Raw genomic sequence first — 80,871 nt, forward strand, 5'->3', positions numbered from 1 at the left:
TATCTGTCGCTGGTGCTGCTGGTGCGGACATACTGTGCATGGCAGCCATCAAAACCTGGATAAACTGCCCGACAGACTGCTCAGTATCTGCTGTTGATGAGGTACTGGACGTATCCGTATTATCCGTATCTGTAGCAGTGGTGTCTGCACTACTGAGTGTAATGCCCGACTCTGAAAGCGCATTAGTCAGCGCACTGTAAATACCACCTCTCCCGGAATGGTGTGAGGTGGCCTTTTGCACTTCAGACAGATCTGTTGTTGCCGGGGCACTACTGGTACTACTGACTGAAGGGATATACGACAAAGGATAATTCGCATATCCCGATAGTGATGAGACCATTGTCAAATCTCCACATATGTTCATGAACGAACGGAGGAGTGCCAGAAGCAAGTCTTTTCAGGCATGTATATTGCGCCTGCCAATGCAGGCAACCAACACGAACCAGGGTACGGGAAGATTGTTTGCATTCAGCCGGGCACAAAACCGCAAGTGAAACAGCCTGAAAGACTGGATTAGCACATGTGCGTTGCAGTTATGCATTGCACAGCCTTAAGGCGAATCACCCCAAGGTGAAACCGCCAGTTACTGCTTCTGTTTCATTGAACAAAGGACAACAAACCCAATAAAAATAACCCAATATGAACGAATACCTTACGACCGTATTTATAACCTGACAGCGATAACCGATTCCTTCCCACTCACAGGTACTTTTTATGGTTTCCTTCGACCCAGGCTGAAAAACAGTCTGGCTGTATGATTTAACCAAAATTAATCACCAGCTAATCGCAGGAATAACGATAAAGAAAGATACTGATTTACGGTTTTACCTGAACTTAAACAGTATTTAACGCCAGAAAAACACAAACCAGGCATGATTTGTGTGCAACTAAAGGAAAGGTATAAAGTAAAAAGCCGGCAGGAGAGTGTATTTGCCCCACAGGTAATACAGCAACAAAGCTGGGTCTGAGATCAACGTAATACCCGCACCACGTCTTGTTCTGGAAAATGGCCCGGATATTAACGAATACGGCTGTCAGTCGTGGATTTTCAAACCAAGGCAGCCACGAACAAATTCAGGATTAAAGTGTTTTACCGCTTCACCAACGTAGCCTTCATCCAGTGAACTGATTTGGGCCATTTCGCCATCCGTCAGTAAGAAATCCCAGACAGCAAAGTTCTCTTCAATACGTTCCAGGCGTGTGGATTTAGGGATAACCGTCACACCACGTTGCAAATTCCAGCGCAGAATAATCTGAGCAACGGTTTTGTTATGGGCTCTGGCAATGCTTTGCAGCATTTCATTTTCATAAGGATTATGCCGCCCACCCGCTAATGGAGCCCAGGCCTCAGGTTGAACGTTGTAATACTTCATGGTTTCAAGTGCATCCGGTTGTGCAAAGTAAGGATGCAATTCAACCTGATTCACCATGGGTTTGATTCTGACTGTTTCGCAGAAGTTGGCTAATACATGGGCATAGAAATTGGACACGCCAATCGCTTTCAGTTTTCCTGCTTCATATGCCTCTTCCAGTGCGCGCCACGCGCTGAAATAATCCCCCATGGCCTGATGCAATAAGTAAAGATCGAAATATTCCAGACCCGATTTTTTTAACGACGCCCCGATACCGGCTTTCGCCATATCGTAGTTGGCCATATCCTGTACCCACAGTTTAGAAGTAATGAATAACTCCTCACGGGTACACAGACCTTCTGCGATAGCTTCACGAACAGCATCACCAACAGCATCTTCATTGCCGTAAACGGCTGCGGTATCAATAAGACGATAACCTGCCCGAACAGCACTCAACACGGACTGTTTACATTCTTCTTTATCGGTTACCTTAAACACACCAAAACCTGCCATCGGCATTTTAAGGTTGTTGCTTAATACTGAGTATTCCACGGTTGAGCTCCTCTGCCATCTCAAAGCATTATTCTAGAATAAAAGTATCCATGTAATTAATATGCAAAATAAGATATGACTTGTGAGCAGAACTCATTAATCAGACACTCGCTGTTTGTGGAGGAAGAGAAAAACTTGCCGATTGTCTCCCGAACTACTGGTAGAAAGTGAGCGCTATTGAGTGTGATTACGAGCTATTTGTCGCACATCTGTCACTGCCCAGTCTTTCTGTTGACAAAAAACGCGCCAGGTGGCCCCCCGGCGCGTTCCGCACTGGAGTGCGGCGACGACGAAATTGCCATGAAGCAGTTCATTTCAATGGCAAATAGATATCCGTGAGTAATTCATGTTCCGCTACCTCATGCACAAAGTTGTGGTAATGAAAGAAAAGCGGGAAATCACGCAGTTCCTCTCCACTCTCAGGCAACCAGTCACGGTACAGACTCTTTGCCAACCCGGTTAATGCATCATGCGATCCCTGATGACGCAATACCGCACATCGACCAGCCGGAATGCCACTATTTATGACCCCGAAGCGATTATCTTCCACTATCGGTGACGTGACTGTTCCGCAAATATGGAACTCAAATTTGTCCGGCGCTGTTAAGGTTGGGTCATGAGGTGCAATACCGTATGTCTGGCTGATGGCAACAGGCGAATACCCGCTGCTTTTTCGCCATTCAATAAAACGAGCTGCAGTTTCATTTATTAGCTCCGGTCGTCCATAATGAGTCAGCATTGCGACTGCTGTCGCAGGGAAATTGATGATCCTGACCTGGCCTTGCATTGTTTGTCTCCTGGCTTTGTAAGGTTCGGATATGCGCTTGTGCCAATCTACCCAAGGAGGCTGTTGACGGAATTGCGTCGGTGACAAACCAAACATTTGTCTGAAAGCACGGCTAAATGATTCAGAATGCTGGAAACCGGCATCGAACGCGATATCAGTAATTTTCTCTAACGGATTAAAAGCCAGCCGATAAGAAGCACGCTTTAAACGCATCATCTGGATGTAACGACCAGGTGGCATCCCACAATAACTACAAAATTGACGATGGAAGTGAAATGGCGAGAAGTGAGCCACTTCACTAAGTTTTTCCAGTAATAATGTGTCATCAAGATGACAGTCAATATAATCAAAGACCTGTTTAAATCGTCTGGCGTAACTATCAGTTTTATTATCACACATGACTTCCTCCGTGCTGCTTAATATGCTCGAAGGCGGTTCAGTTTGCCTGACCGATCTTGCCCAAGTAACGTTCAAAAGAAACATTGAGGAATAATAAACACACCAGAGCGCTGAAATACCTCAACATTGGTAATTGATAACGGAAATTTTAAAGTAACTTTCAAGACTAAAGCCGGAATGTGGAATTGGTGGATTATCCTGAAATCGTTTTCCCATAAACGAGAAAAGGGGCGCAATGCTCTGCCTTCTCTATGCTATCAGACTTGCTTCTTCTCGTTCCACGCATCAGAGTTAAGAATGTGCCCATCTTTATAAAGATGGATGATTTTCTCATAACTCAAGGAAACATCTTCCATGTGCCCTGTACCTGTTACGTTGCGGGTATCGTGCATAACAGGGTTATGGCTAACCACTTTCACATTTTCTAACGTGATGGTGTAGTAGATTTCTTCTTGTCCACTGTAGTTTATTCTGTAGAACTGAAATTCAGCACTTTTAAGTGCCTGGACTGTTGCAACGGCTTTGAACAAATACGGCGATGAACTGTCAATTTCTTTGGTGAAGTTAAAAGAGCAGTCCTGACGGGAACCAGTAACTTTACCCGTGAGGGGATCGGCAGGGATAACTACGCCATGCTGCAAACTGCGTAGTTCTATGCTTCCATCACGTCCGTGAACATATTACCGTAAAATGACCAGACACATTTGGGGAAGGAGTCTTTATAGATATCGCGCTGCTCAACAGGGGCTGGAACAGAACATGGTCAGATACAATGGTGAATCTGGAAGCCAGAAAACTCGTCGAAACAGCAAACCGGCTGTCAGCATTCTATTTGCAAGATGTTCTTACACGTATCAAGTTTGTCGAAGAGATAAAACAGGTTGTAGAAAAAGAATTTGAAACAGCACGACGAGCTAAAACCGATGAAGAATGCATTGTATGTATCAAAAATTTGCGTGCTGAAACAGACAGCCTGCTTGAACAAGAGCGCCTGTTAAGAACAAAGTCCGCACAGCTTTACGCGAAGGTCGAGTTTGTTAAGGAAAATAATAAAATCGTCGGGTACATGATTTCAGCTATTCACATTGTGGTCTCTGGAATAGCAATTGCTGGCGGTGCGTTAATGGTCTCTACGATGACACCTTTAGGTATGCTGGCAGGGGCTATCCTTGTAACAGATGGCATTAACGGTCTGTCAAAAGAAATCATTCCAGGTATATATGGAAAACAATATAAAACAGAGGGATTTGTGGCTGATGGCACTATGGAAGCAGCCCAATTTATGGGTTTCAAGCCTGAAACAGGACTTGCGATTTATAACGCCATTACGTTGACTGCAAGTGTATATAGCATCTTTGGATTAGCCAGAAGACCCGAAGCATGGAGGCTATTTAAATGGATGCCCCGTGATTTCTATCGCAAGGTCGATACGATGAGCCGCCCGAAATTAACGATGAAAATAGTAGGTTATGGACTTAAGGCCAAAGTAATATTTGACCTGCTTTCTTCTGACACATCGAACCATTAGTCTCTGAATTTTCTCCAGAACCGCCAGGACTTGTAAGAAAGCACTGGCGGCTGGATAAATGCAACAATGAGTATTGCGATCAGAATTGATATGCCACCACCCACGACGGTTTCTTTCGCAGAAAACAACACTAAAATGATAAAAACCATCAGACATACTGATGTTATCCATAAAACAATCCTGAATCGATTAGCCAGATCCTGAATCGCTTCCCCCAAGGTTCCACCGTAACTTTCAACGTTGTTTTTTATCTTCTGTAAATCCGACGATGTAAAGCCAGAACGTAACAAAGCTTCATCAGTAACTTTCATATTGTATCGTCCTTTATCTCTCAAAAGATGTTCCCCAATCACTGATTGTGCAAGCAATCATACGGATGAACTTTATAGCAATCCAGCCGAAACTTTTCGGCAGACTCTATCTCCCCTTTCTTATCATCTGGGTGGTGCCAAGGCGTTGCGACCATTAAGGTTAACGTTCACATGATGATCAGATTTCAGGCAATAGCAACCAATAAGCCCATTGATGGTAAGATAACGCGCGGAGTCGTTAGGCGACTTAATCAAGGTTATGTCAATTAGTGAGGCTTATCAGGATGACCATGTGCCCGAAGGAGTGAGGCCGAACCGCTGGCAGAACCTGCATTTTGTGTGCAGGTACTAATTCACCATACACTTTTTTTCCCTGCAACATTAACTCAATGTGTGGCATAAGGGAGCATCAGGCAAAATGCACCATGCTATGACCAGTAGGACCACCAGCACTTTGCTAAACTCCCTGTTCACCGTTCAACAAATTGCAGCAACTTTTAGGGTAAATAGCAGTACTTTACTCACATCACTTTAAAGTTAACTAGTTGAGTTAAAAAGATTTAAAGGCTTTGAAAAGGATGGAGCGGGTGAAGGGAATCGAACCCTCGTATAGAGCTTGGGAAGCTCTCGTTCTACCATTGAACTACACCCGCATCGGAAGTGCGTAACGCATTATAGACATTTGGAATTGATTAACAAGAGCCGCACCAACTGAGTGCTGTCATTTTAAGCAACCGCCCTGCTTAGCAGGACGGTGATTTCCCCTGAGCCGGTAAATAACGCAGTGGGTCCAGTGCTGTTGCTTTGTAGCGAATCTGGAAATGCAGTTTGACTGTGTTGGTACCTGTGCTGCCCATGGTGGCTATTTTCTGCCCGGCCTTCACTTGCTGCCCATTGGTAACCAGCATGCTCTGATTATGACCATAAGCAGTAATGTAGTTTTCATCATGCTTAATTAAAATCAGGTTGCCATAACCACGCAACTGGTCGCCAGCATAAACCACACGCCCGGCGGCGGCGGCATACACGGGCTGCCCGCGCGTACCGGCGATATCAATGCCTTTATTGCCGCCATCTTTACTGGACCAGCCATCAATCACTTTTCCTTGTGTCGGCCAGCGCCAGCATTTACTGCCGGGAGCAGGCCAGCTGGCAGGAGCCAGTTTTTCAGGCTGCGACATGCTGCTGTTACGTGCAGTTGTTGTAGCGCTGGTTGATGCCTTCGGCGTAACTGTTTTACTGGTCGAAGAACCGTTCAACCGCAAACGTTGCCCAACCTGAATGGTATAAGGCGGTGAAATGCCATTAAGACGTGCCAGCGTGCCCACTGAGCTACCAGAACGCAATGCGATACGATACAGCGTATCACCACGCTGAACTGTGTAAGTTGAACCAGAAATTGGCGTATTGTTGCGGGACGCACTCCCGGAACAGGCAGCCAGAGACAGGGCTAAAAACAGACAGATAATTGGTCTGAGCCAGTGTGAAAAAGTGATTCCCGAACTCACGCACTCTCCTCTGGATCTATTCAGATAGCTTCCGGTGTTAATAGCAAGACGGTAGCCAGACCGAACGATAGCGAGAAAACGCTCCCCCAATGGGGAGCGTTAGCGGATTATTTCACCGGGCGCATAGCCGGGAACAGGATAACATCACGAATGGTATGGCTGTTGGTGAACAGCATAACCATACGGTCAATCCCAATACCCAGGCCTGCAGTTGGTGGCAGACCATGTTCCAGTGCAGTGACATAGTCTTCATCGTAGAACATGGCTTCGTCATCACCGGCGTCTTTTGCGGCAACCTGCTGGGCAAAACGATCAGCCTGATCTTCAGCGTCATTCAACTCGGAGAAGCCATTACCAATTTCACGGCCACCGATAAAGAATTCAAAACGGTCGGTAATTTCCGGGTTTTGATCGTTACGACGCGCCAGTGGAGACACTTCTGCCGGGTATTCGGTAATAAATGTCGGCTGGATCAAATGGCTTTCCGCCACTTCTTCGAAGATCTCGGTAACAACACGGCCCAGGCCCCAGCTTTTCTCAACTTTAACACCAACAGACTCAGCGATTGCCACGGCTTTCGCCATGTCGTCCAGATCTGCCATATCCGTTTCCGGGCGATATTTTTTGATAGCTTCACGCATGGTGAGTTTTTCAAAAGGTTTGCCGAAGTCAAAGGTCTCATCACCATAAGGCACCTGAGTCTGGCCCAGAACTTCCTGCGCCATTGTCCGGAACAGGGATTCGGTCAGTTCAATCAGGTCGTTATAGTCCGCATACGCCATATAGAGTTCCATCATGGTGAACTCAGGGTTATGGCGCACAGAAATACCTTCGTTACGGAAGTTACGGTTGATTTCGAACACCCGCTCAAAACCGCCCACCACCAAACGTTTCAGGTACAGCTCAGGCGCAATACGCAGATACATATCGATATCCAGCGCATTGTGGTGTGTCACGAACGGGCGCGCAGAAGCTCCACCCGGAATCACCTGCATCATCGGCGTTTCCACTTCCATAAACCCACGGCCTACCATGAATTTACGGATACCCGCCAGAATACGAGAACGCACCTGGAAAGTATGGCGGGACTCTTCGTTGGCGATCAGGTCCAGATAACGCTGGCGATAACGCATTTCCTGGTCAGAAAGGCCGTGGAATTTGTCTGGCAACGGACGCAGTGCCTTGGTCAGCAGGCGCATCTCGGTGCAATGAATGGTCAGCTCACCGGTTTTGGTTTTGAACAGTTTACCGCGAGCGCCGAGGATATCGCCCAGGTCCCATTTCTTAAACTGTTCGTTATAGATACCTTCCGGTAAATCATCACGGGAAACATACAGCTGAATACGACCGCCCATATCCTGCAACGTAACGAAAGAGGCTTTCCCCATGATACGGCGAGTCATCATGCGCCCTGCTACGCTAACTTCAATACCCAGCGCTTCCAGTTCTTCATTTTCTTTGCTATCAAATTCAGCGTGCAGTTTGTCAGCAGTGTTATCACGTCGGAAGTCGTTCGGGAAAGCCACGCCCTGCTTACGCAGTGCAGACAGCTTTTCACGGCGGTTTTTCATTTCATTATTAAGATCGACTTCAGTGCCCTGTGATTGTTGTTCAGACATGTTGGTTCCTCATAACCCTGCTTTCAAACTTGCTTCGATGAATTTATCCAGACTGCCGTCCAGTACCGCTTGCGTGTTACGTGTTTCCACACCTGTGCGCAAATCTTTGATACGGGAATCATCCAGTACATAAGAACGAATCTGGCTGCCCCAACCAATATCAGACTTGGTTTCTTCCACTGCCTGTTTCTCAGCATTTTTCTTCTGCATTTCCAGCTCGTACAGCTTCGCTTTCAACTGCTTCATTGCCTGATCTTTGTTCTTATGCTGAGAACGGTCATTCTGGCACTGAGTAACCAGCCCGGTTGGAACGTGCGTAATACGAACCGCAGATTCTGTTCGGTTTACGTGCTGGCCACCTGCTCCGGATGCACGATATACGTCAATACGTAAATCAGCCGGGTTAATTTCAATATCAATGTCGTCATCGACTTCCGGGTACACAAACGCGGAGCTGAATGACGTATGGCGACGGCCACCTGAGTCGAACGGGCTCTTACGCACCAGGCGGTGAACGCCGGTTTCAGTGCGCAACCAGCCATAGGCATAATCCCCCATCACTTTCACTGTGGCAGATTTCAGGCCAGCGACTTCACCTTCAGACTCTTCAATAATTTCAGTTTTGAAACCTTTGTCTTCCGCCCAACGCAGATACATACGCAGCAGCATACTTGCCCAGTCCTGCGCTTCAGTGCCACCAGAACCGGCCTGAATATCGATATAGCAATCTGCGCTGTCGTATTCACCAGAGAACATACGACGGAACTCAAGCTGACCCAGTTTCGCGTCCAGTTGATCCAGCTCGACGATCGTTTCATTAAACGTTTCTTCGTCGTCAGCTTCCACCGCCAGCTCTAACAGGCCATTGACATCATCCAGGCCTTGCTGCATTTGGTCCAGCGTGCCAACGATGGCTTCCAGTGAAGAACGTTCTTTCCCCAGCGCCTGCGCGCGTTCAGGTTCGTTCCACACATCGGGCTGTTCCAGCTCGGCGTTTACTTCTTCAAGACGCTCTTTCTTCGCATCATAGTCAAAGATACCCCCTAAGAACGTCAGTGCGTTCGGTGAGATCCTGGATGCGGTTTTTTACCGGGTTAATTTCAAACATGGTTGCGAATCTTACGTTGAATTAAGAGAAGACATATGCGGTTACAGACCGGGAAGTCTACCGGATTTACTGAACATTTTATACCTTAAAAATTTACGCCCCAGGCGGTTATTTCACCTGGGGCGTTCTGGCGGATAACTGGCAGGGATATTTTGGGTAATTACACCGGCCAGAGGTTTTCGATAATTAACTGCAAGTTGCGGTTACCGCGAAATTCATTGATATCCAGCCGGTAAGCCAGTTCGACTTCTTTTACGCCCATATCGGGCCAGCATTGTGTGTCCACATTAAAAGCAATGCCATCCAGTAACGGGCCGCCGCCAACAGGCTCCAGCATCACTTTCAAATGGCGTTCTCCCACCAGCCGTTGCTGCAGCAAGCGAAAACGCCCGTCAAACTGTGGTTCCGGGAACATCTGCCCCCAGGGGCCAGCATCACGCAGCATTTCAGCGACGTTCAGCGTCATTTCCTGGGGTTCAAGCAGGCCATCCGACCAAATTTCACCTTGCAGCATGGCAGGGTCCAGCCATTCATCCACCAGCGCGGCAAAACGTTCGCGGAATGTTTCAAACTGCGATTCTTCTAAAGACAGCCCGGCAGCCATGGCATGCCCGCCAAACTTCAGCATCAGCCCGGGGAAACGCGTATCAAGGCGCTCCAGCGCATCACGCATATGAAAGCCCTGAACAGAGCGCCCTGAACCTTTCAGGCTGCCGTCGCCAGCAGGCGCGAAAGCGATTACCGGGCGATGAAAACGCTCTTTCATGCGCGAGGCCAGTATACCCACCACCCCCTGATGCCACTCCGGGTGGTACATTGCCAGCCCGGCAGGCAACGTTTCACTGCTGCGCTCCAGTTTGTCGCACAATACCAGTGCTTCCTGCTGCATGCCCTGCTCTATCTCTTTTCGGGTCTGGTTCAGTGCATCCAGCTCACTGGCTAACATACGTGCTTCGCCGGGGTTATCGCACATCAGCAACGCCACGCCGACAGACATATCATCCAGCCGCCCGGCGGCATTCAGCCGCGGGCCAATGGCAAACCCCAAATCAGTTGCCACCAGGCGTGACGCATCGCGGTTAGCCACTTCGAGCAGTGCGCGAATTCCAGGCCGGCAACGCCCGGCGCGAATACGGCTTAACCCCTGCCAGACCAGTATCCGGTTATTGGTATCCAGCGCCACCACATCAGCCACTGTGCCCAATGCGACCAAATCCAGAAACTCCGCAAGGTTAGGTTCTGCTCTGCCCGTTTCAGTGAACCAGCCTGCAGCGCGCAAATGGCTACGAAGCCCCATCATTAAATAGAACGCAACCCCTACACCTGCCAGTGATTTGGAGGGAAAATCGCAGCCGTGTAAGTTGGGATTGACCATGGCATCTGCGGCGGGCAATGTCTCGCCTGGCAGATGGTGATCGGTAACCAGCACCGGGATCCCAAGCTCATGAGCCTTGTCCACACCGGCATGTGACGATACACCGTTATCAACAGTCATGATAACCTGAGCACCGCGCTGGTGTGCCTGAACCACGACTTCCGGGCTCAGCCCATAGCCATCCTCAAAACGGTTGGGAACCAGGTAATCCACATTGGCACCAAACTGCTTCAGTGCCAGCACACTCAATGCGGTGCTGGTTGCGCCATCGGCATCAAAGTCTCCGACAACCACAATACGCTGCTGGTTAACCAAAGCCTGGTGTAAAAAAGCCACCGCGCCTTCCATACCGCTCAGTTGCTGCCAGGGAAGCAACCCTTTGACACTGCGCGCTAAATCCTCTTCACTACGTACCCCACGGCTGGCATAAATGCGCCGCAATAACGGCGGGAGAGACTCTGGCAGCGCCGCCTGATCATCAACGATGCGGCGGCGGAGTTGTAACTGTTTTTTCACCCGAAACTGACCACGCTTTGCTGAACTTTAACTGTCATGTTGATCCAGGAAATTTTTCATTTCTTCAGGCCCCTGGTAACCAGGGATCACGCTGCCATTTTGCAGCACTACAGCCGGTGTCCCCTGGATACCAAACTGCAGGCCCAGGTTGTAGTGTTTCGCGATATCAACCTTGCAATCCGCTGCTGGTGCTTCCGTGCCTGCCATTGCGTTATCAAAGGCTTTTTTAGGATCTTCGGCACACCAGATATTTTTCATGGCACCCGCCGTTTCACTTTGCATGCCCTGGCGGGGGAAAGCCAGGTAACGCACGGTGATGCCCAGGCTGTTATAGTCCTTCATCTGCTCATGCAGTTTGTGGCAATAACCACAGGTGATATCCGTAAACACGGTAATTACATGTTTTTCCTGGGTGGCTTTGTATTCAATCATTTCACCTTTCAGGGCTTCCAGTGAGCTGACTAACAGCGCGTTAGTCACGTTAACCGGTCGCGCGCCACTGACATCATACAAAGGCCCCTGAATCACATGTTTACCATCTTCGGTGACATACAACACGCCTGCCGGTGTCAGCACTGTTTTCATACCCGGCACGGGGGAAGGCTTGATGGTCATCTGGCTGACACCCAGTTTACCCAAAGACGTTTTGATGGCGTCGTCATCGGCATGCACCAGGCCTGGCAACATCCCTGCCATTAAAGAAAGCAATACAAACCCTTTTTTCATAAAACATCCTTTTGCTTCGGCACTCACGCGCGAGGGTGGTGCTGTTGATGAAGTTGGCGCAGTCGTTCCGTGGCCACATGTGTATAAATTTGCGTTGTAGAAAGTGAGCTATGCCCCAGCAACATTTGCACCACACGCAAGTCTGCACCATGGTTTAACAAATGCGTGGCAAAAGCGTGGCGCAACACATGAGGTGAAAGCTTCTCACTGTCGATGCCCGCCAGCGTAGCGTAATGTTTAATACGATGCCAGAAAGTCTGGCGTGTCATCTGCCTTGCCCGCTGACTGGGGAAAAGCACATCAGACGCCACACCATTGAGTAACCAGGGACGGCTGTATGCCAGATATTGTTCCAGCCAGTAAACAGCTTCTTCACCCAGTGGCACCAGACGCTCTTTATCGCCTTTACCAATCACGCGAACCACGCCCTGGCGCAGGCTGACATCACTCATACTCAGGCCCACCAATTCAGACACACGCAACCCGGTGGCGTAAAGCACCTCCAGCATGGCTTTATCTCGCAACTCCAGGGGGATATCCACTACTGGAGCCTGTAGCAAGTGCTCAACCTGGATTTCACTCAGGTCTTTGGGTAAACGTTGAGGGAGCCTGGGCGATGCCAGCCTGGCACTGGGGTCATCAGTACGCAGTTTTTCGTTGTACAAATACTGGAAAAAACGCCGCAGCGCGCTCAATAAACGGGCAGAACTGGTCGCTTTATACCCGCCTTCAACCCGTTCAGCCAGTAACGCCTGTAAATCGTCACCGGTTGCGGATAACACAGTTTGTTGCCGGTGATGGAGCCACTCCACAACCATGTGTAAATCGCGCCGGTACGCACTGAGCGTATTTTCCGCCAGGTTGCGCTCGAGCCACAGCGTATCGAGGAACTGCTCAATCAGTGCCAGATTGTCGTCCATTTTCGCCTCGTATTTGTCCAGATATGCGCATTATGCCTTAACCAACAGAGGATCTGGTACACTATGCATGTTGGTATAAGAAATGAATGGTTAACATGATGAAAATCGGCCTTTTTTATGGCTCCAGCACCTGCTACACCGAAATGGCTGCGGAAAAAATTCGCGACATTATTGGCCCGGATCTGGTGGAACTGCACAATCTGAAAGACGACTCTCCCACATTAATGGAAAGCTATGATGTGCTGATTATGGGAATACCGACCTGGGATTTCGGTGAGATCCAGGAAGACTGGGAAGCCATATGGGACAAACTGGGCGACCTTAACCTCAAGGGAAAAATTGTCGCACTGTACGGCATGGGTGACCAGGAAGGTTACAGCGAGTGGTTCCTTGATGCGCTGGGCATGCTGCACGACAAACTACAACCCCTGGGTGTTCACTTTATTGGTTACTGGCCAACTGAAGGCTACACCTTTACCAGCCAGAAACCCGTCACCGCAGATGGCAAGCTGTTTGTTGGCCTGGCTCTGGATGAAACCAGCCAGTATGACCTGAGTGATGAACGCCTCGAAAACTGGTGTGAACAAATTCTTGGTGAAATGGCGCAGGCATTTGGCTGACCACCCGGAAATACTTATGTATCGCCGTGTTGATTCAGTAAGCGGCGCAAATCACGCCATGCTTTCTGGTCCATGCTGTCTGCTGCCAGCCACAAATGGTGTTTGCGCCCTCCCGAAATCCGGCGCAAACGCAGCAAAATACCATACTTCAACATCCAGGGTTGCCCTGCCAGCGCCCACTCAGCTTCTTGCCATTTAACCCGGTTTTCGGTTAACAGTTGCAATTCACCATGGCTGGCATTGATACGCCGCTGGCTTCTTACACAGTCGAACACCACCAGCGAAACCAGCAACAACCATACTGGCGTCCAGGCCAGTGGCCAGGGCAAAAACAACACTGCCGCAGCAACTAAACCGTGCAGCAGCAGTGAAAGCCATTGTGTTTGCCAGGAAACCCGCAGGTCAGAGTGCCACAGGACCACGAGCCATATTCCGTGACTGAATCAGTGCAACCATTCGGGCCAGTTCCGGATCCTCTGGTGAACCGTGGTTCATCAGCCAGTTAAAGAGATCCGGGTCATCACAAGTAAGCAACCGTACAAACGCTTGTTTGTCGTTGTCACTCAACGTGTCATATTCATGCTCGAAAAAAGGCATGATGGAAATGTCTAACTCGCGCATACCGCGACGGCATGCCCAATGAATACGAGCTTTATTATTGATATCCATACATTCTTTCCTGTAATACACAAGCGGGTACCGGGCTAGTTTACCTTGTTTTATCACTACTCTTCACCGGAATCTGCGATTTTCCTTGATCCTTCTAACTTTATTCTTAATGTTGCAGGTTATTACATTAGCCTGCAGCCCTGCGCGCAAAGGCACAAAAGGTATGGTGAAAGCCCTTGCAATGGCTTGCGTCTCTTTTACCATAGTTGGATATCGCACTCATTTAAACGGGACTAACACTATGTCTTTCAATCCGTTTGCGCCTCGTCAGGCGGTTAACGCAGCGCGCCTTCCTTTGACATTAATGACGCTCGATGACTGGGCCGTTGGCACCATCAGCGGCCCTGACAGTAAAACATATCTTCAGGGGCAACTTACTGCAGATATTGCTCAGCTAACGGAACATGGACATGTGCTGACCGCACATTGCGATGCCAAAGGGAAAATGTGGAGTAACCTGCGGTTATTTTCTGGTGAAGAAGGTTTCTCCTGGGTGCTGCGCCGCAGCGTTTGCGAAACCCAGTTAAGTGAAATCAAAAAATACGCTGTTTTTTCCAAAGTCACCATCGCACCAGATGTCAGCGCCGTGTTGCTGGGGCTGGCCGGTTTTCAGGCTCGTGCTGCACTGGCCTCTGTTTATACAACCCTGCCTGATGCAAGCCAGCCAGTTGTGCAGGATGGCGGCACCACGTTACTGTGGTTACCTTTACCCGCCGAGCGCTTTTTACTGGTCACTGACGCAGCACAGGCTCAGGTAGTTGCTGATAAACTCAAAGGCGAAGCTCAGCGTAATAACAGCCAGCAATGGCTGGCACTGGATATTGAAGCAGGCTACCCCATTATTGATTTAGCCAACACCAATGAGTTCATCCCGCAGGCAACAAATTTGCAGGCTCTGGGGGGAATCAGCTTTAAAAAAGGGTGTTATACCGGGCAAGAGATGGTGGCACGGGCAAAATTCCGCGGAGCCAACAAGCGCGCCATGTGGTTGTTGGCGGGTAAAGCCGCGCATGTTCCCGCGCCAGCAGATGCGCTGGAAATGAAAATGGGTGACAACTGGCGGCGTACCGGGCGTGTTCTGGCAGCTGTATCGTTGGAAGATGGCAGAATACTGGTTCAGGCCGTAATGAATAACGATATCGAACCAGGCATTGTATTCCGTGTTTTGGGCGACGAAAGCAGCGAACTCAATCTTGAGCAACTGCCTTATTCACTTGAAGAAGAAGACTGATACCCACCTTGCTTTAGCGCCAGGCCTGGGGAAAACGCGCTCAGCCTGGCGCACTTCAGCAGATGAGCGCTTGAGCCTGCCTGTTATTTTATCCTGCCAGCTTTACCCCACATAAAAGTAAATCGCCAGGAAGTGGCACACGCTCCCACCCAACACAAAACCGTGCCAAATGGCATGGTTAAAAGGAATACGTCGGCAAACATAGAAAATCACGCCAAGTGAATACACCACCCCGCCAGCGGCCAGTAAAGTAACGCCTCCCGGAGCTATACGCATTGCCAGTTGGTACACCACCAGCAATGAAAGCCACCCCATGGCCAGGTAAGTTACCAACGACAGCACTTTAAACCGGTGAGCAATGGTGAGCTTAAACAGAATTCCCGCTAATGCCAGGCTCCAGATAATAACCATTAAGGTATGGGCCAGTGGCGAGCGCAGCCCAACCAGCAAAAACGGTGTATAAGTACCGGCAATCAACAGGTAGATGGCACAGTGATCAAATTTTTTCAGCAGCGGTTTAATACGTGCATGCGGAATGGCGTGGTAGAGCGTGGACGCCAGGAACAGCAATATCATGCTGCCGCCGTACAGGCTGTAACTGGTTATGGCTGTCGCCCCTGCCCTTGTATCCACGGCCTGAATCAGTAATAACACCAGCCCAACGATGCCAAACACCAGGCCTATCCCATGGCTGATACTGTTGGCAATCTCTTCTGCCAATGAATATCCCTGTGCAACACGTTCTTTCCGGGCCATAAGATCAACTCCTGGTAGTAATAAGGTCACCGCACATATAGCCTAACTGAGAATGATTTCAGTGAACACATGTTCACTGAAATTTAATATGTGTACAGGTATTTCCAGGTTGATCGCAGGTAAGTGAAATTTGATTTACAATTTGCGCCAGCACATAACAGCAGGATAAAGACGATGGCCGGTGGTACTCCTGGTTTTGGTAGATTTACCGATATCATTAATTTTCTTATGGAAATTGATAAACTCAAACGAGTTGAACGCCGTACCCGGCTGTTAGGCGCAGGGCGTCCTGAAAACAGTGCTGAGCACAGTTGGCATTTTGCCGTAGCCGCAATGAGCCTGGCACCTTTTGCAGGCGGCAAGGTAGATATTGACCGGGTAATAAAAATGGCGCTGCTACATGATATTGTTGAAATAGATACCGGCGATGTGCTGGTATACGACCTGGAAGCCCGCGCCGCCATTGCCAGCCAGGAAGCCCTGGCGGCTGAGCGCTTATTTGGCCTGCTGCCCGCCCCACAAAATAGCCAGTTTTTGGCACTCTGGCAGGAATATGAAGAAGGCACCACGCCCGACGCCCAATTTGCAGGCGCACTGGACAGAGTGTTACCGGTACTGCAAAACCTGCATAATGAAGGGCAAAGCTGGCAGGAAAACCAGGTCCGGCTTGAGCAAGTCCTCAGCCGTAATACCTGCGTTGGCAACGTCTGGCCTGACTTATGGGAACATGTCAAAACACAGTTATATGCCGCTCACGAAAAAGGCTGGTTACGCTAACGACCATTGGCTTTATGATTCAGGATACCCGCTGTGACCTTATTTAACCATGCGGCAATAGCCGGACTGAACAACCTGGAATTACTGGTCTACAACTACGCCATCAAGAATCATGATGCCGTGATGTATATGACTATCCGGGAACTGGCAGAAGCCGCCGGGGTTTCCACAACCACGGTCTTACGTTTCTGCCGCAAGCTGGGTTGTGATGGTTATTCTGAGTTTCGTGTGCGTTTTAAGCTCTATTTATCTCAGGCCGAACCACTGCCCGCCAATTTTGGCACCGGTGAAATCATCAGTTTCTTTAACAGTGTGAATAACCCGGAGTTTGATGCGTTGCTTAACCAGGCAGTTGATATTATCTGCCATTCAGAGCGTATTATATTTGTGGGTGCCAGCACATCAGGCTCTATGGCGAAATACGGTGCGCGTTTTTTCTCCAATATGGGAAAATTCAGTAACCATATTGACGACCCATATTTCCCGGTCAATAACGATATGGCGAAAAACGCGCTGGCCATTGTACTTTCCGTTTCTGGAGAAACACCGGAAATTTTGCGGTTTGCCAGCCAGTTCAGCCTGCATCACTGCAAAGTTATGTCAATCACCAGCAATGACAACTCGTCACTGGCTCGTATGGCGGATTTCAATATTTCCTGGCATATTCCCCAGATGCGTATTTCCGGCAATCACGACATTACCAGCCAGTTACCTGTCGTCTATATTCTGGAAACATTAGGCCGGAAACTCGCCCGAAAACTGGCCTAAAAAACGCCCTGTTTTTTACATGTAACTAGTCACAACTCACTGATTTTGTTATATCGTGACATTTGCACCTGCTTTTGACAGACTCTGAATCATGACTTTAACTGCTGAATATCCGTTCTGTTTTGCACCCAATTTTCGGGCGGTAAAACCAGGATATCGCGTGCACAACACTCAGAGGACGTTATGAAAAAACTCACACTGCCAAAGGATTTTTTGTGGGGTGGCGCTGTTGCAGCACACCAGGTTGAAGGTGGCTGGGATAAAGGTGGAAAAGGCCCCAGCATTTGTGATGTGCTGACCGGTGGCGCTCACGGTGTGCCACGCGAGATTACCCAGCAACCAGAAACAGGTAAATACTACCCTAACCATGACGCAGTCGACTTCTATGGTCATTACAAAGAAGACATTAAGCTGTTTGCCGAAATGGGCTTCAAATGCTTCCGGACATCCATTGCCTGGACGCGAATTTTTCCCAAAGGAGACGAAGCCCAGCCAAATGAAGAGGGCCTGAAATTTTACGACGACATGTTTGATGAAATGCTCAAATACAATATTGAGCCAGTCATCACCCTGTCGCATTTTGAAATGCCTTTACACCTGGTGCAGGAATACGGTGGCTGGACTAACCGTAAAGTTGTCGATTTCTTCGTTCGCTTCGCCGAAGTGGTGTTTGAGCGTTATAAATCCAAAGTGAAATACTGGATGACGTTCAACGAAATTAATAACCAGCGTAACTGGCGCGCGCCTTTATTTGGTTATTGCTGCTCTGGTGTGGTGTATACCGACCATGAGAACCCTGAAGAAACCATGTATCAGGTTCTGCATCACCAGTTTGTTGCCAGCGCAATGGCGGTTAAAGCCGGCCACCAAATCAACCCGGAAATGAAAATTGGCTGCATGCTTGCCATGGTGCCGTTGTATCCGTTTACCTGTAACCCGGATGACGTGATGTATGCACAGGAATCCATGCGTGAACGTTATGTCTTTACCGATGTGCAATTGCGGGGCTACTACCCGGCTTATGTACTCAACGAATGGGAACGCCGTGGGTTTACTATCCACATGGAAGAAGGTGACGAGCAAATTCTGCGTGAAGGATGCTGTGATTACCTGGGATTCAGCTATTACATGACCAATGCGGTAAAAGCAGAAGGTGGCAGTGGCGATGCCATTTCCGGTTTTGAAGGCAGCGTACCGAACCCACATGTTAAAGCCTCTGACTGGGGCTGGCAAATTGACCCGGTTGGCCTGCGTTATGCTCTGTGTGAACTGTATGAACGCTATCAGAAACCGCTGTTCATTGTCGAAAATGGCTTTGGCGCTTACGACAAAGTTGAAGAGGATGGCAGTATCAATGATGACTACCGTATTGAGTACCTGCGCGCACATGTCGAACAAATGGTGAAAGCTGTCACTTATGATGGTGTGGATCTGATGGGCTATACCCCATGGGGCTGCATTGACTGCGTCTCTTTCACTACCGGGCAATACAGCAAGCGCTACGGGTTTATTTATGTGAATAAACACGATGATGGCACGGGTGATATGTCCCGCTCGCGGAAGAAAAGCTTCTGGTGGTATCAGGGCGTGATTGCCAGCAATGGTGAAGAACTCTGATAACCCAACCAGCATGTTTCTCAGGCCCCGCGTACTGCGGGGCTTTTTCTTTTACAGGCTGATACCAGCCTGCGTGCAGGTCACCTTGCGGCAGGGCTACAGGCATTTTTACAGCCCACCAGCCAAATCAATAAATGAGCCTGTCACGTAAGACGCATTGTCACTGAGTAACCAGACAATTGCCTGAGCCACTTCATGGGGTTCTCCCCCGCGTTGCATGGGCAAACGGGACTTAATTCTGTCTACCCGACCGGGTTCACCACCACTGGCATGCATCCCGGTATAAATAAACCCAGGCCGGACACCATTCACGCGGATCCCCAGAGCAGCCACTTCCAGCGATAACCCCCGGGTCAATGTATCCAGCGCGCCTTTTGACGCGGCGTAATCAACATATTCGCCAGGTGACCCAAGACGGGCCGCCGCAGAGGAAACATTCACAATAGCGCCTCCCGGGTTACCTGAGTGCTGGCTCATGCGTTTTACCGCTTCCCGGCAGCAAATAAAAGGGCCGGTAACATTGGTATGTAATACTGCGTTGATTCGCTCAGCATCCAGCCCTTCAATACCCGACTGAGGAAATAACACACCAGCATTATTGACCAGTGCATGTAGTGAGCCCGGCAACGTATCAATCCAGGCAAATAAATTTACGATGTCCGTTTCCTGTGACATATCAGCCGGATACGCCCATGCCTGCCCACCATGCTGAACAATATCGGTAACCACTTCATCTGCCGCTTGCTGGTTTTCGCGGTAGTGAACCACCACAGCATAGCCGCTTTGCGCTAATAATTGTGCCGTTGCCCGCCCGATTCCACGGCTGGCGCCTGTCACCAGTGCTATTTTCATCCTTTGCTTTACTCCAAAATAAAAAGGGTGCCGAAGCACCCTTAACATAAAATTAACAAAAAACAAAATTTGACTAGTCGTATTCGCTCATCGGGACACAGGAGCAGAACAGGTTGCGGTCACCGTAAACATCGTCCAGGCGTTTAACCGTCGGCCAGTATTTATTGCCGTAACCCGCCGGGAACGCAGCAAGTTCACGGGTATAGCTGTGCGGCCACACAGCCTGAGCCAGTTCTTGCTGTGTGTGCGGTGCATTCACCAGTGGGTTATCATCCAGGGTCCATTCACCCGCACCAACTTTGGCAATTTCACCGCGGATAGCCAGCATGGCATCAATAAAGCGATCCAGTTCAACTTTGCTTTCCGATTCCGTTGGTTCCACCATCAGCGTACCGGCTACCGGGAAAGACATGGTTGGAGCATGGAACCCATAATCAATCAGGCGTTTCGCGATATCCAGTTCACTGATACCGGTTTGCTCTTTCAGCGGGCGGATATCCAGAATACATTCGTGTGCCACACGGCCATCCTGGCCGGTATACAGCACCGGATAGGCATCTTTAAGGCGTGTGGCAATATAGTTGGCATTCAGAATTGCCGTCTGACTGGCCTGCTTCAGGCCTTGTGAACCCATCATGCGTATGTACATCCAGCTAATAGGCAGAATGGAAGCACTGCCAAATGGTGCGGCAGACACCGCGCCCTGCTGGGTCAGCATTTCTTCAATTTGCACCACGCTGTGGCCTGGAACAAACGGAGCCAGGTGTGCTTTAACACCAATCGGCCCCATTCCCGGGCCGCCACCGCCGTGAGGAATACAGAAGGTTTTGTGCAGGTTGAGATGTGATACATCCGAGCCAATAAAACCGGGTGATGTAATGCCAACCTGAGCATTCATATTCGCGCCATCCAGGTAAACCTGGCCACCCGCCTGGTGCACAATGTCACACACAGAGCGAATAGTTTCTTCATACACGCCATGGGTGGACGGGTATGTCACCATGATGCAGGAGAGTTTGTCACCAGCTGCCTCTGCTTTGGCACGCAAATCATCGAGGTCGATATTGCCTTGCTTATCACAGGCCACCACGACCACCTGCATGCCCGCCATTTGTGCTGATGCCGGGTTGGTACCGTGAGCTGAACTGGGGATAAGGCAGATATCGCGCTGCCCCTGGTTGCAGCTTTCGTGATAACGGCGAATCGCCAGCAGGCCGGCATATTCCCCCTGGGCACCCGAGTTAGGCTGCATACACAGGGCATCATATCCGGTCAGTTTCACCAGCCACTCAGACAGTTGGTTAATCATGTAATGATAACCTTCAGCCTGATCCACCGGGCAGAATGGGTGCAGTTCGGCAAATTCGGGCCAGGTAATGGGGATCATTTCAGCCGCAGCATTGAGCTTCATGGTGCAGGAGCCCAGTGGGATCATGGCCTGATTCAGTGCCAGGTCTTTGCGCTCCAGGCTGTGCATATAGCGCATCATCTCAGTTTCACTGTGATAACGGTTGAAAACCGGATGCGTCAGTATGTCATCGTCACGCAGCATTTCTGCCGGTAGTGAGCGGCTGTCCAGTGCGGTTTCTTTATCCAGTTGGGCAATATCCAGACCATGATCGTCGCCCAACAACACGCTAAACAGGCTGAGAACATCTTCCCGGGTAGTGGTTTCATCCAGAGTAATCCCCACTGCATTATGAATATCGCTACGCAGGTTGATACCTTGTTCCTGAGCACGCGCCAGCACACTGGCTTTATCACTCACTTCCACACACAGTGTGTCAAACCAGTGCTGATGACGTAGTGAAACCCCTTTTTGCTTCAGGCCACAGGCCAGAATATCGGTAAAGCGGTGAATACGCCCGGCAATACGTTTCAGCCCAACCGGGCCGTGCCATACAGCATACAGGCTGGCGATATTGGCCAGTAAAACCTGTGACGTACAAATATTGGAGTTCGCCTTTTCACGGCGAATATGTTGTTCGCGGGTTTGCATCGCCATACGCAATGCAATGTTACCAGCTGCATCGCGGGATACACCAATAAGCCGCCCTGGCATCGCACGCTTATGCGCGTCACGCGCTGCGAAGAATGCAGCATGTGGGCCACCGTAACCCATCGGCACGCCAAAACGCTGTGCGGAACCGAAAACGATATCAGCACCTTGCTTACCGGGTGCTGTCAGCATCACCAGCGCCATAATATCTGCCGCAACACTCACCACGATATTACGCTGCTTCAGTTGCGCGATTAAGTCGCTGTAGTTATGCACTTCACCAGTGGTTCCTACCTGCTGCAGCAACACACCAAAGATATCCGGGAGTTCCAGCACTTTATCAGCGTCATCCACTACAACCTCAAAACCAAAGGTTTCTGCGCGGGTACGGACAACATCCAGCGTTTGCGGATGGACGTCATTGGCGACAAAAAAGCGGTTGGCGTTCTTGAGCTTACTGACGCGTTTTGCCATCGCCATAGCTTCTGCAGCCGCAGTCGCTTCATCCAGCAAAGAAGCGGAGGCCATGTCCATACCGGTGAGGTCGAGTGTCACCTGCTGGAAATTCAGCAAAGCTTCCAGGCGCCCTTGAGAAACCTCAGGCTGATACGGGGTATAAGCCGTGTACCAGCCAGGGTTTTCCAACATGTTACGCAAAATAACGGGTGGCGTATGAACCGCCGTATACCCCATACCTATAAACGAACGGAAACGCTTGTTACGGCTGGCAATTGTTTTTAATTCAGCCAGCGCCTGCGCTTCGGTAGCCGCTTCACCAATATAAGGTGGTTGTGCCAGTTGAATATCTTTGGGCACAATTTGCCCGGTCAGCGCATCCAGTGAATCGGCACCAACTACAGCGAGCATGGCCTGCTGTTGATCAGGCGACGGGCCAATATGGCGACCGATAAACGCTTCATTGTTTTCCAGTTGGCTTAAGGTCTGGGTCATGGGCGGTATTTCCTGAAACGAAACTTACGATAAGTAGATAGCTACAGGGCTGGCAGTTACCAGCCCCCGGGTTTTACTCGTCTTCCAGCAGTGCCTCATAGGCTTCTGCATCCAGCAGCGCATCAATCTCAGAGGTATCGCTGGCTTTAATTTTGAAAATCCAGCCATTGCCATAAGGCTCGCTGTTAACCTGTTCCGGGCTGTCATTCAGCTCTTCGTTAACAGCAACAATCTCACCACTTACTGGCGCATAGATGTCTGAAGCCGCTTTAACAGATTCAGCAACGGCACAGTCATCACCAGCGCTGACAGTGGCTCCCACTTCCGGCAGATCAACAAACACCATATCGCCCAGCAGCTCTTGCGCATGCTCGGTAATACCTACAGTGTAAGTACCATCTTCTTCTTTACGCAGCCACTCATGTTCTTTGGTGTATTTCAGCTCATTAGGCACATTGCTCATAATTCTCTCCTGATAAAAATTTACTGAGCCACCGGTTTACCGGCGCGAACAAAAATCGGTTTAGTCACATGCACCGGCATTTCCCGGTTACGGATCTGCACAACCGCTGTGCTGCCAATACCTGCCGGTACGCGTGCCAGCGCAATACTGTAGCCTAAGGTTGGAGAAAAAGAGCCACTGGTGATAACACCTTCGCGTGCTGTGCCTTCAGTGTCGGTGAAACGAACAGGTAAACCACCACGCAGTACACCTTTTTCGGTCATCACCAGGCCCACCAGTTGCTCGGTACCATGCAGGCGTTGAGCTTCAAGAGCATCGCGCCCAATAAAGTCGCGATCTTCAGGTTGCCATGCAATAGTCCAGCCCATATTTGCAGCCAGGGGAGACACGCTTTCGTCCATCTCCTGGCCATATAAATTCATTCCGGCTTCAAGGCGCAGGGTATCCCGGGCCCCCAGGCCACAAGGTTTCACCCCGGCCTTAACCAGTTGTTCCCAAAAATCTGCGGCCTGCTCTGCCGGCAGTGCAATCTCGTACCCGGCTTCACCGGTATAACCGGTTGTTGCAATGAAAAAATCCCCGGATTGTACGCCGAAGAAAGGTTTCATACCTGCAACAGCCTGTTGCTGCTGTGCAGTAAACAACGTTGCCGCTTTCTGCTGTGCATTCGGGCCCTGTACGGCAATCAATGACAAGTCATCGCGCACGCTGATATCAATGCTATAAGAGGCTGCCTGTTGATTGATCCAGGCAAGATCTTTTTCACGGGTTGCAGAGTTGACGACCAGGCGGAACCAGGAGTCGGAGAGAAAATAGACAATCAGATCGTCGATGACACCCGCTGAGGCGTTAAGCATCCCGGTATACAGTGCTTTGCCTGGCTGGGTTAGCTTCGCGACATCATTTGCCAGCAAATAGCGCAAGAATTCACGGGTGCGTTCGCCATGAAGATCGACAATCGTCATATGCGACACATCAAACATCCCGGCATCCGTGCGCACGGCGTGGTGTTCATCAATTTGCGAGCCATAATGCAGTGGCATCATCCAGCCATGGAAATCCACCATGCGCGCGCCGCACTGTTTATGCTGCTCAAACAACGGAGTTTGCTGAGTCATGTTGTCCTCTTCAGTAATAGCCCGCAATTGCGGAACGCTCACGTCTGGCCTGGGGAAAACAATACCCTGACTTGCCCCGACGCAAACGTTATCTTTTGCCTGAACTTACCACTGAAAAGCCTGCTTAACCATAAGGTAAAATGGGTCATCACTTTATCTTATGAGTATTTTTAACAACACAACTACCAGTTAATTAAACTGGATTAACCACAAAAACATAAAATTTTCTCCAGCTTTTGCGTACCGGTTTCCGATTTAAATGATATTAATCTCCAAATACTCAGGAAAACGCGAAATTCAGGAAAAAATTCAGATAAATAAAACTAATCTGAAAAAAGGAGTGAAATTAGAATATTTCAAATGAAAGGCGCGCCGGTTTACCAACCGTAAACACGGCGCTGATGATCAATCACGCAACCATTGGGGTAAATTATTAAGCCCCATAGCCTGGCGAATAATGCGGGGTTTAACGCCGGGTAATGTGTCGGCGAGTTTCAGGCCAACATCACGCACCAGTTTCAGTGCCGGGTTAGTACCTGCGAACAATTCACGGAAGGATTGCATGCCAGCCAGCATCAATGCGGCATTGTATTTACGCTGCCTTTCATAGCGTTTCAGATACAGGTACTGACCGATATCTTTTCCTTGCTGGTGCAAACGCCGTAATTCCCCCACCAACTCAGCTGCATCCATAAAGCCCAGGTTCACGCCCTGCCCCGCCAGCGGGTGAATGGTGTGTGCTGCATCGCCTACCAAAGCCAGCCGGTGAGCGGCAAACTGCCGCGCATAACGCCCGGTAAGAGGGAAACACTGGCGGTCACTGCTCAACTCACAGCGACCCAGGCGCAAATCAAATGCAATGCTCAGTTCGCGGTTAAACACTTCAGGGACCGCCTCCTGCATTTCACGGGCTTTATCGGGCGGCAATGACCAGACAATAGAACACAAGTGAGGATCGTTAAGTGGCAGAAAAGCCAGAATGCCATCGCCATGAAATACCTGGCGAGCAACAGCCTGATGTGGCTCCTGAGTGCGAATAGTGGCGACCAGGGCATGGTGCCGATAATCCCAAAAGGTGAGCGGTATATTCGCCTGGCTACGCAACCATGAGCGTGCGCCATCAGCACCGACAACCAGCCGGGCAGTGAGCATCTCGCCATCTTTGAGCGTAATAAATGCCTCATTTTCACCCCAGGCAACTGAATTCACTTCAGCCGGGGCATAAAATGAGACATCTGCCGACTGCTCAGCCTGTTGCCACAATGCCTGGTTTATCACGCTATTCTCAATGATATAACCCAGCGCATGCTCACCCGCAGTGCGATCATCAAAAGCTATGCGCCCAAAGCTGTCTTTTTCCCACACTTCCATACCATGCCATTCACTGGTACGTTGTGGCGCCATTCGCTCCCAGGCTCCGAGACGGCGCAGTAATTTTTCACTGGCCGCATTGATTGCCGAAACGCGCAGCGCCGGAGGCGCAGACGCATCAACTGGCTGGCATGGCTGATTTTCCACGACAGCAACCCGCAGCCCACTACCCTGCAGACCGCAGGCTACGGCCAGCCCAACCATTCCACCGCCAATAATGGCGACATCCACACTCTGAACCATAATGCTCCTTACCGAATCACCCAGCCCAGGGTGCGTTTTGCCAGCGCTTCACGCACTGGCGCCAGGATATCCATCGCCATTAAACCTATGTTGCGCCCAACAACCAGCGGCCCCCATGGGTTGGCAAACAAGTGAACCAGGCCATCAGTGACGCCAATTGTCGCCTCCCGGTCAGGAGTACGGCGCGCATTATAGCGTGCCAGTACCGCACATGAGCCCGGATCCTGCTGCTGATTAAACGCGCTGGCGAATTCCTCAGCCAGCGACATCACATCGCGTATGCCAAGATTAAAACCCTGCCCGGCAATAGGGTGCATGGTTTGTGCAGCGTTACCCACTGCCACTACACGGTGCGAAGTAGCGGCCACTGCCGTAGTTAACCGAAGTGGGTATGCACTGCGCTCACCTGCATGGCAAATACGCCCCAGCCGCCAGCCAAAGGCGCGCTGAAGCTGTGTGCAAAACTGCTCATCACTCCAGCTCATAACCTCAGCTTGTTGTGATAACGGGTGGCACCAGACCAGTGAACTGCGCCCACCAGACATCGGCAGCATTGCCAGTGGCCCACTGGCGGTGAAGCGCTCAAAAGCCCGGCCATCTGGTGAACATGCGGTTGTTACATTCGCGATGACGGCTACTTGTTGGTAGTCATCTTGTTGCCAGGCAAGGCCACAAGCTTTACCAACAGCAGACAGAGTGCCATCAGCAGCCACCAGCACTTTGCCCACAACGGTTGTTTGGTTATCCAGCGTCACTGTAACGCTGTCAGTGCTGCGTGTTACAGATTCAACCCGTGCCGGGCAATGCAGTGTCACACCAGGGGCATCGCGCAATAGCCGAAACAGGCGAACCCCGGCATCATGGAGTTCAACAACATGGCCCAGCTCAGTAATGGCATAATCTTTGGCCTGCAGTGTCACAAACCCGGCATGACCGCGGTCGCTAACCTGAACTTGTGTCAGTGGCGTAGCGCAGTCCTGCAATGCCTGCCACACCCCTAGCTTTGCTAACTGAGTGGAGGTGCCTTTTGCCAGGGCAATAGCCCGGGCGTCAAACCCCGGGTGCTGACAGGCATCAGGGGAACGGGCTTCGATGAGATGAACAGGTAACTTACCCTGAGTAAGGGTGGAGATAGCCAGCGCCAGTGTCGCGCCGGTCATTCCGCCTCCTGCAATCACAATACTCATGAGTGTGATGCCGCCATCAGTGCTTCGATATCATCTGCAGATTTCACTACACTGGCAGTCAGGTTTTCGTTCCCGGTGGCTGTAATCACAATGTCATCTTCGATACGAATACCAATGCCCCGGTAGATTTCCGGTACATCTGCATCTGGCGCAATATACAAACCGGGTTCAACCGTCAGTACCATGCCAGGTTCCAGCGGGCGTGAGCGATCCGGCCCATATTCCCCGACATCATGGACATCAAGCCCCAGCCAGTGGCTCAGGCCATGCATGAAAAATTGCCGGTGTGCGTTTTGGGTTATCAGGGCGTCGATATCACCCTGTAAGATATCAAGGCGAACCAGACCCATGACCATTACGCGCACAACAGCTTCTGTCACTTCCTGCATGGTTGTACCCGGACCATATAACGAAAGTGCCGTTTCAAGCGATTCCAGTACGATGTCATAAACCGCCCGCTGCGCCGGAGTGAAGCGCCCGTTAACAGGGAAAGTGCGGGTAATATCCCCTGCATACCCTTCCAGCTCGCACCCGGCATCAATTAATACCAGGTCGCCGGCACGCAGCAGGCTTTCATTTTCGGTGTAATGCAGAATACAGCCGTTTTCCCCGCCTCCGACAATCGTGTTGTATGAGGGATAACGTGCGCCATGATGGTTAAATTCGTGGAGGATTTCACCTTCCAGTTGGTATTCATACATTCCCGGGCGGCACTTTACCATCGCCCGGGTGTGGCCCAATGCGGTTATCTCCCCGGCACGGCGTAATACCGCGATTTCCTCGGGTGATTTAAACAGGCGCATATCATGCACCCAGGGGCGCCAGTCAGTCAGTGTGGAAGGGGCTTTCAGGTTCTGGCGGCTGCCTTTGCGTAATTTATCCAGCGCGCCAAAAACAATGCTGTCTGCATAGTCATAGAGACCCTGCGCGTGGTAAACACAGTCCAGCCCATTAAGCAGTTGAGCGAGGTTGTCATCCACTTCGTCAAAAGCCAGAGATCTGTCCACTCCGAGTTTTTCCGGCGCAGCTTCCTGCCCCAGGCGACGACCAAACCAGATTTCTGCCGTTTTGTCCCGCACCCGGTTAAACAACACACTGTGATTGTGCGTATCATCGCTCTTAATTAAGACCAGCAATGCTTCCGGCTCGTTAAAACCTGTGAAGTACCAGAAATCACTATTTTGCCGATAAGGATACTCGCTGTCAGCACTGCGCGGTGCCTCAGGAGCCGCAAAAAACAGCGCCGCACTGGCTGGCGCCATTTTTGCCAACATAGCCTGACGGCGGCGAAGAAATTCCTGTTGATTCATCACCCCTCCTTTCGTTCCTGACCCCACGTTGAATTAATGCAGTGTGGGTTTTTGTTGTACTTCCGGTGCTGTTGGTTGCTGGCGGTTAAATGTTTCATAACACAGCAATGCCGCAACACGCACATACTCAACAATTTCTTCCAAAGACATTTCCAGTTCTTCAATATCTTCGTCTTCGTCGTAACCCAGTTGAGCGATATTGCGTAAATCAGCAATCGCTTCGCCAAGATCACCTTTCACTTTATCCAGGCGCGGCTGAGTCACTCCCAGCCCCAGCAGGAAGTGATTCACCCAGCCAGAAAGAGCATCTGCACGGTCAAACACTGACACATCCTCACCGTCAGGCATGAATAACTGGAACTGGAAGCCTTCATCTTCCAGTGCATCACTGGTGGCGCCATGCATCTGGCGCAGGCTGTCAGCAAGGTTCTGGCTGAACGCCAGGCCTTCGTTAGTCAAATCGTGGACAAGCGGTTGCCAGGAACTGTCATTGTTCCCGCCACATAAGATCCCGCTAATCAATCCGTGCATTTCCGACGGCGTTAAACCAACATTTTGTTGGTTGAGCAACTGGTTTATGCTGGCATAGCCAGGCATCTCATTTTGTATAGACATGCGCATTCTTCGTCGTTGGGAAGCTAAGTTCGTGTTATGCTACCACTTCGGCCCCAGGAGATACCAGAAAAGGGCTTGTATCTTCATATAAGGGTAGCTATAGTAGCGCCCCTTCGCCGCCCCAGGGCTGCGATAAGGCAGGCGAGTAAACAGCAGGAAGGTGTCATGTCTGCAGAACCAGTCGACATTCAAATTTTTGGTCGTTCACTGCGCGTGAATTGTCCGCCTGAACAACGTGATGCGCTGAATCTGGCCGCTGATGAATTGAATCAACGGTTGCAAGATCTGAAAGTTCGCACTAGAGTCACCAATACAGAGCAATTGGTTTTCATTGCGGCGCTCAACATCTGTTATGAGCTGTCACAAGAAAAAGCGAAAACCCGTGACTATGCTGCCAGTATGGAGCAACGAATCCGGATGTTACAGCAGACCATTGAACAGGCATTACTTGAACAAGGTCGCATAACTGAAAGGCCGGAAACGAAGTTTGAATAACAATTCTGGGTTGACTGTGGTACAGTAACCATGAATTAAAAATTTCTCTGAGATGTTCGCAAGCGGGCCAGTCCCCTGAGCCGATATTTCAAACAAACAGAATGTGACGCTCCACGACCGGTGAGCATGCCCGGTCAGTCCGGGAAGCCTTAAGGTCGTGACGACACATTCACCTTGAACCACGGGTTCAAGGGTTACAGCCTGCGGCGGCATCTCGGAGATTCCCTCTTTCTTTTCATCATCTCATTGTCTATGTCGCACTCACCGGATGTATCTGCTTCCCGGCAACATATTCGTCAGCATATTCGACAGGTTCGGCGGGCTTTAACTCCTCATCAGCAACAATCTTCCGCTCATGAAGCGGCCAAACGTTTTCTGAGCTGGTCCCCCGCAGCAAGCGCACAGCATATTGGGTTATTCCTCTCTGTAGACGGCGAACTCGACACTCGCCCACTGATTGAACGCCTGTGGGCAATGAACCGCTCGGTTTACCTTCCGGTTCTGCACCCGTTCAGCACCGGTGGGCTTATTATGGTGCGTTATGAGCCGGATACTGAGCTGGTAGTCAACCGCCTGAGGATTCCCGAGCCGCGCCTTGATGTGCGCCAGATTCTGCCCTTGCAGCATCTCGATATTCTGGTAACCCCTCTGGTTGCGTTCGACAGCACTGGCCAACGGCTGGGTATGGGTGGAGGGTTTTATGACCGGACACTACAAAACTGGCGTGAACATGGTTTTATCCCGGTAGGCTACGCGCATGACTGCCAGCATGTGGAGGCACTCCCCACCGAGCGATGGGATATTCCCTTACCCACTATTGTGACGCCGTCAAAACTCTGGGCCTGGTAACTCACTGCCGGCGCATAAAAAAGCCTTCCCAAAGGAAGGCTCCGATTGATGAAAAAGAAGGAAAAAACGTGGTTTTTCCTTCTTTTTAGTTAACAGCCGAAAACCAATAAATTGATTTTCCTTATTTTTATTGGGTGACACCCTCTGGTTCTGTACAGACATGAGGTTTGTCATCGGCCTCAGCCTTCCCAAAGGAAGGCTCAATGCAGCAATGTATTAATTAGTACAGCAGGCGGGCACGTACTGTCCCCGGAATAGCTTTCATGCTCTGCAGTGCTGCATCAGCGACATCTTCTGCCGCATTGATATCAATAACCACATAACCAATATGCGGAGAAGTTTGCAGGTACTGCGCTGCAATATTGATCCCCTGATCGGCAAAAATATGGTTGATTGCGGTCAGAATGCCGGGGCGGTTCTCGTGGATATGCAGCAAACGGCTGGTGCTGCTGGTATGCTGAGGCAAAGACACTTCCGGGAAATTCACTGCAGAAAGTGTTGAACCGTTATCAGAATATTTCACCAGCTTACCGGCCACTTCGATACCAATATTTTCCTGCGCTTCCTGGGTTGAACCACCAATATGCGGAGTCAGCAGCACGTTATCAAACTCGCACAACGGCGAAGTGAATGGGTCACTGTTTGTTGCCGGTTCTGTTGGGTAGACATCAATGGCTGCCCCGGCCAGGTGCTGGCTTGCCAGTGCGTCGCACAGTGCGTCGATGTCAACCACAGTACCGCGGGAGGCATTAATTAACAGTGAGCCTGGCTTCATCATGGCTATCTGTTCTGAACCCATCATGTTTTTGGTGGATGCATTTTCCGGCACATGCAGGCTGACCACGTCACTCATATTCAGTAAATCTGATAAATGCTGAACCTGGGTGGCATTGCCCAACGGCAGTTTGCTTTCAATATCATAGAAATAAACGTGCATACCCAGAGATTCGGCCAGAATCCCTAACTGAGTACCAATATGACCGTAACCAATAATACCCAGTTTTTTACCGCGTGCTTCAAAGCTACCCACTGCCTGTTTATGCCAGACACCGCGGTGTGCTTTGGCGTTCGCGGCCGGTACGCCGCGCAGCAGCAACAGCAGCTCACCAATAACCAGTTCAGCAACAGAACGGGTATTTGAGAACGGCGCATTAAATACCGGGATACCACGTTTACCTGCTGCATCCAGGTCAACCTGATTTGTACCGATACAGAAACACCCTACCGCAACCAATTTTTCAGCCGCGGCAAAAACGTCTTCAGTCAGATGGGTACGGGATCGTAAACCAATAAAATGAGCATCACGGATGGACTCTTTGAGTGATTCGGTGTCCAGTGCGCCTTTATGATATTCAATGTTGTTGTAGCCTGCAGCACGAAGGTTATCGATTGCTTTTTGATGCACACCTTCAACCAGCAGGAACTTAATCTTGTCTTTCTCCAGTGATACTTTTGCCATTTCCCGACCCTGTGTTATCTGAAAGAATACGCTGCATGAAATAAGCCAGCCTTCTGTCAACATATCAAAAATTACGCCCCCGGCAATAACGATGTTTTGTCACTTATGCTGAACAAAATGCAAGTAAGAAGGAAAGCCGGGGATTCACGCCAAAAAAATCAAAAAAAGCAGGAATAAAAACCACAACAGGAATTAAATGTGAACATTATCACTAAATTTAAAATTTCTTAAATTTTTTCAAAACGACAGCTTCTGGAGGGCAGAAAAGCCCCCCAGCCAGATCATTTCACAATAGTTTTCACACCATCAGCTGTACCAATAAGCGCAATATCCGCGCCACGGTTGGCAAACAACCCAACAGTCACCACACCGGGAATCGCATTAATGGCATTTTCTGTGGCAACCGGATCAATGATGGATAAACCGTAAACATCCAGAATTACGTTACCGTTATCGGTCAGAACCCCCTGGCGATACTCCGGGCGCCCACCTAACTTGACCAGGCTGCGCGCAACGCAGCTGCGGGCCATAGGAATAACTTCAACTGGCAGCGGGAAATTACCCAAAATATCAACCTGTTTGGATGCATCAGCAATACAGATAAATTTATCTGCTACAGAAGCAATGATTTTTTCCCGGGTTAAGGCAGCACCACCACCTTTGATCATTTGCATCTGCCCGTTAATCTCATCTGCGCCATCAACATAAATACCAAGCGCGTCAACATTGTTAAGATCAAACACGGGAATACCCAGCGCTTTGAGTTTGGCGGTCGAAGCATCGGAACTGGATACTGCGCCCTCAATTTGATGCTTAACAGTGCCCAGTGCATCAATAAAATGTGCGGCGGTAGACCCCGTGCCGACACCAACGATAGTTCCGGGTTGCACGTACTGTAAAGCGGCCCATCCCACTGCTTTTTTCAGTTCATCCTGCGTCATGGTGTTTTTGCCTGTGATAGAAAAGATGAAAAAACCGGGGGCGTATTATAGAACAGAGCCAGTAAAAATACCGTGTTTAAGGCCAAAATACGCCGAATGAAAGGCAACTTGCATGCCATATGTAAGGATTTTCGCTGGATCATGTCTGGTTTTATGTCATAGTGCCAGAAGCCAAAAAAACAGGAGCACACCGAAATAATGAAACGCCCGGACTACAAAACACTACAGGCGCTGGACGCAGTTATCCGCGAACGCGGGTTTGAGCGTGCAGCACAAAAGCTTTGTATCACCCAGTCTGCGGTGTCTCAACGAATCAAACAGTTGGAAAATTTGTTCGGTCAGCCCCTGTTGGTAAGAACAGTTCCTCCCCGGCCTACAGAGCAAGGGCAGAAACTTCTGGCATTGCTGCGCCAGGTAGAATTACTTGAAGAAGAATGGCTTGGCGATGAACAAACAGGGTCAACACCACTGCTCTTGTCACTGGCGGTGAACGCCGACAGTCTGGCAACCTGGTTGCTTCCGGCGCTAGCCCCGGTACTGGCTGATTCCCCGATTCGCCTCAACCTGCAAGTTGAAGACGAAACCCGTACTCAGGAGCGTTTACGCCGCGGTGAAGTGGTTGGTGCCGTGAGTATACAATCTCAGGCACTGCCCAGTTGCCTGGTCGACAAACTCGGGGCGCTGGATTACCTGTTTGTCGGTTCCAAAGCTTTTGCAGCACGTTATTTTCCCAATGGTGTTAACCGTACATCTTTGCTGAAGGCTCCCGCCGTGGCATTTGACCACCTTGATGATATGCATCAGGCGTTTTTGCAACAGAACTTTGATCTTTCCCCGGGCAGTGTGCCCTGCCATATCGTGAACTCATCAGAAGCATTTGTTCAGCTCGCACGTCAGGGAACAACCTGCTGTATGATTCCGCATCTGCAAATTGAAAAAGAGTTAAACAGCGGTGAGCTTATCGATTTAACACCAGGGCTGTTTCAACGCCGTATGCTTTACTGGCACAGGTTTGCTCCTGAAAGCCGTATGATGCGTAAAGTGACTGATGCACTGCTGGCGTTTGGGCACAAAGTATTACGCCAGGAATAACGGTCTTTTTTGCCTGTTTATTTCCCGAACCCTGGCGAGTGTTCTCTGTAATATTTAATAACAAACAGATAAAACTGGTTATTATCCGTCGGCACGGGAATGTTAGACAATGCGGCGGTTAATTCGCACAGGCGGGTATTGCAGACTGGCATGAAAACGTTATTTATCACGATTTTTTCTCTCGGGCTGTTTGGGATATTGGGTTACAGCCTTTATCTTCCGGCCGCGGTGATGTACTTTCACGGCAAGACACTGTTTATTTCCAGCGCGGCAGCAACGGCTGAGTGCCAGATGTGGCATACCTTTGTTTTCGCAATTTCCGGAAGCCTGGGTACAGTGATTCTGCAGCGCGTTTTTGCGATGTCGTCATTACTGAAGGCCCTGGTTTGTACCTTAGGGCTGGCAGTCAGTAACCTGCTGGTACTGATGGCCTTGCTGCAAGTGAAAAGTACCTTTTTCGAACCACTTAATACCAACCGGTTAAGCCATGTTCCGTTAAGTGATTTCTCGGTATATGGTTATGTTGTGGCTGCTGCGGTCATCGCGCTGATTATCACAAGCGCGATGAATTTATTCCCCCGCCGCCAGCCCATTTGGTACTGAACCAGCATTTGCTCATAAAAAAGGCTTCCAGGTGGAAGCCTTTTTTACTTGTGTTGGCCGTAAACAGTTATCATTGCGCCGGAGCAGAGGCGGTCTGTGGGCTCATTTCGAATACCACATCTACCTGATCATTAAACTGAATCGTTTGCTGGTCGTAGGTATCTTCAGCAGAAACAGGGGCTGCGTCTGCTTTCATCATACGCATCACAGGCGACGGCTGATAATTGGCTACGTGGTAACGCACACTGTATACCGGGCCCAATTTAGCGTGGAAACCTTGCGCAAGTGAATTTGCCTGTGCAATAGCGTCATTGATTGCAGCCTTACGTGCCTGTTCTTTATAGGCATCCGGGCTGGAGACTCCCAGGGAAACGGAACGAATTTCATTCAACCCGGCCTTAAGTGCACCATCAAGCAACCCGCTAAGGCCATCCAGTTTGCGCTCCGTAACAACAACGTTGCGCACAGCACGATAGCCTTTAAGTTCGCGCTTGCCTTCTTTCAGATATTCGTATTCAGGCTGAGTACGTAAATTCGCCGCATCAATATCTTTTTTATCGACACCCTTTTCCTGCAGGAAAGAAAAGTAACGCGCAACACGCTCATCGGCCTGTTTTTTCGCGCTGGCTGCATCCTTCGCCGTAACGCTCACCTCGATAGATAACGTCGCGATATCTGGCACTGCGTCTACACTGGCACTCCCTGATGTGACAATATGAGGTCCGTTCGGTAACTCATTCGCGACACCAGAAAAAGAGGTCAATCCTAAAACACTTGCCAGTAACAACACGTTAAACTTCATTTCTTATCCTCCATGCAATTTTTAACCTGACAGGAAGTACTTCTCGTTACATCCTGCGAGCAAGAGTAACGATTAATCTCCAGATGTCCATAGGATAATTACGCCAGCCTGTTATCAAAACAACCCCTGAAGATGATGAACGCCTTCCCGTGCAAGTCTTAATGCAATGAACCACATCACGCTACCGACTACAAAATTGATAACCCGTTGCGCATGTTGAGTACGCAGGCGTGGGGCAAGCCAGGCCGCGAGCAGTGCCAGGCCAAAAAACCACAGAAACGAGGCGCTGACAGTCCCCAGAGCAAACCACCGTTTCGGCTCAGTGGCCAGTTGCCCTCCCAGGCTGCCTAATACCACGAAAGTGTCCAGATACACATGGGGGTTGAGCCATGTCACCGCCAGCATCGTCGTAATGATACGCCAGCGCCCCTGGCCCGCTATCTGTGCTTCATCCAGCGTAATATCGCGGCTGAATACTGTTTTGAACGCGCCCCATCCATACCATAACAAAAACGCCACGCCGCCCCAGGTTACCAGGGCCAGAAGCCAGGGCGACTGCATCAACAGTGCGCTGCCACCAAAAATCCCGGCACAAATCAGCACTAAATCACTTAAGGAACACAGTGCCGCAATCATCAGGTGATACTGGCGACGAATTCCCTGATTCATTACAAACGCATTCTGTGGCCCAAGGGGTAAAATCATTGCTGCGCCCAACGCCAGCCCTTGCAGATACCAGCTAAACATAGTTCATCCTTTTATTTTGGGAATGGCGCGCAGTCTACGTAGTTTGTTTTATTAGTGGAAATTGATGTTTCTAATTATTAATAAGAATATCTAATAATAGAGACTATAATAATGGCCAGTACAAACTGGCCATTCGGGCTGATGACGAGAACTGTCATCGACGTGCTTCATTATGCAGAAAAACCACATTTTCCTCAGGCATCACAACAACCTGAGAGCAACAGATTATTTTTCTTGCTCACGAATCATATGCACATCCATTTGCGGGTAAGGAATGCCAATACCATTAGCATCCAGAGCCTTCTTAATTTTTTCCAGTGTATCCCAGTACACTTCAAAGAGATCGGCACTATTGCTCCAGGCACGCACTACAAAGTTAAGGGAAGAGTCACCCAGTTCATGCAGACGCACAGTGATGCCTTTATCTTTAATAACGCGTTCATCAGCCATCAGAATATCAGTGATGATTTTTTTCACCTGATCGATATCCGCATCATAGGACACACCAATCATGAAATCATTACGGCGTACAGGTTCGCGCGAATAGTTAATGATATCACCAGAGATAATTTTGCCGTTAGGAACAACGATTATCTTGCCATCCACGCTGCGCAGTGTGGTAGAGAAGATCTGGACATTCAGTACGGTACCCGCAGCACCACCCAGGTCAACATATTCGCCACTACGGAACGGGCGGAATGTTACCAGCAGAACGCCGGCAGCAAGGTTAGACAACGACCCCTGCAACGCAAGGCCAACAGCTAAACCGGCGGCACCTAATACGGCAATTACAGAAGCGGTTTGTACCCCAATTCGGCCTAATGCAGCAATCAGGGTGAACGCAATAATGCCATAGCGAACCAGCGCAGACAGAAAATCTGCAACGGTGGCATCAATTTTGCGGGCCTGCATAACACGGTTCAGCGCGTTAGAAATTAAGCGGGCTACCACAAAGCCAATAATAATGATGACTACGGCTGAGACAATATTAACGGCGTAATCAACCAACAAAGCCTGATTGCGCATCAACCAGGTGCCTGCATCATTTATGCTGTCCACAACATGTATGTCTTCCATCTGGATTCCTTGTCTCCGTTAGTCAAAAGCAAATATACACCTCAAAGATGTTTCTAAAGGGTAAACAAAAAGCTTGCCTTATGCCAGACAGCTCACATTTTTATGCTTTAAAGCCAGAAAAAGGCGTAAAAAAACCCGCCACAGAGGCGGGTTTTTAGTTGTGACAGAAACGAACTAATTACAGAACGTCAATTGCGTTCAGTTCAGTGAACGCTTTCTCCAGACGAGCTACCATTGACTGCTGGCCGGCACGCAGCCAGACACGCGGGTCATAGTATTTTTTGTTCGGCTGATCTTCGCCTTTCGGGTTACCCAACTGGCCTTGCAGATAAGCTTCGTTTTCTTTGTAGTAGTTCAGAATACCTTCCCAGGTTGCCCATTGGGTATCGGTATCAATGTTCATTTTAATCACACCGTAGCTTACGGAGTCTTTGATTTCCTGGGCAGTTGAGCCAGAACCACCGTGGAATACGAAGTTCAGGCTGTTGTGCGGCAGGTTGTGTTTTTTGCACACATATTCCTGAGAATCGCGCAGAATAGTCGGGGTCAGTTTAACGTTACCAGGTTTGTAAACACCGTGTACGTTACCGAAGGAAGCAGCGATGGTGAAACGCGGGCTGATAGCATTCAGTTTAGTGTATGCGTAATCAACGTCTTCTGGCTGAGTGTACAGTGCAGAAGCGTCCATGTGGCTGTTATCCACACCATCTTCTTCACCACCCGTACAACCCAGTTCGATTTCCAGGGTCATGCCCAGTTTAGACATACGAGTCAGGTATTTAGAACAGATTTCGATGTTTTCTTCCAGAGACTCTTCAGACAAGTCAATCATGTGAGAAGAGAACAGCGGTTTGCCCGTGGCAGCAAAGTGTTTTTCACCAGCATCCAGCAGGCCATCAAGCCACGGCAGCAGTTTTTTCGCGCAGTGGTCAGTGTGCAGAATAACCGGAACACCATAATGTTCGGCCATATGATGAACGTGAAGCGCACCAGAGATAGCACCCAGAATAGCAGCCTGCTGGCCTTCACCTTTGTAGCCTTTACCAGCGATAAATGCAGCACCACCGTTAGAGAACTGCACGATTACCGGCGCTTTAACTTTGGCAGCCGTTTCCAGAACAGCGTTAATAGAATCAGTACCGACGCAGTTCACTGCCGGTAAAGCAAAGTTATTTTCTTTTGCTACCTGGAAAACTTTCTGAACATCATCACCAGTGATAACGCCAGGTTTCACGAAATCAAAAATTTTAGACATATTACGTTGTCCTGTATCTTCGGCCTTGGAAAAAGGAGGTGCGCCTGGTTAACCAGACACACAGAAAACGACGGGCAGGAAACCCTGCCCGAATGTATTACTTCTTAGCACGCTCTTCGAGCATGGCAACAGCTGGCAGAACTTTACCTTCTACAAATTCAAGGAAAGCGCCACCGCCGGTGGAAATGTAAGAAATTTTGTCTGCAATACCGAACAGATCAATTGCTGCCAGGGTATCGCCGCCGCCAGCGATAGAGAATGCATCACTTTCAGCAATGGCTTTAGCAACAATTTCGGTGCCTTTACGGAAGTTCGGGAACTCGAACACGCCAACCGGGCCATTCCACAGAATAGTTTTAGCGTTTTTCAGGATTTCAGCCAGTTTCTCAGCGGAAACATCACCCATATCCAGAATTTGCTCTTCGTCTTTCACTTCAGTAACAGACTTCAGTGTAGCCGGAGCAGTTTCAGAGAACTCGGTTGCTACGCGAACATCGGTCGGTACCGGGATGTCACAAATAGTCAGCAGGCGTTTGGCTTCTTCAACCAGGTCTGGTTCATACAAAGATTTGCCCACTTTATTGCCTTGCGCAGCAACGAAGGTGTTAGCAATACCGCCACCAACAATCAACTGGTCAGCGATTTTAGACAGGGAGTCAAGAACAGTCAGTTTAGTGGAAACTTTAGAACCACCAACGATAGCAACCATCGGGCGGGCAGGTTCTTTCAGTGCTTTACCCAGCGCGTCCAGTTCAGCTGCCAGCAGCGGACCTGCGCAAGCGATTTCAGCAAATTTGCCAACACCGTGAGTTGATGCCTGAGCACGGTGAGCAGTACCGAAAGCGTCCATTACGAAAACATCACACAGTGCTGCGTATTTTTTGGACAGCGCTTCGTCGTCTTTCTTCTCGCCTTTGTTAAAACGAACGTTTTCCAGAACAACCAGTTCACCAGCTGCCACTTCCACGCCATCCAGGTAGTCTTTTGCTAAACGAACCGGCGCAGAGAGTTTGTCTTTCAGGTAATTCACAACTGGCAGCAGAGAGAATTCTTCATTGTACTCGCCTTCAGTCGGACGACCCAGATGGGAAGTCACCATCACTTTTGCGCCTTGTTTCAGGGCAATTTCAATGGTAGGCAGAGATGCACGGATACGCGCATCAGAAGTCACTTTCCCTTCTTTAACCGGTACGTTCAGATCCGCACGGATAAGAACACGTTTACCAGCCAGATCCAGATCGGACATCTTAATTACAGACATGGTGAATCCTCTCGTTGATTCTAAAAGTTTTGCAGGCGCAAATTACGCCTTACCTGATATCGGTGTTGCAGACATCGCCAACGTGGTATCCAGCATGCGGTTGGCGAAGCCCCACTCATTATCACACCAGACCAATGTCTTGATCAGGTGCCCACCACTTACCCGGGTTTGGGTACCATCCACAATAGCGCTATGTGGATCGTGGTTAAAATCGGTCGAGACTAACGGTAATTCCGTATAGTCAACTATACCATGAAATGCCCCCTGTGCCGCTTTTTGCAGCAACAGGTTAACCTCTTGTGCAGTTACTTTATGTGACACAGTAACGCTCAAATCAATCGCCGTCACATTAATGACCGGTACTCGTACAGCGATAGCTTCAAAGCGGTCACAAAATTTCGGAAAAATACGGGTGATACCTGCAGCCAGCCGGGTATCGACCGGGATAATTGACTGACTGGCTGCCCGGGTACGGCGCAAGTCCGGATGGTAAGCATCGATCACCTGTTGGTCATGCATCGCAGAGTGAATGGTGGTGACCGTTCCTGATTCAATTTCCCAGGCTTCATCAAGCAGCTTAATCACGGGAATAATACAGTTAGTCGTGCAGGAGGCGTTGGAAACGATGCGGTCTGTGGAGCGGAGTTGGTCATGATTGACACCGTAAACCACGGTGGCATCCAGCGTATTACCGCCTGGGTGCGAAAACAGCACTTTTTTGGCTCCAGCCTCAATGTGAGCCAGACCATCTTCACGGCTACCATAGACCCCGGTGCAATCCAGCACAATATCCACATCCAGCGCCCGCCAGGGCAGCGAGGTAATATCCCGTTGATGCAAAATACGAATAGTGTCGTCACCAATAAAGAGCTGTTCGCGGTCATGGCGAACTTCCCACGCAAAACGGCCATGGCTGGTATCGTATTTAAGCAAATGCGCCATACCAGCGGCATCAGCCAGCTCGTTGATTGCCACAACGGTGATTTCCGCCCGGCGACCGGATTCGTAAAGTGCCCGAACCACGTTGCGCCCGATGCGACCAAAGCCATTTATCGCGATGCGTACGGTCATATCTCTCCTGCCAGGATTCTGAGCAATGTTGTGGCAAACAGGGTAATGCAGCCACCGCCTCAGGGGAATCCTCGCCAGCCATAAATCACGACTGTTTGGTTAAATGTCGAACATTTTAAATTACTGAAACGCTTCAGCCAGCATATTAGAAATAAGGAATAAAGGGAATATTCCCTCTGCGTTATCACTCATTCTTCTGACCTGCATCACACTTTTCGCCATTTCACTGCTTAGAAGATAATCTGCACAAGAATACTCTTCAGGAATAATGGAATAATTTACTGCCAGAGAGGATATCACGAGCGTAAAAAAGCCGGGCAAATTACCCGGCTATATAAAACGAACATGGCTGAGGTGATTACAGCAAAGATTTCGCCTGTTTCACTACGTTTTCTACGGTGAAACCGAACTCTTTAAACAGCAGCTCTGCTGGTGCAGATTCACCGAAGGTGGTCATGCCCACAATGGCACCGTTCAGGCCAGTGTATTTGAACCAGTAGTCAGCAATGCCTGCTTCAATTGCCACACGGGCAGCAACTGCTTTTGGCAGCACCGCTTCGCGGTATGCGGCATCCTGTTTATCAAACACATCAGTTGACGGCATGGAAACCACACGCGCTTTCACGCCTTCGCCAGACAGTTGTTCCCAGGCGGCAACCGCCAGTTCAACTTCAGAACCGGTGGCAATGAAAATCACCTGCGGCTGGCCTTCGCAGTCTTTCAGCACATAGCCACCACGCGCTGCATCAGCCAGTTGCTGTGCACTGCGCTCCTGCTGGGCCAGGTTCTGGCGGGACAGAATCAACGCGGTCGGGCCGTCATGGCGTTCAACAGCCGCTTTCCAGGCAATGGCACTTTCCACCTGGTCGCATGGGCGCCATGTACTCATGTTCGGCGTTACGCGCAGGGAAGCCAGTTGTTCTACAGGCTGGTGAGTCGGACCATCTTCACCCAGACCGATGGAGTCGTGGGTATACACCATCACCTGGCGCTGTTTCATCAGTGCAGCCATACGCACCGCGTTACGGGCATATTCCACAAACATCAGGAAGGTGGATGTATACGGCAGGAAACCACCATGCAGCGCGATACCGTTGGCAATCGCCGTCATCCCAAACTCACGCACACCGTAGTGAATGTAGTTACCAGCGGTGTCTTCGTTAATGGATTTGGAGCCGGACCAAATGGTCAGGTTGCTCGGTGCCAGGTCAGCAGAGCCGCCGAGGAATTCCGGTAACCACGGGCCAAAGGCTTCAATGGCATTCTGCGACGCTTTACGGCTGGCGATTTTCGCCGGGTTGGCCTGCAGTTTTTCAATAAAGGCCTGAGAATTTGCCGCAAAATCAGACGGCATTTCACCGCTCATGCGGCGGGTGAATTCAGCCGCTTCCTGCGGGAAGGCTTTGCTGTAGGCAGCAAATTTCTCATCCCATGCGGATTCTTTTGCTTTGCCTGCTTCAGAGGCATCCCACTGACCATAGATTTCCTGCGGGATAACAAAAGGTTCGTATTTCCAGCCAAGCTGTTCGCGGGTGGCAGCCACTTCTGCATCACCCAGCGGTGCACCGTGAGAATCGTGGGTACCGGCTTTGTTCGGCGAACCGAAACCGATGATGGTTTTGCACATCAGCAGGGACGGTTTGTCTGTGACACTGCGCGCTTCGTCGATGGCGCGTTTGATGGAGTCCGCATCATGGCCGTCAACACCGCGTACCACATGCCAGCCGTAAGCTTCAAAACGTTTGGCGGTGTCATCAGTAAACCAGCCTTCCACATGACCGTCGATAGAAATACCGTTGTCATCGTAAAACGCAACCAGTTTGCCCAGTTTCAGGGTACCGGCCAGGGAGCACACTTCGTGAGAAATCCCTTCCATCATGCAGCCATCACCCATAAAGGCGTAGGTGTGGTGGTTAACGATTTCATGGCCCGGACGGTTAAACTGCGCAGCCAGTGTTTTCTCAGCAATTGCCATACCCACGGCATTGGCAATACCCTGCCCCAGCGGGCCAGTGGTGGTTTCAACACCAGCGGTGTAACCCACTTCCGGGTGACCCGGTGTTTTGGAGTGCAACTGACGGAAATTTTTCAGTTCTTCAATTGGCAGGTCGTAGCCGGAAAGGTGCAGCAGGCTGTAAAGCAGCATGGAGCCATGGCCGTTAGACAGGACAAAGCGGTCACGGTCAGCCCAGTGCGGGTTCTTCGGGTTATGATTCAGGTAATCACGCCACAGGACCTCAGCAATGTCAGCCATCCCCATAGGGGCTCCGGGGTGGCCGGATTTGGCTTTTTGTACTGCGTCCATGCTGAGCGCACGAATGGCGTTGGCAAGCTCTTTACGAGAAGACATTTTGACTCCAGATCGGATAGTTGAAGACCAGGCCTTAATAACGGTTTCAAGCCTGCACCCCAATGGTGTATAGCCCAAAGCAAAAACACCCCACTACAGTAAACTGTATTCAGGCTGTGTTATTTTCAGGCTATTGATTCACCATAATAAGTGGGCACATGTCTCTGGCCGTTAGGGCTCCAAAAAGTTGTCCATCAATTTAACCTAAGCAGCCTGTCATGTACATGGAACATCCTTTTGTCCACAGATAAATCTGCGAAACAGCCCTCAGGTTCTGTAGTTGAGTATCGCACAGGCTGAGCCTGAGGATTTATACTTCTGCGCCCTGGGTGCGGATTTTAAGACTTTTTGCTTACTGTTGAGCCGGGCTGGTGGGCAGGAGGGCAATAGAAAAACGGCACGCGGACAACCCGCGCGCCATTCTTAGCAAACGAATAACAAATTATTCGTCTTCGAGGTAGGTATAGCCGTAAAGGCCAGCTTCAAACTCTTCCATAAATTGCTGTTGCAATACCGGGTCCAGCCCAGTCTGCCTGACCTGATCACGGAAATGTGTCAGCAGAGTATTGGGGTCCAGTTGTACGTATTGCAGCATGTCGGCAACGGTATCACCCTCGTCAGAAAGCTCTACTTCCACGGTGCCATCCGGGAAGACAAACACATCCACGGCCTCGGTATCACCAAACAGGTTATGCATGTTACCCAAAATTTCCTGATATGCCCCGACCATAAAGAAACCGAGTAATGGTGGGTTTTCAGGATCATATTCCGGCATTGGCATGGTCGTCGCAATACCATCGCCATCCACATAATGGTCAATGGCACCATCTGAGTCACAGGTGATATCCAGTAATACAGCACGGCGCTCTGGCGCATGGTTCAGCCCTTCAAGTGGCAGAACCGGGAACAACTGGTCTATCCCCCAGGCATCCGGCATGGACTGGAACAGCGAGAAGTTGACGTACAGTTTATCCGCCATACGTTCCTGCAGTTCATCGATAATTGGCCGGTGAGCACGGTTTTGTGGATCCAGTTGTTTTTGCACCTCATGGCACATACTCAAATAGAGTTGTTCAGCCCAGGCTCGCTCCTGAAGATTGAATGTACCGGATGAGTAACCGACATGGATATCATGCAAATCCATCTGGCTGTCGTGCAACCATTCACGTAAGGAGCGCCGGTTGTCGGGCTCATGCATTTCTTCCCAGGTCTCCCACATGCTCTGCAATGCACGGGAAGCATCTTCAGCCGGAGGCGTTGGTTTGGAAAATTCATTGCGCTCTACCCCAATAATATTGGAGACCAGAACTGTGTGGTGCGCGGTCACTGCCCGGCCTGACTCGGTGATAACCGTTGGGTGCGGCAGCCCGTGCTCTTCGCAGGCATCACCAATGGCCCATATAATATTGTTGGCGTATTCGTTCAGACCATAGTTCACAGAACAGTCAGACTGAGAACGTGTCCCTTCATAATCTACGCCCAGGCCGCCACCTACATCGAAGCACTGAATATTCACACCCAGTTTATGCAGTTCGACATAGAAACGTGCAGACTCACGAACACCGGTTGCGATATCGCGGATATTCGCCATCTGTGAACCCAGGTGGAAGTGCAGCAGTTGCAGGCTGTCAAGGCGATTCGCCGCACGCAACATTTCAACCAGTTGCAATACCTGAGTTGCTGCAAGGCCAAATTTTGACTTTTCGCCACCGGAAGACTGCCATTTGCCTGAGCCTTGTGAAGCCAGACGAGCACGAACCCCCAGGCGTGGCACCACATTCAGGCGGGCGGCTTCTTCCAGAACGATATTAATTTCCGTCATTTTTTCGATGACCAGATAGACTTTGTGGCCCATCTTTTCACCGATCATCGCCAGGCGAATGTATTCACGGTCTTTGTAACCATTACACACAATTACTGAGCGAGTCATACCGGCATGAGCCAGAACCGCCATCAATTCGGCCTTGGAACCGGCTTCCAGCCCCAGCGGTTCACCGGAGTGAATCAGTGACTCAATCACGCGGCGATGCTGGTTTACCTTTATCGGATAAACCAGGAAATAGTCGCCTTTATAACCGTAAGATTCACGGGCGCGTTTGAATGCCCCATTAATAGAACGCAGGCGGTGCTGGAGAATTTGTGGGAAACAAAACAGAGCAGGAAGGCGTTGCCCCTGGGCTTCACGTTCCTTCACCAGTTTCGCCAGATCAACCCGGGCTTGCGGTACGTCCGGATCCGGGCAAACACTGATATGCCCCAGTTCATTGACGTCGTAATAGTTATTGCCCCACCAGGCAATATTGTATGTACGCAGCATCTTGCTGGCTTCCTGGGAGTTCATTGCAACCTCCTGCATGGAACGGAGTACACCCTGTTCGCCTGCTGACGAACCCGAAACAAAAGAAATGTCGTCAGACATTGCGAACCTCAATTTTTGTCGAAAAAGTAAAACAGTTGACTACTATCGCAGGGCATACCTGAGATAACAACCCATAAGCAACACCCGGAGTTAGCAGAACATAAAGCTTCGCTAACCGCGTGACCGGTTTCATTTTCATAACATTGTAAGACACGATTCCGAACGCCACATGACAGTCCGGCGAAACCTGGAAAAATCCTTCTGGAAAACCAGAAGAGCCCTTGCTCAGTTCAGGTGGCGAAAACCAGCTCGAGAATCCTGAGACGTGCCGAAACGGATATGACATCGGCTGGAAAACAAAAGTGAGAAGCAGGTGGAGAGGTGCGTATATACACCTGAGGATCGACGTAACAACGGAGTCTGTTGAAAATGGCGGTTCATTGTCATTGCTTGTTATCACCTCCACGCATACAACTACATGCGATAAGTAAAGCCCGTGGTCGGTCGCAGGAACGAAAACCACGCTACTGAGATTTTGCTCAACCCGGCTGGAAGTGAGTAACACAGTAAAAACTGATTACCTGACGATATAAGCCGCGCGCGCCGTTTTATACCCACATCATCGCCAAAAAGCAAAACAAAAATATGCTACCGGGCCGCTCGTTGCTTCTGTTGTTTTGTAACAAAACAGCAGCATCGTGAAGTCTGTCAAAAAACCACTGGAAATCTGCTTAAGGTATAACCTAGAATAGCCGTCCAGAAGTTAATCCATCTATACTGATTAACACTAAGACTGCTGGTGTTGATTACCACCCCAAATGACGTTTGTCAGCATAGTCCTTATAAAGGATGTGGGTTATCAGCAGTCCCTGATAATCGATTTACTCCAGGGTGAAGATAATATGGCAAAACACCTTTTTACGTCCGAGTCAGTATCCGAAGGGCATCCCGACAAAATAGCAGACCAGATTTCAGACGCCGTTCTTGACGCGATTCTGGAACAGGATCCTAAAGCACGCGTTGCCTGTGAGACTTACGTAAAAACGGGCATGGTTCTGGTTGGTGGTGAAATCACGACCAGTGCCTGGGTTGATATTGAAGAAATTACCCGTAATACCGTGCGTGATATTGGTTATATTCATTCCGACATGGGCTTTGACGCAAACTCTTGTGCCGTTCTGAGCGCCATCGGCAAACAGTCTCCGGATATCAACCAGGGTGTTGACCGTGCAGACCCGCTTGAACAGGGTGCTGGCGACCAGGGTCTGATGTTTGGCTATGCCACTAATGAAACCGATGTACTAATGCCGGCGCCAATAACTTATGCTCATCGTCTGGTTCAGCGCCAGTCTGAAGTGCGTAAAAATGGCACACTACCGTGGTTACGCCCTGATGCGAAAAGCCAGGTAACCTTCCAGTATGATGACGGAAAAATTGTCGGCATCGATGCGGTTGTGTTGTCTACTCAGCATTCAGAATCGGTCACGCAGAAAGACCTGCAAGAAGCTGTAATGGAAGAAATCATCAAGCCGGTTCTGCCTGCAGAATGGCTGAGTGCTTCCACTAAATTCTTTATTAACCCAACAGGCCGTTTTGTTATTGGTGGCCCAATGGGCGATTGTGGCCTGACCGGACGTAAAATTATCGTGGATACCTACGGTGGTATGGCTCGCCATGGCGGCGGGGCATTCTCCGGTAAAGATCCTTCCAAAGTAGACCGTTCTGCAGCTTACGCTGCTCGCTATGTAGCGAAAAACATTGTTGCTGCGGGTCTGGCAGATCGCTGCGAAATCCAGGTGTCCTATGCCATCGGTGTGGCTGAACCCACTTCCATCATGGTAGAAACCTTTGGTACTGAAAAAGTGGCCTCAGAGTTACTGACAGCACTGGTTCGCGAACATTTTGATCTGCGCCCTTATGGCCTGATCAAAATGCTGGATTTGTTACATCCGATCTACCGCGAAACAGCAGCTTATGGTCACTTTGGTCGTGACCACTTCCCCTGGGAAAAAACCGACAAAGCAGCCGACCTGCGCGCTGCTGCCGGGCTGTAATAAACAGTCTCGGGCACCTTTCAGGGCCAGTATTCACTGGCCCTCAGATTGATGAAAAAGAAGGAAAAAGCGTGGTTTTTCCTTCTTTTCAGTTAGTAGCCGAAAATCAATAAATTGATTTTCCTGGTTTTTTATTGGATGACATCCTCTCGTTCTGTGCGGACATGAGGTTCGTCATCAGACTCAGGGCCAGTATTCACTGGCCCTCTTTATGACCCTTCGCAATTTGTTTACTGGCTAACTTTTCTTTCTGCAAGACTGAGCGCTCCCGTTACACCTGCAACCAACACGTTTCTGTACAACGCGAAATCTTGCTGCGCGGCCCCCAACAGCCTCTTTTCTGCTTAGTGCAGCCTGAGCCATCACGCAAGAAATGAAAACGGTTACACATCGATTTGCAATATATTTTTTCAGAATAGGCTTAAAAAAACATAAATTTGATATTTTTGTTACACAAACTATCAGAGTTATCTAATAATCCAACATAACAGAAAATGAGATAGTGAATAATATAATGATTTTAATAGTAAAAAACAACAATCACAAACCATACACAATGTAACCGATTACATTAGCGTGACAATGGTCACGTTTTCTCTCCCAAACACAACCTACCATTAACATCGGTATAATTAACAACCCAACTGGAGGGCATCATGCCTGACACTAAAAAAACGGGGCTTTCTAACAAGGCATTGACATTCTTTGTCTGCTTTCTGGCCGCACTGGCAGGATTGCTGTTTGGTCTTGATATCGGTGTTATTGCCGGTGCACTTCCCTTTATTGCCCATGAGTTCCAAATTACATCACACCAACAAGAATGGGTGGTAAGTTCCATGATGTTCGGTGCTGCAGTGGGTGCGGTAGGGAGCGGCTGGCTCTCTTTCCGACTGGGGCGTAAATACAGCCTGATGATTGGCGCGATACTGTTCGTGGCCGGTTCATTATGCTCCGCTCTGGCACCAAATGCCGAAATTCTGATTCTTTCCCGCGTGTTACTGGGGCTGGCCGTGGGCATTGCCTCCTACACGGCACCACTGTACCTTTCTGAAATTGCGCCAGAAAAGATTCGCGGCGGCATGATCTCCATGTATCAGTTAATGATAACTATCGGCATTCTTGGCGCCTATTTATCAGATACCGCCTTCAGTTACAGCGGTGAATGGCGCTGGATGCTGGGTGTTATCACTATTCCGGCGGCCTTGCTGTTAATTGGCGTATTCTTTTTACCAGACAGCCCACGCTGGTTTGCAGCCAAACGCCGCTTCCATGACGCTGAACGTGTGCTGATGTACCTGCGTGACTCCAGTGAAGAAGCCAAACGTGAACTGGAAGAAATACGTGACAGCCTGAAGGTGAAACAAAGTGGCTGGTCACTATTCCGTGAAAACAGCAATTTCCGCCGGGCCGTTTTTCTGGGTGTGCTACTACAAGTAATGCAACAGTTCACCGGGATGAACGTCATCATGTATTACGCGCCCAAAATTTTCGAAATAGCCGGTTTTACCAATACCACAGAACAGATGTGGGGAACGGTTATCGTCGGCCTCACCAATGTACTGGCAACCTTTATTGCAATTGGACTGGTTGACCGTTGGGGGCGTAAACCAACGCTGATCCTTGGGTTCCTTGTGATGGCCGTTGGTATGGGTATTCTCGGCACCATGCTGCATGTGGGTATTCACTCCAGCAATGCACAATACTTCGCCGTGGCCATGCTACTGATGTTTATTGTGGGTTTTGCAATGAGTGCCGGCCCGTTAATTTGGGTGCTGTGTTCCGAAATTCAGCCCCTGAAAGGACGAGATTTCGGCATAACCTGCTCAACGGCAACCAACTGGATTGCCAATATGATTGTCGGTGCGACATTCCTGACTATGCTCAACAGTTTGGGTAATGCAAGTACCTTCTGGATTTATGCTGGTCTGAATGTGTTCTTTATCATTCTGACATTAATTCTGGTACCGGAAACCAAGCATGTTTCCCTTGAGCACATTGAACGTAACCTGATGAAAGGCCGTCCGTTGCGTGAAATTGGTGCCCAATAAAACATCCTGCCAAATTTGGGGGGCGGCTATGCCCCCCGCTACACGCTTGCAGTCAGCGATTCCAGGCTCTATGCTGCCAGCTTATGAATACACGCCGCATCCCCATTGCAATACAACAAGCTATAATGCGCAGCCTGCGCGCTAACCTGGTACGGGCTAATCACTACCTGAATACACAGTACCCTGAGCCCAAAATCTCCTGGCAGCAACGCGGAACATCGGCGGGTACCGCCTGGTTAGAATCCTATGAAATCCGGCTTAACCCATTATTATTGTTGGAAAACCAGCAAGCATTTACCGACCAGGTAGTGCCACACGAACTGGCTCATTTACTGGTGTGGAAGCATTTTGGCCGGGTGGCTCCCCATGGCAAAGAGTGGAAATGGATGATGGAAACTGTGCTGGGCGTTCCGGCTCTGCGTACTCACCAGTTCGAACTCAGCGCCGTGCGTTCCAATACCTTCCCTTATTATTGCCGTTGCCAGCAACATCAGTTGACGGTACGTCGCCATAACCGGGTATTACGCAAGCAGGCGGAATACCGCTGTATTCATTGCGGTGAAATACTAAAACCGGGCACATCTCCTCTGTAACGACAACAAGTTAACTGGAAACTTTAGAATCTAACTGATTGAAACTGGATAAATGATCAGTTAGGGTGCGGGCACACTTTGACAGAGAATTTCGATATGTCCCGCAAAATATTTTCTACCGCTATCTCCCTGGCGGCTTTTTTGTTAAGTACCGGTGCACAGGCCACAGGTATTCACAGTTTTTCTCAAGCAAAGACGGCTGGCGTAAAAGTGAATGCCGATGTTCCCGGCACTTTTTATTGTGGTTGTAAAATCACCTGGGAAGGGAAAAAAGGCATTCCGGACCTGAACTCATGCGGTTACCACATCAGAAAAAATAAAGTTCGGGCCAACCGCATTGAATGGGAACATGTTATGCCCGCATGGCAATTCGGCCATCTGCGCCAGTGCTGGCAAGAAGGGGGGCGTAAGAACTGTGCCAAAGATCCGGTGTACCGCAAAATTGAAAGCGATATGCACAACCTGGAACCCGCAGTGGGCGAAGTCAACGCCGATCGCGGTAACTTTATGTACAACCAGTGGAATGGTGGTGAGAACCAGTATGGGCAGTGCACAATGAAAGTCGATTTTTCCAGCAAGCGCGCTGAACCACCAGCCCGCGCGCGGGGTGCCATTGCCAGAACATATTTTTATATGCGCGATCAGTACCAACTACCGCTCTCACGCCAACAAACTCAACTATTTGAAGCCTGGGATAAAATGTACCCGGTGACTCAGTGGGAATGCACACGCGATGAACGTATAGCGAAAATACAGGGAAATCATAACCCTTATGTACAGCAGGCTTGCATGGCGCGAAAAGGCTAACCTACACTACCCAGCAATAATTAACTCTGTGATGCGCCGGTGCCTCCATTAGTGGGGCACAATAATGACGGCAACTTCTGCACTCTGCGCTTAGCGAAGAATTTGTTATAACCACCATCACACCTTTTTATGGATGATATACACGATGCGTATTCCTCGCATTTATCACCCTGCGCCACTTGTTGTTGGCCAGACTATTGCGTTAAGTGATGACGCGGCTGGGCATGTTGGACGTGTTCTGCGCATGTCTGCCGGGCAGACTCTGGAGTTATTTGATGGCTCCAACCAGGTTTTTTCTGCAGAAATCGTTCAGGCAGATAAAAAACAGGTTCAGGTCAGGTTGCTGGGTAGTGAAACAGATAACCGTGAGTCACCACTGTTTTTACATCTGGGCCAGGTGATGTCCCGTGGCGAAAAAATGGAATTTACTATTCAGAAATCCATTGAGCTGGGCGTCAATGTGATTACCCCCCTGTTCTCGGAACGTTGTGGAGTGAAACTGGATGCAGAACGCCTGAATAAAAAACTGCAGCAATGGCAAAAAATTGCGATTGGCGCCTGTGAACAGTGTGGACGCAACCAGATTCCAGAAATACGTCCCGTAATGAACCTGGAAACCTGGTGCCAGGAACAGGATGATGCACTGAAGCTCAATCTTCACCCGCGCGCCAGTGCCAGTATCAATACGCTCCCTCTGCCAGTTGAACGGGTGCGGTTGCTTATTGGGCCTGAAGGTGGATTATCGGCAGAAGAGATTGCCATGACTGCGCGTTATCAGTTTACTGATATTCTGTTAGGACCGCGTGTGCTGCGTACAGAAACCACCGCCCTTACTGCAATCACCGCACTGCAGGTGCGTTTTGGTGATTTGGGCTAAAGGAGACAAGAATGATCAAGCTCGGCATCGTGATGGATCCCATCGCGTCAATTAACCTGAAAAAAGACACCAGTTTTGCGATGTTGCTGGAAGCACAAAAACGTGGTTACCAGTTGCATTACATGGAAATGGCCGATTTGTACCTGACGAATGGTGAAGCACGCGCACGCGCACGCGCCCTCAGCGTCGAGTATAACTATGAGAAATGGTACAACTTCGACAGCGAGCAGGATATTGCGCTGTCAGACCTTGATGTCATTTTAATGCGTAAAGACCCACCGTTCGATACAGAGTTTATCTACGCCACCTATATTCTGGAACGGGCTGAAGAACAGGGCACATTGATTGTTAACAAACCACAGAGTCTGCGTGACTGCAACGAGAAACTCTTTACTGCCTGGTTTGCTGATTTAACACCGCATACGCTGGTAACCCGGAACAAAGCACAACTGAAAGCATTTTGGGAAAAACACGGCGACATCATTCTCAAACCACTGGATGGCATGGGTGGAACATCAATTTTCCGCGTGAAAGCAGGCGACCCTAACTTATCCGTCATTACCGAAACGCTGACGGAACTGGGTAACCGTTATTGCATGGCGCAAAACTACCTGCCTGAGATTAAAGATGGTGATAAACGTGTGCTGGTAGTAGACGGTGAACCTGTGCCTTATTGCCTGGCGCGTATTCCGCCAAATGGGGAAACCCGTGGTAACCTGGCAGCAGGTGGACGTGGCGAGCCCCGCCCATTGTCTGAAAGTGACTGGGCCATTGCCCGCCGCATTGCCCCTGCGTTAAAAGAAAAAGGCCTGATATTTGTCGGGCTCGATATTATCGGTGATAAGCTCACTGAAATTAACGTCACCAGCCCAACGTGCGTGCGGGAAATTGAAGCACAGTTCCCGGTATCAATTACGGGAATGCTAATGGACGCTATTGAGAAGCGTCTGGCAAAATAGTGTCCATGGCGGGAAGGATCCCGCCAGACTCTCGGGAATGCCGGTAGCACACATTCCTTATCAGGCAGACTTACCACCTGCCAAAGACTCAACCGGAACAGACCTCTGACAATGAATTTACAGCATCACTTTCTTATTGCCATGCCAGGGTTACAGGATCCGCTGTTCAGGCGTTCTGTCGTGTACATCTGCGAGCATAACGACGAAGGTGCAATGGGGATTATTATTAATAAGCCTCTTGATAACCTGAAAGTTGCCGACGTGCTTGAGAAATTAAAGATTACACCAGAACCAAGAGACCCGGCGATTCGCCTGGATAAGCCAGTATTTGTCGGTGGGCCGCTCGCGGAAGACCGGGGCTTTATTTTGCATACCCCACCAGAAATGTTCAGTTCCAGTATTCGTATCTCTGAGAACACCATTATTACAACGTCTAAAGATGTTCTGGAAACATTGGGTACACCAAACCAGCCACCAGATGTACTGGTTGCGCTGGGTTATTCCTCCTGGGATAAAGGACAGCTGGAACAGGAAATCCTGGATAATGCCTGGCTTACAGCGCCCGCCAATAATCAGATTCTGTTCCACACACTGATTGGTGAACGCTGGCGGGAAGCGGCACGCCTGATTGGCATTGATATTCACAATCTGCCTAACGAAGCAGGGCACGCGTAATGGCGACAGGAACAATATTGGCTTTTGACTTTGGCACCCGCAGTATTGGTGTCGCCATTGGGCAAAAAATTACCGGGACAGCCCGCCCGTTGTCTGCGCTAAAAGCCAAAGACGGCATTCCTGACTGGGAACAAATCGACCGTATTCTTAAAGAGTGGCAACCTGATTTTTTGGTTGTTGGCTTGCCGCTGAATATGGACGGCACAGAACAACCCCTGACGGCCAGAGCGAAGAAATTCGCTAACCGCCTGCATGGCCGTTTTGGCATTACTGTGGAGCTTCATGATGAACGCCTGAGCACAGTTGAAGCCCGTGCTGGTTTATTTGCTCAGGGTGGTTTCAAAGCACTGGATAAAGGCAGCGTCGATTCGGCTTCCGCGGTTGTTATTCTGGAAAGCTGGTTTGAGCAACGCGTTTGACCCATTATCTGGCTGCGCTATGCAGCCAATCTCGCTTGTTTCTGAACCAGCCCCCAATATCCCTTTATATAGCATTTTTTTGCCGGCGCCACCCTTCTGAGCAAACACACACATAACCTGAACTACCGGGGGGATATAATTTGGCTTTTTGTGCCAAAAATAAATAGCCAACCAGTGATTAACACCTGATACAACCAAACATATAACATATTATAATTTCAATAAGTTAGCTAAAAAACGGGTTCTTCCAAAGGCCATATCCCCAGCCATCATCCCAGCATAACGTGATCCAGATCGCACTTTTTGTTACCTGAGATATAATTTCAAGCGTTATTATAACCCACATCAAAGGCACTCGCCTTTAACGATAACGAATTGAATTAAATAAGGAAAAGACCATGAAATCTGTTAAAACTCTGTTCGCTGCTGCTGCCCTGTCTCTGGTTTCTTTTGCAAGCTTTGCTCAAACCGTCACTGCTACCGCAAGTACTCTGGATGGTGCAGAAGCACAGATAGCATCTCAGGCTAAACAAGCTGGTGCAGCTTCTTACCAAATCACTGAAGCTTACTCTGGCAACCAGGTTCACATGACTGCTGAACTGAGCAAATAAGAGTAACTGTTCTGGTACCGGAGCGCTTTTATCCCCTTGATTCTGGTACTGAACAACCATATTGAGCCCGGTCACTGCACTGGGCTCAAACATATCCACAATGCTGTAAACAGCTTCGCTGCTGCTATATCACTCTTCTGAATATCTGCTCACACGATAACCCGGCACAAAAAACACCGGCAAACTTACCTTTACAATCAATGAAATACTATATTCTTTGCCCGCCCATTGACTACTCACCAATACATTAGCGATTAGCCCCATAACGGCACTTTCTGGCCAGCACTTCATGCAGACTTTCGTACTGCGCCGTTTGTGCATTGCCGCACCCAAAGGCAACCCAAAGCATTTAGGCAAGCATTCCCGCCGCATCACGCTCGGCGCGGCTTTGTTCAAAAGTTTGCATGCCAGCCTGCCTGCCAGTCTGTAATACACCGGGTAACTGGTGTGTTTTCCCTTCCCGAACCAGGCTGGAAACGGCTGGCGTAACAACTAAAAGCTCAAACAAAGCCACCCGCCCACCACCTTTACGCGCAGCCAGTTGTTGAGCTACCACACCTTTAAGGCTGCCAGCAAGTTGAGTACGAACCATACTTTTCTCTTCCGCCGGGAAGACATCTACCAGCCGCTCTACCGCTTGTGCAGCCCCACGGGTATGCAGTGTTGCCAACACCAGGTGCCCTGTTTCAGCCGCTGTCAGGGCGAGGCGAATCGTTTCGCTGTCTCGCAACTCGCCCAGCAAAATGACATCCGGATCCTGGCGTAAAGCCCCCTTCAGCCCGGCAGCAAAAGAGGCACAATGCAAACCTACTTCACGCTGCTGGATAACACCCTGAGGAGGTTTGTGAACAAACTCAACCGGGTCTTCAAGGGTAATAATATGTGCCTGCGTTTGCCGGTTCAGCTCACCAACCATGGCTGCCAGTGTCGTTGACTTGCCACTGCCCGTAGCACCACACACTAATACCAACCCTGACTGCTCTTGTAGCAGTGCCATTAATGCTTCAGGAACCTGTAATGTGGTTAACTCAGGACATACCTGCGGTAAAATACGCAACGCCAGAGACACCCCTGCCACCTGAAGAAAAGCATTGGCTCTTAAACGCTGGCCATTTGCCAGCTCGACGGCGAAATCAAGTTGCCCATGGTGTTTAAACTGGCTGTGCTGCTCTGGTGTCAGCCACAAATCCAGCAATGCCGATATATCGGGTAAAGCACACGGGGCTGGCTCCATCACGCCATCTTTACGCCAGTAAAAATGCCCACTGCTACACAGGTGTAGATCCGACACATTATGCTTTACACTAAGGGCCACGATTTCTTCCATTTTGGCTTATCCTGAAACTCATGAACGACATTGCCCACAACTTAGCGCAGGTTCAGCAGAGAATCTCAGCGGCTGCAGAACGTTGCGGCCGTGCTCCAGAAGAAGTTTCCCTTCTTGCAGTCAGTAAAACTAAACCTGCGAGTGATATCGCACAAGCCATTGCCGCCGGGCAACGGGAGTTTGGTGAAAACTATGTTCAGGAAGGTACCGATAAAATCGCTCTGTTTCGTGAGCAAGGGATTACCGGCCTGACCTGGCACTTTATTGGCCCTTTACAGTCCAATAAAAGCCGCCTGGTTGCCGAAAATTTTGACTGGTGTCATACCATTGACCGGCAAAAAATCGCCATGCGGCTCAGTGAACAGCGCCCGGGCGAATTAGCGCCATTGAATGTGCTGATTCAGGTTAATATCAGCGATGAAACCAGTAAATCAGGTATCGCATTAGCTGAGGTAGACGCCCTGGCTGACCTGGTAAGCAGTTTACCCGGATTACGCTTACGCGGGCTGATGGCAATTCCTGCGCCAGAGCAGGATTACGACAAGCAATTTGCTGTTTGCCAACAAATGGCTGTAGCATTTAGCGCGCTACAACGCCGCTATTCTGGCATTGATACACTTTCGCTGGGCATGACGGATGATATGGAAGCAGCTATTGCCGCAGGTTCCACCATGGTTCGAATTGGTACAGCAATTTTTGGCGCACGGGATTATTCCGCGCGTCAGGGACAATAACTACAGAGGAATGCCATGCTGACGTTGACTTTCCTGGCCAAAACCATCATTGAATTGTATGTGATGGTGTTACTGCTCCGTATCTGGATGCAGTGGTCACGTTGTGATTTTTATAATCCGCTTTCACAATTTATTGTGAAGATTACCCAGCCCATTATTGGCCCGTTGCGCCGGATTATTCCGTCAATTGGTCCGGTAGATACCGCTTCTTTGCTGGTCGCGTTTATTCTTACCACGCTGAAATTCCCACTTCTGCTATTGATTCAGGCAGGAGTACTTGCAATTGGCCCGGTAAACCTGTTGGTTGGCTTGTTGTCGTTGCTGAAGAGTGCTGGTTCTCTGGTGTTCTGGGTGATTATTGTGCGTTCCATTATGAGCTGGGTAAGCCAGGGGCGTAGCCCAATGGAGTTTGTACTGATGCAACTCACTGAACCGTTGATGGCGCCAATTCGCCGCTTTATCCCGGCGATGGGCGGCATCGACTTTTCCGCCATGGGGGTAATTATTATTCTGTATCTGCTCAATTACCTGGGTATGGATCTGTTCCCGGGGCTGTGGTACCAGCTTTGAGTGCAGTAACCCAGACTGAATCCGGGCTGGTGCTGAACCTGTTTATTCAGCCCAAAGCCAGCCGGGATGCTATTGTTGGCCTGCATGGCGATGAGTTAAAAATCGCCATCACCGCGCCGCCGGTTGACGGCCAGGCCAACGCTCACCTGGTTAAATTTCTGGCAAAACAATTCCGGGTTGCCAAAAGCCAGGTGTCACTCACCAAAGGTGAACTTGGCCGTCATAAATCAGTGCTAATCAGTTCACCAAAAACTATTCCGCCGGTTGTTGCGGCCTGTCTTAATTAATCTGTGGTATTCGTTATGCAAAAAGTCGTACTGGCGACCGGTAATGCGGGCAAAGTTCGCGAACTGGCTGACTTACTGGAAAATTTCGGTCTGGATATTGTCGCGCAAACTGAGCTGGGCGTTGATTCAGCGGAAGAAACGGGCGGCACCTTTATTGAGAATGCCATTCTCAAAGCTCGCCATGCGGCACGTATCACCGGGTTGCCCGCCATTGCTGATGATTCAGGCCTGGCAGTCGATGCACTGGGTGGGGCGCCAGGTATTTATTCCGCACGCTATGCGGGCGAAGAGGCAACAGACCAGCAGAATCTGGAGAAGTTATTACATACCATGGACGCCGTGCCCGATAACCTGCGCAAAGCACGTTTTCACTGTGTTCTGGTGTACATGCGCCATGCTGATGACCCGACACCACTGGTGTGCCATGGCTCATGGGAAGGGGAAATCACCCGCGCCCCGGCAGGTCTTGGGGGGTTTGGTTATGACCCCATTTTCTACGTTGCTTCCGAAGGCAAAACTGCTGCGGAATTAACTAAAGAAGAGAAACGCGCTATTTCACACCGCGGCCAGGCTCTGGCATTACTACTGGAAGCAATGCGCAATGGCTGATTTGCCGCCACTGAGTCTGTACATCCATATTCCATGGTGTGTGCAAAAATGCCCTTACTGCGACTTTAACTCTCATGCGCTGAAAGGCGATGTGCCGCATGATGAATATGTCAGCCACTTGCTGAGAGATTTAGACAACGAACTGCCTGCCGCTCAGAGCCGCGCTGTCAGCACAATATTTATTGGTGGTGGCACACCAAGCCTGCTTTCTGGCGAAGCGATGCAAACGCTGCTTGATGGTGTACGCGAGCGTTTACCGCTGGCAGCCGATGCAGAAATCACGATGGAAGCTAACCCGGGTACCGTTGAAGCTGGCCGCTTTGCCGCTTACCAGGCAGCCGGTGTTAACCGTATTTCCATTGGTGTCCAAAGTTTCAACCAGGAAAAGCTACAACGGCTGGGGCGTATTCATGGCCCGGAAGAAGCAAAACGCGCAGCACTACTGGCATCTTCACTTGGCTTGCGGAGTTTTAACCTGGATTTGATGCACGGGCTGCCCGACCAGTCACTGGAGGAAGCGCTGAGCGATTTGCGCCAGGCGATAGCACTGAACCCACCGCATTTGTCCTGGTACCAGCTCACAATCGAACCCAATACGCTATTTGGCTCACGCCCACCAGTGCTGCCCGACGACGATACCCTATGGGACATTTTCGAGCAGGGCGATAAACTGCTGAGTGCGGCCGGTTACCAGCAATACGAAACGTCCGCCTACGCCAAACCGGGCTACCAGTGCCAGCATAATCTCAATTACTGGCGCTTTGGTGATTACCTGGGAATTGGTTGCGGTGCGCACGGGAAAATAACCTGGCCGGATAACCGGATTATTCGCCGGGCAAAAACTCGCCACCCGCGCGGTTACATGGCAGGAAAGTATCTCGACAGAGAGCATAAAGTGGCTGTGGCAGATAAGCCATTTGAATTCTTTATGAACCGCTTCCGGCTGTCAGAACCCGTTCCCCGGAGCGATTTTCTGCAACTAACCGGCCTTGGCGAAACAGTGGTCCGCCCGCAACTGGATGAAGCCATTGCCCAGGGCTACCTCACCGAAACGGCATCACAGTGGCAAGTCACTCAGCGCGGGAAATTGTTTCTCAACTCGCTGCTGGGCCTGTTTCTGGCTGATGACTGAATCAGGCTCCCCGGCAACAAAAAGGGGAGCCTCAGATTGATGAAAAAGAAGGAAAAAGCGTGGTTTTTCCTTCTTTTTAGTTAGCAGCCGAAAATCAATAAATTGATTTTCCTGGTTTTTTATTGGGTGACATCCTCTCGTTCTGTGCGAACATGAGGTTTGTCATCAGACTCGAGCCTGTTGTTCTTTCTCGTAGCTAACTTACTTCAGGCCTTTCACCAGTGCCTTGCGCTGGTCTTCCAGGGAAATCACCCGGGAGCAAACATCTTTGCCAAACTGTTTAAAATCGGCCTGCTGGTTATTCCACTCCTGCTGGATGGCATTTTGCATCCCGCCAAGGTTACCCAGTATCCCTTGTAAACCGCCTTTACTGTTTCCACTGGTGAGCGCTTTCGCCCCCATCTCATTGATACTGTCCTGCAGAATGCCACCCATTGCCTGGTTAACCAGTTGCTGGCCATCTGCCCTGACCTGGTCAATAGCTTTGTAGTGAAAAGCCAGGCCATCAGTACGGTGTTCAATAATACGGTTCATCTGCGCTTTTAACTGCGCATCAAGCTTTTCCAGCCGCCCGTGCATGCTGCTGCTTTCCCCCACCTGCTCGGTGATGATTTTGTCCAGTGCCGCACGGCCTTTCTCAACCCGGGCCCGGGCACCGTTATCGATCCACGGCAGGTCGTTACGCAGTGCCTGCTGGTAGTTCACAGCCTGTTGTTGCTGGCTGGCAGTAAGCGACTGCGCTTTACCATTAAACTGAACGTCCCCCTGAGGAGAAATAACCAGGTCGCCATGTTGCCCAACCACCTGCACTTGTTGAGGGTTGATAACCACATCATCTTTGGGGCTGACACTGCACTGGTAATCAGCTTTCGCCGCCGTGCTGACAGCCAGTAACGCAGCCAGCGCAAGGGATAACTTCTGCATTTGCTACTCCATAAAGAAAAAACGGGCCGGTAGCAACCGACCCGTTGAACATCCTGCGCTTAATCCCACCAGACGTCGAACAAATCGCTGGTGCGAATTTCTGACAACTGGCGTGCTTCGAGCCAGTTTTTTACCAGCGCCTGATGCTCTTCGGTACATTTGCCAATTTGCTGCATGCAAATCAGCCCTTCCCAGGCAAGGTAACCACTACCATCAAAAGCCAGGCCATTTGGCTCAATCACTTCATTAATTAAGTCATCAACGGTTTTATCAATCTGTTCTTCCGGCGTACCTTCCGGGAAACGCCATGCCACCGAAAACCCCACTTCCTGAAACTCGTCGATATGCATTTTTTTGCGTAAACGACGGCTGCGGTTTGTTGCCATTATTTGATCCTCTCGAACATTAAGTCCCATACACCGTGGCCAAGGCGCTGGCCGCGTTGTTCAAATTTGGTGACCGGACGGGATTCTGGGCGAGGAACATAATCGCCGTTCTCCGACATGTTTTGATAACCGTCCACCGATGACATTACTTCGAGCATATGTTCTGCATAAGGTTCCCAGTCTGTCGCCATATGGAAAACACCGCCCAATTTTAGTTTCCCTTTCACCTTTTCAGCAAACGGCACCTGAACAATTCGGCGTTTATTATGGCGCGCTTTGTGCCATGGATCAGGGAAGAACAGTTGCACCATGGTCAGGCTGTTTTCCGGGATCATCATGTCCAGCACTTCAATGGCATCATGGCACATTACACGCAGGTTAGTCAGCCCGGCTTCATGGGCCGCGCTCAGGCACGCCCCAACACCCGGTGCATGAACCTCAATTCCCAGAAAATTCTGGTGTGGATTGGCCGCGGCCATCGCCACCAGCGATGCGCCCATCCCGAACCCTATTTCCAGGGTAACAGGCGCTTCCCGCCCAAACAGCGCCGCAAAATCGATGGACTTACCATCAAATTCAACGCCCATCACCGGCCAGTAGTGGTCCAGCGCATGTTGTTGCCCTTTAGTCAGGCGGCCCTGGCGGCGGACAAAACTACGAATGCGGCGTAATGCGCGACCATTCTCATCAAATTCCGGTGAAATCACGTCGTTTATCATGGTAGAAACTCTGCTTGAGTTAATGTTCAGGAAACGGGCATTATCCAAAGTTACTCCGCCGATGCAAGCACCGGACACCAGCTGTTTACAGCAGGCCCGTGCTGTGCTGGAATCTGACACCTAAATTGACTGAGTCGGATACTGTGCGTAAATGATACAAGCGCTTCAATTCTCTCGCCAGGTGCTCGACTGGTATGAAAAGTATGGTCGGAAAACCTTACCCTGGCAGGCAGCAAAAACACCTTATAAAGTGTGGCTGTCCGAGGTAATGCTACAGCAAACCCAGGTGGCAACGGTTATCCCTTATTTCCAGCGCTTTATGGAAAAGTACCCGGATATCCGCGACCTGGCGGCGGCACCACTGGATGAAGTACTGCACTTATGGACTGGCCTTGGCTATTATGCCCGCGCCCGCAACCTGCATAAAGCCGCACAAACTGTCGTTCAACAGCATGGCGGTAAATTTCCTGAACGTTTCGAAGAAGTTGCCGCACTGCCAGGTGTTGGCCGCTCTACCGCAGGTGCCGTACTTTCTCTTGCCTGCGGCCAGCATTACCCCATTCTGGATGGCAACGTAAAACGGGTGCTGGCACGGTGTTACGCAGTAGAAGGCTGGCCAGGCAAAAAAGATGTCGAAAAGCGCTTATGGGACCTGAGCGAACAAGTTACACCAGTGCATGGCGTTAGCCAGTTCAACCAGGCCATGATGGATCTGGGAGCCATGGTTTGTACTCGTTCACGGCCCAAATGTGAGATTTGCCCTCTCAGCCAGGGTTGCCTTGCGAAACAGGCAGGCAACTGGTCCAGCTTTCCAGGGAAAAAACCAAAGCAAACGCTGCCGGAGCGCACTGGCTGGTTTGCGCTGGTACAACATGGTGACGACGTTTATCTTAGCCAGCGCCCGCCGGTTGGGTTGTGGGGTGGGCTTTATTGCTTCCCACAATTTGAAACGCAAAACGCATTGCATCAGTGGCTGGAAGCAAGACACATTTCAGCAGATAATTGCCAGCAACTTACAGCTTTTCGCCATACATTCAGCCATTTCCATTTGGATATTGTGCCAGTATTAGTCCGGGCAGAAACATGGCCTCTTCGCATGGAGGAAGATACCGGTCTCTGGTATAACTTACCGCAGCCACCCGCAGTGGGGTTAGCGGCACCGGTAGAGCGTCTGTTGCAGCAATTGCGTGCCGGGTCAGTTGCTTAAGGCCCACCAAATAATGAGGATGAGACATGAGCAGAACGATTTTTTGTACTTACCTGCAGCGCGATGCTGAAGGCCAGGATTTCCAGTTGTACCCAGGTGAACTGGGTAAACGTATTTATAATGAAATTTCCAAAGAAGCCTGGGCTCTGTGGCAAACCAAACAGACCATGTTGATCAATGAAAAGAAACTCAACATGATGAACCAGGAACACCGCAAATTACTGGAACAGGAAATGGTGAACTTCCTGTTTGAAGGTAAAGACGTCCACATTGAAGGTTTTACACCCGAAGAAAAACAATAAGGGCTCGTGCCCTTCAATGGATAAAACTGCACACATCAATGAAGAAGAGACTTATTGCGCTGGCTCTTGTTGCACCACTTTTGGTGTCCTGCTCCAGTAAAAAGGATTCGGCATATCACGAAGAGTGGGTCAAAGACACCAACGGTTTCGATATTTTAATGGGGCAGTTTGCCAATAATATTGAGAACCTGTGGGGGTATAACGAGGTACTGATCGCCGGGCCGAAAGACTATGTTAAGTATACGGACCAGTATCAAACCCGTAGCCATATCAACTTTGATGACGGGACGATTACCGTTGAAACCATCTCCGGTACAGACCCGGCAGCTCACTTGCGCCAGGCGATTGTCTCGACGCTTCTGATGGGCGATGACCCGGGCTCTATTGATCTCTACTCCGACAGCAATGATGTTGCACTGTCCAAACAACCTTTTTTATATGGGCAGGTAGTGGATAACCGGGGGCAGCCCATCCGCTGGAAATGGCGGGCAGAAGAGTTTGCAGACTACCTGCTGCAAACCCGCCTGCAAAGCCGTAGCAACGGGCTGCATATTATCTACAGCGTGACCATTAACATGGTAGCAAACCATCTGGATAAGCGTGCGCATAAATATCTTGGCATGGTACGCAGCGCAGCGCATAAATATGGGGTGGATGAGTCTCTGATTCTGGCCATCATGCAAACAGAATCCAGTTTTAACCCTTATGCAGTGAGCAATGCCGATGCGTTGGGGTTAATGCAGGTGGTACAGCACAGTGCCGGGAAAGATGTGTTCCGCTCCCAGGGGCGCAGTGGCATTCCCAGCAGAAACTATCTTTTCGACCCGAGAAACAATATTGATACCGGTACAGCCTACCTGGCGATGCTGAATAATGTTTATCTTGCGGGCATTGATAACCCAACGTCGCGGCGTTATGCCGTTATTACTGCGTATAACGGTGGGGCCGGCAGCGTACTGCGTGTATTCTCCAGTGACAAAGACCAGGCGGTATCGATTATCAACAGCCTGTCGCCTGATGATGTTTATGAAACTCTGGCCACCCGCCACCCGTCTTCTGAGTCACGCCGGTATTTATATAAAGTGAATACTGCGCAAAAAGGCTACCGCCGGGTGCATTAAGTTTTAAATTCTCACCAAACAAGCAATATAAAAAGGGAAAAGCATGCTTTTCCCTTTTTATTACGCCGGGTAATTAATTGTTCAGGCGGGATTATTATTAATCACATAACCATACAGGCGTTTAATGCCATCGGAGTCTGTTTCGCTGTAAACCCCCTGGAGTTCTGGTGAAAAACCAGGCAGCAGGTTGACACCCTCTTCCAGTGCCAGGAAGTAACGCAATGCGGCCCCTCCCCAAATTTCACCCGGCACCACACACAGCACACCTGGCGGATACGGTAATGCGCCCTCGGCAGCGACCCGCCCCTGGGCTTCACTCAGGCGCACCAGTTCTACATCGCCGCGAATAAATGCACTGTTGGCATCCTGAGGGTTCATCACCACTTCGGGGAAGCACTCTTTACGGAACATCGCTTTTTGCAGATCTTTCACGTCAAAACTGACATAAAGGTCGTGCATTTCCTGGCAAAGCTGGCGCAACGTATAGCCTTTGTAGCGCACCGGGTATTTCTGGTAGATGGTAGGTAATACATCTGCCAGCGGCGTATTGTCTTCAATATGGTGTTCAAACTGAGCCAGCATAGCCACCAGTTGCGCCAGCTTCTCCTGGCTTTCGGCGGGAGTCAGCAGGAACAGAATCGAGTTGAGGTCTGATTTTTCCGGTACGATGCCATTTTCGCGCAAGTAGTGCGCCAGAATAGCAGCAGGCACACCAAACTCACTGTATTTCCCTGTTGCTGCATCAATTCCTGGCGTGGTCAGTAATAATTTGCACGGGTCCACCAGGTATTCATCTTTGGCGTACCCTTCAAAGCCATGCCAGTTTGCTCCCGGTTCAAAGCTGAAGAAACGCCGGTCATGGGCAATGGTGTCCGTTGGGTAATCCTGCCACTGACGGCCATCGATTTCTGGCGGGATAAACGGGCGGATCATTTTGCACTGCGCAAGGATCTGTTTGCGCGCTTCAATCCCCATGTCCACACACTCAGCCCATAAGCGCCGGCCACTTTCCCCTTCATGAATTTTGGCATTCACATCCAGTGCCGCAAACAGCGGGTAAAACGGGCTGGTTGATGCATGCAACATGAAAGCATTGTTCAGGCGTTTATGCGGGCAGAAACGCGACTGCCCACGGATATGATCGTCTTTTTTATGAATTTGCGATGTCTGAGAAAAACCGGCCTGTTGCTTATGGACAGACTGCGTGACAAAAATACCCGGGTCTTCCGGTTTGAGTTCCAGCCGCAATGGCGAGCAATCTGCCATCATTGGCAGAAACTGCTCATAGCCAACCCAGGCTGAGTCAAACAGAATGTAATCACACAGGTGGCCGATGGTGTCTACCACATGGCGGGCGTTATATACCGTGCCATCGTAAGTGCCTAACTGGATAATCGCCAGGCGGAATGGGCGCGGCAAGTCTGCGCGTTCCGGGGCCACTTCACGAATGGATTCACGCAGGTACGCTTCGTTAAAGCAGTGAGCATCCACCCCGCCAATAAACCCAAACGGGTTACGTGCTGCTTCCAGGTAAACCGGGGTCGCCCCTGCCTGAATTAACGCACCATGGTGGTTGGATTTGTGGTTATTGCGGTCAAACAGCACCAGGTCTCCCCGGGTCAGCAACGCATTGGTCACCACTTTATTTGCCGCAGAAGTTCCATTCAGGACAAAATAGGTTTTATCCGCGTGGAACACTTTGGCTGCAAATTTCTGTGCATCCTTCGCTGAGCCTTCGTGGATAAGCAAATCACCCAGTTTGACATCGGCATTGCACATATCCGCACGGAAAACGTTTTCGCCGAAGAAATCATAAAACTGGCGCCCTGCCGGATGTTTACGGAAAAACGCGCCGTGCTGATGCCCCGGGCAGGCAAACGTGCTGTTGCCTATTTCAACGTACTGGCTAAGGGTATCGAAAAACGGGGGTAACAAATTTTCTTCATAGCGGCAAGCTGCCGTTTCCAGCTCAAGAAAATCTTGTGCTTTTCCCGTAATCACACCTTCAGTCCCCGAAAGCGGTGCAACCTGCTCAGGGCTGAAAAGGAACACCGGTAAATTAAACCCGGTGCGTTTAAGCAAAGTCAGAATACCGCTACGGCTGTCGGCAACCGAAACCACCACAACGGCCACATCAGTAAAATCCGTGTTATCCAGTGTCACAACTTCACGGTGCGTGGACAAACAGGCGACAACATCATGGCTTGCGGCAATTTTCAACGCTTTCATAAGCACAAATCCCCAGGGGTCAAGGATGAGTGAGTGCCAGAGGCACAACAAAAGGGAGTGTTCTCCCGGCGAAAATGATAAGGGGCCTGAACTGATAACCAGCTGCGACCACCAGACATCAGTAAAACCAGGGCCTGCCTGAGTTTACTGATGCTCCGGTGCGAGCCTGCACTGCCCTCACCGCATGGTGAAAGTTTGAATGGCTTGAATAGATAAATAGCGGACATAACGAGAACACGCCATTGCGCAATGGCTGTGATGTGCCAGAAATGTCGATGAGAATCCGAACATTGCAGCGACCTCGTTAAGGTAGTCGTGGAAAAAATCCGCGCAATTCTGGCACCTTTCTGGCAGGGGTGCAAGCGGTTGCCTGTAACAGAATGCACACAAATCAGGCAAACACACCACCGGGTACAACAAATGATTTGACGACAGCAGGCCTTTACGGTTTAATGCGCCCCGTTGCCCGGATAGCTCAGTCGGTAGAGCAGGGGATTGAAAATCCCCGTGTCCTTGGTTCGATTCCGAGTCCGGGCACCACTCATTCATATCAACGGACCTCCACAGAGGTCCGTTTTTGCATTCCAGGCCCACAGAAATCAACACGTCTACAATCCCTTAATCCACTCGACTCAATCAACTTCAACTCACATCAAGCCTCTTGCGGGGGGACAACTGAGGGTATAGTCCGATTCGATAAAATTTATACCCCTTTTACTATCAGAAGACTCCGTCATTGGCGCACACTGACGCTAAAATCCGTGCAGCTAAACCGGATGAAAAACCGTATAAACTTGCTGACAGCGGTAAAATGTTTTTGCTCGTTCACCCTAACGGCTCCCGCTACTGGCGACTCCGCTACCGGTTTCCGGGCAAAGAGAAAACGCGATGCGGCAAGGCAGCTGGCAGCTGGCAGCTGGGCAGGGTGGCGCAGTGCAGGGTCACATCAAAAAGTCGGTTGACGATGAGTGCCAGCAGTTCCGTGCTCCAGCGTGAACGCAGCCAGCCAAAATCCTTCGGAGAGCGCTGTACCAGCAGAGGCCAAATCTGAAGAATATCGGCGACCGGCCAGTGTGGTGCACGTCCAGGCCTGAGGCTTTTTAATCCTTCAGCACCATACAGGGTAAACCAGTTTATCTATCTGCCGACGGAAGAGCGTGCAGCGCAGAGCAGTCTGGCAACATCGGTGACGGTCATTCCCTAATGCAGCATCAGCATGGCGACAAGTCGCCGGACATGGTTCTTATCATAAGTTTGCCGGGCCTCTTTGCGCCTCAGTTGTCGTTCTTCATCAGGAATTGCTGCTATGATCGGCATCGCTTAGTCCGGTTGGTGGTTTGGGATATTTGTCGATTGACCAGAACGCACAATCCGGGCTGAGTTCCTTTTACGTGATCTACTATTTCGCGAAGCTATTTAGCCGTTATTTTTATTGCCAATAAGACACTTCTTAGTTATTCATAATATTTATAATTTACATTTAAAAGGATGCATTATGACAGACAATACAACCGAAGAATTAAAAGAAATCTTCCAGAAAATCAGTAAAAAAATCATTAAATTAATTCCTTACCTGACAATTTTGTCAGGCTTAATGGTATGGAGTTATTTAAATAATATCGGCAGACTAGATTTACTGATAGGTTCCTTTTCCATTAATATAGGATTAGTATCTTTATTAATATCCGCTGTAGTATTATCCCTCGCAATAGCCATAACACTAATCCTACCCAGTTCGATATTAATTTTTCACTCCTCGATGCTTCCTAATATAATTAACAAACCAATATCTATACCATGGTTAAGTTGGGGGTTTTCTACTTTATTCTTGGTGTTAACATTTCTTCCACACATTCCATTTATAACAAAAATAATATCACCCCCCTCAGCATCATTAATCTTTATTATAATAGCAGTAATATCGTTTATCATTTTTCTGGTTATTTCATGGGACAGTGGTGATTTCAAAAAAAACGATTTATTTAAGATAGCTAAAAATGTCGGTAAAGCACTAATAGAAACATTCACTACAATATTCGCCACATTATCAATCACCATCCCCATTACACTTCTGTTAAAAGACAGCACTGGGGAAAAAACCTCATCACTACTTATAGCACTGGCTTTCATGATCGCATTTTCTCTATCATCTTTTCTTCCCGCAATAGTTTATTATCGCGATATAAAAAACACATCATCAAACAATGAAAGAAAAAGCATCATTCCATTAGCAAAAAACTTATCCATAGCAGTCATTATAACGATAACTATCACGTCCATTCTGTTCCCCAATGTAACGACTACCTTAATGAATAGCTCTCTTTACTCTATCGGAGTAATTGATAATAAAAATCATTATTTTTTAATAGATGGAGGAAAATACAAGCCAGATATGTTCCCGCAGAATACATGGAAGACGTCGACAACAGATGAAATCGGACCAAACTTTTTTATCTATGGGATAAGAATGTTTTCCGCCGGAAATAAAAATTTAATTTGTCCAGATAGCGTTGGTTCCTTCAAAAGGGAAATTAATGGAACAAACTATGATTTAATCACTTCTTCTGATAATGGAGATAATGCAAAAAAACTAAAAGATTTGACCAAGTTCTGTGTCGTTTTAGACAGTGACAATGCACAACAATGGGATACTTTTTTCGAGAATAATGTTCAAAATAAAGGATAAAAATTACCGACTTATAGCCAGAATTATTATTCTGGCTTTACTTTTTTCAACTACGATTCAGGTTTAAAACTCTGATAAAGGGCCAGTACCGCTTCAGCAAATTTATCATCAATGGTATAAAAATAACATTCTGGTATATCCAGCACTTTTGCAAGATTGCAAACCAGTTCAAACGAAGGCTTGTGCGTTCCGCGTTCATAATGGGATAAACGTGAATATGCCGTTGCCTATTCAATCTCAGCCATATTCAATACCATCATCAAGTATACAATAAGCTTCAACGCCACCATCTGGTGCTGCCACACGGTGAAAATTATTGTGTTAATAATAGGCTATTCTCTTGCTAACTGACAAATCAGTTCTCCAAAAGCATTATTTTGAGAGTTGTTGAACGTCCTGATGTTTTCCCATCTTATCGACATATTAATTCCTCACAATGTGTGTTCAAACCAAACGACACGAGGCGCATGTTTATTGAATATTGTACGAAGATATGAACCAGATATATCATTAAACCACGCTATATCCCTGCTTCGGGTCATTCTTATACTGCGGAAATGCCAGCTTCAGCGCCCCCTGCTCAACCAGCGGTTTTAAGTACTGCTGACGCAACGCATTAGGGTTACGATTTAGGATCTGCCCCAGCGCAGCAACGGAAATATACTGCCCCTGACACACACTCAGGATCACACTCTTCATCAACTCTTTATCCCCCAGACGCAATCTTTCACGCGGAACCGCAGCTAAAGCAAACAACGAATCCCGGAAAGCCTCAGTGAGATTGTCAGCATCATCAATATAAGGTCTGTCGATAAAGCGGTTAAGCAAACGTCCATACTCATCCCGGGACGTGGGTTGATTGTCCTCAGCATTTTCCTCGTTATGTGTGGACCTCTGCTCGTTATATGTGGAGTTCCCCTTGTTATGTGTGGACCTCTGCTCGTTATATGTGGAGCTATCCTCGTTATATGTGGAGCTCGCAAGCGTCTCTAACGAGAAAACCTCATCTGGTGTCATGACCGATATGCCAGGCAAAGTGTAATATTTACTTTTCTGTTCCCCCCCAGCAACCAGAAAACCTTTACTCTCCAGCCTGGGAAGCGTCAGCGTAACTTCGCGGGAGTGCCGGGTTGTTAACTGGCAGGCGCGTTCATGGTTGACCCAGCCTTCAATCGCCGCTGTTGCAACAATCACCTGTTCAAAATCATCAAGCAGATCGAAGGTCTCGCCAAATCGCTGATGCAGGTCATCCAGAACATGCTGCGGGATCAGACTAGCGGTAGAAAGCTCTAATAGCGTCTGTGCAGGAAACGTTTTTTCCCAAAGTTTGGGGGTTCGCCAGTTAGCAGATTTCCAGCCACTGTAAATCTTCGGTATCCCTGAACCTGCTTTCTCACCCAGACCAATCAGCAAGAACATCTGGTGTAGCAGTCTGTTGCGGCAATCACTAACACCACCCGCAATGACATCCTCCAACGGCAGGCGCATCAAGCCGGGATTGCGAAAGCCAAACATGTCTGGACGTTTGACGATCAGAATAGAAACCCGGCCGGTGAAATCAGCATGTACCAGCGTGTTGACCAGCGCTTCACGCAGTGCGATATGTACTGGCGTATCTGTTCTGCGCTGACCCTCTTCAAGGGTAAAAGGGACTTTAAGATCGGCGACCAGCTTTTGGTATACTTTACGATAAAAATCAAACAAGTTCCCTGAGCATGTACCGTCCGGACATACCCGATCCACCCAACCGCCCCGACCATTTGCCATTGCGAAATAGGTGGGCCAGAAGTCTTTCGGTAACTCGCCTTTGCCATCTTTCCCCCTGCCAGTTTGAACTCTACCTGTTCCGATTCAACAAGGGTTTGTAGATCTATAATGTCTTTTATTTACAAAGGAATAGGGATTCCTCTGGCTGAAAAATATTCGGCTATATGATACCGCATCTACCAAATATCCGGTAGGATGCTAAGGGTACTGGCGGATCTTTCAACCTTATTTATAATCCTTTCCGCCACCTGACCAGCGCCTCTTCCACTATCCCCGCAGGCAAAAACTCCTGCTCCAGACGGCCACGCGCCAGGCGGGTTAAGTAGCGATAAAAATCCGCCTCTTCACTAAGTAAGCCATCAGGTATTGCTTCCTGTGCTATTACCGGTTCAGTAACAGCGCTATGGTTGGCATATTGCTCAAACAACTCACGGTTCATAAGCAGAACATCAAGCGTCGGACGACAAAGCCTGGCTCTCGCCAACATCAAAAGCCCCCAGCTATCCATATCCCCCCAATAGGCAACGCTTTTTTTATCCAGAACAGGACTGGATAACCATTGCACGTCAAGGCCGCACCCCAGAATCGCGATAGTGTCAGATAATACAGGGAGTTGGTGCAGGCACTGTTCATTTTCAATCACCAATATACGCGACGCAGTCAAAGGGGTTTCCGCCAGTTCCGCCGTCGTCACCCGACATTTTTTAAAAGGAAGCATACCTGGCGATAATGGCACAACCAAAACCCAGTGGCTGGACTCATCAAAAGCATCAAGAAAGGTGGTTAACCCCTGCTCGCTGGCTTCGCCAGAAAAACGTACGTCCATCAGTTGGGTTAATAGAGAAATATTATTCTCAATAAATTTGGTATCCACTCCTTGCCCGGAAAGCAGTCTTAACGGCAGCCCTTTTGCGCAGCCCGGCTCTAATTGGCAGGCCAGCCTGGCGGCGCTGATGACGTCCTGCGGATCTTTGTGCCGCCAGAGCGAACGATGGCTGACCAACAGCGGATGAAAAATGGGAGCAACCTGCTCAATAATTCCCTCCAGCAAGCGAAATTCCCGGCTCACCGCCAGATCTGCTGCTGCACTGATCCAGTCAGAAGGGCCATTCAGGATCCAACGCAACGGCATTGATACCGGTCCGTCGCTCGCCCGATAACTGACCTCTTCCCAGTCCACACGCCCAACCGTGACTTGCCGCCATAACTGCACATGTTGCAAAACGCGCGGAGCCTGCTCCGCGAATATTTTCGCGGAAGGTTTGCCAATGGACAGGCAGAGCGGCCAGCTACCAGGTGGAAGTAAGCGTTCAGCCCGAAGCGTTGCGTTATCCCACTGCCGGGCAAGCTTTTTACGCAACTCATCAGGAGAAAACATTCTACGCAATCTCCCGCCGATGGTAGTGTTGTTCAAGCTCTTCCCAACTTAGCGAAGCCATATTTGAGTCCCGACCGCGCCGGTGGACAACAATCGCCGAACGAGTATGATCACGCAGCAGGCGCATCTCTTTATTGGGGGTGATAAATACCGCATGTAAGCCAAACTCTCTAAGGGCGGCAATGATCCTGCCAGCCACGGCATGAGAGCTACGGGAGAACGCTTCATCAAGGACAATAGTACCAAACAGCGGATAACGACTCCCCGCAGGACAAAGCGCATAGCTAAGTGATGCGGTCAACACGTAAGAAGCGATAATTTCTTTTTCTCCACCGCTACCGCCCTGTGAGCCAGTGCGTGACTCAATCACATTTCCGCTCTGGCGATCCATCACCGATACGGCGAACTCCAGACGAAAACGGGGATCCAACAACGCCTTCGCCCCCAATGTGCGATTTCGTTCACAGGCATCCCGCAGTTGTGCCACCAGCACCTGTAAAGCCTTATAATGGCTCTCGCCGTTATCATCAACAAACCGGGCGGTATTCAGTTGACGCTGTGTTTTTCCAAGTGTGCGCAGGCTTTCATGGACAACTTTTTTCGTATCCAGACGCAGATATCGACCCGGCTGAAAATCGACTCTGAACATGGTTTCATTGAGTTCGCTGAGCCGCGCTTCAATCACCAGCACTTCATGCTCAATATGACTGAGTAATTGCGTTACACCGTCGTCAGATGAACGATTCAGATAATCAAGAAAACGGTTAAGCTTTTCTGGCAGGGCTTCTTCGGTCAGTTCCTGCAAACGCTGTAAATAGACAGGAATATCGCCCAAATCAGCCCCTGCCTCAACGAGCGCCCCGGTATCCACACGTTTGGCTTCAGACATACGTTTGGTCAACTCAATGTTCAGTCTATGCAGTTCACCTTTAACACCCTCAATTTCTTGCTGAATTCCCCGCTCATGTTGACGTTCCAGATCGCGAATGTCAGGCAGTTGTTCCAGATTCACCGCCGGAAAATGTGACGCGCACAATTCTCGCTCTTCATCCTGCATACCTTGTTGCGCGGTTTGCTGAGCCTTACGTTCTGCGGCTTGGGCTGAGGTGAGTTCTGTATCCAGCCCGTTAGTGACTTTATTGGCGGCTCTGAGCTGCTTACTGAGTTCAGATTCAACCGTTTGAGCCTCATCAAGTATTGCTTTCGCTACGCTGGCGTCAGAATCCGGGCGGATCAGATTCTCCAGCCGCTGCCTGAGCGCGTCCAGTTGGCTCTTTGCACCGGGAACATCAATGCTATCGAAATCAATTTGTTGTATTTTCTGGAATGAAATGTCCTGAGCCTGCAAACGCCCCACTTCACCTTTCGCACACTCGAATGCCGCGTTTGCAGCTTTAACCTGCTCCTGAAGAGCGGCAATTTCTTTGGCAAGAAAGTTCAGGCGATCGCGGTTATCAAACCCTGTCAGCCAGTCTTCATCGAGGCGTTTCTGATCCTGTTTGTCATAAAAACGCTGCTTACCAGACATTAACCCCTGCACCGTCATGGCATGAGGCGTGTCACGCAATTGTTCAGGGCTGTCAACACAATGCCTGTCGCTTTCGGCCACTAATGCTTTGACGGCCTCTCGCCACGGATGTTCTTTCCACAACAGCTTACGAGTAAAGCCATCATCGAAGAACCTGGCGGGCGAGTGCAGTAATTTGACTTCCAGTAACCGCACATGCAGACGGTTGTTACGCTGATTTACCCAGCGCAGCGCTTCCTGTGCGGATTCAGGCGCAACCAGAATACGCAGCCTGTTGCTCCCGACTGCGCGCTCAATCGCACCGCGCCATTGCGCCTCTTCTGGTTTAACCTGTATCAGTTCAGCAACGAAAGGCAGTTCAGACTCATCAACGTTCAGCGCTTTTGCCAGTTCGCTTCGAAACGCCTGATAATGTGCAGGAAGGTTAGAACCCGGACGACGCGCGATCTCGGCGCGTTCAGTTTCCCGCTCCCGAAGTTCTTCAGTAATGCGATGGCTGAGCGCGCCTTTTTGGTACGCCTCTTCCTGTTTCAACTTTATATCATCGGCAAACTGCTCACACCGGGCCTCGGCTTCATGCTGATTCGCCTCCAGCTGTGGCTGGCTCAGGTCAGGTGGCAATCCAAGATTGCGGGTCAACTGTTGATACTGGCGTGCCAGATTTTCTCGAGTGCCGAGCGTTTTTTGCCAGTCCTTGATACGCTCGTTCAGTTCATCAATATTGGCGCCGCCGACCTGGAGATAGCGCTGCAAACAGTCGCTAACCCTCTTTTTTTGCAGCTCAAGCTGTGACTGTAACCGTACTTCGCTGGCCTCTGCCTCGCTAAGTTCGGTGTCAAGCTGATTGATCTTTTCCCGCCAAAGCTGGCTTGCCTGTTGTGCAAACCAGATGGGTAACAGCGATTCCAGCGCCTGTTTATCAGCAAGTTGTCGCTCTTGCTTCTGGTACTTATCCCAACTCAGAGCGACAGGCTGTAAGGACTGCTGTTGTTTGCGGGCTGTTTCCAGTTCCTGATGAATTTCAGTCAGACCATCAAAACTATTTGCCACTTCCGTTGCACGATCGAAGGCGGAGTGGTCGTCCAGCACCAGCTCGCGAAAAATCTCATCAATACTGTTGAGTTGTTTTAACCCTGCCGCCCGGTTTAACAGCGTAAACGCGTTTTCCCCCACTTCGAAGAAATCCCGCAGGCGCGCCAGGTACTGCTTTTTATTCGGGTATGCCCAGATTCCGACAGCTTCTTTTTCCATTTGCCGGAGCAAACGTGTGCCACCCTCATGGTAAACGTTCAGCCAGTGCTCCAGCGTCTGCCCTGGGTTATCGCTGAAAAGCCAAAGCCTTTTCATATCCGTCACGCTGGAACTGGTGGAATCAAACCACAATAGCGCCCCCAGGCGTACCTGTTGCCCTTCACGCTTCAGCGTAGCGGCAATACCGGTCACTGTTTTACCCGGCCTGGCAATATGTGATTGGCCTTCTCCTCCATCGCCGGGGCCGGATACGCCTCGCACATAGGAGATAAGATCTCTGTCGCTTTCATGACCGCCGGTTGAGGCCAGGTTGTAACGGGGATTGGCGCAGAGTAGTGTCATCAAGGCATCGACAAGTGTGGTTTTTCCGCTACCGGTTGGGCCAATAACGGCAGTCCCTTCATGATGAATTACGGCCTGATGCAATCCGTGAAAACCACCCCAATTGAACAACTCGATATGAGTAAGAATGAAAGATTCCTGCCCGGCCATACGCGCTATTTGATTCATACGTCCTCCTCACTACTTTCCTTTTCTGGCGAATCATCTGCGGAATTTTGTTGAACAATTTGTTCCCGTAGCCATACCAGTAATGCCTGAAGATTCACCGGGTCGGCAAGATGGGCAATGATCGGGCGAATCACGATCTGCTCATGCGCATCCGGCGACGTGACCAGCCCATGTCCTTTTAATTGATCCAGCAGGGTAAGCAACCGGGTGCGTTCTTTTGATTCACTCCCCGGATCGCCAAGGTAAATCTGGAGCTGAGGGAGGAGAGCGTCTATAGCAATTTGCGCCTGACTGGCACCAGTTCCACTTTCTTGCTCCCAGGCGACAAAATGCTGACGCAGTATGGCAACTAATAATGATTGTTCCAGGTTAAGCCGTTGCCGTCTCACCAAAGGGTGGGACCATTCATCCTGCTCAGGTGTTTCATCAAGCCTGACTTTGACATACAACAGACCGCGGATCTCATCAATGCCGATATCCAAATCGAGAGGTTCCAGAATGCGGGTAGCCTCTTCAGTGTTAGTAAGTAAAACGCGGTACAGATTGGGTTTACTGGCCTCTTCCAGCAGGCCATATTTGAGCAACTCCTGTGCCGCTTCGCGTATTTTTTTCAGCGTTCGCACTTCGCTACTGGTTGCTGTTTCCTCAACAGGCGCATCGGCAACCTCCTCGCCCGATGGCTCTGATTCACTACCTGCATTTGCGCTAACGTTCCGGCTAATTAGTTTGTCAAAATATCCCGCCATACCTGTTACTCCCAATCAATATCCATTAATGCCTGACTTTCCAGACCGGTAGTGGGCAGATTAAATCGCCAGCGGCGACCTTCCGCATCGCGAAGCTCAGCAAATTCACGTTCTAAATCAATAACCTCAATGCCCGCTTCTCTTGCCATACCAATCCAGACAGTGAACGTTTCAAGATCGTGAACAGGGGGCAACATCGCCGCCAGCTCAGCCAGGCCAACGGGACGATTTTCTTTTACCAGAATCTGCAGTGTCTGCTGAATCAACGCCTCACGGTCGAGGCCGTTGAAAGCATCCCAGAAATCATCTCCAATCTGTGTTAAATCCGCGGCATGATTACTGAGATCCAACATTTGTTCCGCTTCATCATCCACTTCTTTAAAACGTAAACGTTCAATCGCAGGGATACCCGATACCGATACACCAATGGCAGGAAGCGGAACCTCTTGTTTGCGAACCATCTGCCGCTGCCAGTCGAGCTTTAACGCCTGATTCAGAAATTCGTTAAGCAGATGACCTACGCGGTGGTGTTCAGCAGCAAGACCGGTTTTCATAAAACCGCGGACATCGCGCTCGCTACGGGCACGAGCCTGAAGTACGGTTTGCGATTCATCTACCAGCCGTTTAACCAGCCAGCGCAAATCGTGACTTTGCAGACGGTTAAGTGCATCGGAAGCAGACGGGTGGCTAAGGATTACGTGCAGCCGCTCACTCATTGCCGTTAGCTCAGCTGACTGGCGTAGCTGTTGCTGAAAACTATCGAAGACTCTTCCTTCCGGCGTATTAAGCAACGCATCCTGATCGTTCAGCAGACGCTCCACAATATCGCCACGATGATACTGTTCACCGATAATGGATTGCCGCAGTGCGCGGTCGGCATCACGCCAGGAATCTTCAACACGACGAAAGTCAGCCCTCAAACTGGAAGCTAAATTGAAGACATCACGAATATGTTCAACCGCCTGATATGTATCCAGGACCTCAATATGCCCGGCCTCGGCCTCCTGTAGTTCACGTTCCAGTTCAGCAATACGACGACGTAAAGTTGAAACCCGGTTTGCCGGATTAGGGTTAAGCCGGGTCTCCAGATTTTCAATTTCTCGTTGCACAATAGACAAACGGGAAGCCGTAGATGTCATGAAGCGATTATCCAGTGACTCAACAAACGTAATCGCGACTTCAAGCGCATCAGTGGCGAAGATACGGCCATCCCTTTCAACAATTAAACGTCGTTTTATCCATTCCCGTAGTTCACGGCTGGCTTGAAGAGATGGGTTTTCCTGATTAATCTCGTACTGTTCCTGGCTGGCATGCTCGACAAGAATGCCAGTCAGAGACTGAATCGCATCTTCAAGAGGGATGCCATCATGTGATTTTTCAAACATCGTATTCAGGCAACTCAGCACCAATGGCGAACGGCGGGTAGCAAGAAGTATCCAGGCCGGATGCTGGTTTTTGGCTGAAATATAACTTTCTGTGCGCTGTCTTATATTTTCTTCCATACCATACCCCCCTTCAATAATGCGGATTGAGATGCCAGAAAATAATAATTCCCTGTTATATACTCCCCCTCAGAATCTTGCTGTGCTGCGTGCACTTTTAGCACAACATTTTCTTCTGCTACTCGTCTTTGAAAACAGGAAGGAATTGAACCTCACATTCGATAACCCCAAGAAATACCTGAATAAATAAGGGTATAAAAACATACAAGCTTTGCCACTAACTGATAATCAACTTGATGGCAAGCTACTGGGAAAACCTCACTTATGCAGCGATGCCACATAAGTCTTCGATTGCTATATAAGTTAATACAGTATGCAGAATTTGGTTGCTCGCAGCGGAAATTCGCTGAAATACTTATACGACAAAACTACATCGCTCATATCCTTTTCACACCGAAAGTAACTGCCTTACACCCTGGCTTCAAATCGCAAGCGAAAATTTTCAGTTATACCCCGGCGATAACACCAATAAGGATCAGGATGATACCAGCTACATTACCACTTTTTTTCTTCGCGCTATGTATTTACTCCTTACAGATTATATTTATCTTCACAAACCCCAGTAATTAAAATTAACAGAAAGCGTTCAGAGAATAGTCTGACACTGCCTGCTTATTGTATTGCATAATTAACATTACTAAACATAATATGGCAATATCTTTCATCATGAGTGATACCGGGGATTCAGATAATTTTATTCAGCTATGACTGAATCCCATAAACAACAAGTATTCTCTCGCAATTCAATAAACTAATACTCTGTTCGAGGTTCCATCCAGCGCACTGAGAAATACCCATCATTGATACCCTCTGCACGCTGTACATCATGTACAAACCAGGCATAAAGCACCGATGCATCAACGCACCAGCGGATCGGCGGTGTTGTCCCGTAATGCCCTGCAGCCCCCCATTCTAAAAAAGACTCAGCACGAGCGTGTGCAGGCCGGAGAATATTGTCCAGATAAAGCTGTGGGGGATGATGATACTGCCGGGTCAGCAGAAGGTGGGCTGCGTTGGCAACATCAGACAGCCAGCCCCAGTGTTTTTTCAATATGGCAATGTCTTCTGTCACCTCATTCATTGCCTGCCGGGCCTGGGGTGTAAGCCCTGCAAGCCCCGCCATGCCAGTAACCGAGAGCACAGATGCCTGAATCCCTGCCCGGATACTTTCCAGCTTGCGTAATTCACTCTTGTATTGGTAAAACTGCAGGCCCAGCCACTCAAAATACCCATCAAGGTGCCGGTTCATGGCCTGATAACTCAGCATTTCGGCATTAACTGCGCTCTGGTACGATGCCACCCACTGTTCCGCAGACTGGTTTGCCACCCCATCTTGCAGGGTAAAATAGGCAGCAACTGTCGCAGATACTTCTCTCAATGACTTTAAATTTGTGAAAGGTACTCCAGCCTTCATGGCCTCAATATACATCTTTCTCAGCGACACCCGGCACAGCTCAACACTCGGTTTTTGTTCGTCCGGCTTCAGGCCGCCCCCAATATCCTCACTGCACCCCGGCATCAGCATCTCTTTATGGTCAAACCCTGTGCGCCCGGTGCGGTACACGCACCGCCAGCGCCGCCGCTCATGAGCAGCCACCAGGTGCAATGATTTTCTGACCGCTTCCGGTAACGGAGACATATGCGCAAGAAATTTACGCCCGTTGTACGAGGTAACCCGCTGCAACACGATAGCACGTCTGTCTGGCACCCATTCCAGTATACTGTTCCCATAGTCCAGCCCGTTATCGCTGCTCTCCGGCGTATCCCGCGAGCAGTCAAACAGCCCGGTAAACACAATATCAACCGGGATGCCGCGAAAACAGGGTTTTCCCCCCGTTTTCTTATCGCATATTTCTTCCAGAAGAATATCAATAAACTGCCGGGCCAGCGTCCCGCCCATGTCGAAACCGAATACCGATACAGAAATCAGCCGCACGGGAACCTCCCCGGCTTTTACTGCCTCTTCGAAGGAGTGAACAAAGCGCGCTTTCACGCTGTTAAGGCGCGTATCTGCGCCAGTCACAAACTTGTAGGCCATAAATTCCGAGTCACGCAACCATGGTGTGGCCTCTATGCCAACTCGTATTCCCACCTTCACCACCGAGTCTTTAAGCATCTTCAACTGCCCTGCTGGGGTGAGAAGCTTGTTCTGCATCTCCGTCAGCATATCTTTGCTGCTGGCTCCACCCACCGACGACTTAAAGGCCTCTTTGACCAGATCTGCAGGGCTGTTTTTCAGGTCATCCAGCAGCGAACGCAGGGATTTATCCATCATCCCCTGCAGGCGCTCCTCTGTCGTTTCAATAAAAGGTGTTCCCAGGCCGGATATATAGTGTTTTTTATATGCCACCAGGTCCGTCTTATGTTCATCTTCTGGATATGCCCTGAACAGCCTCGCAATATTGCTCAGTCTGTTTTCCGGTGCATCCAGCTCAATATTGCGCCCCACACCATCAAAGAAGAACCCAATATGTAACACCCGGGAACAGTTTCCCAGCCGGTAGAAACAGGCCTGTGCCGCCTGGTTTGCGGCCGCCATTAGTGCATCCAAATCCATTGCCATGGTCACTGGCCCTCTGTGTTTACGGGGAGTGGTGTGTGGTTCGGGCTGCGCGGGTCATAGGGCGAGAAGGCGTTATCGCTCCACCCCAGCAGGACCCGGTCGCCCGGTAAAAAATGGACATGCAGGTCGTTTTCACCCCGCTTACGCTCAGGCAGTGGTATTTCCACCCGCCGCTGTTCAGGCCGCATCCCGGCATCATACTGCGGCCCGGTAACACTGAGCATCCAGATAACCTCTGCCGTCTTCCCGCGGACACTGCCGCAGCAGGTTGCCCCGCCACCGCCAATAGCGTACGGGTTGTTCGGGTTATGGGCCGCTGCATTTGCCCCCGCCATACCGTTCACGCTGAACCCCAGTATGGGCCGGTCCAGTTTGCTGTGAATAATCAGTGTCACTCCCCCTGCCGGTGGTGCCCAGAGCATCACCCACACCATCCAGCCCACCACATACAGTACCGGCAGCGACACCACACCCCAAATCCACACTTTTCTCCGGGCATAAAACCGTGCCACCGCCGTATCAACCCGTTCAACTTTTTCCCAGAATCCCATTCTTGCTCCCTGTTATGTTATTCGTGAATGTGCCTGCTGAAACAGGCCTGTGCCGCCTGGTTTGCGGCCGCTGTTAGTGCATCCAAATCTATTGCCATGGTCACTGCTCCTCTGTGTTTACGGGAGGCGGTGTGTGGTTCGGGCTGCGCGGGTCATAGGGCGAGAAGGCATTATCACTCCACCCCAGCAG

The 80,871-nt window shown here is 49.8% G+C and carries 73 protein-coding genes, 2 tRNA genes, 1 other RNA gene and 5 pseudogenes (1 of these 81 cut by a window edge); 31 read left to right on the plus strand and 50 right to left on the minus strand.

From position 1 onward, the window contains the following. From A9B99_RS21705 to A9B99_RS21720, 4 genes and pseudogenes are all read right to left on the minus strand, one after another. Positions 1 to 340, minus strand: the 5' portion of a protein-coding gene (locus A9B99_RS21705) for a hypothetical protein (RefSeq protein WP_064601180.1). The gene continues 284 nt to the left of window position 1, outside the view; the window shows 340 of its 624 coding nt (coding positions 1-340); the start codon lies at positions 338 to 340; its stop codon lies beyond the left edge, outside the window. A 694-nt stretch (positions 341 to 1,034) separates the two neighbouring features. After that, complete coding sequence (locus A9B99_RS21710) at positions 1,035 to 1,904, minus strand: aldo/keto reductase (RefSeq protein ID WP_064601181.1); 870 nt, start codon at positions 1,902 to 1,904, stop codon at positions 1,035 to 1,037. 310 nt (positions 1,905 to 2,214) lie between these two features. Continuing rightward, positions 2,215 to 3,090 (minus strand): AraC family transcriptional regulator, encoded by an 876-nt coding sequence (locus A9B99_RS21715; protein WP_064601182.1) that lies wholly within the window; start codon positions 3,088 to 3,090, stop codon positions 2,215 to 2,217. Positions 3,091 to 3,347: 257 nt separating this feature from the next. Beyond that, positions 3,348 to 3,755: pseudogene (locus A9B99_RS21720) on the minus strand (Hcp family type VI secretion system effector); the annotation flags it as partial. 56 nt (positions 3,756 to 3,811) lie between these two features. Between A9B99_RS21720 and A9B99_RS21725 the strand changes: the two are divergent. After that, positions 3,812 to 4,618 (plus strand): DUF4225 domain-containing protein, encoded by an 807-nt coding sequence (locus tag A9B99_RS21725; RefSeq protein WP_064601184.1) that lies wholly within the window; start codon positions 3,812 to 3,814, stop codon positions 4,616 to 4,618. On the opposite strand, the gene A9B99_RS21730 is transcribed toward A9B99_RS21725, so the two are convergent. The 8 genes from A9B99_RS21730 to xerD all read right to left on the minus strand — a co-directional run bounded on the left by A9B99_RS21730 (position 4,615) and on the right by xerD (position 12,701). Beyond that, on the minus strand, positions 4,615 to 4,929 hold the full coding sequence (locus A9B99_RS21730) for a hypothetical protein (RefSeq protein WP_064601185.1): 315 nt from the start codon (positions 4,927 to 4,929) through the stop codon (positions 4,615 to 4,617). The two genes, A9B99_RS21725 and A9B99_RS21730, sit on opposite strands and share 4 nt — an antisense overlap. A 579-nt stretch (positions 4,930 to 5,508) precedes the next feature. Continuing rightward, a tRNA-Gly gene (locus A9B99_RS21735) sits at positions 5,509 to 5,582 on the minus strand. Positions 5,583 to 5,672: 90 nt separating this feature from the next. Next, a complete protein-coding gene (actS, locus tag A9B99_RS21740; RefSeq protein ID WP_064601186.1) occupies positions 5,673 to 6,437 on the minus strand; it encodes an amidase activator ActS in 765 nt (254 codons plus the stop codon). Positions 6,438 to 6,544: 107 nt separating this feature from the next. Beyond that, positions 6,545 to 8,056 carry a lysine--tRNA ligase gene (gene lysS / locus A9B99_RS21745; RefSeq protein WP_064601187.1) on the minus strand — a complete coding sequence of 504 codons (1,512 nt, stop codon included), beginning with the start codon at positions 8,054 to 8,056 and terminating at the stop codon, positions 6,545 to 6,547. A 9-nt stretch (positions 8,057 to 8,065) separates the two neighbouring features. Next, positions 8,066 to 9,164, minus strand: a protein-coding gene (gene prfB / locus A9B99_RS21750; RefSeq protein ID WP_110024631.1) for a peptide chain release factor 2 whose coding sequence is annotated in 2 segments (ribosomal slippage) — positions 8,066 to 9,088 and positions 9,090 to 9,164 — 1,098 coding nt in all. Because the reading frame shifts where the segments join, the coding sequence is not laid out codon by codon here. A gap of 160 nt (positions 9,165 to 9,324) precedes the next feature. Beyond that, the gene (gene recJ, locus A9B99_RS21755) at positions 9,325 to 11,055 is read right to left on the minus strand and encodes a single-stranded-DNA-specific exonuclease RecJ (RefSeq protein ID WP_064601188.1); all 1,731 of its coding nucleotides are present in this window, start codon (positions 11,053 to 11,055) and stop codon (positions 9,325 to 9,327) included. Between the two features lie 27 nt (positions 11,056 to 11,082). Further along, on the minus strand, positions 11,083 to 11,781 hold the full coding sequence (gene dsbC, locus A9B99_RS21760; RefSeq protein ID WP_064601189.1) for a bifunctional protein-disulfide isomerase/oxidoreductase DsbC: 699 nt from the start codon (positions 11,779 to 11,781) through the stop codon (positions 11,083 to 11,085). A 23-nt stretch (positions 11,782 to 11,804) separates the two neighbouring features. Continuing rightward, a complete protein-coding gene (gene xerD / locus A9B99_RS21765; RefSeq protein WP_064601190.1) occupies positions 11,805 to 12,701 on the minus strand; it encodes a site-specific tyrosine recombinase XerD in 897 nt (298 codons plus the stop codon). Between the two features lie 98 nt (positions 12,702 to 12,799). On the opposite strand from xerD, the gene fldB reads away from it, so the two are divergent. Further along, the gene (gene fldB / locus A9B99_RS21770) at positions 12,800 to 13,321 is read left to right on the plus strand and encodes a flavodoxin FldB (protein WP_064601254.1); all 522 of its coding nucleotides are present in this window, start codon (positions 12,800 to 12,802) and stop codon (positions 13,319 to 13,321) included. A 14-nt stretch (positions 13,322 to 13,335) separates the two neighbouring features. Here the strand turns inward: fldB and A9B99_RS21775 are convergent, their stop codons facing one another. Continuing rightward, positions 13,336 to 13,743: a protein YgfX gene (locus A9B99_RS21775; RefSeq protein WP_064601191.1), complete on the minus strand. Its 408-nt coding sequence runs from the start codon at positions 13,741 to 13,743 to the stop codon at positions 13,336 to 13,338. Next, complete coding sequence (sdhE, locus tag A9B99_RS21780) at positions 13,724 to 13,990, minus strand: FAD assembly factor SdhE (RefSeq protein WP_064601192.1); 267 nt, start codon at positions 13,988 to 13,990, stop codon at positions 13,724 to 13,726. Before sdhE ends, A9B99_RS21775 begins: the two co-directional genes overlap by 20 nt. Before the next feature lie 241 nt (positions 13,991 to 14,231). On the opposite strand from sdhE, the gene ygfZ reads away from it, so the two are divergent. After that, positions 14,232 to 15,221, plus strand: a complete 990-nt coding sequence (gene ygfZ / locus A9B99_RS21785; RefSeq protein ID WP_064601193.1) for a tRNA-modifying protein YgfZ — start codon at positions 14,232 to 14,234, stop codon at positions 15,219 to 15,221. Between the two features lie 102 nt (positions 15,222 to 15,323). On the opposite strand, the gene trhA is transcribed toward ygfZ, so the two are convergent. Further along, entirely contained in the window at positions 15,324 to 15,977 is a 654-nt protein-coding gene (gene trhA, locus A9B99_RS21790; protein WP_064601194.1) for a PAQR family membrane homeostasis protein TrhA, read from the minus strand. A gap of 174 nt (positions 15,978 to 16,151) precedes the next feature. Between trhA and A9B99_RS21795 the strand changes: the two genes are divergently transcribed. From A9B99_RS21795 to A9B99_RS21805, 3 genes are all read left to right on the plus strand, one after another. Continuing rightward, positions 16,152 to 16,754, plus strand: a complete 603-nt coding sequence (locus A9B99_RS21795) for an HD domain-containing protein (protein WP_064601195.1) — start codon at positions 16,152 to 16,154, stop codon at positions 16,752 to 16,754. A gap of 33 nt (positions 16,755 to 16,787) precedes the next feature. Continuing rightward, positions 16,788 to 17,522 (plus strand): MurR/RpiR family transcriptional regulator, encoded by a 735-nt coding sequence (locus A9B99_RS21800; protein ID WP_064601196.1) that lies wholly within the window; start codon positions 16,788 to 16,790, stop codon positions 17,520 to 17,522. A 183-nt stretch (positions 17,523 to 17,705) separates the two neighbouring features. After that, the gene (locus A9B99_RS21805) at positions 17,706 to 19,139 is read left to right on the plus strand and encodes a 6-phospho-beta-glucosidase (protein WP_064601197.1); all 1,434 of its coding nucleotides are present in this window, start codon (positions 17,706 to 17,708) and stop codon (positions 19,137 to 19,139) included. Between the two features lie 108 nt (positions 19,140 to 19,247). On the opposite strand, the gene A9B99_RS21810 is transcribed toward A9B99_RS21805, so the two are convergent. The 8 genes from A9B99_RS21810 to A9B99_RS21845 form a co-directional block, all read right to left on the minus strand. Next, positions 19,248 to 19,991 carry an SDR family oxidoreductase gene (locus tag A9B99_RS21810; RefSeq protein WP_064601198.1) on the minus strand — a complete coding sequence of 248 codons (744 nt, stop codon included), beginning with the start codon at positions 19,989 to 19,991 and terminating at the stop codon, positions 19,248 to 19,250. 73 nt (positions 19,992 to 20,064) lie between these two features. Then, positions 20,065 to 22,941: an aminomethyl-transferring glycine dehydrogenase gene (gcvP, locus tag A9B99_RS21815; RefSeq protein ID WP_064601199.1), complete on the minus strand. Its 2,877-nt coding sequence runs from the start codon at positions 22,939 to 22,941 to the stop codon at positions 20,065 to 20,067. Positions 22,942 to 23,014: 73 nt separating this feature from the next. After that, the gene (gene gcvH / locus A9B99_RS21820) at positions 23,015 to 23,404 is read right to left on the minus strand and encodes a glycine cleavage system protein GcvH (RefSeq protein ID WP_064601200.1); all 390 of its coding nucleotides are present in this window, start codon (positions 23,402 to 23,404) and stop codon (positions 23,015 to 23,017) included. 20 nt (positions 23,405 to 23,424) lie between these two features. Next, a complete protein-coding gene (gcvT, locus tag A9B99_RS21825) occupies positions 23,425 to 24,522 on the minus strand; it encodes a glycine cleavage system aminomethyltransferase GcvT (RefSeq protein WP_064601201.1) in 1,098 nt (365 codons plus the stop codon). A 405-nt stretch (positions 24,523 to 24,927) separates the two neighbouring features. Continuing rightward, positions 24,928 to 26,136 (minus strand): FAD-dependent 2-octaprenylphenol hydroxylase, encoded by a 1,209-nt coding sequence (gene ubiI / locus A9B99_RS21830; protein ID WP_064601202.1) that lies wholly within the window; start codon positions 26,134 to 26,136, stop codon positions 24,928 to 24,930. Positions 26,137 to 26,144: 8 nt separating this feature from the next. Beyond that, positions 26,145 to 27,323, minus strand: a complete 1,179-nt coding sequence (ubiH, locus tag A9B99_RS21835) for a 2-octaprenyl-6-methoxyphenyl hydroxylase (RefSeq protein WP_064601203.1) — start codon at positions 27,321 to 27,323, stop codon at positions 26,145 to 26,147. Further along, a complete protein-coding gene (gene pepP, locus A9B99_RS21840) occupies positions 27,320 to 28,633 on the minus strand; it encodes a Xaa-Pro aminopeptidase (RefSeq protein ID WP_064601204.1) in 1,314 nt (437 codons plus the stop codon). The genes ubiH and pepP overlap by 4 nt, the downstream gene beginning before the upstream one ends. A 33-nt stretch (positions 28,634 to 28,666) precedes the next feature. Further along, a complete protein-coding gene (locus A9B99_RS21845) occupies positions 28,667 to 29,248 on the minus strand; it encodes a YecA/YgfB family protein (protein WP_156519119.1) in 582 nt (193 codons plus the stop codon). Positions 29,249 to 29,413: 165 nt separating this feature from the next. Here A9B99_RS21845 and zapA point away from each other — a divergent pair, with 165 nt between their 5' ends. From zapA to A9B99_RS21860, 3 genes are all read left to right on the plus strand, one after another. After that, entirely contained in the window at positions 29,414 to 29,743 is a 330-nt protein-coding gene (gene zapA, locus A9B99_RS21850) for a cell division protein ZapA (RefSeq protein WP_036102818.1), read from the plus strand. A 41-nt stretch (positions 29,744 to 29,784) separates the two neighbouring features. Continuing rightward, a non-coding RNA gene (gene ssrS, locus A9B99_RS21855) (6S RNA) lies at positions 29,785 to 29,968 on the plus strand. A 27-nt stretch (positions 29,969 to 29,995) separates the two neighbouring features. Further along, positions 29,996 to 30,592, plus strand: a complete 597-nt coding sequence (locus A9B99_RS21860; RefSeq protein ID WP_064601206.1) for a 5-formyltetrahydrofolate cyclo-ligase — start codon at positions 29,996 to 29,998, stop codon at positions 30,590 to 30,592. A gap of 220 nt (positions 30,593 to 30,812) precedes the next feature. Here the strand turns inward: A9B99_RS21860 and serA are convergent, their stop codons facing one another. Both serA and rpiA read right to left on the minus strand, forming a co-directional pair. Continuing rightward, complete coding sequence (gene serA, locus A9B99_RS21870; RefSeq protein WP_064601208.1) at positions 30,813 to 32,051, minus strand: phosphoglycerate dehydrogenase; 1,239 nt, start codon at positions 32,049 to 32,051, stop codon at positions 30,813 to 30,815. Positions 32,052 to 32,332: 281 nt separating this feature from the next. After that, positions 32,333 to 32,992, minus strand: coding sequence for a ribose-5-phosphate isomerase RpiA (gene rpiA, locus A9B99_RS21875; protein ID WP_064601209.1), 660 nt, complete (start codon positions 32,990 to 32,992; stop codon positions 32,333 to 32,335). 198 nt (positions 32,993 to 33,190) lie between these two features. Here rpiA and argP point away from each other — a divergent pair, with 198 nt between their 5' ends. Together argP and A9B99_RS21885 are read left to right on the plus strand one after the other, a co-directional pair. Further along, positions 33,191 to 34,084 carry a DNA-binding transcriptional regulator ArgP gene (gene argP / locus A9B99_RS21880; protein WP_064601210.1) on the plus strand — a complete coding sequence of 298 codons (894 nt, stop codon included), beginning with the start codon at positions 33,191 to 33,193 and terminating at the stop codon, positions 34,082 to 34,084. Between the two features lie 150 nt (positions 34,085 to 34,234). After that, entirely contained in the window at positions 34,235 to 34,687 is a 453-nt protein-coding gene (locus A9B99_RS21885; protein WP_064601211.1) for a hypothetical protein, read from the plus strand. A 70-nt stretch (positions 34,688 to 34,757) separates the two neighbouring features. Here A9B99_RS21885 and A9B99_RS21890 read toward each other — a convergent pair whose 3' ends face one another. The 9 genes from A9B99_RS21890 to yqgB all read right to left on the minus strand — a co-directional run bounded on the left by A9B99_RS21890 (position 34,758) and on the right by yqgB (position 45,955). Beyond that, complete coding sequence (locus A9B99_RS21890; RefSeq protein ID WP_064601212.1) at positions 34,758 to 35,489, minus strand: oxidative stress defense protein; 732 nt, start codon at positions 35,487 to 35,489, stop codon at positions 34,758 to 34,760. Between the two features lie 114 nt (positions 35,490 to 35,603). Next, positions 35,604 to 36,236 (minus strand): arginine exporter ArgO, encoded by a 633-nt coding sequence (argO, locus tag A9B99_RS21895; protein WP_064601213.1) that lies wholly within the window; start codon positions 36,234 to 36,236, stop codon positions 35,604 to 35,606. Between the two features lie 225 nt (positions 36,237 to 36,461). Further along, complete coding sequence (gene mscS / locus A9B99_RS21900) at positions 36,462 to 37,313, minus strand: small-conductance mechanosensitive channel MscS (RefSeq protein WP_064601214.1); 852 nt, start codon at positions 37,311 to 37,313, stop codon at positions 36,462 to 36,464. A 178-nt stretch (positions 37,314 to 37,491) separates the two neighbouring features. Then, positions 37,492 to 38,568, minus strand: a complete 1,077-nt coding sequence (gene fbaA / locus A9B99_RS21905; protein WP_064601215.1) for a class II fructose-bisphosphate aldolase — start codon at positions 38,566 to 38,568, stop codon at positions 37,492 to 37,494. A gap of 97 nt (positions 38,569 to 38,665) precedes the next feature. Beyond that, positions 38,666 to 39,829 (minus strand): phosphoglycerate kinase, encoded by a 1,164-nt coding sequence (pgk, locus tag A9B99_RS21910; protein ID WP_064601216.1) that lies wholly within the window; start codon positions 39,827 to 39,829, stop codon positions 38,666 to 38,668. A 42-nt stretch (positions 39,830 to 39,871) separates the two neighbouring features. Next, on the minus strand, positions 39,872 to 40,900 hold the full coding sequence (gene epd, locus A9B99_RS21915; protein WP_064601217.1) for an erythrose-4-phosphate dehydrogenase: 1,029 nt from the start codon (positions 40,898 to 40,900) through the stop codon (positions 39,872 to 39,874). Between the two features lie 358 nt (positions 40,901 to 41,258). Further along, on the minus strand, positions 41,259 to 43,250 hold the full coding sequence (gene tkt / locus A9B99_RS21920) for a transketolase (RefSeq protein ID WP_064601218.1): 1,992 nt from the start codon (positions 43,248 to 43,250) through the stop codon (positions 41,259 to 41,261). Positions 43,251 to 43,692: 442 nt separating this feature from the next. Beyond that, a complete protein-coding gene (speA, locus tag A9B99_RS21925) occupies positions 43,693 to 45,669 on the minus strand; it encodes a biosynthetic arginine decarboxylase (protein ID WP_064601219.1) in 1,977 nt (658 codons plus the stop codon). After that, the gene (gene yqgB / locus A9B99_RS24550; protein WP_369792545.1) at positions 45,662 to 45,955 is read right to left on the minus strand and encodes an acid stress response protein YqgB; all 294 of its coding nucleotides are present in this window, start codon (positions 45,953 to 45,955) and stop codon (positions 45,662 to 45,664) included. Before yqgB ends, speA begins: the two co-directional genes overlap by 8 nt. Before the next feature lie 556 nt (positions 45,956 to 46,511). Between yqgB and metK the strand changes: the two genes are divergently transcribed. The 9 genes from metK to A9B99_RS21970 all read left to right on the plus strand — a co-directional run bounded on the left by metK (position 46,512) and on the right by A9B99_RS21970 (position 54,652). Continuing rightward, positions 46,512 to 47,663, plus strand: coding sequence for a methionine adenosyltransferase (gene metK, locus A9B99_RS21930; RefSeq protein WP_064601255.1), 1,152 nt, complete (start codon positions 46,512 to 46,514; stop codon positions 47,661 to 47,663). Positions 47,664 to 48,319: 656 nt separating this feature from the next. Further along, a complete protein-coding gene (locus A9B99_RS21935; RefSeq protein ID WP_064601220.1) occupies positions 48,320 to 49,711 on the plus strand; it encodes a sugar porter family MFS transporter in 1,392 nt (463 codons plus the stop codon). A gap of 83 nt (positions 49,712 to 49,794) precedes the next feature. Continuing rightward, entirely contained in the window at positions 49,795 to 50,304 is a 510-nt protein-coding gene (locus A9B99_RS21940; protein ID WP_064601221.1) for a SprT family zinc-dependent metalloprotease, read from the plus strand. A gap of 96 nt (positions 50,305 to 50,400) precedes the next feature. Beyond that, on the plus strand, positions 50,401 to 51,111 hold the full coding sequence (endA, locus tag A9B99_RS21945) for a deoxyribonuclease I (RefSeq protein WP_064601222.1): 711 nt from the start codon (positions 50,401 to 50,403) through the stop codon (positions 51,109 to 51,111). Between the two features lie 145 nt (positions 51,112 to 51,256). Next, positions 51,257 to 51,988: a 16S rRNA (uracil(1498)-N(3))-methyltransferase gene (gene rsmE, locus A9B99_RS21950; protein WP_064601223.1), complete on the plus strand. Its 732-nt coding sequence runs from the start codon at positions 51,257 to 51,259 to the stop codon at positions 51,986 to 51,988. Positions 51,989 to 51,999: 11 nt separating this feature from the next. Continuing rightward, on the plus strand, positions 52,000 to 52,947 hold the full coding sequence (gene gshB, locus A9B99_RS21955; RefSeq protein WP_064601224.1) for a glutathione synthase: 948 nt from the start codon (positions 52,000 to 52,002) through the stop codon (positions 52,945 to 52,947). A gap of 111 nt (positions 52,948 to 53,058) precedes the next feature. After that, the gene (locus A9B99_RS21960) at positions 53,059 to 53,622 is read left to right on the plus strand and encodes a YqgE/AlgH family protein (RefSeq protein ID WP_064601225.1); all 564 of its coding nucleotides are present in this window, start codon (positions 53,059 to 53,061) and stop codon (positions 53,620 to 53,622) included. Further along, entirely contained in the window at positions 53,622 to 54,041 is a 420-nt protein-coding gene (gene ruvX, locus A9B99_RS21965) for a Holliday junction resolvase RuvX (protein WP_064601226.1), read from the plus strand. The genes A9B99_RS21960 and ruvX overlap by 1 nt, the downstream gene beginning before the upstream one ends. A gap of 398 nt (positions 54,042 to 54,439) precedes the next feature. Further along, positions 54,440 to 54,652 (plus strand): YdgH/BhsA/McbA family protein, encoded by a 213-nt coding sequence (locus A9B99_RS21970; protein ID WP_064601227.1) that lies wholly within the window; start codon positions 54,440 to 54,442, stop codon positions 54,650 to 54,652. 349 nt (positions 54,653 to 55,001) lie between these two features. On the opposite strand, the gene A9B99_RS21975 is transcribed toward A9B99_RS21970, so the two are convergent. After that, the gene (locus A9B99_RS21975) at positions 55,002 to 55,979 is read right to left on the minus strand and encodes a type IV pilus twitching motility protein PilT (RefSeq protein WP_064601228.1); all 978 of its coding nucleotides are present in this window, start codon (positions 55,977 to 55,979) and stop codon (positions 55,002 to 55,004) included. A gap of 20 nt (positions 55,980 to 55,999) precedes the next feature. Here A9B99_RS21975 and A9B99_RS21980 point away from each other — a divergent pair, with 20 nt between their 5' ends. Genes A9B99_RS21980 through hemW form a run of 5 tightly spaced genes read left to right on the plus strand, consistent with a single transcriptional unit; the run spans position 56,000 to position 59,311 of the window. Further along, entirely contained in the window at positions 56,000 to 56,713 is a 714-nt protein-coding gene (locus tag A9B99_RS21980) for a YggS family pyridoxal phosphate-dependent enzyme (RefSeq protein ID WP_064601229.1), read from the plus strand. Between the two features lie 15 nt (positions 56,714 to 56,728). Continuing rightward, positions 56,729 to 57,283: a YggT family protein gene (locus A9B99_RS21985; RefSeq protein WP_036102866.1), complete on the plus strand. Its 555-nt coding sequence runs from the start codon at positions 56,729 to 56,731 to the stop codon at positions 57,281 to 57,283. Then, the gene (gene yggU, locus A9B99_RS21990) at positions 57,280 to 57,570 is read left to right on the plus strand and encodes a DUF167 family protein YggU (protein WP_064601230.1); all 291 of its coding nucleotides are present in this window, start codon (positions 57,280 to 57,282) and stop codon (positions 57,568 to 57,570) included. Before A9B99_RS21985 ends, yggU begins: the two co-directional genes overlap by 4 nt. Positions 57,571 to 57,585: 15 nt before the next feature. Then, positions 57,586 to 58,179, plus strand: coding sequence for an XTP/dITP diphosphatase (locus A9B99_RS21995; protein WP_064601231.1), 594 nt, complete (start codon positions 57,586 to 57,588; stop codon positions 58,177 to 58,179). Beyond that, on the plus strand, positions 58,172 to 59,311 hold the full coding sequence (gene hemW / locus A9B99_RS22000) for a radical SAM family heme chaperone HemW (protein WP_064601232.1): 1,140 nt from the start codon (positions 58,172 to 58,174) through the stop codon (positions 59,309 to 59,311). The genes A9B99_RS21995 and hemW overlap by 8 nt, the downstream gene beginning before the upstream one ends. 201 nt (positions 59,312 to 59,512) lie before the next feature. On the opposite strand, the gene A9B99_RS22005 is transcribed toward hemW, so the two are convergent. Genes A9B99_RS22005 through trmB form a run of 3 tightly spaced genes read right to left on the minus strand, consistent with a single transcriptional unit; the run spans position 59,513 to position 61,340 of the window. Then, a complete protein-coding gene (locus A9B99_RS22005; RefSeq protein ID WP_064601233.1) occupies positions 59,513 to 60,235 on the minus strand; it encodes a DUF2884 family protein in 723 nt (240 codons plus the stop codon). A gap of 59 nt (positions 60,236 to 60,294) precedes the next feature. After that, positions 60,295 to 60,621: a YggL family protein gene (locus tag A9B99_RS22010; RefSeq protein ID WP_064601234.1), complete on the minus strand. Its 327-nt coding sequence runs from the start codon at positions 60,619 to 60,621 to the stop codon at positions 60,295 to 60,297. Then, on the minus strand, positions 60,621 to 61,340 hold the full coding sequence (gene trmB, locus A9B99_RS22015; protein ID WP_064601235.1) for a tRNA (guanosine(46)-N7)-methyltransferase TrmB: 720 nt from the start codon (positions 61,338 to 61,340) through the stop codon (positions 60,621 to 60,623). Before trmB ends, A9B99_RS22010 begins: the two co-directional genes overlap by 1 nt. 151 nt (positions 61,341 to 61,491) lie before the next feature. On the opposite strand from trmB, the gene mutY reads away from it, so the two are divergent. From mutY to mltC, 3 genes are read left to right on the plus strand one after another with little or no spacing between them, the layout of a single operon-like run. Further along, positions 61,492 to 62,547 (plus strand): A/G-specific adenine glycosylase, encoded by a 1,056-nt coding sequence (mutY, locus tag A9B99_RS22020; protein WP_064601236.1) that lies wholly within the window; start codon positions 61,492 to 61,494, stop codon positions 62,545 to 62,547. 26 nt (positions 62,548 to 62,573) lie between these two features. Then, positions 62,574 to 62,849, plus strand: a complete 276-nt coding sequence (locus A9B99_RS22025) for an oxidative damage protection protein (RefSeq protein WP_036102877.1) — start codon at positions 62,574 to 62,576, stop codon at positions 62,847 to 62,849. A gap of 38 nt (positions 62,850 to 62,887) precedes the next feature. Continuing rightward, entirely contained in the window at positions 62,888 to 63,970 is a 1,083-nt protein-coding gene (gene mltC, locus A9B99_RS22030) for a membrane-bound lytic murein transglycosylase MltC (protein WP_064601237.1), read from the plus strand. Positions 63,971 to 64,051: 81 nt separating this feature from the next. Here mltC and A9B99_RS22035 read toward each other — a convergent pair whose 3' ends face one another. Beyond that, positions 64,052 to 66,199 carry an ornithine decarboxylase gene (locus tag A9B99_RS22035; RefSeq protein ID WP_064601238.1) on the minus strand — a complete coding sequence of 716 codons (2,148 nt, stop codon included), beginning with the start codon at positions 66,197 to 66,199 and terminating at the stop codon, positions 64,052 to 64,054. A 464-nt stretch (positions 66,200 to 66,663) separates the two neighbouring features. Here A9B99_RS22035 and A9B99_RS22040 point away from each other — a divergent pair. Both A9B99_RS22040 and A9B99_RS23495 read left to right on the plus strand, forming a co-directional pair. Beyond that, positions 66,664 to 66,739: transfer RNA gene (locus tag A9B99_RS22040), tRNA-Phe, on the plus strand. Between the two features lie 196 nt (positions 66,740 to 66,935). After that, positions 66,936 to 67,085 (plus strand): annotated as a pseudogene (locus A9B99_RS23495) (Arm DNA-binding domain-containing protein); the annotation flags it as partial. A gap of 35 nt (positions 67,086 to 67,120) precedes the next feature. Here the strand turns inward: A9B99_RS23495 and A9B99_RS23500 are convergent. Next, positions 67,121 to 67,516 (minus strand): annotated as a pseudogene (locus A9B99_RS23500) (helix-turn-helix domain-containing protein); the annotation flags it as partial. Between the two features lie 432 nt (positions 67,517 to 67,948). After that, positions 67,949 to 68,329 carry a hypothetical protein gene (locus A9B99_RS24430; RefSeq protein WP_074388853.1) on the minus strand — a complete coding sequence of 127 codons (381 nt, stop codon included), beginning with the start codon at positions 68,327 to 68,329 and terminating at the stop codon, positions 67,949 to 67,951. On the opposite strand from A9B99_RS24430, the gene A9B99_RS24435 reads away from it, so the two are divergent. Next, positions 68,328 to 68,885 (plus strand): hypothetical protein, encoded by a 558-nt coding sequence (locus tag A9B99_RS24435; protein WP_064601256.1) that lies wholly within the window; start codon positions 68,328 to 68,330, stop codon positions 68,883 to 68,885. The genes A9B99_RS24430 and A9B99_RS24435 overlap by 2 nt on opposite strands. Before the next feature lie 50 nt (positions 68,886 to 68,935). Here the strand turns inward: A9B99_RS24435 and A9B99_RS22050 are convergent. The 9 genes and pseudogenes from A9B99_RS22050 to A9B99_RS22085 form a co-directional block, all read right to left on the minus strand. Further along, positions 68,936 to 69,112 (minus strand): annotated as a pseudogene (locus A9B99_RS22050) (helix-turn-helix domain-containing protein); the annotation flags it as partial. 283 nt (positions 69,113 to 69,395) lie between these two features. Then, positions 69,396 to 70,589 (minus strand): ATP-binding protein, encoded by a 1,194-nt coding sequence (locus A9B99_RS22055; RefSeq protein WP_064601239.1) that lies wholly within the window; start codon positions 70,587 to 70,589, stop codon positions 69,396 to 69,398. Positions 70,590 to 70,881: 292 nt separating this feature from the next. Next, on the minus strand, positions 70,882 to 72,030 hold the full coding sequence (locus A9B99_RS22060; protein WP_064601240.1) for a DUF3322 domain-containing protein: 1,149 nt from the start codon (positions 72,028 to 72,030) through the stop codon (positions 70,882 to 70,884). A 1-nt stretch (position 72,031) separates the two neighbouring features. After that, the gene (locus tag A9B99_RS24440; protein WP_414855562.1) at positions 72,032 to 73,378 is read right to left on the minus strand and encodes an SbcC/MukB-like Walker B domain-containing protein; all 1,347 of its coding nucleotides are present in this window, start codon (positions 73,376 to 73,378) and stop codon (positions 72,032 to 72,034) included. A gap of 1,737 nt (positions 73,379 to 75,115) precedes the next feature. Further along, positions 75,116 to 75,319: pseudogene (locus A9B99_RS24445) on the minus strand (ATP-binding protein); the annotation flags it as partial. Then, positions 75,316 to 76,065, minus strand: coding sequence for a DUF4194 domain-containing protein (locus A9B99_RS22070; protein WP_082917935.1), 750 nt, complete (start codon positions 76,063 to 76,065; stop codon positions 75,316 to 75,318). The gene A9B99_RS22070 and the pseudogene A9B99_RS24445, both read right to left, overlap by 4 nt. 5 nt (positions 76,066 to 76,070) lie before the next feature. Further along, on the minus strand, positions 76,071 to 77,567 hold the full coding sequence (locus tag A9B99_RS22075; RefSeq protein ID WP_074388855.1) for a DUF3375 domain-containing protein: 1,497 nt from the start codon (positions 77,565 to 77,567) through the stop codon (positions 76,071 to 76,073). Positions 77,568 to 78,318: 751 nt separating this feature from the next. Then, on the minus strand, positions 78,319 to 80,130 hold the full coding sequence (locus tag A9B99_RS22080; RefSeq protein WP_082917936.1) for a DUF2235 domain-containing protein: 1,812 nt from the start codon (positions 80,128 to 80,130) through the stop codon (positions 78,319 to 78,321). A 2-nt stretch (positions 80,131 to 80,132) separates the two neighbouring features. Continuing rightward, entirely contained in the window at positions 80,133 to 80,681 is a 549-nt protein-coding gene (locus tag A9B99_RS22085; RefSeq protein ID WP_064601241.1) for a DUF3304 domain-containing protein, read from the minus strand. Between the last annotated feature and the right edge of the window lie 190 nt (positions 80,682 to 80,871).

Origin of the sequence: Mangrovibacter phragmitis, from assembly GCF_001655675.1 — a bacterium.
Classification (GTDB): Bacteria; Pseudomonadota; Gammaproteobacteria; order Enterobacterales; family Enterobacteriaceae; genus Mangrovibacter; species Mangrovibacter phragmitis.

Coding starts and splice junctions, on each gene's coding strand:
- A9B99_RS21715 (WP_064601182.1), bottom strand. CDS start 3,090: ATGTGTGATAATAAAACTGATAGTTACGCCAGACGATTTAAACAGGTC.
- A9B99_RS21730 (WP_064601185.1), bottom strand. CDS start 4,929: ATGAAAGTTACTGATGAAGCTTTGTTACGTTCTGGCTTTACATCGTCG.
- lysS (WP_064601187.1), bottom strand. CDS start 8,056: ATGTCTGAACAACAATCACAGGGCACTGAAGTCGATCTTAATAATGAA.
- dsbC (WP_064601189.1), bottom strand. CDS start 11,781: ATGAAAAAAGGGTTTGTATTGCTTTCTTTAATGGCAGGGATGTTGCCA.
- xerD (WP_064601190.1), bottom strand. CDS start 12,701: ATGGACGACAATCTGGCACTGATTGAGCAGTTCCTCGATACGCTGTGG.
- fldB (WP_064601254.1), top strand. CDS start 12,800: ATGAAAATCGGCCTTTTTTATGGCTCCAGCACCTGCTACACCGAAATG.
- sdhE (WP_064601192.1), bottom strand. CDS start 13,990: ATGGATATCAATAATAAAGCTCGTATTCATTGGGCATGCCGTCGCGGT.
- ygfZ (WP_064601193.1), top strand. CDS start 14,232: ATGTCTTTCAATCCGTTTGCGCCTCGTCAGGCGGTTAACGCAGCGCGC.
- trhA (WP_064601194.1), bottom strand. CDS start 15,977: ATGGCCCGGAAAGAACGTGTTGCACAGGGATATTCATTGGCAGAAGAG.
- A9B99_RS21795 (WP_064601195.1), top strand. CDS start 16,152: ATGGCCGGTGGTACTCCTGGTTTTGGTAGATTTACCGATATCATTAAT.
- A9B99_RS21805 (WP_064601197.1), top strand. CDS start 17,706: ATGAAAAAACTCACACTGCCAAAGGATTTTTTGTGGGGTGGCGCTGTT.
- A9B99_RS21810 (WP_064601198.1), bottom strand. CDS start 19,991: ATGAAAATAGCACTGGTGACAGGCGCCAGCCGTGGAATCGGGCGGGCA.
- gcvP (WP_064601199.1), bottom strand. CDS start 22,941: ATGACCCAGACCTTAAGCCAACTGGAAAACAATGAAGCGTTTATCGGT.
- gcvH (WP_064601200.1), bottom strand. CDS start 23,404: ATGAGCAATGTGCCTAATGAGCTGAAATACACCAAAGAACATGAGTGG.
- gcvT (WP_064601201.1), bottom strand. CDS start 24,522: ATGACTCAGCAAACTCCGTTGTTTGAGCAGCATAAACAGTGCGGCGCG.
- ubiI (WP_064601202.1), bottom strand. CDS start 26,136: ATGGTTCAGAGTGTGGATGTCGCCATTATTGGCGGTGGAATGGTTGGG.
- ubiH (WP_064601203.1), bottom strand. CDS start 27,323: ATGAGTATTGTGATTGCAGGAGGCGGAATGACCGGCGCGACACTGGCG.
- pepP (WP_064601204.1), bottom strand. CDS start 28,633: ATGAATCAACAGGAATTTCTTCGCCGCCGTCAGGCTATGTTGGCAAAA.
- A9B99_RS21845 (WP_156519119.1), bottom strand. CDS start 29,248: ATGTCTATACAAAATGAGATGCCTGGCTATGCCAGCATAAACCAGTTG.
- zapA (WP_036102818.1), top strand. CDS start 29,414: ATGTCTGCAGAACCAGTCGACATTCAAATTTTTGGTCGTTCACTGCGC.
- A9B99_RS21860 (WP_064601206.1), top strand. CDS start 29,996: ATGTCGCACTCACCGGATGTATCTGCTTCCCGGCAACATATTCGTCAG.
- serA (WP_064601208.1), bottom strand. CDS start 32,051: ATGGCAAAAGTATCACTGGAGAAAGACAAGATTAAGTTCCTGCTGGTT.
- rpiA (WP_064601209.1), bottom strand. CDS start 32,992: ATGACGCAGGATGAACTGAAAAAAGCAGTGGGATGGGCCGCTTTACAG.
- argP (WP_064601210.1), top strand. CDS start 33,191: ATGAAACGCCCGGACTACAAAACACTACAGGCGCTGGACGCAGTTATC.
- A9B99_RS21885 (WP_064601211.1), top strand. CDS start 34,235: ATGAAAACGTTATTTATCACGATTTTTTCTCTCGGGCTGTTTGGGATA.
- A9B99_RS21890 (WP_064601212.1), bottom strand. CDS start 35,489: ATGAAGTTTAACGTGTTGTTACTGGCAAGTGTTTTAGGATTGACCTCT.
- argO (WP_064601213.1), bottom strand. CDS start 36,236: ATGTTTAGCTGGTATCTGCAAGGGCTGGCGTTGGGCGCAGCAATGATT.
- mscS (WP_064601214.1), bottom strand. CDS start 37,313: ATGGAAGACATACATGTTGTGGACAGCATAAATGATGCAGGCACCTGG.
- fbaA (WP_064601215.1), bottom strand. CDS start 38,568: ATGTCTAAAATTTTTGATTTCGTGAAACCTGGCGTTATCACTGGTGAT.
- pgk (WP_064601216.1), bottom strand. CDS start 39,829: ATGTCTGTAATTAAGATGTCCGATCTGGATCTGGCTGGTAAACGTGTT.
- epd (WP_064601217.1), bottom strand. CDS start 40,900: ATGACCGTACGCATCGCGATAAATGGCTTTGGTCGCATCGGGCGCAAC.
- tkt (WP_064601218.1), bottom strand. CDS start 43,250: ATGTCTTCTCGTAAAGAGCTTGCCAACGCCATTCGTGCGCTCAGCATG.
- speA (WP_064601219.1), bottom strand. CDS start 45,669: ATGTCTGACGACATTTCTTTTGTTTCGGGTTCGTCAGCAGGCGAACAG.
- yqgB (WP_369792545.1), bottom strand. CDS start 45,955: ATGTCATATCCGTTTCGGCACGTCTCAGGATTCTCGAGCTGGTTTTCG.
- metK (WP_064601255.1), top strand. CDS start 46,512: ATGGCAAAACACCTTTTTACGTCCGAGTCAGTATCCGAAGGGCATCCC.
- A9B99_RS21935 (WP_064601220.1), top strand. CDS start 48,320: ATGCCTGACACTAAAAAAACGGGGCTTTCTAACAAGGCATTGACATTC.
- A9B99_RS21940 (WP_064601221.1), top strand. CDS start 49,795: ATGAATACACGCCGCATCCCCATTGCAATACAACAAGCTATAATGCGC.
- endA (WP_064601222.1), top strand. CDS start 50,401: ATGTCCCGCAAAATATTTTCTACCGCTATCTCCCTGGCGGCTTTTTTG.
- rsmE (WP_064601223.1), top strand. CDS start 51,257: ATGCGTATTCCTCGCATTTATCACCCTGCGCCACTTGTTGTTGGCCAG.
- gshB (WP_064601224.1), top strand. CDS start 52,000: ATGATCAAGCTCGGCATCGTGATGGATCCCATCGCGTCAATTAACCTG.
- A9B99_RS21960 (WP_064601225.1), top strand. CDS start 53,059: ATGAATTTACAGCATCACTTTCTTATTGCCATGCCAGGGTTACAGGAT.
- ruvX (WP_064601226.1), top strand. CDS start 53,622: ATGGCGACAGGAACAATATTGGCTTTTGACTTTGGCACCCGCAGTATT.
- A9B99_RS21970 (WP_064601227.1), top strand. CDS start 54,440: ATGAAATCTGTTAAAACTCTGTTCGCTGCTGCTGCCCTGTCTCTGGTT.
- A9B99_RS21975 (WP_064601228.1), bottom strand. CDS start 55,979: ATGGAAGAAATCGTGGCCCTTAGTGTAAAGCATAATGTGTCGGATCTA.
- A9B99_RS21980 (WP_064601229.1), top strand. CDS start 56,000: ATGAACGACATTGCCCACAACTTAGCGCAGGTTCAGCAGAGAATCTCA.
- A9B99_RS21985 (WP_036102866.1), top strand. CDS start 56,729: ATGCTGACGTTGACTTTCCTGGCCAAAACCATCATTGAATTGTATGTG.
- A9B99_RS21995 (WP_064601231.1), top strand. CDS start 57,586: ATGCAAAAAGTCGTACTGGCGACCGGTAATGCGGGCAAAGTTCGCGAA.
- hemW (WP_064601232.1), top strand. CDS start 58,172: ATGGCTGATTTGCCGCCACTGAGTCTGTACATCCATATTCCATGGTGT.
- A9B99_RS22005 (WP_064601233.1), bottom strand. CDS start 60,235: ATGCAGAAGTTATCCCTTGCGCTGGCTGCGTTACTGGCTGTCAGCACG.
- A9B99_RS22010 (WP_064601234.1), bottom strand. CDS start 60,621: ATGGCAACAAACCGCAGCCGTCGTTTACGCAAAAAAATGCATATCGAC.
- trmB (WP_064601235.1), bottom strand. CDS start 61,340: ATGATAAACGACGTGATTTCACCGGAATTTGATGAGAATGGTCGCGCA.
- mutY (WP_064601236.1), top strand. CDS start 61,492: ATGATACAAGCGCTTCAATTCTCTCGCCAGGTGCTCGACTGGTATGAA.
- A9B99_RS22025 (WP_036102877.1), top strand. CDS start 62,574: ATGAGCAGAACGATTTTTTGTACTTACCTGCAGCGCGATGCTGAAGGC.
- mltC (WP_064601237.1), top strand. CDS start 62,888: ATGAAGAAGAGACTTATTGCGCTGGCTCTTGTTGCACCACTTTTGGTG.
- A9B99_RS22035 (WP_064601238.1), bottom strand. CDS start 66,199: ATGAAAGCGTTGAAAATTGCCGCAAGCCATGATGTTGTCGCCTGTTTG.
- A9B99_RS24435 (WP_064601256.1), top strand. CDS start 68,328: ATGATCGCATTTTCTCTATCATCTTTTCTTCCCGCAATAGTTTATTAT.
- A9B99_RS24430 (WP_074388853.1), bottom strand. CDS start 68,329: ATGAAAGCCAGTGCTATAAGTAGTGATGAGGTTTTTTCCCCAGTGCTG.
- A9B99_RS22060 (WP_064601240.1), bottom strand. CDS start 72,030: ATGTTTTCTCCTGATGAGTTGCGTAAAAAGCTTGCCCGGCAGTGGGAT.
- A9B99_RS22070 (WP_082917935.1), bottom strand. CDS start 76,065: ATGGCGGGATATTTTGACAAACTAATTAGCCGGAACGTTAGCGCAAAT.
- A9B99_RS22075 (WP_074388855.1), bottom strand. CDS start 77,567: ATGGAAGAAAATATAAGACAGCGCACAGAAAGTTATATTTCAGCCAAA.
- A9B99_RS22080 (WP_082917936.1), bottom strand. CDS start 80,130: ATGGCAATGGATTTGGATGCACTAATGGCGGCCGCAAACCAGGCGGCA.
- A9B99_RS22085 (WP_064601241.1), bottom strand. CDS start 80,681: ATGGGATTCTGGGAAAAAGTTGAACGGGTTGATACGGCGGTGGCACGG.